The 108,955-nt window shown below is 57.0% G+C and carries 118 protein-coding genes, 3 tRNA genes and 3 pseudogenes; 53 read left to right on the top strand and 71 right to left on the bottom strand.

Features of this window, described 5'->3' with window-relative positions; all coding sequences use genetic code 11:
* The 3 genes from VSS37_RS03655 to VSS37_RS03665 form a co-directional block, all read right to left on the bottom strand.
* Window positions 1-231: hypothetical protein (locus VSS37_RS03655; RefSeq protein ID WP_324693303.1), on the bottom strand; the 231-nt coding region annotated here is incomplete at its 3' end.
* Entirely contained in the window at window positions 228-389 is a 162-nt protein-coding gene (locus tag VSS37_RS03660; protein ID WP_324693304.1) for a hypothetical protein, read from the bottom strand. The genes VSS37_RS03660 and VSS37_RS03655, both read right to left, overlap by 4 nt.
* Before the next feature lie 82 nt (window positions 390-471).
* Window positions 472-1,281 (bottom strand): hypothetical protein, encoded by an 810-nt coding sequence (locus VSS37_RS03665; protein WP_324693305.1) that lies wholly within the window; start codon window positions 1,279-1,281, stop codon window positions 472-474.
* On the opposite strand from VSS37_RS03665, the gene VSS37_RS03670 reads away from it, so the two are divergent.
* Complete coding sequence (locus VSS37_RS03670; RefSeq protein WP_324693306.1) at window positions 1,280-1,462, top strand: hypothetical protein; 183 nt, start codon at window positions 1,280-1,282, stop codon at window positions 1,460-1,462. The genes VSS37_RS03665 and VSS37_RS03670 overlap by 2 nt on opposite strands.
* A gap of 117 nt (window positions 1,463-1,579) precedes the next feature.
* Here the strand turns inward: VSS37_RS03670 and VSS37_RS03675 are convergent, their stop codons facing one another.
* From VSS37_RS03675 to VSS37_RS03810, 28 genes are all read right to left on the bottom strand, one after another.
* A complete protein-coding gene (locus tag VSS37_RS03675) occupies window positions 1,580-1,996 on the bottom strand; it encodes a hypothetical protein (protein WP_324693307.1) in 417 nt (138 codons plus the stop codon).
* Window positions 1,996-3,903, bottom strand: a complete 1,908-nt coding sequence (locus VSS37_RS03680; RefSeq protein ID WP_324693308.1) for a hypothetical protein — start codon at window positions 3,901-3,903, stop codon at window positions 1,996-1,998. The genes VSS37_RS03675 and VSS37_RS03680 overlap by 1 nt, the downstream gene beginning before the upstream one ends.
* Before the next feature lies 1 nt (window position 3,904).
* Window positions 3,905-4,333 carry a hypothetical protein gene (locus VSS37_RS03685; protein WP_324693309.1) on the bottom strand — a complete coding sequence of 143 codons (429 nt, stop codon included), beginning with the start codon at window positions 4,331-4,333 and terminating at the stop codon, window positions 3,905-3,907.
* A gap of 2 nt (window positions 4,334-4,335) precedes the next feature.
* On the bottom strand, window positions 4,336-4,542 hold the full coding sequence (locus tag VSS37_RS03690; RefSeq protein WP_324693310.1) for a hypothetical protein: 207 nt from the start codon (window positions 4,540-4,542) through the stop codon (window positions 4,336-4,338).
* Window positions 4,543-4,690: 148 nt separating this feature from the next.
* Window positions 4,691-5,068 carry a hypothetical protein gene (locus VSS37_RS03695; protein WP_324693311.1) on the bottom strand — a complete coding sequence of 126 codons (378 nt, stop codon included), beginning with the start codon at window positions 5,066-5,068 and terminating at the stop codon, window positions 4,691-4,693.
* Entirely contained in the window at window positions 5,059-5,616 is a 558-nt protein-coding gene (locus VSS37_RS03700) for a hypothetical protein (RefSeq protein WP_324693312.1), read from the bottom strand. The genes VSS37_RS03695 and VSS37_RS03700 overlap by 10 nt, the downstream gene beginning before the upstream one ends.
* Complete coding sequence (locus VSS37_RS03705) at window positions 5,613-6,275, bottom strand: phage adaptor protein (protein WP_324693313.1); 663 nt, start codon at window positions 6,273-6,275, stop codon at window positions 5,613-5,615. The genes VSS37_RS03700 and VSS37_RS03705 overlap by 4 nt, the downstream gene beginning before the upstream one ends.
* Window positions 6,262-6,486: a hypothetical protein gene (locus VSS37_RS03710; RefSeq protein WP_324693314.1), complete on the bottom strand. Its 225-nt coding sequence runs from the start codon at window positions 6,484-6,486 to the stop codon at window positions 6,262-6,264. Before VSS37_RS03710 ends, VSS37_RS03705 begins: the two co-directional genes overlap by 14 nt.
* 2 nt (window positions 6,487-6,488) lie before the next feature.
* On the bottom strand, window positions 6,489-6,923 hold the full coding sequence (locus VSS37_RS03715; protein ID WP_324693315.1) for a hypothetical protein: 435 nt from the start codon (window positions 6,921-6,923) through the stop codon (window positions 6,489-6,491).
* A 72-nt stretch (window positions 6,924-6,995) separates the two neighbouring features.
* A complete protein-coding gene (locus tag VSS37_RS03720; protein WP_324693316.1) occupies window positions 6,996-7,967 on the bottom strand; it encodes a hypothetical protein in 972 nt (323 codons plus the stop codon).
* Window positions 7,968-7,989: 22 nt separating this feature from the next.
* Window positions 7,990-9,009 carry a hypothetical protein gene (locus tag VSS37_RS03725; RefSeq protein ID WP_324693317.1) on the bottom strand — a complete coding sequence of 340 codons (1,020 nt, stop codon included), beginning with the start codon at window positions 9,007-9,009 and terminating at the stop codon, window positions 7,990-7,992.
* A 212-nt stretch (window positions 9,010-9,221) separates the two neighbouring features.
* Window positions 9,222-9,440 carry a hypothetical protein gene (locus VSS37_RS03730; protein ID WP_324693318.1) on the bottom strand — a complete coding sequence of 73 codons (219 nt, stop codon included), beginning with the start codon at window positions 9,438-9,440 and terminating at the stop codon, window positions 9,222-9,224.
* On the bottom strand, window positions 9,437-10,237 hold the full coding sequence (locus VSS37_RS03735; protein ID WP_324693319.1) for a sialate O-acetylesterase: 801 nt from the start codon (window positions 10,235-10,237) through the stop codon (window positions 9,437-9,439). Before VSS37_RS03735 ends, VSS37_RS03730 begins: the two co-directional genes overlap by 4 nt.
* A complete protein-coding gene (locus tag VSS37_RS03740; RefSeq protein WP_324693321.1) occupies window positions 10,237-11,160 on the bottom strand; it encodes a hypothetical protein in 924 nt (307 codons plus the stop codon). The genes VSS37_RS03735 and VSS37_RS03740 overlap by 1 nt, the downstream gene beginning before the upstream one ends.
* Window positions 11,161-11,172: 12 nt before the next feature.
* On the bottom strand, window positions 11,173-11,625 hold the full coding sequence (locus VSS37_RS03745) for a hypothetical protein (protein WP_324693322.1): 453 nt from the start codon (window positions 11,623-11,625) through the stop codon (window positions 11,173-11,175).
* Window positions 11,626-11,635: 10 nt separating this feature from the next.
* The gene (locus VSS37_RS03750; RefSeq protein ID WP_324693323.1) at window positions 11,636-12,409 is read right to left on the bottom strand and encodes a hypothetical protein; all 774 of its coding nucleotides are present in this window, start codon (window positions 12,407-12,409) and stop codon (window positions 11,636-11,638) included.
* Between the two features lie 24 nt (window positions 12,410-12,433).
* Entirely contained in the window at window positions 12,434-12,676 is a 243-nt protein-coding gene (locus VSS37_RS03755) for a hypothetical protein (RefSeq protein WP_324693324.1), read from the bottom strand.
* A gap of 21 nt (window positions 12,677-12,697) precedes the next feature.
* Window positions 12,698-12,904 (bottom strand): hypothetical protein, encoded by a 207-nt coding sequence (locus VSS37_RS03760; RefSeq protein WP_324693325.1) that lies wholly within the window; start codon window positions 12,902-12,904, stop codon window positions 12,698-12,700.
* Window positions 12,901-13,767: a lysozyme family protein gene (locus tag VSS37_RS03765; RefSeq protein ID WP_324693327.1), complete on the bottom strand. Its 867-nt coding sequence runs from the start codon at window positions 13,765-13,767 to the stop codon at window positions 12,901-12,903. Before VSS37_RS03765 ends, VSS37_RS03760 begins: the two co-directional genes overlap by 4 nt.
* A 154-nt stretch (window positions 13,768-13,921) precedes the next feature.
* A complete protein-coding gene (locus tag VSS37_RS03770; RefSeq protein ID WP_324693329.1) occupies window positions 13,922-14,188 on the bottom strand; it encodes a hypothetical protein in 267 nt (88 codons plus the stop codon).
* Complete coding sequence (locus tag VSS37_RS03775; RefSeq protein WP_324693330.1) at window positions 14,185-14,685, bottom strand: hypothetical protein; 501 nt, start codon at window positions 14,683-14,685, stop codon at window positions 14,185-14,187. Before VSS37_RS03775 ends, VSS37_RS03770 begins: the two co-directional genes overlap by 4 nt.
* A gap of 25 nt (window positions 14,686-14,710) precedes the next feature.
* Window positions 14,711-16,144: a hypothetical protein gene (locus VSS37_RS03780; RefSeq protein ID WP_324693331.1), complete on the bottom strand. Its 1,434-nt coding sequence runs from the start codon at window positions 16,142-16,144 to the stop codon at window positions 14,711-14,713.
* Between the two features lie 17 nt (window positions 16,145-16,161).
* Window positions 16,162-16,704 (bottom strand): hypothetical protein, encoded by a 543-nt coding sequence (locus tag VSS37_RS03785; protein WP_324693332.1) that lies wholly within the window; start codon window positions 16,702-16,704, stop codon window positions 16,162-16,164.
* Window positions 16,705-16,716: 12 nt separating this feature from the next.
* Window positions 16,717-17,106, bottom strand: a complete 390-nt coding sequence (locus tag VSS37_RS03790; protein WP_324693333.1) for a hypothetical protein — start codon at window positions 17,104-17,106, stop codon at window positions 16,717-16,719.
* Window positions 17,107-17,125: 19 nt separating this feature from the next.
* A complete protein-coding gene (locus VSS37_RS03795) occupies window positions 17,126-19,096 on the bottom strand; it encodes a portal protein (RefSeq protein ID WP_445971472.1) in 1,971 nt (656 codons plus the stop codon).
* Window positions 19,096-20,007 carry a hypothetical protein gene (locus VSS37_RS03800; RefSeq protein ID WP_324693335.1) on the bottom strand — a complete coding sequence of 304 codons (912 nt, stop codon included), beginning with the start codon at window positions 20,005-20,007 and terminating at the stop codon, window positions 19,096-19,098. The genes VSS37_RS03795 and VSS37_RS03800 overlap by 1 nt, the downstream gene beginning before the upstream one ends.
* Before the next feature lie 23 nt (window positions 20,008-20,030).
* A complete protein-coding gene (locus VSS37_RS03805; RefSeq protein WP_324693336.1) occupies window positions 20,031-20,609 on the bottom strand; it encodes a hypothetical protein in 579 nt (192 codons plus the stop codon).
* A gap of 14 nt (window positions 20,610-20,623) precedes the next feature.
* The gene (locus VSS37_RS03810; RefSeq protein WP_324693337.1) at window positions 20,624-20,911 is read right to left on the bottom strand and encodes a hypothetical protein; all 288 of its coding nucleotides are present in this window, start codon (window positions 20,909-20,911) and stop codon (window positions 20,624-20,626) included.
* 322 nt (window positions 20,912-21,233) lie between these two features.
* Here VSS37_RS03810 and VSS37_RS03815 point away from each other — a divergent pair, with 322 nt between their 5' ends.
* Genes VSS37_RS03815 through VSS37_RS03830 form a run of 4 tightly spaced genes read left to right on the top strand, consistent with a single transcriptional unit; the run spans window position 21,234 to window position 22,107 of the window.
* Window positions 21,234-21,494 carry a hypothetical protein gene (locus tag VSS37_RS03815; protein WP_324693338.1) on the top strand — a complete coding sequence of 87 codons (261 nt, stop codon included), beginning with the start codon at window positions 21,234-21,236 and terminating at the stop codon, window positions 21,492-21,494.
* A 58-nt stretch (window positions 21,495-21,552) separates the two neighbouring features.
* On the top strand, window positions 21,553-21,804 hold the full coding sequence (locus VSS37_RS03820; protein WP_324693339.1) for a hypothetical protein: 252 nt from the start codon (window positions 21,553-21,555) through the stop codon (window positions 21,802-21,804).
* Window positions 21,804-21,980 carry a hypothetical protein gene (locus tag VSS37_RS03825; protein ID WP_324693340.1) on the top strand — a complete coding sequence of 59 codons (177 nt, stop codon included), beginning with the start codon at window positions 21,804-21,806 and terminating at the stop codon, window positions 21,978-21,980. The genes VSS37_RS03820 and VSS37_RS03825 overlap by 1 nt, the downstream gene beginning before the upstream one ends.
* Window positions 21,973-22,107 (top strand): hypothetical protein, encoded by a 135-nt coding sequence (locus VSS37_RS03830; protein ID WP_324693341.1) that lies wholly within the window; start codon window positions 21,973-21,975, stop codon window positions 22,105-22,107. The genes VSS37_RS03825 and VSS37_RS03830 overlap by 8 nt, the downstream gene beginning before the upstream one ends.
* Window positions 22,108-22,668: 561 nt before the next feature.
* On the opposite strand, the gene VSS37_RS03835 is transcribed toward VSS37_RS03830, so the two are convergent.
* The 5 genes from VSS37_RS03835 to VSS37_RS03855 all read right to left on the bottom strand — a co-directional run bounded on the left by VSS37_RS03835 (window position 22,669) and on the right by VSS37_RS03855 (window position 25,247).
* Window positions 22,669-23,622 (bottom strand): hypothetical protein, encoded by a 954-nt coding sequence (locus VSS37_RS03835; protein WP_324693342.1) that lies wholly within the window; start codon window positions 23,620-23,622, stop codon window positions 22,669-22,671.
* Entirely contained in the window at window positions 23,619-23,996 is a 378-nt protein-coding gene (locus tag VSS37_RS03840) for a hypothetical protein (protein ID WP_324693343.1), read from the bottom strand. The genes VSS37_RS03835 and VSS37_RS03840 overlap by 4 nt, the downstream gene beginning before the upstream one ends.
* Before the next feature lies 1 nt (window position 23,997).
* Window positions 23,998-24,336, bottom strand: a complete 339-nt coding sequence (locus VSS37_RS03845; RefSeq protein ID WP_324693344.1) for a hypothetical protein — start codon at window positions 24,334-24,336, stop codon at window positions 23,998-24,000.
* Window positions 24,333-24,701, bottom strand: coding sequence for a hypothetical protein (locus VSS37_RS03850; protein ID WP_324693345.1), 369 nt, complete (start codon window positions 24,699-24,701; stop codon window positions 24,333-24,335). The genes VSS37_RS03845 and VSS37_RS03850 overlap by 4 nt, the downstream gene beginning before the upstream one ends.
* Window positions 24,702-24,995: 294 nt before the next feature.
* On the bottom strand, window positions 24,996-25,247 hold the full coding sequence (locus VSS37_RS03855; RefSeq protein ID WP_324693346.1) for a hypothetical protein: 252 nt from the start codon (window positions 25,245-25,247) through the stop codon (window positions 24,996-24,998).
* A 20-nt stretch (window positions 25,248-25,267) separates the two neighbouring features.
* Here VSS37_RS03855 and VSS37_RS03860 point away from each other — a divergent pair, with 20 nt between their 5' ends.
* Complete coding sequence (locus tag VSS37_RS03860; protein ID WP_324693347.1) at window positions 25,268-25,531, top strand: hypothetical protein; 264 nt, start codon at window positions 25,268-25,270, stop codon at window positions 25,529-25,531.
* Window positions 25,532-25,537: 6 nt separating this feature from the next.
* Here VSS37_RS03860 and VSS37_RS03865 read toward each other — a convergent pair whose 3' ends face one another.
* Window positions 25,538-25,894, bottom strand: a complete 357-nt coding sequence (locus VSS37_RS03865; RefSeq protein ID WP_324693348.1) for a hypothetical protein — start codon at window positions 25,892-25,894, stop codon at window positions 25,538-25,540.
* A 97-nt stretch (window positions 25,895-25,991) separates the two neighbouring features.
* On the opposite strand from VSS37_RS03865, the gene VSS37_RS03870 reads away from it, so the two are divergent.
* The 17 genes from VSS37_RS03870 (at window position 25,992) to VSS37_RS03950 (ending at window position 35,292) form a co-directional block, all read left to right on the top strand.
* A complete protein-coding gene (locus VSS37_RS03870) occupies window positions 25,992-26,687 on the top strand; it encodes a hypothetical protein (protein ID WP_324693349.1) in 696 nt (231 codons plus the stop codon).
* A gap of 240 nt (window positions 26,688-26,927) precedes the next feature.
* Complete coding sequence (locus tag VSS37_RS03875; protein ID WP_324693350.1) at window positions 26,928-27,539, top strand: type II toxin-antitoxin system TacA family antitoxin; 612 nt, start codon at window positions 26,928-26,930, stop codon at window positions 27,537-27,539.
* Between the two features lie 16 nt (window positions 27,540-27,555).
* Window positions 27,556-28,053: a GNAT family N-acetyltransferase gene (locus tag VSS37_RS03880; protein WP_324693351.1), complete on the top strand. Its 498-nt coding sequence runs from the start codon at window positions 27,556-27,558 to the stop codon at window positions 28,051-28,053.
* A 211-nt stretch (window positions 28,054-28,264) separates the two neighbouring features.
* The gene (locus VSS37_RS03885) at window positions 28,265-28,525 is read left to right on the top strand and encodes a helix-turn-helix domain-containing protein (protein WP_324693352.1); all 261 of its coding nucleotides are present in this window, start codon (window positions 28,265-28,267) and stop codon (window positions 28,523-28,525) included.
* 26 nt (window positions 28,526-28,551) lie between these two features.
* The gene (locus VSS37_RS03890; protein ID WP_324693353.1) at window positions 28,552-28,782 is read left to right on the top strand and encodes a hypothetical protein; all 231 of its coding nucleotides are present in this window, start codon (window positions 28,552-28,554) and stop codon (window positions 28,780-28,782) included.
* A gap of 212 nt (window positions 28,783-28,994) precedes the next feature.
* Window positions 28,995-29,168, top strand: a complete 174-nt coding sequence (locus tag VSS37_RS03895; protein ID WP_324693354.1) for a hypothetical protein — start codon at window positions 28,995-28,997, stop codon at window positions 29,166-29,168.
* A 4-nt stretch (window positions 29,169-29,172) separates the two neighbouring features.
* Window positions 29,173-29,571, top strand: coding sequence for an RlpA-like double-psi beta-barrel domain-containing protein (locus VSS37_RS03900; protein WP_324693355.1), 399 nt, complete (start codon window positions 29,173-29,175; stop codon window positions 29,569-29,571).
* Complete coding sequence (locus VSS37_RS03905; protein ID WP_324693356.1) at window positions 29,568-29,813, top strand: hypothetical protein; 246 nt, start codon at window positions 29,568-29,570, stop codon at window positions 29,811-29,813. The genes VSS37_RS03900 and VSS37_RS03905 overlap by 4 nt, the downstream gene beginning before the upstream one ends.
* On the top strand, window positions 29,810-30,655 hold the full coding sequence (locus VSS37_RS03910; RefSeq protein ID WP_324693357.1) for a hypothetical protein: 846 nt from the start codon (window positions 29,810-29,812) through the stop codon (window positions 30,653-30,655). Before VSS37_RS03905 ends, VSS37_RS03910 begins: the two co-directional genes overlap by 4 nt.
* Before the next feature lie 11 nt (window positions 30,656-30,666).
* Window positions 30,667-31,008, top strand: a complete 342-nt coding sequence (locus VSS37_RS03915) for a hypothetical protein (RefSeq protein ID WP_324693358.1) — start codon at window positions 30,667-30,669, stop codon at window positions 31,006-31,008.
* Entirely contained in the window at window positions 31,005-32,216 is a 1,212-nt protein-coding gene (locus tag VSS37_RS03920) for a hypothetical protein (RefSeq protein ID WP_324693360.1), read from the top strand. The genes VSS37_RS03915 and VSS37_RS03920 overlap by 4 nt, the downstream gene beginning before the upstream one ends.
* A gap of 34 nt (window positions 32,217-32,250) precedes the next feature.
* Complete coding sequence (locus VSS37_RS03925; protein ID WP_324693362.1) at window positions 32,251-32,874, top strand: hypothetical protein; 624 nt, start codon at window positions 32,251-32,253, stop codon at window positions 32,872-32,874.
* A gap of 49 nt (window positions 32,875-32,923) precedes the next feature.
* Entirely contained in the window at window positions 32,924-33,229 is a 306-nt protein-coding gene (locus tag VSS37_RS03930) for a hypothetical protein (protein ID WP_324693363.1), read from the top strand.
* 146 nt (window positions 33,230-33,375) lie between these two features.
* Window positions 33,376-33,738: a hypothetical protein gene (locus tag VSS37_RS03935; protein WP_324693365.1), complete on the top strand. Its 363-nt coding sequence runs from the start codon at window positions 33,376-33,378 to the stop codon at window positions 33,736-33,738.
* Window positions 33,735-33,959, top strand: a complete 225-nt coding sequence (locus VSS37_RS03940; RefSeq protein WP_324693366.1) for a hypothetical protein — start codon at window positions 33,735-33,737, stop codon at window positions 33,957-33,959. The genes VSS37_RS03935 and VSS37_RS03940 overlap by 4 nt, the downstream gene beginning before the upstream one ends.
* A complete protein-coding gene (locus VSS37_RS03945) occupies window positions 33,956-34,174 on the top strand; it encodes a DUF4224 domain-containing protein (RefSeq protein ID WP_324693367.1) in 219 nt (72 codons plus the stop codon). Before VSS37_RS03940 ends, VSS37_RS03945 begins: the two co-directional genes overlap by 4 nt.
* Window positions 34,174-35,292 carry a site-specific integrase gene (locus tag VSS37_RS03950; protein ID WP_324693368.1) on the top strand — a complete coding sequence of 373 codons (1,119 nt, stop codon included), beginning with the start codon at window positions 34,174-34,176 and terminating at the stop codon, window positions 35,290-35,292. The genes VSS37_RS03945 and VSS37_RS03950 overlap by 1 nt, the downstream gene beginning before the upstream one ends.
* Window positions 35,293-35,340: 48 nt before the next feature.
* Here VSS37_RS03950 and VSS37_RS03955 read toward each other — a convergent pair whose 3' ends face one another.
* On the bottom strand, window positions 35,341-35,628 hold the full coding sequence (locus VSS37_RS03955; protein ID WP_324693369.1) for a type II toxin-antitoxin system YafQ family toxin: 288 nt from the start codon (window positions 35,626-35,628) through the stop codon (window positions 35,341-35,343).
* Window positions 35,628-35,849 (bottom strand): hypothetical protein, encoded by a 222-nt coding sequence (locus VSS37_RS03960; protein ID WP_324693370.1) that lies wholly within the window; start codon window positions 35,847-35,849, stop codon window positions 35,628-35,630. Before VSS37_RS03960 ends, VSS37_RS03955 begins: the two co-directional genes overlap by 1 nt.
* Window positions 35,850-36,164: 315 nt before the next feature.
* Between VSS37_RS03960 and VSS37_RS03965 the strand changes: the two genes are divergently transcribed.
* From VSS37_RS03965 to VSS37_RS03980, 4 genes are all read left to right on the top strand, one after another.
* Window positions 36,165-36,695, top strand: coding sequence for a KilA-N domain-containing protein (locus tag VSS37_RS03965; RefSeq protein ID WP_324693371.1), 531 nt, complete (start codon window positions 36,165-36,167; stop codon window positions 36,693-36,695).
* A gap of 334 nt (window positions 36,696-37,029) precedes the next feature.
* Entirely contained in the window at window positions 37,030-37,428 is a 399-nt protein-coding gene (locus VSS37_RS03970; RefSeq protein WP_324693372.1) for a hypothetical protein, read from the top strand.
* 15 nt (window positions 37,429-37,443) lie between these two features.
* A complete protein-coding gene (locus tag VSS37_RS03975; RefSeq protein ID WP_324693373.1) occupies window positions 37,444-38,523 on the top strand; it encodes a helix-turn-helix domain-containing protein in 1,080 nt (359 codons plus the stop codon).
* Between the two features lie 102 nt (window positions 38,524-38,625).
* Window positions 38,626-39,108: a LexA family protein gene (locus VSS37_RS03980; RefSeq protein WP_324693374.1), complete on the top strand. Its 483-nt coding sequence runs from the start codon at window positions 38,626-38,628 to the stop codon at window positions 39,106-39,108.
* Between the two features lie 459 nt (window positions 39,109-39,567).
* Here the strand turns inward: VSS37_RS03980 and VSS37_RS03985 are convergent.
* The 3 genes from VSS37_RS03985 to dnaG form a co-directional block, all read right to left on the bottom strand.
* Window positions 39,568-39,643: transfer RNA gene (locus tag VSS37_RS03985), tRNA-Ile, on the bottom strand.
* A 15-nt stretch (window positions 39,644-39,658) separates the two neighbouring features.
* The gene (gene rpoD / locus VSS37_RS03990; protein WP_324693376.1) at window positions 39,659-41,539 is read right to left on the bottom strand and encodes an RNA polymerase sigma factor RpoD; all 1,881 of its coding nucleotides are present in this window, start codon (window positions 41,537-41,539) and stop codon (window positions 39,659-39,661) included.
* Between the two features lie 80 nt (window positions 41,540-41,619).
* Window positions 41,620-43,380 carry a DNA primase gene (gene dnaG / locus VSS37_RS03995; protein WP_324693378.1) on the bottom strand — a complete coding sequence of 587 codons (1,761 nt, stop codon included), beginning with the start codon at window positions 43,378-43,380 and terminating at the stop codon, window positions 41,620-41,622.
* A 156-nt stretch (window positions 43,381-43,536) separates the two neighbouring features.
* On the opposite strand from dnaG, the gene gltB reads away from it, so the two are divergent.
* Complete coding sequence (gene gltB, locus VSS37_RS04000) at window positions 43,537-48,132, top strand: glutamate synthase large subunit (protein ID WP_324693379.1); 4,596 nt, start codon at window positions 43,537-43,539, stop codon at window positions 48,130-48,132.
* A gap of 14 nt (window positions 48,133-48,146) precedes the next feature.
* A complete protein-coding gene (locus tag VSS37_RS04005) occupies window positions 48,147-49,637 on the top strand; it encodes a glutamate synthase subunit beta (protein ID WP_324693380.1) in 1,491 nt (496 codons plus the stop codon).
* A 77-nt stretch (window positions 49,638-49,714) separates the two neighbouring features.
* Here VSS37_RS04005 and VSS37_RS04010 read toward each other — a convergent pair whose 3' ends face one another.
* Window positions 49,715-51,910, bottom strand: coding sequence for a GumC family protein (locus VSS37_RS04010; protein WP_324693381.1), 2,196 nt, complete (start codon window positions 51,908-51,910; stop codon window positions 49,715-49,717).
* A 326-nt stretch (window positions 51,911-52,236) separates the two neighbouring features.
* On the opposite strand from VSS37_RS04010, the gene VSS37_RS04015 reads away from it, so the two are divergent.
* From VSS37_RS04015 to VSS37_RS04025, 3 genes are read left to right on the top strand one after another with little or no spacing between them, the layout of a single operon-like run.
* On the top strand, window positions 52,237-53,235 hold the full coding sequence (locus VSS37_RS04015; RefSeq protein ID WP_324693382.1) for a GNAT family N-acetyltransferase: 999 nt from the start codon (window positions 52,237-52,239) through the stop codon (window positions 53,233-53,235).
* A 13-nt stretch (window positions 53,236-53,248) separates the two neighbouring features.
* On the top strand, window positions 53,249-54,418 hold the full coding sequence (locus VSS37_RS04020) for a glycosyltransferase family 4 protein (protein WP_324693383.1): 1,170 nt from the start codon (window positions 53,249-53,251) through the stop codon (window positions 54,416-54,418).
* Complete coding sequence (locus VSS37_RS04025) at window positions 54,415-55,221, top strand: polysaccharide deacetylase family protein (protein ID WP_324693384.1); 807 nt, start codon at window positions 54,415-54,417, stop codon at window positions 55,219-55,221. Before VSS37_RS04020 ends, VSS37_RS04025 begins: the two co-directional genes overlap by 4 nt.
* On the opposite strand, the gene VSS37_RS04030 is transcribed toward VSS37_RS04025, so the two are convergent.
* The 12 genes from VSS37_RS04030 to VSS37_RS04085 form a co-directional block, all read right to left on the bottom strand.
* Window positions 55,209-56,153 carry a glycosyltransferase family A protein gene (locus VSS37_RS04030; RefSeq protein ID WP_324693385.1) on the bottom strand — a complete coding sequence of 315 codons (945 nt, stop codon included), beginning with the start codon at window positions 56,151-56,153 and terminating at the stop codon, window positions 55,209-55,211. The genes VSS37_RS04025 and VSS37_RS04030 overlap by 13 nt on opposite strands.
* A gap of 18 nt (window positions 56,154-56,171) precedes the next feature.
* Window positions 56,172-57,317 carry a glycosyltransferase gene (locus VSS37_RS04035; protein ID WP_324693386.1) on the bottom strand — a complete coding sequence of 382 codons (1,146 nt, stop codon included), beginning with the start codon at window positions 57,315-57,317 and terminating at the stop codon, window positions 56,172-56,174.
* Window positions 57,314-58,759 (bottom strand): lipopolysaccharide biosynthesis protein, encoded by a 1,446-nt coding sequence (locus tag VSS37_RS04040; RefSeq protein WP_324693387.1) that lies wholly within the window; start codon window positions 58,757-58,759, stop codon window positions 57,314-57,316. The genes VSS37_RS04035 and VSS37_RS04040 overlap by 4 nt, the downstream gene beginning before the upstream one ends.
* A 10-nt stretch (window positions 58,760-58,769) precedes the next feature.
* On the bottom strand, window positions 58,770-59,840 hold the full coding sequence (locus VSS37_RS04045) for a glycosyltransferase (RefSeq protein ID WP_324693388.1): 1,071 nt from the start codon (window positions 59,838-59,840) through the stop codon (window positions 58,770-58,772).
* 9 nt (window positions 59,841-59,849) lie between these two features.
* Window positions 59,850-61,034, bottom strand: a complete 1,185-nt coding sequence (locus VSS37_RS04050) for an O-antigen ligase family protein (protein ID WP_324693389.1) — start codon at window positions 61,032-61,034, stop codon at window positions 59,850-59,852.
* Window positions 61,031-62,839, bottom strand: coding sequence for a DUF4091 domain-containing protein (locus VSS37_RS04055; protein WP_324693390.1), 1,809 nt, complete (start codon window positions 62,837-62,839; stop codon window positions 61,031-61,033). The genes VSS37_RS04050 and VSS37_RS04055 overlap by 4 nt, the downstream gene beginning before the upstream one ends.
* On the bottom strand, window positions 62,824-63,885 hold the full coding sequence (locus VSS37_RS04060) for a glycosyltransferase (RefSeq protein ID WP_324693391.1): 1,062 nt from the start codon (window positions 63,883-63,885) through the stop codon (window positions 62,824-62,826). The genes VSS37_RS04055 and VSS37_RS04060 overlap by 16 nt, the downstream gene beginning before the upstream one ends.
* Window positions 63,886-63,897: 12 nt before the next feature.
* A complete protein-coding gene (locus VSS37_RS04065; protein ID WP_324693392.1) occupies window positions 63,898-65,625 on the bottom strand; it encodes a glucosamine inositolphosphorylceramide transferase family protein in 1,728 nt (575 codons plus the stop codon).
* A 31-nt stretch (window positions 65,626-65,656) separates the two neighbouring features.
* Window positions 65,657-67,252, bottom strand: coding sequence for an EAL domain-containing protein (locus VSS37_RS04070; protein ID WP_324693393.1), 1,596 nt, complete (start codon window positions 67,250-67,252; stop codon window positions 65,657-65,659).
* A gap of 96 nt (window positions 67,253-67,348) precedes the next feature.
* Window positions 67,349-69,019, bottom strand: a complete 1,671-nt coding sequence (locus VSS37_RS04075; RefSeq protein WP_324693394.1) for a cyclic-di-GMP receptor FimW-related protein — start codon at window positions 69,017-69,019, stop codon at window positions 67,349-67,351.
* A gap of 95 nt (window positions 69,020-69,114) precedes the next feature.
* Window positions 69,115-71,568: an ABC transporter permease gene (locus VSS37_RS04080; RefSeq protein WP_324693396.1), complete on the bottom strand. Its 2,454-nt coding sequence runs from the start codon at window positions 71,566-71,568 to the stop codon at window positions 69,115-69,117.
* Window positions 71,565-72,257 carry an ABC transporter ATP-binding protein gene (locus VSS37_RS04085; RefSeq protein ID WP_324693397.1) on the bottom strand — a complete coding sequence of 231 codons (693 nt, stop codon included), beginning with the start codon at window positions 72,255-72,257 and terminating at the stop codon, window positions 71,565-71,567. The genes VSS37_RS04080 and VSS37_RS04085 overlap by 4 nt, the downstream gene beginning before the upstream one ends.
* Window positions 72,258-72,275: 18 nt before the next feature.
* Between VSS37_RS04085 and VSS37_RS04090 the strand changes: the two genes are divergently transcribed.
* Window positions 72,276-72,932 (top strand): arylesterase, encoded by a 657-nt coding sequence (locus tag VSS37_RS04090; RefSeq protein WP_324693398.1) that lies wholly within the window; start codon window positions 72,276-72,278, stop codon window positions 72,930-72,932.
* Here the strand turns inward: VSS37_RS04090 and VSS37_RS04095 are convergent.
* Window positions 72,929-73,525 (bottom strand): DUF938 domain-containing protein, encoded by a 597-nt coding sequence (locus VSS37_RS04095; protein WP_324693399.1) that lies wholly within the window; start codon window positions 73,523-73,525, stop codon window positions 72,929-72,931. The genes VSS37_RS04090 and VSS37_RS04095 overlap by 4 nt on opposite strands.
* Before the next feature lie 78 nt (window positions 73,526-73,603).
* Here VSS37_RS04095 and VSS37_RS04100 point away from each other — a divergent pair, with 78 nt between their 5' ends.
* From VSS37_RS04100 to VSS37_RS04110, 3 genes are all read left to right on the top strand, one after another.
* On the top strand, window positions 73,604-74,170 hold the full coding sequence (locus VSS37_RS04100) for a thermonuclease family protein (RefSeq protein WP_324693400.1): 567 nt from the start codon (window positions 73,604-73,606) through the stop codon (window positions 74,168-74,170).
* Window positions 74,171-74,250: 80 nt separating this feature from the next.
* Window positions 74,251-76,365, top strand: a complete 2,115-nt coding sequence (locus VSS37_RS04105) for a metallophosphoesterase family protein (RefSeq protein WP_324693401.1) — start codon at window positions 74,251-74,253, stop codon at window positions 76,363-76,365.
* A 22-nt stretch (window positions 76,366-76,387) separates the two neighbouring features.
* Entirely contained in the window at window positions 76,388-77,305 is a 918-nt protein-coding gene (locus tag VSS37_RS04110; protein WP_324693402.1) for a Rossmann-like and DUF2520 domain-containing protein, read from the top strand.
* 5 nt (window positions 77,306-77,310) lie between these two features.
* Here VSS37_RS04110 and epmB read toward each other — a convergent pair whose 3' ends face one another.
* Window positions 77,311-78,297: an EF-P beta-lysylation protein EpmB gene (gene epmB / locus VSS37_RS04115; RefSeq protein WP_324693403.1), complete on the bottom strand. Its 987-nt coding sequence runs from the start codon at window positions 78,295-78,297 to the stop codon at window positions 77,311-77,313.
* Window positions 78,298-78,379: 82 nt separating this feature from the next.
* Here epmB and efp point away from each other — a divergent pair, with 82 nt between their 5' ends.
* The 7 genes from efp to moeA all read left to right on the top strand — a co-directional run bounded on the left by efp (window position 78,380) and on the right by moeA (window position 85,657).
* Window positions 78,380-78,949 carry an elongation factor P gene (efp, locus tag VSS37_RS04120; protein WP_324693404.1) on the top strand — a complete coding sequence of 190 codons (570 nt, stop codon included), beginning with the start codon at window positions 78,380-78,382 and terminating at the stop codon, window positions 78,947-78,949.
* The gene (gene epmA, locus VSS37_RS04125; protein ID WP_324693405.1) at window positions 78,946-79,866 is read left to right on the top strand and encodes an EF-P lysine aminoacylase EpmA; all 921 of its coding nucleotides are present in this window, start codon (window positions 78,946-78,948) and stop codon (window positions 79,864-79,866) included. The genes efp and epmA overlap by 4 nt, the downstream gene beginning before the upstream one ends.
* A gap of 34 nt (window positions 79,867-79,900) precedes the next feature.
* Window positions 79,901-80,233, top strand: a complete 333-nt coding sequence (gene yajC, locus VSS37_RS04130; protein WP_324693406.1) for a preprotein translocase subunit YajC — start codon at window positions 79,901-79,903, stop codon at window positions 80,231-80,233.
* Between the two features lie 68 nt (window positions 80,234-80,301).
* Window positions 80,302-82,155 carry a protein translocase subunit SecD gene (secD, locus tag VSS37_RS04135; RefSeq protein WP_324693407.1) on the top strand — a complete coding sequence of 618 codons (1,854 nt, stop codon included), beginning with the start codon at window positions 80,302-80,304 and terminating at the stop codon, window positions 82,153-82,155.
* 15 nt (window positions 82,156-82,170) lie between these two features.
* A complete protein-coding gene (gene secF / locus VSS37_RS04140) occupies window positions 82,171-83,118 on the top strand; it encodes a protein translocase subunit SecF (protein WP_324693408.1) in 948 nt (315 codons plus the stop codon).
* 63 nt (window positions 83,119-83,181) lie between these two features.
* Window positions 83,182-84,354 carry a Na+/H+ antiporter NhaA gene (gene nhaA / locus VSS37_RS04145; protein ID WP_324693410.1) on the top strand — a complete coding sequence of 391 codons (1,173 nt, stop codon included), beginning with the start codon at window positions 83,182-83,184 and terminating at the stop codon, window positions 84,352-84,354.
* Between the two features lie 40 nt (window positions 84,355-84,394).
* A complete protein-coding gene (moeA, locus tag VSS37_RS04150) occupies window positions 84,395-85,657 on the top strand; it encodes a molybdopterin molybdotransferase MoeA (RefSeq protein WP_324693411.1) in 1,263 nt (420 codons plus the stop codon).
* A 53-nt stretch (window positions 85,658-85,710) separates the two neighbouring features.
* Here moeA and VSS37_RS04155 read toward each other — a convergent pair whose 3' ends face one another.
* Window positions 85,711-86,556, bottom strand: a complete 846-nt coding sequence (locus VSS37_RS04155) for a hypothetical protein (RefSeq protein ID WP_324693412.1) — start codon at window positions 86,554-86,556, stop codon at window positions 85,711-85,713.
* A 208-nt stretch (window positions 86,557-86,764) separates the two neighbouring features.
* Between VSS37_RS04155 and VSS37_RS04160 the strand changes: the two genes are divergently transcribed.
* From VSS37_RS04160 to VSS37_RS21795, 9 genes and pseudogenes are all read left to right on the top strand, one after another.
* Complete coding sequence (locus VSS37_RS04160; protein WP_324693413.1) at window positions 86,765-88,282, top strand: DUF6056 family protein; 1,518 nt, start codon at window positions 86,765-86,767, stop codon at window positions 88,280-88,282.
* 1 nt (window position 88,283) lies between these two features.
* The gene (locus VSS37_RS04165) at window positions 88,284-89,234 is read left to right on the top strand and encodes a glycosyltransferase family 2 protein (protein ID WP_324693415.1); all 951 of its coding nucleotides are present in this window, start codon (window positions 88,284-88,286) and stop codon (window positions 89,232-89,234) included.
* 170 nt (window positions 89,235-89,404) lie between these two features.
* Window positions 89,405-89,479 (top strand): annotated as a pseudogene (locus VSS37_RS21785) (IS1 family transposase); the annotation flags it as partial.
* Between the two features lie 181 nt (window positions 89,480-89,660).
* On the top strand, window positions 89,661-90,590 hold the full coding sequence (locus tag VSS37_RS04175) for an ABC transporter ATP-binding protein (RefSeq protein WP_324693419.1): 930 nt from the start codon (window positions 89,661-89,663) through the stop codon (window positions 90,588-90,590).
* Window positions 90,587-91,360 (top strand): ABC transporter permease, encoded by a 774-nt coding sequence (locus VSS37_RS04180; RefSeq protein WP_324693421.1) that lies wholly within the window; start codon window positions 90,587-90,589, stop codon window positions 91,358-91,360. Before VSS37_RS04175 ends, VSS37_RS04180 begins: the two co-directional genes overlap by 4 nt.
* On the top strand, window positions 91,360-92,589 hold the full coding sequence (locus VSS37_RS04185; RefSeq protein ID WP_324693423.1) for a TIGR03862 family flavoprotein: 1,230 nt from the start codon (window positions 91,360-91,362) through the stop codon (window positions 92,587-92,589). The genes VSS37_RS04180 and VSS37_RS04185 overlap by 1 nt, the downstream gene beginning before the upstream one ends.
* Before the next feature lie 38 nt (window positions 92,590-92,627).
* Window positions 92,628-94,373: an ABC transporter ATP-binding protein gene (locus VSS37_RS04190; RefSeq protein ID WP_324693425.1), complete on the top strand. Its 1,746-nt coding sequence runs from the start codon at window positions 92,628-92,630 to the stop codon at window positions 94,371-94,373.
* 136 nt (window positions 94,374-94,509) lie between these two features.
* A complete protein-coding gene (locus VSS37_RS21790) occupies window positions 94,510-94,812 on the top strand; it encodes an IS1-like element transposase (protein ID WP_375339125.1) in 303 nt (100 codons plus the stop codon).
* Window positions 94,752-95,048: pseudogene (locus VSS37_RS21795) on the top strand (IS1 family transposase); the annotation flags it as partial. The gene VSS37_RS21790 and the pseudogene VSS37_RS21795, both read left to right, overlap by 61 nt.
* Window positions 95,049-95,067: 19 nt before the next feature.
* On the opposite strand, the gene VSS37_RS04195 reads toward VSS37_RS21795, so the two are convergent.
* The 12 genes from VSS37_RS04195 to VSS37_RS04250 all read right to left on the bottom strand — a co-directional run bounded on the left by VSS37_RS04195 (window position 95,068) and on the right by VSS37_RS04250 (window position 104,639).
* Window positions 95,068-95,217, bottom strand: a complete 150-nt coding sequence (locus VSS37_RS04195; protein WP_324693426.1) for an Arm DNA-binding domain-containing protein — start codon at window positions 95,215-95,217, stop codon at window positions 95,068-95,070.
* A gap of 163 nt (window positions 95,218-95,380) precedes the next feature.
* Window positions 95,381-95,457, bottom strand: a tRNA-Arg gene (locus VSS37_RS04200).
* 81 nt (window positions 95,458-95,538) lie between these two features.
* Window positions 95,539-95,629 (bottom strand) — tRNA-Ser (locus VSS37_RS04205).
* Window positions 95,630-95,686: 57 nt separating this feature from the next.
* Window positions 95,687-95,887 (bottom strand): carbon storage regulator CsrA, encoded by a 201-nt coding sequence (csrA, locus tag VSS37_RS04210; RefSeq protein WP_324693428.1) that lies wholly within the window; start codon window positions 95,885-95,887, stop codon window positions 95,687-95,689.
* A gap of 281 nt (window positions 95,888-96,168) precedes the next feature.
* Window positions 96,169-97,389 carry an aspartate kinase gene (locus VSS37_RS04215; RefSeq protein WP_324693429.1) on the bottom strand — a complete coding sequence of 407 codons (1,221 nt, stop codon included), beginning with the start codon at window positions 97,387-97,389 and terminating at the stop codon, window positions 96,169-96,171.
* Window positions 97,390-97,431: 42 nt separating this feature from the next.
* The gene (alaS, locus tag VSS37_RS04220) at window positions 97,432-100,047 is read right to left on the bottom strand and encodes an alanine--tRNA ligase (RefSeq protein ID WP_324693431.1); all 2,616 of its coding nucleotides are present in this window, start codon (window positions 100,045-100,047) and stop codon (window positions 97,432-97,434) included.
* An 18-nt stretch (window positions 100,048-100,065) separates the two neighbouring features.
* Window positions 100,066-100,524, bottom strand: coding sequence for a regulatory protein RecX (locus tag VSS37_RS04225; RefSeq protein WP_324693433.1), 459 nt, complete (start codon window positions 100,522-100,524; stop codon window positions 100,066-100,068).
* The gene (gene recA, locus VSS37_RS04230; RefSeq protein ID WP_324693435.1) at window positions 100,524-101,567 is read right to left on the bottom strand and encodes a recombinase RecA; all 1,044 of its coding nucleotides are present in this window, start codon (window positions 101,565-101,567) and stop codon (window positions 100,524-100,526) included. Before recA ends, VSS37_RS04225 begins: the two co-directional genes overlap by 1 nt.
* A gap of 44 nt (window positions 101,568-101,611) precedes the next feature.
* On the bottom strand, window positions 101,612-102,094 hold the full coding sequence (gene pncC / locus VSS37_RS04235) for a nicotinamide-nucleotide amidase (RefSeq protein WP_324693437.1): 483 nt from the start codon (window positions 102,092-102,094) through the stop codon (window positions 101,612-101,614).
* 3 nt (window positions 102,095-102,097) lie between these two features.
* On the bottom strand, window positions 102,098-103,048 hold the full coding sequence (locus VSS37_RS04240) for a S49 family peptidase (protein ID WP_324693439.1): 951 nt from the start codon (window positions 103,046-103,048) through the stop codon (window positions 102,098-102,100).
* Window positions 103,045-103,710, bottom strand: a complete 666-nt coding sequence (locus tag VSS37_RS04245) for an HAD family hydrolase (protein ID WP_324693440.1) — start codon at window positions 103,708-103,710, stop codon at window positions 103,045-103,047. Before VSS37_RS04245 ends, VSS37_RS04240 begins: the two co-directional genes overlap by 4 nt.
* Entirely contained in the window at window positions 103,707-104,639 is a 933-nt protein-coding gene (locus VSS37_RS04250; protein WP_324693441.1) for an RluA family pseudouridine synthase, read from the bottom strand. Before VSS37_RS04250 ends, VSS37_RS04245 begins: the two co-directional genes overlap by 4 nt.
* Window positions 104,640-105,177: 538 nt before the next feature.
* Between VSS37_RS04250 and VSS37_RS21915 the strand changes: the two are divergent.
* Window positions 105,178-106,641, top strand: a pseudogene (locus VSS37_RS21915) (Rne/Rng family ribonuclease); the annotation flags it as partial.
* A gap of 1,870 nt (window positions 106,642-108,511) precedes the next feature.
* Here VSS37_RS21915 and VSS37_RS04260 read toward each other — a convergent pair.
* Window positions 108,512-108,955: low molecular weight protein-tyrosine-phosphatase (locus VSS37_RS04260; protein WP_324693446.1), on the bottom strand; the 444-nt coding region annotated here is incomplete at its 5' end.

Here is a 108,955-nt window from a genome sequence, read left to right on the forward strand (position 1 = left end):
GCCAAGCCCCGCCACCGACAACGGCGTCTCCTGCGAATAGCGGTCGTTCTGCAACGCCAACTGCCGGTTCGCCAGCCCCTTGCCGGTGATGTCCAGCGGCAACAGCGCCTCACGCCTGCGCATCTCATAATCCTGGTCCTGCTGCGCCCGCTGCTCGCGGTTCATCGTCAGCAAATCCTGCAACGCCAACCGCTGCCCATTGGCAAACCCACCCAACGCCAACCCATTCATTTCAGCAACCCATCAGGCGCAATGGCCTGGATAACAATAGACGCGACATATAGCATCAGGATACAAGCCAAAAACCACAGCAACGGCTTCAATTCCCTAATCATTCTCAACAAATCCCTGCCTGTCACAGACAAGCGAAAGTTGCTATCATCATTCATGCAGTATCCCCTTCGAACGTTACTGCAAACAAAAAGCCCGGCCAGATTCACGCCTGACCGGGCTTTGCCTTTTCAGGGCGCCCTACACCCCAAACATTGCGCCAAAGTTGTTCCCGCCACCACCGCCAAAGCCGCCATTGCCACCACTGCCAAACGACAGCAAATTGCCGAAAACGGAAGTGTTTGGCATCGGCGACGGGTTGCGGTACTGCTGCACAAGGTTCTGCGCATAGCCCTGCATCCCGCCCGGAATGCCCGCCCAAAACAGTTCACTGCCTGCCGTCTGCCCTGCCGCCTGCGCCTGCTGGCCATAACTGTTGCCCACCCCGGCCATGCCCGCCGCCGCGCCCGACATCATCCCAGACCCACGGTTCACCAGCCCGGCACCGTAATCCACCTGTTGGTTCCTGCGGTTCCAATTCATGTCAAGCGCCTGCTGTCTGGCCTGGTTCTGCGCCGCCACCCGGCTGCCCGACAAAGCCAAGGCATCCTGCCCCTGCATCGCCAGCCAGCGCCCATCCGCAGGCGACACCCCGGCACGCTCCAGGTTGCGCTGCGCCGAACCCAGCGCCAGCGCCTGGTTCCTGACAACGCCAGCATCCGCCACGGAAGCGTAATAATTCGGGTCAACGCCAGCCCGTGCCGCCTGAAGCTGTGAAAGCGCCAGCGGCTCATAATTCGCCGTGTACTGGTCAAAGAAATGCTGGCCCATGTCGGCCTGCTGGTTGTAAAGGCGCGCCTGCGCCGCCAGCATCGCATCCTGCTGCGCACTGGCCTTGTTGGCTTGCGCCGTGGACTGTGCGCCATCGACCAGGCCGCCCACCGCAGCCCCAACCCCCGGCATCCCAAAAGCCGACCCAACCAGCCCACCAATCGCCGAAAAAAGCCCCATGGCCAGCCCCTCACATCAGCCAGACGGCTGCGCCACCAATGGCCAGCCCACGGAAAAACGCACAACACGGGCAACCGTCAGTGCCAACGGTCGCAAACTGGAAAAACCCATACAAATGGTTGTGCAGCCAGGAATCATTTCCCATCCTGCACGGGCTTATCTTGCCGGGCAGGCTTCGTAACAATGCAAACATAAGGCACCCCGCCTTTAATGACAGTGATAGGGAAAACCTCGGCAGGCCGGGAAAACAGGGCGGCATTGCAGCCACCCCGCTTCCCGCTGCATTTCGCTTCAGGTTTCATGCTGTGGCCCCTTGGTTAAGCCGGTTGATGATCTCGGCCTGTTGGCCTTGGATATTCTTGGCGATGGCGGCCAGTGTGGCCACATCGCCAAGCAAATTGTTGTGCTCCCCCGCCAATTGCAGGATCGCCGCCCGGTTCGCATTCGCCAGGGCTGAAATGCTGGCCGCATCCGCCGCCGTTGAGTCAGGCGGCAGTGTGAAATTGACTGCCGCCGCCTGTAGGGCAGCGTTGCCGGAAGAACGCAGCGGCAGCTTCGCCGCCTGTTGCGATGGTTGCGTTTGCGCAGTGGTTGCAGCCGCGCCATCAGGCAGCAGCCCAAACAGCGCAATCTGGTTCGCCCGCAGCGCTTGCAGGATTTGGCGCAGGTAAGCATCCGCCACCAGCGCCGGGTCAGGGATTGCAACCTGCTTCATCACATCACCACATGCCCATCCGTCACCACCACACGATGCACCGCAAACAGGCTTTCAACACCCACCCGCCAATGCTTTGAGCGCGGCACGACAGGCAAATAAAACGGCTCATCATCTTCCGTGTCATAACGGAACACCTCCCGCCCATCCGCCCACAGCTTGAGCGTGACCGGGTGGCTTTCCGCCTCAACCTTTGCCCGCACAAACGACACGGGACGCTGGTATTGGGTTTCCCCAGACAGCCAATCCATAACGGCCTTCATGCCCTGCCCATGCTTCCACAGCCGCCCATCCCCTGCCGTCCACAAAGTGTCTGTATCGGTGTCCATCCAAAGGGCAGTGGGGAAATTGCTTTCCGTCGTCAGGATGTCATCACCACCCCGCATATGCAGCACAAAATGCACCAGCCCGGAAACCACATGCAGCCGTCCCTTATGCCACCCTGACCGCATGGCCTGCGGCGAATGCCCCCGCCACTGCTCCGGCGTAATCAATTCCTCAGTGAACACCTCAGCCGACCCAGCCCGCACCACCACAAAGCCATTGGCTGACGCATACCCAACCCCATAAACCCCCATGTCCACGATGGAAAGCGCCGACAGGCAAGGCTCATACGCCCCCACCTTCGTCGCCGTCATCGCATCAGGCGAATAGCCCGTCACGATATAAGGGTGCTTCGTGGTCACCACCACCAGCGAGTTTTCAAACGCCCCGCAGATCCCCACAATGTCGCCATCTATTTTCGTCAGGGTATACTCAGCAGGCCACGCATGGGGCTGGTTCACCTCCGAAAACCACAACACATTCCCAACGAACCCGGCCATGAACCCGTTCGGCATCCCCACAATGCCCTGCAAGCCATCCGGCGGCGCAAGCCAACTGGCCGAAGGCAACACCTCGCCCAGTTCAGTGTCCAGCTTGTTGTCGGTGTAACTTGCCTGCGTATCCGGGAATTCAGCCACAAAGCGGTATTGCCCGCCGCTGTCCGTCCGGTACAGCCTGACCCTGTCCACATTGCCATGCGGTGACGGCACAAACCCCGACACCGCCACATCGTTGCCAGCCTCCACCAGCACCAGATCAGACGCATCCGACGGCTGCGACTCCTCGCCCCACGCCGTCACATACGTATAAGCATACGCCCGCGTCAGGCTGGCACTGCTGGCCGCCGAATACGACAACTTCAACGCCATCAGCGACGGGTTGGCCTTCCCGTCATCATAGGCCGTGTCCGTACCCGAACTGCGGTCAAACAGCGAAGCAATCACCTGGTTGCCGTTCAGGTACAGGTCAGAGTTGCCCGCCCGGTAAGTGTTGCTGCTGTACGCAATGCCCAGCAGCTCCCCACCCTTCGACACCTCCACCGACACCCCGAATTCCGATTCAGCAGGCGCAGCAGTTCGCGCAAACGGAACGAAGGCATACTCCTTCCCGGCATCCACCACGGCAGGCACAATGCTGGCCTTGTCATACATCCCACCGTCAGCCCCTTCATAGAAGCCCGCAAAGCGGTAGGTGTAAGCGCCATAGTCAGTAGCCGACGCTGCCACGACGGGCGGGAATGCAGGCTTCACAATCCCAAGCTGGTAAGCCACGCCATCGCAGCCGCGCACCATCGGCGCACCATGCCCCGCAATATAAAGCCGCCCCCCCGTGTCGCCCGGCATCACCCGCTGCGCAAAGTACACCTTCCCCGGATATTGCAGCCACTGGCCGCAATGCCGGTAAATCGACTGGGTGCCCGCCAGCACCGCAACGCCCGCATCCAACGGCAAGCGTGACGGTTCAACATCCCCATGCAGCAGATAGGCATTCTCGGCGATGGTAGCCATCGAATCCCGCAGCAGGCGCGGCGAAGTCCGTGGGCTTAACCCATTGAATGCCCGCAGGTCGAAACCGTCCGCCATCTCAGAACGTCAACTGGATGACGTTGCCGGTCGCATTCCAGGGGTTCTCGCAGGGGTTGTCAGTCCCTGCCGCACAGATTTCGCGCGTCTTCACCCCATCCTTGATCGCGGACGCCAGCATTTGCGCCGTGGCAGGCTCGTAATACACCAGGTCCCCCATGCGGAAATCCATCTGCAAGCGGTAGCACTGGTCATTGGTGCGCTCCACCCCCCACTTGTCGCCGTTGGTGTTGACCACCTTCAGCACCTCCTTGTAAACGCCATTGCAACCCGTCGCAGGCCTGACCAGCGTCACAAAGAAATAGTCGCCGCTATCCGGCTGCACCGACGGGAAACAGGTGGTCCCGGCAACAATGATGAGGTTTTCGTTGGCATAGAAATCCGCCCGCAGCTTCGTCTGCGCCGGGTCAGAAACAAGCACCTTGCCCATGTCTAAAACTCCTTGGCACAGCCGCAGCCGTGCTTATGATGGTGGCCATGTGGGTGGCACCCACAACCCGGCACGCTATGCAGCGTGCCGCCATGGTGGTGATGGTGCGCCGCGCACGCCTCGCCACCCGGCAACCCGTAATGCAGCACCACATCATGGTGGTGCACCTCCGGGTAAGCGGGCAGCACATGGCAGTGTTCCGGGCTCATGGTGGACGTGGTGGACAGGCAGCATCATCGTATGCGGCAAACGGTGGCCAGGCCGGAACCCACAACCCTGCACAACTTTCAAAACACGCGGCCTGCACTCCACAAGCGCGTAATGGTTAAATGTCTGCATTGAATATCCCCAAAAATGTCAGGCGTCGCCCAACTCAAACAAGACCAACCCATCCACCGGCATTTCCGCCCCGTGGAAGAGCAAGATGATTTGCGCCTCATACAGCCCATCAGGCCAAGCGTCAGTGCAAGGCGTCTCCAGCAGCACCGCCTGCTCCCCGAACATCAGCGTCGCGTCAAGGTCAAGCGGGAAACGTTGCGCCACCACCTCACCCCGGCAACCGCAAGCCGGGAAATGCTGCACAACATCGCCATGACGGCCATCCCCGCACGGCTGCAACCAGCCACGCGGCGCAATGCGCACCCTGGCCGCCATCCCCTCCAGCAGGTCAACATCCCCCAGGCAAAACACCGTCTGCGGCTCCACAAACCGCAGCCCCTCATTGATCACACCCATCTCAACCCCCGCATCCGTGGCATATCCTCACCCCCCTGCAACCTGCCCATTGCCGCCCTGTCCGCCACCAGCAGCGCCTTCGCCGCCTGATACAACGCCAGGAATGACCCCGCCAGCGCCGGGTTGCTCCAGCGCTGCTGCGGCACCAGCAACAAACGCGACAACGCAAAGTTGACCACCGCATCCTGCAAGTTTTGCGGCGCATCCAGCAGCCCACTGGCCGCCACCTGCACTTCAAGCGCCAGCTCAAGCCCGCTTTCATCCGGCGCATCCAGCAAGCGGACACCACAGCCAGATTCCCGGTACGCCACCACCCGCCCATCCAGGCGCACCCACAGCACCCCGGCCACCGCCCGCCCGGCAGGCGCATCAACCGGGTATTCAGCCTGCCCGGCCCGCGTCATCAGCCTGCGCGTGTGCGAATCAAGACCCGCATCGCCCGCCACCGTGCGCAACGCCTGCTCAAGGTATTGCCGCGCCAGCAATGTCGGGCACTCCGGCGCATGCACCAGCACCTCATCCAGCGCCAACTCCAGCCAGCCGCTCATGCCGACCTCTGCCGGTCGTAATGGGTCACGGCTGGCGGCTTGTCCCGCCCGCCCGCCGCCCTGATGCCAACCTTCTGTGCAAACGACTGCGCAAACACCGCCGCCACATTGGCATTGTCGGCATATTCCGCATCCTTCGCATAAGCCGCCGACACCACATAATCCACCAGCGCCGACCGGTACGAATCCGGCACCACCAGCCTGTCCCCCATGCCGCCGACCTCTGGCTGGAACACCGACACATAAGCCAGCACCTGCACCCCCTGGCGCGGCCACGGGTACACATAAAAATCCGTCCCAACCGCATCATCCAGCCAGTAATCCCACACCTCGCGCGAATCCCGGTAAGGCGCATACAGCGCAGACACAGAATGCAGCGCATGCCGGTCAGCCCGGTTGATGCGCCTGCCCGCCGTGCCATCAGCCTGCACATTGCACTCCAGCCGCAACAACTGGCGCACCCCATCCGGCACCACCTGCCGGTTGGCGCCCACCAGCACCAAGGCGCGGTGTTCCGCCGCATCCTCAGGCCGCGCATCGCCGACCGCATCCACGCCATCCTGCAACCACTGCAACAGCTCGGCGTCCGGCCAACGCTGCGGGCTTGTCCCATCCCGCAGCGTCACCCTCACACGGGCCAGCACATCACCCGCCAGCACGCTTTTTCCCCGCCGGTTTCACCGCATCCTCCGGCACCGCCCCAGGCGCAGCGCCCGCCACCACCGCCACATCATCAGGCGCTTCGGCATCAGCAGGCACCACAAACAGCTCCGCCCCTTTCGGCAAAGCCATCCCCGGCGAAAACCCATGCACCACCCCATTGGCCGCCCGCACCCAAGTGCCAGGCGGAAACGCATCACCAGCAGCCATGCTCAACCCCCACCGAAGCGTGAACCCATCGGCGTCACATCCGCCAGCCACAACGCCACGCCCAGGATCCCCTCATTGGCATCCGCCCCAAACGTCACATAGACCGGCGTGCCCACCGTGATGAACTCACGCACATCCTTGAAGCCCTTCACATTCCGGCCAACGGACAGGTCAGAACTGAAATACCTGTCCGGGTCAGCCTCCGTCCCCACCATGAACGGCACAGGCGTGGCGGAAGGCACCTCCACAATGAACGACGCCCAATCGATGAAATGACCCGGCATCAGCAAGGTCTCCGTCAACTGGAACCTCTCCCCCGCCTTCGCCGGGTGCTTGCAGAAATTCCGCACCCAATCCGCCCGCCCCGCAATCGTCCCGTAAGCCGGGATCGGCGGGTCACACGCAAACTGGCAAGGGTCACTTTGGCAACAACTCATATCTAAAACCTCTCAAAAAAAGGCCGGGCATGTCCCGGCCAAACTTGCTCCCAACAAGCAAACAATCAGGTGTCAGCCCTTGGCCACACGCGCCAAGGCCAAATATTCCGGGTTCGTCACCATCCAGTCATACACTTGCAGGCCCCGGTAAATGTCCCCGAACGTCTCCTGTGAGCGCAACTTGCTCTCCGTCTTGGTCAACTGGGTGGCAAACGTGATGGCCGAGGTATGCCCCGCCACAATGTCAAACACGCGGCTGCCGCCCACATCGTAGTTGCGCACCAAGTTGGACATATAGACCTCCATGCCGTCGATCATGCCAATCTTGCCATTGCGCAACGGCGACTTGCTTTCACCCATCGCCGACGCATCCTGAAAACGCGGGTGCTTCAGCACCAAGTTCTTCAGCCACTGCGGGATCACCACAAACAGGTTGCCGCCGTCGTTCGGCACATCGCGCTCCTCCAGCGTGCTCATCAGGTCGATCAGCACATTGATCGCCGAGTTGTCGCAATCATTGCCGCCACACGACAGCACCAGCGGGTTGTAGCCGCCCACGCCCGCCCCGCCCAGGTCATAAGCGCCCGACACAGCGCCCGCCGCACACCCCTGGTTGCACGGGTCAACATGGAACGGCAAATCACACAGCAACTCCGTGTCGATGCGCTTGGCGCCGGAATGGGAAGACTTCTTGATAGCCTTCATCGGCAACGACTTCTCAGCCCGCTGCGCCATGTCAACGTCATCATCCACGAACATGAAATAATGGGCGCGGTCCACATCCATCACCACCGGCTCACTTTCCAGCTTGCCGGTCAGCTCCAGCTTCTGCCCCTTGTGGTATTTCGCCCACTGGATGTCAGGCACACGCGGGATGAACACCTTATCCCCCTTCTGCCTGATCTCCCCCTCAAAATCCGTGTTGGTGATGGAAGACGCCACCGTCAGCGTATAAAATTCATGCAGCCACTTGCCGCTCCACACCTCGGGGATATAGCCGCTGGCCTTCTGGTCTTGAAAGCCCGGCGCGCGTTGTACAGTCATGCTAAAAACCTCTCAAAAAACGTCAGGCAACCCCCAGATGCCGTTCCGACAAGCTGATAAGGCGCTCAATATTGCCCCACTTGTCCCACATCTCAGGGTTGCGGTACTTGCCGCGCCGGAAATCGGCGCGGTGCTTCTCAATCTGTTGCACCGTCAGATACTGCGGCGTTGCAGGCTGGGTTGCCCCGGCGCGGCTACGCCCCGGCGACACCTGGCTTTGCACAGACTGCTGGCGCGACTGGCTGGCTTGTGCCTCCGCCTTAAAGCGCTGCACCATGCCAATCAGCCGCCCAGCCTGCATGTTCGCCTTTGCCTGCACCATCAGGTCATAGCGGGAAACCCCGCTTGCACCGTCCATCTGCCCAGCCCACGAGCGGAACCCATCACTGTTGATCACAGCGTCGTAATCTTCGATGGCGTCGTAAACGTCCGCCTCAAACGCAGCCGCCCGCATCTCCGCAAACTGCCGCGCCTGCCCGTCACCGTTATCCGGCGGCTTGGGCGTCTTGTCCGGCTCAGGCTTTTGTGGTGGCGCAAAATACTGGTCAAACGCCGCCAGCGTGTCCTCATCCAGCAATTCGGTCAGGCGGGAACGCGCAGCACTGCGCCGCCCATCCTCTTCCGCCTTCGCCCGGTTTGCCGCCTCACGCCGTGACATGGCCTGCTCAATCTGCTGCTCCATGCCCGCCTGCAACTGCTCCACCTGCCTGCGCAACTGTGCATTCTCAGCGGCCAACGCCCGCAGCCTGCCTGCCTCCACATTCGCCTTGTGTTCCCAGCCATCCGGCTTGCCGTCCGGCTTGTCCACCGTCACGGCACTGCCCTGCTGGCTGTCGCCACCCTCCTGATTGCCGCCCTCACCGTCCCGAGCGTCCGCGAAGCCATGCCCGCCATCGGGCTGGGGTTCACCATCGAATTCGGGCAAAGCAACCTCATCGCCATCAACCGGCAATTCCTGCGCTTCTTGCTGCAAGGCCAACCCTTCAAACAACTTGTCAGCGTCACTGTTCGCGTCAATGACGCGCTGTGGGATTCCACTCATGTCCAACACCTCATGTAAGCCCGCCGTGCGGGAGTTACACCAACCAACGCAAGCCATTTCCTACCGGCACACCGGCCAGATCAGAGGGAATTGCGCACCAAAGAGCCATCCGGGAAGCCATGCACCCGCGCAAGTGCTGGGGTTCCCATGCCTGGCATAAAAAAAGCCCACTGTCGCCAGTGGGCTTTCGCTATGCCTTCCAACATTACCAATCAACCTTCCCTGACCATCCGTCCAGCCTCCTCCAGCAGCCCCAGAATCCGCCGGTGCCGCCTGCACTCCCCCTGCTGCCTGCGCAACTCAAGCTCATGCTCATTCACCATCAGCACCTGCCTGCTGGACTCCTCAAGCTGGCCAAGCATTTCCCGGAACACGGCAAAATCGTCCGTCTGCGCCAGCCGGTACAGCGCGTGCGCTTCCTGCTGGTTCACTGCAACACCCCGAACCACGCCTGTGCGGCCTTCTGCTGCCCGCTCCAAGACAAATGGCAACGGTCAGCATGGAACATCCGGTCAGCCAACGGCGCAGCAAGGTCGGTATCCGCCCCACGCCGCAAATTCAGTTCAGGGTATTCGCCCACAATGCCAACCTGTGCAGCCCGCACCCCATCACCCTGCCCGAAATCATCACCACACAGCGACGTGACCCCGACATAAAACGGCGCGTTGCTGTACTGGCGCACATCCCTGATGACATTCAGCAGCTTGCCCTTGTAATCCGCCTCGCCACTGCCAGCGTCACTCTCGCCCTGCATCCATACGATATGCGTGTACTGCCTGCCGCCCGCGAACGCCTCCGGTATCAGGTCATAGCACGGCTGCTCCTCGCCCCAGTATTTGGTTGCCGCCGTCCAGTCAGCGCGGCTCCAGCACTCAACCGTCGAGCCGCCCCGGCTGATGTTCGTAAACGTCACCGTACCGGCCTTGCCAGCCATCACCAGTGCATCCCCGACCAGCCCCCAGATAGAACCCTCGCCCCACTCCCATGTGGTTGTGCCGCGTATCGGGTCTGCGTAAGGCTGCGTGTACCCCAAATATTCAGCGTACACGCGCCCGGTAACTGTCTGCGTGCGCCTTTCTGCGTGGCTCCCCGCGTTGCTTTGCCCGATCACCAGCACGCGCCAATCGTCAGGCTTAACCGCTGGCGCACTGGCATAGATCACCTTCCCCGCTGGCTGCTGGAAGCACCCAGCCACCAGCACAGCAAACAACGGCAGTGGAAAGCGCATCAAGAACGGCGCACAACGCGCATATTGACAGCGCCAGAGAAGGAACCGCCAGGCGCACCGTGGAACAGCTTCACAGAAAGCTTGTCCCCCGCATTAAAGAAGTTTCCGATGTTGCTGATAACCAGGGGATGAGCAGCCGGAAATGGCGAAGCGGCAATAGGGCCTGCGAAATTGACATTGTAGCCCTCAGTAACATTCGTGCCATTAATGAGGAGTTGCAGCGCCGTACCCAACCAGTCAGCCTGGGCTGCGCCAGCCCATGTTAGTGCTGATCCAGGGTTAATCTGCACAACGATGTCGTATACACCAGGAGCCCCAATGGAAAACTCAGTGCCACTAGTAGAGCCGCCGATGTCGTTCTGGTACTCAGTCAGGTTGACAGCCTTCCAGCCAGTACCTGAATAGCTAACCGCCTCAGCAACAACAGCCGAAGGGCTGCCCGCTTGCAGCATCCACCTTGACCCATCCCAAACCATGACGCAGTTTTTTGGGTGCGGCGCGGCAGTGGCGCCGCCAGTCTTCCACATATCCCCCACCTTGACCTTGGCCGGGTCAGGAGGCGCGTCACTGGAAAAAGTGGTCGGGGTTGTGCCAGTGGCGCCAGACCCACCCGCCGAAACATCCGTCCAGCCAGCGCCGCCAAGCACCGGGTCGGCCATGCCATTGCCGCCAGCCCCAACTGCATAGATTTTGCCGTTGCCGCCCAGCACGCGCGCCCCCACCGGCATCACCTGCCCAGCCGCCGCGAACAGGTCGCGGATGGTCTGCCAGTTGCCCAGCGGCGCACCGGCATAGATGCCGCAAGCCAAATAGTTTTCAATCGGGTGCACCACGAACTCATCATCCGTGGTTTTTTTCAGGGGGTTGTAAGTGCGTGCGCCGGTCAGGAAATCATCCAGCGGCTTGATTTTGTCGATTGCCATGTGTTTGTCACCTTAAATTGTTGCGTCACGGGAAGCCGTGGAAAAGCCCAGATGTGCGTCAGCCTGGTACGGTGGCCGGTCAGCCTTGACCCCGCACGGGATGTCCAGATACCAGCAGATTTTCAGGAAGCAGCCGCCCATCGAATACAGGCGGAAATCGGCCAGGTCGTCCAGCCCAAACCCAATCGGGTTCAGCAATGGCGCATTCGTGCCGAGATGGTCAAAGTTTGTCGCCCCATTCAGCGACACGACGTAATCGCCCTTCACTGGCGTGAAAACCACATAGCGGGCTTTCTGCCCAGTGTTCGGGTCAACCGGGATATTCACCGTGCACTCGCCTTCCGCCCCGACCACCGCAAACTCGCAGTAATCATGCAAGGTGAACGCCCGCGTCATGACAGGCTTGGCCACTGGCGGAGGCGCCACCGGCGCAACCACGCAGCCATGGGAATGATAAGGGTGCATGCCAGCCTCCTCAGAATGTCAGTTGAATGAATTGGTGCGCGGTCAGCGTCAGGTTCACCCAGTTCGTGCCGTTGTCCGTGGCCGGGTCAACAGCCGGGTTGCCGACCAGGCGATACAGCGAGCCATCAGACCCAACCACAATCGTACCCACCGGCATGGCCTTACCCGCCGCATCCAGCGCCGCCTTCACCTTCGCCCAATCGCCCGCCACGCCGCCGGTATTGACCGCCTGGAAAATCTGCGTAATGGCGGGGGCCACTGGCGTCCAGTTCGCGCCATTGTCCGTGGCCGGGTCAGCGTCAGGGTTAGCGCCGGTCAGCCGGTACAGCACACCATCCGAGCCGATCACCACAGCCCCTGCCGGAATCTTGCGGCCAATCGCCGCATAAGCATCTCTCGCCTTCTGCCAGTCACCGAGAGGGGCGCCAGCCTTCGCCGCCCCCTCCATCCCCGCAATCGGCGACGCCGACAGGTTCACCCAGTTCGACCCGCTGTCCGTGGCCGGGTCAACATTGTCATCCCCAATGAGCTTGTAGATGTTGCCGTCAGACCCGATGACCCGCGTACCGGGCGGCATATGTTCATTGTCCGCCGCAAACAGCAGGCGCACGGTTTCCCAGTCCCCCGCAATGCCGCCGAGTGAGACGGTGCCCTTCAGGGCAACCAGTTGCGGGCTGGCCGTGATCGACTGCTTGCACGAGTTGACACCCGCCAGCCGGTCGTTGACAGCATCAAGCCGCGCCCCTGTGCCTGGGGCGCAGGAGCCAATGGAGCAATCAGCCATGATGAAACCTCAAGTAAATCCAAACTATTTCGCAGGCAACAGCCCGAAAGCCGCCCGCATCGCATCCAGTGGCCCGAATGCCACCAGCACCAAAATGACCAGGAAAATGGAAAGCACCCACAGGATCGCAGTGACCACCGTCTGTTGTTTTTCAGTGACCGACTCAAGCGATTTCAAGCCCATCTTCAAGTCATCCATATCCTGCCGCTGCCGGTTCTGCCGCTCCTCGACGAGCGCCAGCCGGGTGGCGTTGTCCGCCTCTGCCATAGATGTTCCCCTGTTTCAGAATTACCCAGGCAAGCCATAGCGTTCAGTCACCGCCATTGTTTCCCTGTCGCGTATGGCTGCAAAGTGCGCCATCAGCTTTTCATATTGTTCTTTCTGTTCTTCGAATTGTTCAGCCGCAATGGCCATGTTGTCGGCATACACCTGCTGGATGCGGGCGATTTCCTCATCACGGCGCACCCTCTGGTATTCAAGTTCTGTCTGGCTCATTTGCTGCCCCCGCTGAATATTCCAGAAATGAATGTTGTCGCCCGTTGCCTGCCATAGATGGCTCCAGCCCCAATTGCGCCAACAATGATGTTTTCAGCGATGTCGCGGTACTCCGGCGAAATCTCCACGCCATACTTGACCGCCAGCCAAGAGGCTATCCCACCGACAACAACCTTCGTCACCATGCTTGATGCCAACGGCTTTGCATTGGCTGCCTTGTAAGCCTTAGCCATCCTCGCCTGTTCGCGCTCTGCTTTCCATGCCAGGAAATCGGGGTCTTGCAGGACGGTATCAGCCTCCGGTTGCCGGATTGGTGTAGCCACTGCGGCAGCCACATAAACCGGAGCGCCATCGGCAAACTCTCCAGCCTGTTCACTTCCTGCCGACTCGTTCCAAGGCTCGCGCTTCTTCTCCCCAAACACAGCCAACTCCCATGAAGTCTCGTAATCCAGCCCGGAAGACTGGGCATTGCCAAACCGCGCCCGCGCCTCATCCAGCGCCCTGCCAACATCATCGGCAGCCATAGATGCGGAATTCCCCGCCTTGCCGTCATAGGCCGACTTGCCGGTGTCAGGATGCGCAAGACTTGCCCACTCCAGCGCCATGGCAATTTGTGCCTTCTTCCTGTCGCCGGATTTCCCCTCGATATAGAGCTGCACATCCCGCCGCTTCCGGCGCAGCAGGTGCCATGCAAACAGGAAGTCCTGCAATTCCTGGCTAAAAGCTGCATCCAGCGGTGGCTTCAGGTCATCGACAGCCCCAACCATTGTTTTTGGGACAATCTGGTATCCTCCAACAGCAAAGAACCTGTCAGGATTCCCAATGGGAAGCGCCTGCCTGCCCATGACATCACGCAGTGTCATGGCTGAAAAATCCTCTGTCGTCGCGCTGTTCACATTTCCCCTGTTCAGCGCGTTGTAGCCCATCTTCCCTGACTCGGCCTTTCTAACCATGTCGGCCAAAATCATTCTCTATTACCCATGTTCCCTATAAAAAAGCCCTCACGAGGAGGGCTGTTCACTTGCTTTTTTTGTGGTGCCAATCCATGCACACCTGCGCCAGCCGGTCGGTGTCAATGACCGGAGCTGGGCAGGAAACATCCGTAGCAGCTCCGGCCATTGCGCGGGCTTCAGTGCTGGCGGTGGTGGCCATGGCATGCCAAGCCAACAGCCCGCCAAACAGTGCGCCAGCCATGAACACGGCCAACACAAACACGGCGGAAGGCCGCGCCTTGCAGCACAGCAACTCCGCTATGGCCGTCTCCACATCGGTTTTCATGCTCAAACAGGCGCATCGGCGTAGTGGTCGACCATCGCCTGGAGCACCCGCATGCTGGCCTGGATGTCCCCGTAGTAGGCGTCAATGTCAGCCTGCGGGACACCCGCCGCCAACAGCTTGGTGCGCAAGCCTGAACAGGCGCTCAACGCCACATAATTGCCGATGCGGTCAAGGCCAGCCTGCGCCTGCGCCGGGCTGATGCCCGTAGCGTCCGTGTGCAGCTTGATCTCATTGACCGGCGGCACATCCGTCGGGCATGGGTCACAAAGTATCGACGCCAGTGCGTCGTCCATCGTCACGGCTGGCTGGGCAATGACGCTGTACCACTCCGTGACCGAATCAAAGTCCAGCAGGCCATCGGCCATCATCGCCGTCAATTCGGCCTCGATGTCCGGCAGCGCATGGCTGTAGGGCATCGCCTGCATCGTGGCCAGCAAGTCAATTCGGCTCGCACGGTCGCCAACGGCTTCCAGGAAGCCCAAGATGTCATTACGTATTGTCATCCCAAAATCTCCAAAAAAATTAAAGTCAAATTTCCCGCAGGCTCAACATTGGCGCCATCTCCGACAGCTCCAATGCGCGCCCAACCACGTCGCCGTTGTGCAGCTGGCACGTCACCACATCCCCCGCCGCCAGCGGCACAATGGCTGTGCACTCCTCAATGTTGCGGGTGCTGACATTGCCTGACGCCGCCACCCGTGTGCCGTTCACAGCAATTGCCGTGAACCGGGCCAAAGCCAATGACCCCAGGATGAAACCGCCAAGGGCCTTCACTTCATACAGGCCATCACCGCCGGGCTGCACCACCACGCCGCCGCCGGAAGCGGCCAGTTTCAAGCCCCGCGCCACGGAAACGGTGTCCATGGGGCAGGCCGCCCAACCGGCAGGCTGCGTGTAGGCCGTGTTGCGCCGCAACACAATGGCCGACATCACCTGCCTCAAGACCGGCTCGTAGATGACCGGGGCGGCAATGCGGCGTGTGCCTGCCGCACTGGAGCTGGCGAACACATAAGGCTTGATGGCCAGTGCCGCAGGCGCGGCAGTGCGCACAAAGTCAAATGCCAGTGTCAGCACCGTGCTGGCCGCATCATAGCTGTACGTCAAATTGCTGGCGCTGATCGTGGCCGCCGAGGATGTCTGGAAGGCTGCGGTTTTCGCCGTGTGGTTGATTGTCGCCAGCACCCGGTCTGTTGGGCCATTTGAATGGACGCCGATGGAACTTGTCTCTGACGACCCATCCAGCTTGATCTGGAACATGAGCCGGTAGGCCCTGTTCAGCCTGATGCTCCCGCTGTATGCCGTTGTTTCAGGGGACTCATTGGCGCCCGTGCTGTCGTCCGTCACAGCGTAGAACGGGTTATATGCCCCGCTTGTGCCGTCGGCAGCCACAGTTGCCCCGTTCAATGTCCATGCCGAAATGTCCGGCAACGGGTTGATCATGTCGTACCCGACCGCCCCGGCCAGCGCCACGGCATCGAACACGCCGCCATAGGATGCCGGGACAATTCCGGGCGTGGATGCCTTGGCGTCAATCCCGTCGGCGACGTTCGCCAGCCACCCCACGGTCTTGTCCGCCACATCGGCAGCCCCAACACAAACCTCAATGTTGTCAGCGTCAACGGCATAGAACAGCTTCTGCACCAGCCCGGTTGTCGGCGCTGGCGTGACCACCGCGCCCGCCGTTGCTTGGCTCAAGTAGTAGCTTTTCCCCACCGTGTAGCCATGCGCCGCCTTACGGACACGGCCCGTCGCCAACACAGAGCCGTCGGACAGCAACAGGCCGTCCGCAACTGTCCCCAATGCATTGGCCCGTGCCGCTGTGTTGCCTGCGCCGTACACAGGGAGGATGGATGCCGTCACGGCAGGGATGACGCCCTGCACCTCAAAACGCTGCGCGGCGGGGTTCCACACATGGCCAACGCCGAGTGTCCCCGGCGTCATGACAGTTTTTTCAGTTGCCATCTCAGCACCCTCCGGCGTTATGGCGCGCCCGTGCTGGAGCCGTACATCAACACGTTCCCGGCCATGTCCTTAAGCACAACATCGTGCGTCAAGGTGTTGATGTCCGCAGGCACAACCTCCAGGCCGCTGCCCGCGTCTGTGATGCCGCCAGCAGCCTTTGTCTTGACCATCGCCGACAGCTTGTTGCCCGCCGTGCCGTCGCCCGAGAACGCAATGCTCGTGCTGTCCTGCGTGCTGGTCTTCGCCAGCTCCATCAGGTTGATGGTCTTGCTCCCGCCGTCATTCAACGCCAACGTCAGCACCATGCTGGCCGCGTCGTAGTCTGTCCCAGCGGTGTCCAAATGCACGTCGTTGACACCGGCGGGGACAGCCTTTACCGTCCCGCCATACTGGGTGAACTTGTAAACCGGGTTGGCTGGGTCAGTGGCTGTGTCCAACGTCACGTCTGTGAAGAATGGGTTGAGCAACGGCCCCGACAAATTCACCTTGTTGTTGGTCGTGGTGTCGAAATGGGTTGCGTTGAAGTCGCTTGGCGCGACGACAGTCTTCAATGTAGGCATGTAAATTTCCCCTTAAGCTGGAATGCCGATGTACAGTGTGTTGCCCGCCATGTCCTGCACCCGCACCGCGCTTGGGTTTGCAGCCATGGCCGTGAAAAGGTTGCTGATGTTGGCCGGGTCTGACGTGTCGAAGCCGCCCGCCCCAGGGTCTCCCTTATCGCCTTTGTCGCCCTTTGCCCCATCCGGACCGGTCGCGCCGGCGTCCCCCTTGTCGCCCTTGTCACCCTTGTCGCCTTTCGCCCCCTGGACTCCGCCAACGGCATTGAAAGGCGTTGACAGGGCGGGCATGGAATCGCGTGTCAGCGTGAGTGTCCTGGTGCTGGAATTGTAGGTAAGCTCCAGCGGCGTCCCCTTGGGGTAACCGGAGCCGCCCCGCCCGAATGGAATTGTTCCGCAAGACATAGATAACGTCCTCAGAATGTCAGAATTGGTTGAACCCATGCCCGCCAGCCGGTTGCCCATCCGGCAACAACTCAGGCGGCATAGCCTGTTGTGGTTGCTGCATCTGCTGCATCTGCTGCATCTGCATTTGCTGCTCTTGCGCCGCCATCCGCTGCTGCATCTCCTGACGGCTAGGCACAATCCTGTCGCCGGGCATATCCAGCCCCTTGACCATCTCGCGCAGCAATTCCGCCCTACCCTCAACGCCAATGATCTGCATATCCACAGGGTTGGCCGTCGAAGCCAGGAACTCACCCCGACGCAACTGCAACTGTTCCTTCACCACCAGCGCAGCAGCACCACGCGGCTTGATCGTAATATCGCCTTTCACGGAATCATCATCGTGATACAGCATGTTCCAGACGAACTGCGCATACAGCACCGGCTCAATAATGTCGATGTCGATGTTATAGATAATCGAGCGGATGCCCTTGGCCGCAGCCCCCATCAGCATCGAAAGCCCCGAAGCCGTCTTGCCAGCGCCGCCCGCATTCGCAATCCCCTGAGAGTATGCAGGAACGCCCGTCAACTCATCCGCCAGCGTCTTGAAATGGTTCAGCACCCCCAGCAGCTCCCCCGAATTCGAATTCGGCTGGAAAAACTGGATAGGGTTGGAACTCCCGCCCGCATCATTCGGCTTGAAATGCCAAACCTTCCACGGGTACATCAGGTCATTCTGGTCTTCCCGCCTCACCCGGCCATCATCAATCGCCACCTGCGGCCCCGACGCCATCCCCATGTTGTTAACCAGGTTGCGCGCCGAAGCGTTGGAAATGTCCTGGCAATCCGTCATCAGCTCCGGGATCGACTGATGCCAAAACTGGTCATTCATTTTCACCGCGCCCGTGTGGTAATAAGGCCGCAAGCCGAGCGGATGTTCATTGAGCCTCGCCTTGATCACATGCTCCCCGACCAGCCACACCTCCGCCTCATGCCAGCGCCCCGCCTCGATGTCGCCAGTCCATCCCCAGTCAATCAACCACTGGCCTTTCACCTGGCCGAAAAACTGCAACGCGTCAATCTCGCTGGCTGGCCCACCCGACAGCGTGGTGTCATTCTCAAATTCCGACCGCTGCAACGCCTGCACATCATCCGACACATCCAGCCACTTGAAGCTGCCGCCGTCAAACTCATCCAGCACCGACCGCAGCGCCGCATCATCAAACCCGTCCACCCCCAGCAACAACTCAATGTCACCCGGCTGCAAATGGTGGTGCTCAATCACATACGCCGCCCGCTGGCAATCCACCGCCCCCGGCGACGGGTACAAATCAAACGGTGAAACCCGCTCAAAGAACATGCCAACCCGCTCATCCGGCACCGGCCTAAAATCCCTTCCCCACGTCATGCGCCTGCTGTTGCGCAGCACCGGCGCCTTCATGATGCCCGCCTTAAGCGTCACCACATCCGCGATGATCGCGCCCAACGCATTACGGAAGCCGCCCTCAACCTGTTGGTCTTCACACAGTTTTTCCATGCACCCTGCCCGCTCCTCTGCATCCTCCTGCAAAGCAGCCCGCACAGCATCACGCAAACCGTCCTCATCCTGCGCGCCCATGCCATTCTGCACCGCCGTCGCCAACACCATCATTTCCAGCTCATCCGGCAAATCAGGGATCGGTGTAGCGTCCATCGTCCACGGCTTATCACCGGCAGGCAGCAGCACATCCCGAATCCAGCTCTCCGCCCCCCGGCACTTGCTGTCCGTCAGCTTCAGGAACAAATCAGAAAGCCCCTGCTTGCGGATCACCGCCAGCTTGTCAGGCGCGTACTCACCCCGCCGCTGGCGCAAGTTGTCCAGCATCTGCTGCTCAACCAGCCGCTTGGCGTCCTTCGCCTCCGCGTAGCACTTGCGCACATGCGCCGCCAAGTCCGACAGCGCCGACACTTGCTTGCCCTCTTCCAGTCCCGCACCGTCAACCACAGAACCACCCGGCACCCGCGCATCCATCACGACCACGCACCCCGTGCCATTCCAGCATCAACCGGGCGGCGGAAAGCAACCACATCATCCCGCGCCACCGGAAACGCAAACGTCAGCGCCAGCGCATCCCCAAGATCAGGCGACCGCCCCAAACGCTTGCTCAACTCTTCCTTCCCCTCAAGCTTCAACCTGCCGCTGCTGTCATAACCGAACTCTGGCGCGGTCAAATCACCATGCAACTCATCACTGTCTGGAATGTTCACAGGCTGATCCTGCACCCACCCATTCATAAGCCCCCACATCTCAGCCCGCTTGTTCGTGTACGAAGTCGAATTGCTGGCGCGCTGCGCAAACTGAACGCCCGTCACCAGATCAGAAAACCCCAGCTCCCGCACCCGGTCAACGATGCCAGCACCCAGCCCGCCAACATCCACAAAAACCTTCTTCGGCGCGTGCAGCCTCACCCACTCCAGCAGCTTGCCAACGACCTCCATCGTATCCAGATGCTGGAATTTCTCCATCGCGACAACCTCGCGCCCACGCCGCAACACAAATGCAGTCGAATCCTTGCCGAACCGCGCCGGGTCAACGCCCAATATCAGCGGTGCGGACTCATCCCGTGAAGCACATGACCTCGCCGCCATCACATGCACCGCCTTGATCAGGCTCTTGCTGTCCGAAACCTGGAACGCCTCCACAACCGTGCACGGGTACTCCTGCCGGAACGAATGGGTTCCATCCGTCCCACCGACAGACAATTCAGCAATCTTTCTGCGTCTCCACGCAAGCTGCCCATCGTTAAGCTGGTAAAGGCCCACAAGTTCGGACTCCTCCCCCGACCTTCTGAACCCTTCCCCCGGCCCCACCCAGTATTCAGGCTGCCAAAACCACGGCACAAACACCAACTGGTAATCTGTCTCGCCCGCCTGGGCAGCCATGCACTGCTGATAAAAGTAATTGCCTATCCCGTTTGCCGTCGACTCAAGGATAACCTCTGTCCCAGGCTGGTCAGGGATAGCCTGCATGATCCCCTTTGCGTGCTCATCCGCGTGCGGCCAGAATGCCACCTCGGAACCATGGAAAACTGGATAGTGCTGGAACGCCCGACCCCCTTGTTCCCGGCAGTGCCAACCTTATAGCCGGAATCCAGCTTGCCGAAGATCAACTCCCGCGCATTGCTGGCATCAGCCGATGGCCTCATCACCTCAAGGTTGCATTCATGGAATCTCGCCACCATATCGAACAGGTTATTGGTCGCCTCGTTCTCATGCGTCAGGATGAAAGCCCTAACCCCACGCCGATGGGTCACGCGCCAGTAAAAACGCGCCTCGGCATACGTGGAAACGCCCTGCTGCCGCCCCTTCAGCACCAGCGCCCGCACCTTGCCAGTGCGCTGAAGCTGACCCTCAAGCTGTGAATGCAGATGCCGCTGCGCCTCGTTCGGAACAAACGGCCTGATAGCGCCCGCCTTCGTCCTGATCTTCAGGCAATGTTCCGCAAACAGGAAAAAATCCTCAGCGAACCTTTTCCGCAGTGCCATCTCCCGATCCTGCATCATCCACCCTCGGGGACAAGCTTCTCCATCAGCTCCAACCACTCCTCATGGCCCCTGCTCACCGTTGCATCAATTTCCTGCCTTGGCTTTCCCGTCCCACGATCCAGCACTTCCCGCGCCGCCAGGATACGGATGTTGTCCGGCTTCTTCGGGTTCTGCGCGATCTTCACCAGGATGTTAATCATTGACGCGCTGTGTGTGGCCGCAATCTCCCTGACCTGCCTCTTTTTCTCATCCACGGAGCCTTTCGGCCTGCCAGCGCCGCTACGCGCACCACCACGCGCCATGCCAACCCACCCCAACAAAACAGCGAAGCCACTTGTTTGAAAAGTTTTGAATAAAAATCAAACGCCCACAAAAAAGCCCGGATCAGCGTTAACCGACCGGGCTTCTTCTGCCACCTCTGGCGACAATGCCTGAACTGTACCGTTTTCCGTGACGATCCACAACAAAAACTTATTGCCATCCTCAAATCACTAATGGCATTCCACATTTTCTGCGTTGCTGACAAAACCATTGAAACGTCTAGACGTTTTGCTATAATAGCACCTGTACCGCACTGCTACACCCGCACCGGGCGGCTTCCCGGAACTCTTCAAGGAGTTAGCTATGAAAAAAGCACTATCTATCATCCTCGCCATCTCCCTCAGCACCGCATCAGCGGAAGGCTGCAAGTGCGCCACCCCTGAATGCGCAGCTGGCCTGCCACCTTCCACCCCGCACGAAGTTTCCTACGAAGAAGCTTGCGTCGTGGGCGGCAGTACAGTTTGCTTTCTGGCCGCCCTGCGGGTTCCATCCAGCAGGCGGACGGCCTTCATCGCAAGCTGCCAAGCGGGCAAAACGGCGGCCTGCATAGCTATGTGTGAGTAAACGTAGCGGGGAGGTGGCTTAACCGCCTCCCTTTTTTCCAACACTGGAGGAAACTGAAATGTATAAAGTCTACCTGTTGAAAAAAACCCGCTCAGGCACGGAAGTGATGAAGGGGTTAAGCACCGAAACCCCATCCGCCGCAGCGGCCACCGCCGCATTCTGGGACTTGCGCCACCAGCCAGACCTGCAAGGCCAGCCGATCCTGCTGCTGATGACCAAGGACAAGGAAAAGCTCAACCGGCACTGGTTCAACCGGGAACCCGGCGACGAACAGTATGTCCTGCCTGGTGAAGAACTGCGGGAGGCCTGATGGAAACCGAAAAGCGCAACCACCACAACCGGCACCGGGTTGGGAAACGCAATTTCCAGGCAAACCTGAAGCCGGAAGAAACCGCCTTGGTTGACCGCGTGAAAGCCCTGCATAACCTAAAGACCGACCGGCAACTGCTGCTGTATCTCTGCGGCAAGGAAGTGGCACATGCGTGACGCCCTGATCCTGTCAATTGCATCTGTGGCGCTTTTCCCCCCCCTAAAACAGCTTGGCTGGCTGGCTGGCGGAATCACGATGCTTGTGGTTTTGACCCTGATCGGTTTTCTTCTCCGCAAACCCTAATTTCAAGCCGCGCCGGGAAGCCGTCGCGGCCACTCCCCCACCCCACCCTGCCCAAACCCGCCCGCGCCCTGCCAGCCTCCCCCCATCGCCAGCCCAATTGGCACGTTGCCTTGTTGTGTAGAAGGTATTCCCGCTGGTGCAGCTTCCCTTCCTTGGCCGTCATTGGGACTGCGGCCTTTCCCTTGGCACGGCAGCCCAGCAGGACGTGGCGCGACTTTGCCGCAGGCAAACACTCGCGCTCCTTTTTATTTAGAGCGCTTGCGCTCTTGTATTACAGCAGAACAGTTTAAGGATAGGAGGGTTATTGTATTTTCTAGGGAGAGTTATTGGAGTGACCATGCCCCGCATGGAATATACTGGGGATAGTTGTTGAACTTATGCACCGGCTTATAGGGAGGGTTATTCGCGGTCACTCACAGACTGTCAGGGGGATGGCTTTGGCTGGCGCGTTGAATTAACCCATGACGTGCTGGATTTTAACGCTGTATGTATATAATTTGATCTTTTCTAGCCTGAAAAGGCTGTGATTGGCTTATGCTGGACGCAACTATGCTGTAGTTGTTACCAGATTGATCGGAAAGCGGCCTTCAATGCTTCCCTAACAGATGTGTCAGAGCCTTTGCTCATATTGTCTTGGTAGATTTCGATGAACCGTGCCTGGAACGCCTGGTGCTTGTTATGGGGAAGCTGGGCCAGATAGTGCTGGATGGAATCCTCTGGCCAATCATCCTTACGCAGTTTCTTGGGGCGCTTCAACTTGATCATGCCAAGCGCGCCTTGCACTTCTTCCGGGATCCTGGCTGACAGGGACGCCGCCACTGCCTTGATGCTGTTGCCCATGTCTTTCAGCGCTTTACGGTAGGAAAAGTCGCTCAATTCCTCAAACAGGTTGCGCACCCTGAATTTTTGCCAAAATTCGTCAGTTAGGCGGTATACGGATGGCCTTCCGCCATAAGAGCCATCTTCCTTAATGGTGAAAGTTCGCTTACGTTCCAGCATCTTGTTCTCCACCAGAAACCTGGAGGCAACCTTGATGTTGTCGCGTGTCATACCAGTGATGCGCACGGCATGGTCAATGTCAAAACACTTGAACTCGCCGTATTTCCCATAACCGCGAATCCCCACAACGCCGCTGACAAAATTGGCGTGGTTCACCAAATAAATCGACAAATTTGACAGTTTTTCGCGCAATTGGGAATTAGTCTGTTGCATGAAGCCGCCGTGCTTTTTCACGTAGTGCCTAGTCTTTCTGGTGCCTATATCCATGAACGCCAGCGGATTATGCGAATATTCCCTGATTTTTTCACAAATCGCATAGACCGCATGCGATTTGCGATTGTGGCCAAATTCATCCAGCGCCGTACCATCCTTGTACGGGCTACCGTTCATGATGAAACGGAAATGCCGCCGGTCATGGCCGTATTTGTTTGGCTTGTAGTCATCGCCAAGCAAACCGGCAGCCCGGCCAAGCAAGTTGGCCGGGCGTTCAACAACAGTGGCGGAAGCATCTGTCACGTCGCCACGCCCTCCTCTTCCAGGATGGTGCGGACGTATTTGGAAACAAAGGCTAGTGTTATTTCCTTGAGCCTTGCTTGCTGCATTTCGCCAACAGCATGGATTTCACCCCAAAGCATGCCAACGATGACATCAATCAAAATGGCAGCCTCAATCTTCAGCTTGTCATTATCTGGAAGATTCTCGCTGGAAATAAAGCTCTCAAGCCTTTTTATTGCTGGCTGGGAGTAATTCCCTTCATTCTGCCTATTTTCAAACATGCCAGACTCGATAATTATATCGAGTGTTTTTGGCAGAAATAAGGACAGGAAATCGACTCTGCGTTTAACCGCATCTTGGCGGCGCCGAACTGTGCGATCAGATTTCTTACCCATGCTACGCCCCCGCGCCCGGCGCAGGCCGGTACAGCCAGCCATCCCGCACCCGGGCCGCCTTGGCGGCCTGCTCAGGCGTAGACACTGGCTTTTTATTGCGGGGGCTGAACACACCAGCTTTCCTGGCGGCCTCCTGCTTCAGCCGGAGTGAAGCGGCGCACAGCTGCTCGAGCGGGACTTGCCTTTTTAAGCGGTTGCTCACGCAGGAAGGGGAAAGTTTCCACTCTTTTGCCCATCCCCCCACTGTCCGTGTTTCCGTGACGCCCCCAATCTCAACTGAGACCAGGGTTTCCTTGCCACGACGGCTGACTGTGTACCCCAGGCTGATGTCCACGCTCATGGCGCCACCTCCCGGAAACTCCCCAGCAACTGCAAAACAGACAAGCGGGCAGCTTCATCGAACCTGTCATCAACCAATGGATGCTGGTAAATCTCGATAAAGGCATCACCCCCTATCCAGACATCTTGACCATCGCGATACATAATTGCCGCCGTGCTGAACTCAATGTCATCAACCACACGACGCATCAGGTCATGGCCAATGCCAAACCGCGCGGATAACCAACGGGCAGTGATGAATATTTGATGATGGAATGTTGTGATATTTTTAGGCAAAGCCAGTGCATCAGACTTATACGCCAAGCCATTGTTTTTTCTTTCTTTCCATTCAGCATTTGAATGGTTTTTTTCTGCAAAAACTGCCATAATAAGACCCTCTGAAAAGAATTTAATAGCGCCCGGATTGCCGTCTTGGCGCTATTTTTTTGCCAAAATCACCCTTCCCTTTACCCTCCCGGCCTCCTGCCGGGCGCTTTCATCCCGCCTAAAACGGGGGCATTGCTGCCCCCTGACCGCTAGGAGGACGAGGAAACCTGCTTTGGTGGCCACCCTGACCGGGAAACCCCAGCGGGAAAGGTGGCCATCAAAACCCCCTGTTTTTTTAAAGCTGACCAGGAACAGCTCGGGCTTTTTTAATCCATTCTGGAGCCACAACGCCCCTCATAACCCCACCCTTGCCTCGTCGATCAGCTCGCCCACCCCTTCCAGCAAATCAACCGCATCCTCTGGCGCAAGCCAGCGGGTGAAGGTGAGCAGGTCGCGGGTGCGCAATTCAAACTCAACGTCATAAGCGCGTTCACCCTCCCCCATCTGTTCCAGCAGCGACTTGACGGCGGCATGGCGGGCGTCAAGCTCACTCACTATAAAAACCCGGTCTGCGGGGGTAAGATGCTCAAGTTTTTCGCGTTTCATTCCACCCTCCAGGAGGACTCATGCCGATCTACCAAAAATCCGAAGTTGCACGTTTCCTGCACGACCTCGACAAATATCACCAGGCTCTGAAAGCAACGCTCACCGCTGCGCCAAATGCTGATGTCTTCAACTTCTACTCACACAACCCGGATGATTTCGCCCGGGATTTTGTGGAGATCGACCTTGACGAATTGCACAAGGCCATTGAATTCCACAAAGTCATCGTCCAATCGCTAAAGCGCCTCGAAAAGCGCCCTGCAAAACAACTTCACAAGGGGCGATAACGCCCCTCATAACCCCACCCTTGCCGATTCTTCCGTCACTTCAAAATCCTTAATTTCCCTGCCCTTTTTCGCCGTGCCATCCTTTTCTGACAGGGACGGACGATCAGGAAAGGATTCCTTTTCCCTCTCAGCGGCCAATCTTTTCACTGGCTGCACCAGGAAATAGTCAATCGCCTCATCAAGGCTCACCTTTCCCTCCGACGCCATCGCCAAGCCAACCAACAGCCTATTGCTTGGGCGGCGAGAGTAACCGGAAGCCCTAAAAACGTGGGCAACCAGATAGTTGAGCGTAGTCCCCGCATTTTCTGCGTATGCCTTGCGCTCTTCCTTCGATAGGGATTCGTAGAAATCAGATGGCGTCATATGCAGCATCTTAACCAAAACTGTTATCAATAGGCAATATATTAATTATCATTTTTAGACAATTTAACATTTTTGGTTAAGGCATTAAGCTGATCAGATGGACATATATAAAGTAAGGCAAGCAAATGCACAGCACGTTATCGACAAGAGATTCGATGGCGTAAAAGCCCATTTCGCCAATGAAATCAAAACAAGCACGGTGGTTGTGAACAGGTGGTTCGCCGCCGGTGAAGAGCAACGCAGAAATATAGGCAGCAATGCTGCCCGCAAGATTGAACAGGCATTAGGCTTACCATATGGTTGGCTTGACCAGGAGCATGAGAGCCTTAACGACTTGGAGGCAGATGCGAAGAAACGCACTGCACTAAGAATTGCCAGCGGGGAAACCTACCCAATACCGCTGCGCCAGACCGTACTGATTGACCAACGGCTGAGATTAACCCTTATAGACCAACTGCAAGGAAATCTCATGCTGCTCTCAACCGACAAGGATGCCTACGCCCTGCAACTGCACGGCCACAACCCCACGATCTGGCTGCACCACCGCTGGCTGATCGTCATCGAACCCAACACCCCCATCGCCCCGGACGAATGCCTGCTCCTCACCCTCAAAAATGGCGAGCTGCTGCTGCGCCTGCTAGTGCATGACAGCCCCACCCAAATGGCCGTGCGCAACCCCGTCAGCGGCGAACAGGAAATCCTCCTGCACGACCAGATAGAAAAGTCTGAATACGCCTACATCGGCATCCCGCCCAGCAAAGTCACCCTCCCCACCGGCGAGGCCAACAGCTGACCCCCTGGTTGAGGGGTCTTTATTCCATGCAACATGAGACAGCCAACCATAACTGGAATGCAAGCCAATCAGACGCATCCTGCCACTGACAGAAACTGAACAAATTAGCCTCACTACATTGATAGTTTTTAACCATTCTTGTTACTATAGGGCAGTTAACGGGGCATAACTACACCGCCTGACGGAATCAATCAGCCAAACAAGGCACCTGTGCTATAAACAACACTGGCAGACACGAACATGGCAGTCATGGCAATCGACAATTTCCAATGGAACACGCAAGCAAACGAGGTCAGCAGTTACTTCACTGTAATCCGTGACCTGGTTGCCCGCGCCCATGAAGAAGTCACCCGGCGCCAAGCCATCAGCAAAAGCTGCCAGACACTCGACACCGCCCACGAGATTATCTGCATTGCCCGCGCCAAAGCAGAAGAACATGCCGACATCATGATGGCAACCCCCTTTCCTGTCGAACTGGAATACATCACCCATCTGGCAGAAAGCATCCTGACCCAGGAGTTCAAGGAAATCCTCCAAATCCTGGAAACTCGGGAACCCCCTTGGTTCAGCCGCCACAAACATAAGCAATTCATCCAAAAGGTCATCAGCAACCGGGATGCACTGCTTGACCTGATCCAGTACCTGAAACAATTCCACCGCGCCGACGCATGGGATCTTCAATTCTGCAACGACGCGCACCACAGCCAATTGGGTGATAGGCTCAACCAAAACAGTGAGACTTTCAGCGCCAATGACTGGATCACCTTTGTGGACGCATTGGAATCACCACAAGCCCCCAGCGAACGCCTGCAAGCTGCTGCCAAAAACCACCGCCGCCACCTGTCAGCATAAGGGTAAACCGCCATACATGGATGTACCCGTCTATCTGCTCGAATCCAAGCATGACCGCTCCCAATTTGACTGCGGCGAACCTGAACTCAACGCCTTCATCAAACAATATGCCACCCAAAATGCCCGGAACAGCCTCTCCAAAACCCATGTGTGGGTCAAAAACGATGCTGTGGCAGGCTTCTATACCCTTAGCATGGGAGAAATATCTCCCGAAAACATGCCCGCCAACCTCGCCAAAAAGCTCCCCCGCTACCCTGTCGCCATCGCCAGAATAGCCCGGCTCGCCATCGACAAAAACCACCAGGGCAATGGCAATGGCAGGGCCTTGCTGCTGCATGCCCTTGAAAACTGCCATCGCCTTTCCAACACCATTGGCATGTATGCAGTCCTTGTTGACGCCAAACACCAACAAGCCAAAGCCTTCTACCTGCGCAATGATTTCCAGCCCCTGCCCGACCACGAACTAACCCTGTTCATCACCACCCAAACACTCAAGCAACTATTCTCACATTGAACAAAATTCGCCCCCGCCCATCTGCATAAGCACCCCCAACCCGCCCCGAGCGGGTTTTTTTTCGCCCTGAAGAAACACCCCGCTCCACCCCAAATATTTTTTCTTCATAACAACCAAAATTGTTATTGACTGTTATTAACCAAAATTGTTAACCTTTTCCTCACTGGCGGAAATTAACCACCGCCAGCCAACCAACCAACAGGGAACAAACATGACAACGAATTCAACAAGCACAACTGGCCCACTCCCCGCGCTCTGCGACGTGGCGCGCCAGCACCTGCAAGCCCATCTGGCGGAGTTGGGTGAAAACGAGGCGCGCAACATCCGCCGCCTGATGCTGGACGAAGTTGAACGCCCGGTGCTGGAGCTGATGCTCCACCACACCCACGGCAACCAATCCAAGGCCGCCATCGCCCTCGGCATCAGCCGCACCACCCTGCGCGCCAAGCTAAAACACCACGGGCTGGCTTAACCAACACACAACAGGGCTTAGAAAAAATGAAAGCAGCAACAAAACAACTCATCACCGGGATCGTGGCACTGGCGGCAGCCGTGGCGCTCGTGGCCATCGGCGCACCCAAGGCGATGGCGGCTGACAAGCTGCCAACCGTGCAGGCCTTCACCCCCGCAGCGGGCGTGGATGCCGGTTGCGGCAAGGGCAAGACCGTTTACACCGTCGATGGCAAAAAGTTTTGCGCCATCCCGAAGTCTTATCTCAATCCCCTCTAACGGGGCAACAGCAACAACGAAAAGGAGCTAGACCATGAACACATACATCGACATCAATGAATTCCTGGACGAATACGAGCGGAACCACCGCGATGATGATTGGCTCGGTTTTGAGCCGGTCATTTGAGTCTTAATCCCCTTTGATCGGGGCGAATGAAGAAGGGTGCCGGGTGGTGACACACCCGGCTGTGCAAACATAAGAGAAATTACACATGAAAAAAGTACCAGAAAAACGCAGGCCAGTCACCATCGACGTGACGCCAACAAAAACCGTTATCCACAAAAAGCCGCCATCCCCCGCCAACGGGCAGGGCGACGGCCTGCTGCTCAAAGCAACAGGCATCGCCATCGGCCTGATCATCGGCTTCCTACTGTTCGTGAGGTGACACCATGAAAACCTCACGCCACCCTATCGCCAGCATCACCGTGCTGCTCTGCATCGGCACTGGCATCACCGCCTGCATAGACCACAGCCTCAACACAAGCAGCCGCACCGTTGTCGCCACCGCCTACACCAGCGACCCGGAACAAACCGACGGCACCCCGTTTGTCCCGGCCTGTGGCGGCGAACTGGTCCCTGGCGACCGCGCCATCGCCATCAGCCGCGACCTCAAAAAGCACGGCCTCACCTGTGGTGCCAGCGTCATCATCAATGGCGACGAATGGACTGTGCGGGACGTGATGAACAAGCGATACAGCAACCGCATCGACCTCTACATGGGGGTGGATGAACAGGCCGCCCGCCAATTCGGCAAACGCCGCGTGGAAATCCAGTGGAGGCAGTCATGAACCAGCACCAACTTCAACGGATCATGCGGCGGATGGAAGCGCTGGAGCAAGAAAACGCCGCATTGCGCGGCAGCGCCCACCAACGCAAAGCCAACCCAACAGCACAGCCAGGCACGGCGGAACCAAGCCCCGCCAGCCAGATTTTTGTGTTGCTGGCCGTGGTTGTGTTCGGCATCTACGCCATCATCCCCCATCACTGGCTAATGTGGGCGACGAAGGCCGTGCAGAGGGCGCTCCAATGAACCGCCTGGCGCTGATGGCCGTTGTCACAACCGTTGCCGCACTGCCGACAACGGTGGCAGCGGAAACGGCGGACGCCATGCTGCAACGGCTGGGGGCTGACGCCGCACACCACTTCGGCGTTGGCCGCTACCACCTCCGCTACGGCAACATGCCCTCCCCCGACTGGGCTGGCTTCGCATTCGGCAACAACATCACCATCCGCCAAGGCAATGGCGACGAATACCCAATTGCCGTCGTCGTCTGCCATGAAATGCGGCATGTGTGGCAATACCAGACCGGATTCCGCTTCCGCCCCGACCTGCCCTACTGGGACAGGCCGGAAGAAGTGGACGCCCGCGCCCACCAGCAACAATGCGCCGCCGCCATCGTCGGCAAGGGGCCGAACATTTCCGACGTGCCCAAACACAACACCGCCATTGACCGGCTGCAACAGCAACCCCCCGCCCAACCCCCCGCAGGCCCGGCCCCACCCGCCCCGCCAACCGCCGATGAAGACATCGACGTGCTGGTTGGCGCGGCGGTGGTCATGGCGCTGACCGCCTGGTGGGCAAGCCGCGACAGCAAGAAACCCGGCCAAGGCCCAGGCACTGCCGCGCCACGGTTTGACTTCCGCAAAGGTTTCCACCGCTTCGCCCTGGCCGCCAACGCGCTCATGTTCGGCTACCTGCTGTTTTGCGCCTGGGTCTACCTCGGCTCACTCGGCTGGGCAATGCTCGGCAGCGCCGGGTTGCTGGCCATGGGCGGCTACTACCTGTCGGCGCTGGCCTCACTGACACCGGACGACAGCCTTCTGATCATACTGTACTCCATAGGCATGTACCTGCTCATGGCGACATTTTAAGGGTTAACACAATGACAACGACAAACGACACACAAGCATTCCGCCTCAACAATGACCTGCACCGGCAGGATGTCGAGGCACGCAAACAAGCCCGGCTGCTGGAGCACTCCGAAGGCAACCTCGGCAAGGCCAGGATCGTCACCTTCCTGCTCTACTTCGCCGCCGTCTGGACACTGTACGTGTTCGACATCTGGGGCGCCGCAGGCTTCATCGCCTCACAACTCGGCGAGCTGCCCGCATTCCTGCTGTTCGGCACCATCTCGCTGGTCTTGCCCGCCTTCCTCTCCTCCACCAAAGAAGACCTATACCGCTCCATTGCCGAACACTTCGCAGACGGCAAGCGCCTGACGTGACCATGTACATCACCCTCGCCTTCTTCCTCGTCTCAGGCATCTTCTTTGAGCTGTTCACAGCCACCTCACAGCAACAGCACATCGCCAACAAAACCGCCGAAAGCTCTGCCGACTTCCAATCCATCCAGAACACCGAGATCGTCATCAAGCCTGACGCATCCAGCGCCGCCGAACTGGCCAAAGCCGAGCGCCGCCTGACGCAATGCAAAGTGAAACTGGCGCGCCGCGAAGTCCCCCACTGTGACGGCGATGCAACGGCGGTCTCATCCCTGCAACGCTCACAGCAAGCCAGCAACAGCTCCATCGGCGGCGCGGTTGACAAGGCCATCACCGCCAAAACCGACAGCATGCTGAAAATCACCGAAGAGAAAAACAAACCCCTCTTCAAAATGATCCGTGACGAATTCAACGTCACCATCAACACCGGCATGATCATCGCCGTCGCCATCATGATCTTCATTTTTGAAGTGACCCACATCACCAACCTGTTCGTCTACGCAGGCCGCATCCGCCGTTTCCGCCAACTGGAAGCAGGCCTGGACGACATGCGCGGGCAATACCACCAGTTGACCGGCAACGACTACACCCCCCCTGCCCCACCAGAAAAAACCACCCTGACCGGCCTGTTCCGCGACTTCCGCAGCGCCTCCCCCTTTGCACCGGCGTCCCGGGCTGTCGCCTCCTCCTTTGCCGGGGCAGCCAACAACATCAACCAAAGCGTCCCCGGCATCCTGGCCAATGAGCTAGGCAAAGCCCAACAAGCCAGGGAACAAGTCATCGCGGACACCGCCCAAAAGCTGGACAGCATCGCCGAAGCACATGCCGGACGCAGCCAGGACAAAACCTACCGCCAAGAACTGAATGAGGGACAAAAAATGCATTCCGACTCCCCACTGGACAAGCCCCGCCCTACCCCACTCCACCCACAAGGCCAACACAAAGGCGGCACCGGCCTGCATAACCCGGCGCTGGGCAAATGTGAGGCCATCTACCCGCTGCCACTGACCGACACAAACGCTGACCGACCCTCATTGACCGGCCAATGGAATCCGGTCAACGAACCCCTCCCCGCTGACCGACCCTCATTGACCGGTCAATGGAATCCGGTCAACGAACCCCTCTTCGCTGACCGGTCAGCGCTGACCGGTCAACAACAATCGGTCAATGAACCCCTCTCCGCTGACCGGTCAACAACAATCGGTCAATGAAATTGCTCAAAAACTAGCCATAATTGAACAAAAATTGCACGAACAAAAAGCCAAACGCAAAGCCGCCGAAGAGCAGGCCGCCGCTGACCGGGCAGCAGCCGCCAAGGCCGAAGCAGACCGGATAGCCGCCGAGAAGAGGGCAGAAGCAGAGCGCAAAGCCGCCGAAGCCAGCGCCAGAGCCAAACAGGAGCAAGAAGCCATAGCCGAGCGCCAGCGCCTGGAAGCCGCCAAGGCCGAAGCAGACCGGATCGCCGCCGAAGAGCAAGCCGCCGCTGACCGGGCAGCAGCCGCCCAAGCAGAAGCAGACCGGATCGCCGCTGACCGGATGGCCGCTGACCGGATTGCAGCGGTCAACGCCGCCGCCCAAGCCGCCATTGACCGGTCAGCGTCGGTCAATGAAACCGCAAGCCGGTCAGCGCTGACCGGCGAGCAAATTGACCTGGCGGTCAGCGTGCTGACCAACGCCGTCACCAGCAAGCACATCGACTCGCTTGGCTTCCCGACCGTGGCGCCATTGTTCAAGGCGGCGGGCCTTCCGACCGGCACCGACAAGCTGAAAGACCTGAACAAAGCGGCCTGCGAAAGGCTGTCCGCCATTGGCCTGGCGAAACCAAACCCAAACACCGCCAGCAACCAGCCACGCTTTTTAATTGCCTAACCAAGAAACAGGGCAGGGTGGCCATAAAACCCTGCCCAAAGGAGACAACATGAAAACCATGCCATCAACCAAAATCCGCGAAGCCTACAGCCACGACCTACGGCAAATGCTCACATCCGACCAGACTGACCTGCCCAAGGACAGCATTCGCATAGAACTGGCCATTCGCGCCACCATCCCCAGCGCCATGGGCTTCATGACCAAAACCGCAGCCCAAAGCCGGGTGGCCATTGACGAAAACGGCTGCGAACTGCTGCTGGGCAAAGGCGACTGCCTGCTGAAGGTCAACGGCGAAATCACCCGCGTCCACGGCGCAATGATCACTGGCCAGCACCTGGCAAGGATAGCTGTATGAAAACGCAGGCAGGCACCCCATGAAACCCGCTTGCCTGGGCAGAAACAACCTCCCGACAGGGGCGAAAAGCCCCCTGTTGGGAACCCACGAAACCCAACTTGAACTGCAACTCACCGAACAACCCACACTAAAACTGGAAGACACCCATGAACATCAACCCCAGCAAAATCCGCGAAGCTACGGACACAACCGCCAGTGTCAGCGTAGCCAAACAAGACGCTGAAGCATTTGCCGAAATCGTCCACCTCACCGGCATGGAAGAGGCTCCAGACGCCCAGTCTGTCGTTGAACGCATCAAGAATTTGCTAAAAACCGAAGAAGAACACAACAGCCTTCAGAACACCCTGATTTATGAAGAAGACTACGATGAAGCCAACCCGGACACGCTGGAAGTATGGCTGGATGAGCTGGCGCTCAAAGTGAACACGATGGGGCAAGACCCGCTGGAACTCCTGGAAGAAGCACTCCGCGACATCGGGCTATACCTCGACAGGAGGGCAGCAGCATGAAAGACGCGATGGCTGACCTGATGAGCGCCAAAGCCCCGCCACCCTGGGAAATCAAACGCCGCAAAGCCGCCGCCGAGGCGGCGCGGCAATACGAATACTGGAGCGAACGCTACATGATGGCGTCCACCAACAAACTCACCCCCGCGCAACTGGACGAAGCGCGGGAACAGTTCCATCACTGGAACAAACGCTACATTGAATTACGGGAGCAAGCCCCATGAGCACACTCATCAGCTACACCGAACTGAAAAAGAAACTCGGCGGCAACACCCCGGAAGGGGTCATCGCCAACCTCGAACACATGGGCATCCGCTACAAATGCCGCCTGGACGGCAAGCCCATCACCACGCTCGACGCCATCAACCGCGCCATCGGCCTGCGCCAGCGGACACCTGACGACGACACCAACAAGCAAACCGTGGAAGTCGAAGTCTGATGGCCCGCCCCCGCAAGGTCAGGAGCCACATCCAGATCCCCTATGTGCACGAATCATACGGAGCCATCGTCTACCGCCCCTACATCCCGCCCGACAAACGGGCAGGGCTGGAAGTGGGCGGCAATGGCCTGCTCAAGCACAGCATCCGCCTCGGCACCCCCGACGACGACCCCGACGACATCTACCGCGCCTACCTTGGCGCGCGGGAATCCCTGCGCCTGCAAATCGCCAGCGCCCGCAACACGCTCGGCTGGATCGTCGAGCAATACCTGCAATCGCGCCAATTCATCGAGCTGGCGCCCACCACGCAAAAACGCGCCCACCAGCTCAACCGCATCCTAGAGCACCCGCTGCGCATCAACGGCCATGACAGCACCCTCGCCGCGCTGCACATCACCAACCTGACCCAGCCATTGCTGCACCAGATCGCCGACAAGCGCCTTGGCCAATACCAGCGGGCAGGGCGCAAAGGCGTCGTGCAAGTCAACCGCGAAACCACCTTCCTCAGCACCGCGCTCGGCTGGGCCTGCAACTACATCCCCGACATCGGCGTCACCGTCAACCCGCTGCGCGGCTACAAAAAGATCCCCGAGACACCCGCCGACCGCTACGTCAGCGACGGCGAATACCGGCTGGTGTATGAAGCTGCCGCCAGCATCCGCCCATGGCTGCAACCGCTCATGGAAATGACCTACCTCATGGCCACCCGTGGTGTCGAGACGCTCGACATCCGCCTGGGCGACTGCACCGAAGAGGGCATCCGCACCCGCCGCCGCAAAGGCTCCCGCTCCAACCTAATACTTTGGTCGGAACGGCTGCGGGCGGCATACCATGCCGCGCTGGCGCTGCATGAGCCAGCGCGCCAGACCGTGCGCGACCCCTGGCTGTTCTGCCGCCGCAACGGCGAAGCCATCACCCGTGGCGCCGTGCACACCGCCATGCAAAAGCTCAAGGAAAAAATGGAAGCGGAAGGGCAGGAAGAAAGCTTCTTCAACCTGCACGCGCTCAAGGCCAAAGGCGTCTCAGACAGCGACGACAAGAAAATAGCCGGGCACAAGACCGAATCCATGCGCCAGCGCTACGACCGCGCCATGCCCGTCAACAAGCCGGTCAAATAGGGAAAAACCAACCCCCAGTCCACGCGCTGTTCAATAGTGGTCAGGGCTTCACCGCCTGACCGACCCGAACAAATCAGAATGTGTCCCCGTCCGTTCAAAGGTAATGGTGCTGTCATCATCGGTCAGTTTGTAGATCAGTAACCAGTCAGGCTCCACATGCAATTCCCGCCGCGCCTGCCAGTTGCCTGACAAGGGGTGGTCTTTCAATTCCTGGGGCAGGGGTTCTGCATTGGCCAAAAGCACCATCACCGCTTTCAGCCTTTCCATATCCTTGCCGCGTTTTTTGGAAAGCTTCACGTCTTTTTTGAACCGGGATGTGTAGACAGCTTCGCGCATTACATTTCCAGTTGTGCAAACAGGTCATCCACATCTTTGGCGTGGTGCAATTCTTCACCGTTATCGGTTTTGCGGAAAGTTTCCAGCGTTTCAGCATTTGGTGTATGCCCATAACCGTAAGCACACAGCCGCTCCTCCCGGTTCAAGTCGAGGATCAGTTGATGGCGCACATCGTCGGGCAACTTGGCGATGGCCTCCTTAATGTCGTTTACCGTTCCCATATCACATACCTCTGTTAAGCGCCGCTTTACTGTTTGACATCATAGACCAGAAGTTGTACTTTTTCACCGTGAAGCAAAAAACTTCACCGGGACTCTCACTCCCGAACACTTAGAGAGCACAAGCCGCTACAAGCGGTTTTTTTGTGCCTGCTGTATGCTCGCAGGCTGCAAAAAGTCCTATGGGACTGTGCAGGGCTACCTTCGGGTAGGCCGGTATCTCTGAGGCCGGTAGTGAGAAACCTTGCACAGTTCCCGCCATTTCTGATTTCTCACCAGAAGGGCGGGTAGATCTCACTACTCAGAAGGTCTTTTACCATGCCTCCATTATCCGTCTGTGATACCAACATCAGTATCCGTGAAAACCGCTACTCCCTGAATGACCTGCACAAAGCATCAGGTGGCGAAAGAAAACACCAGCCAAGCAACTTCCTGCGCGTTGAGCAAACCCAAGAGCTTATTGCCGAAATTGATAAATCCTCAGATGTGAGGATTTCCCATGAAGTGATTCGCGGCAAGAATGGCGGGACATTCGTCTGCAAGGAATTGATGTATGCCTATGCCATGTGGATCAGCGCCAGGGTGCATCTCGCGGTGATCCGTGGGTTTGACGCGATGGTGAACGAACAGCGCCAGCCGGAAACGGCAGCAGCACCGGCAGCGCCAGCGCTGGAGCACAAGCCGCTGACCGAAGCGGGCGGGGTGGCGCTGCTGCACGGCCCTGCACATCCAAGACCACTTGGCCGCGCTGGAACGGGGCATCGCCGACCTGAAGCGTGGTGGGGCCTGAACGGGCTTGTGCGGTGGCAATGGACAATACTGGATAGGCAAGCTAAACTTGAAATGTGAATCATATTTCAAGTTTGGCCAATGGGCCAATAAGTTTGACTATGTTAATTTTCTCCCCCAAAATCTATGGGATGAAAATTAACATGGGCGCTTGAATGATGAAACTGGTAAAGCCGGAAATTTTTCACGGGAAAAATGCGGAAGAGCGTTTGCAGGAGCTGGATCTTAACAAAGCAGGCTTAGTGGAAGTGGCCCAAGCCGCCATTGGCGCTGAAAATGACAGCACTATGGATGACCCTGCAAATGCCCCAGGCCTTTTTCCTATATTTATGGGACCCGCACACTTCGGGAGAAGTTTGTTGGCGAGTGTTGGAAGCTGGATCGGACAGACCATGTGGAAAGCATTGTCAATGAAGCGCGCGCGCTGCGCGTCATTTTTCAGAATGTTGACACAGCATGTTCTGAGCTTCATAAGCCGCAGCCACGCTCAAAAAAAGGCGCAGGTTCTGAGAGGGTTTGCCAGGGAAACGCCCAGTGGCTTGATGGTTTAGAGTTGCCTGTCCCAGTTTTGGATTCAGCTTCAGGATATGCAACCTACTATTTGATGCTTGCCCAAGATGGTGCTGTTGAGCTGTCTCGCCCTGTGGTGAGGAAAGGTAAGTTTGATGCTTATATTGAACGCCTGTTCCTTCTGTCAGGGGATGATCCGTTGGATTCTGGTTCATTCGATGGGCAATCAACGGAAACAGGGGGGCAATGGGATATTGAACCCGAAGTGACACGAAAAAAGTAAGCAGGATGGATGTGAATGTTTAACCCCAGTCGACTAAGTTTGGCCAGGACACGATGCAAAATGAGCGGAAAAGACCTTGCTGAAAAGACAGGCCTTACTGCTGTCACGGTTTCCCGCCTTGAGAAAGGCATCAACGAGCCAAGCGAGGAATCCCTGCGCAAGATTGCCAACGCCCTGGGGTATCCAACATCATTTTTTTATGGCGACGACCTGGACGCCATACCTACTGAAGCCATCAGCTTTAGAAGCCTTAAGCGTATGAGCGCCAAAGAACGTGATGCCGCCATTGGCGCAGGTTTGCTTGGCGTTTTGTTGTCGGATTGGGTGGATGAACGTTTTAATTTGCCTGAAATTGACCTGATTGACCTCGGCCAAGAGAGCAACCCGGAAGTCGCAGCACGGTCTTTGCGCCAACATTGGGGGCTGGGCGAGCAACCTATACCAAACATGGTTAAATTGCTGGAGGCAAAGGGCATCAGGGTATTTTCCCTGGCGGAAGACACGCGGTCAGTGGATGCTTTTTCTTTCTGGCGCGACAACCAAGCGTATGTTTTTCTAAATAATTTTAAAACACCAGAGAGAAGTGTTTTTGATGCCGCCCATGAATTGGGGCATTTGGTCATGCATAGGCATGGAGGCGCAAATCATTCCAATGCAACTGAACATGAAGCAAACCAATTTGCCTCAGCTTTCCTTATGCCTGAGCATGACGTTTTGGCGCGCAGGACAAGGCAAATCACCACCGATGGCATCATCAAAATGAAATCCCGTTGGCGGGTTTCTGCAATGGCCATGGCTTATCGGCTGCATGCATTAAAGCTTATTTCTGACTGGCAGTATCATGCGTTTTGTATTGAGCTTGGCCGCAGAGGTTATAGGACAGGTGAGCCTATTGGCATCAAGCGGGAGACATCTGTTGTCTGGAATAAAGTTTTTTCACAACTGTGGAGTGAAAAAGTCACCAAGCAGGAAGTGGCTGATGAGTTAAGCATCCCATTGGTGGAGTTGGAAAATATTGTGTTTGGGTTGTTCAGCGCCACCTCTGCTGTTCCATATAACGCTGAAAAAAGTAAATTTCTACAGGCTGTTAGATAGAAAGTGCCCCAAAAAAAGTCAACATCAAAAAAGACTGGAAAGAAATCAGGGCACGGAGGGGCCAGGTCAGGCGCAGGCCGCCCACCATCTGAGCCGAGCAAAATGGTCAGGGTTCCTGTGGGTTGCTTAAGTGCTGTCCAGCAGTATATCAGCCACTATAAAGACGGTTGTCCAGGTGAAAGTTCCGTTGGAGGAAAACTTTATCCGCCATTGTTTTCTAGCCGCATCCCTGCTGGTTTTGCCTCGCCTGCAGACGATGACATTGAGACTCGCCTGGATCTTAATCAACATTTGATAAAAAACCCATCTGACACTTTTTTTCTGAGCGTGGAAGGGGAGTCAATGATAGGGGCTGGAATACATGAAGGAGATTTATTGATCGTTGATCGTTCAGTTGACCCTCAAGATGGCTCAATTGTCATTGCCTCACTAAATGGAGAGGTCACTGTCAAGCGCTTAAGAATTGAAACAAATAAAAGCGTAACCTTACAGCCAGAAAACCCGAATTACCCTTGTATAGTGGTGAAACCTGAAACGGATTTCAATATATGGGGTGTAGTCACGAGTGTCATTCACCAATTTTAAAAATGAACAAAAGCCCGTCATTGCGCGGGCTTTTTCATGCCCCCAACCAGTGCAACTAAATACAGTTGCAAAATCAACCGCAACACCCGCCCAACCTGGCGATGTATCCGGCGGCGCGCCATGCCGGTCATAAGTTGACGAAAAATGTTGCGGCATAAAAGAGGGTAATGGGATACTAGCCAAACCACAGGGAAACCCGGCCCCGGATGTTTTCAGGATGAAGGCATTCATTTTCAGGAATACGGGTTTTCATTTTCTGGACGATAGCATCATGCTATTGGTTTCATTTGGGTTTCTTATGGCGTTCAGGGGATTGAAAATCCCTTGTGTTGGCGCGGTTTCGCATAAAAATACGCCAATGCTTGGGTGAGTTTTCAGGAAGAACCCAAACATTTTCAGGAAGGGCAGAAACAACAAAGGCTCACATTCCTGCAAGCCTTTGAAATACGGCATATTAGATGGTGGGCCCACCAGGACTCGAACCTGGAACCAAGGGATTATGAGTCCCCTGCGCTAACCATTGCGCCATAGGCCCAAAAACCGGCTATGATCAATTGGTCGGTAATGCGCCAGGATCATATTCGAGGAAGCTGCGCAGCATATCCGAACGGCTTGGATGACGCAACTTACGCAGCGCCTTGGCTTCAATCTGACGGATACGCTCACGGGTCACGTCGAACTGCTTGCCAACTTCCTCCAGCGTGTGGTCGGTGTTCATATCGATGCCGAAACGCATCCGCAGCACCTTGGCTTCGCGCGAAGTCAGGCTGGCCAACACTTCACGGGTGATTTCCGACAGGCTCGAAGTTGTGGCGGAATCAATTGGCGACAGGATATTGCCGTCCTCAATGAAATCGCCCAAATGCGAGTCTTCATCGTCACCAATCGGCGTCTCCATCGAAATCGGCTCCTTGGCGATTTTCAACACCTTGCGGATTTTATCCTCCGGCATGTCCATCGCTTCGGCCAGTTCTTCCGGTGTGGCTTCGCGGCCTTTTTCCTGCAACAGCTTGCGCGAAATGCGGTTGAGCTTGTTGATGGTTTCGATCATGTGCACCGGGATGCGGATGGTGCGCGCCTGATCCGCAATTGAGCGGGTGATCGCCTGACGAATCCACCAAGTCGCATAAGTCGAGAACTTGTAGCCGCGACGGTACTCGAACTTGTCGACCGCTTTCATCAAACCGATGTTGCCTTCCTGGATCAGGTCGAGGAATTGCAGGCCACGGTTGGTGTATTTCTTGGCGATGGAAATCACCAGACGCAAATTGGCCTCCACCATTTCCTTTTTGGCGCGGCGAGCCTTGGCTTCACCGACCGACATGCTGCGGTTGATTTCCTTGATCTGCGCAATTGACAGATTGCACTCACGCTCAATGTCCAGCAGCTGTTCCTGCGCTTCCTGCACTTTCGGCAGCAAAGCCATCAGCCTGGATGCATCGCCCCGCTGATCCGCACAATAGCGGCTCAACCACTCCAGATCAGTTTCATTTTGCGGAAAACTGTCAATGAAATCCTGGCGTGCCATCCCGCCTTTCTGCACACACAATTTCATAATGTGGCGTTCATTCTGGCGGATACGGTCGACAATTTCGTTCAATTGCGCCGTCAACTGGTCAATGATGGGCTGCGCCAGGCGGAACTCCATGAACTTGACCGCAACAGCCTCACGGGCCGCGCCATACGCAGGCTCATTATTGCTGGCGCAGGCAACCCTGGACGCCTCATACAATTCACGCAGTTCAGAAAACTTGATGCGCGCCTCTTCCGGATCCGGGCCTGTGTCCACCGGATCAGCAGTGTCCACATCATCGTCTTCATCTGTGGCCGCCACCTCATCATCGTCAGCGTCAGCAACAGCACCCTCGTCATCAGGAACGACCGCCGTCACTGCAAACGCGCTCAAATCCTCATCCGGATTGGCAAAGCCATTAATAATGTCAGTCAGGCGGATTTCTTCAGAATCAATCAGCGCCGCCTTATCCAACAAAACCTCAGTGGACGCGGGGTATTGCGCCAGCGCCCGCAAAATCTCATTCAAGCCCTCTTCAATCCGGATAGCGATCTGGATTTCCCCTTCACGGGTCAGCAATTCAACCGTGCCCATTTCACGCATGTACATGCGCACAGGGTCGGTGGTGCGCCCAAAATCGCCATCGACGTTCGCCAATGCCGCGGCGGCTTCTTCCGCTGCTTCGTCGTCTGCCTGTACAGCTTCATCATTCAACAACAGGGAATCGGCATCCGGGGCATGTTCATAGACAGTAATGCCCATATCGTTGATCATGGCGACGATATCTTCGATCTGTTCCGGGTCAACGATGGTATCGGGAAGATGGTCGTTAACCTCAGCATAGGTAAGGAAGCCCTGCTCCTTCCCTCTGGCAATCAATTCTTTCAAGCCGGACTGCTGCTGCTCTTCTTGACTCATGCCACAACTCTCTGGAAAAAAAGGTCGGTAATCATATCACAATTTTCTGAAATACAGCCATTGTCAAGCATTGGCGTTGGTTAATTATTATGCAGATCAGACAATAAACACACTAAATCATGCCGTTCCTGCGCATTTAGTCCCTCAGTACGCTCACGGTGCAACAGGCGTTCAAGCTGTCCCTGCCGCGCTTGCCGCCTGATTTGCCGCAGGCAATCGGAAAACTCACGTCGCATGACAGCTTCATCCGCTGTATCAGGCCGCCAATTGCTTAATCGGCGCAGCGCATTTTCATGCCCTGTCTGACGGAAACGTTCCAATAGGCCTGCCGTGTGTATATGGGGATTCTCTTCAATATTTTCAATCATGGCCGCCAATAACCCCATTCCCGGCAACTCATAACTAAGGACTTGTTCAGGGCTGCCAGCCAATTCAGCCAATTCCGGATTGTGCAACAACAAGGCAATGGCGTGCCGGGCAGGCGTGCGGCGAACATCCTGATCAGCAGGACGGGCCTGAGTATAGATCAATTCAGCAGCCCCCGCTGCATGATTCCCTTTGGCGTGTTGGCGCACGACTTCCAACGGCGTATCCGTGAGTGTAGACAATTCTCCGAATATTTGTTCCCGCAACAAAATGTCCGGCATATTGGAAAGCAGTTTCAAGCCATCATTCAACAGGCGGGATTTTCCTTCCCGTGTGCTGAGATTAAAATGATCTTTCAACCCTGCCAGCAAATAATCGCTTAATGTCAGCGCGGACGCCACATCGGCTTCAAACGCCATTTTTCCCACTTTACGGATTTGAGTGTCTGGGTCTTCCCCCTGGGGCAAAAACAGAAAACGGATTTCCTTGTCGTCCCGCAATTCCGGCAAAGCATTTTCCAATGCCCGCCAAGCCGCGTCGCGTCCCGCCCTGTCGCCATCGAAACAAAACACGACTTCCGGAACCAGCCGCAACAATTGCTTGATATGCTCCGGCGTTGTGGCAGTCCCCAAGGTGGCCACGCTATACGTAACGCCATACTGCGCCAAAGCGATGACATCCATATAGCCTTCCACCACCAGCAGACGCTCCAGCCTGCGGGTGTTCTGGCGCGCCTCAAACAAGCCATAGAGTTCGGAACCTTTGTGAAAAATCTCCGTTTCCGGCGAGTTCAAATACTTGGGAACCCCATCGCCCAGCACCCGCCCGCCAAAACCGATCACCCTTCCACGCCGGTCGCGGATAGGGAACATGATGCGCTCCCGAAAACGGTCGTAGGCCTTGCCCGCATCATTGCGGATCGACATGCCACTGGCCAGCAATTTATCGTCACCATATTGCGCCAGATGTCGGCCCAGGTTATCCCAACCAGGTGGGGCATAACCCAAACTGAAACCAGCGATGATTTCAGCGCTTAGTCCACGCTGCCGCAAATACTCATTGGCACCAGGGTTTTGCTCCAACTGCGTCTGGAACCAACCCACCGCCTTATCCATCAACGCATACAAACCTTGATCCTGCTGTTTGCGTTTTGGTGCAGCCTCCGCCCCTTCACGGGGAACCTGCACCCCTACGGAGCGCGCCAGCGCTTCAATCGCTTCCGGATACTCAAGATGTTCATACTCCATCAAAAAAGAAATGGCGGAACCGTGTACCCCGCAACCGAAACAATGGTAGAACTGCTTTGTAGGACTGACCGTAAAGGAAGGCGTTTTTTCGTTGTGGAAAGGGCAACAAGCCATGTACTCACGCCCGGCTTTTTTCAGCGGCAGGCGCGAACCAATCACATCGATGATGTCGACGCGCGCCAGAAGCTGATCAATAAATTCACGAGGAATACGGCCTGTAGTGCTCATTTAACGGTCTGTCTGCTGCTTGCTTAGGTAAGCAGGAAGTATATTCCATTTGGCGAAGGGTGGCTCTTTCCCTGCCAGCAAAAACACGCTAATGTGTCTAGCCCTGACCCTGTATTTTGTACCATAATAGCAACCCTTTTGTTGCCTGAGAATCCGATGAGATACACCGAATTACCCCCAGCGCAAGGGCTCTACGACCCTGACTTTGAACACGACGCCTGTGGTATGGGTTTTGTGGCTCACCTGAAAGGTGTCAAGTCACACCAGATTGTCCAACAGGCATTGAAAGTACTGACCCACATGGAGCATCGCGGCGCATGTGGCTGTGAGGAAAACACCGGTGACGGCGCTGGCATCCTGCTGCAAATGCCGCATAAATTTCTTGAAGCAGAGTGCAAGTCACTCAATATCAAGCTGCCAAATCCCGGCGATTATGCCGCAGGCGTAGTTTTTCTGCCACAAGATGGCGACGCCAGGGCAGAGGTCGCCTCCACTTTTGCCCGGGTCGTTGAGGAAGAAGGCCAGACTTTGCTTGGCTGGCGCGACGTCCCTGTCAACCCTGCCCCCATCGGCAAAACCGCACTGAAGGCAATGCCGTTCATCCGCATGGTGTTCATTGGCAAATCCGATGGGATAACCGCTGGCATCGATTTCGAGCGCAAGCTGTATGTCATCCGCAAACGCACCGAAAATGCCGTGAATGCGCCGGAAGTCGCCGGGCATATTTATTTCCCTAGCCTGTCATCACGCACCATCGTTTTCAAAGGCATGCTGACCACCGAGCAGGTCGGCCAATTTTATAAGGATCTCGCCAACCCGCACATGGAAACGGCCATTGCGATGGTCCATTCGCGGTTCTCCACCAACACCTTCCCAAGCTGGGCGCGGGCACATCCAAACCGTTACCTGATCCATAATGGTGAAATCAACACCATGCGCGGCAACGTCAATTGGATGAACGCGCGTCAGGCCATGATCAAGACCGATGTCTTCAAAACCGATCTGGACAAGATCTTCCCGGTCATTAACCCGAATGGCAGCGACTCCGCCATGTTGGACAACACGCTGGAGTTCCTCTACCTCAGCGGTTACTCCCTGCCGCACGCCATGATGATGATGGTGCCGGAGCCTTGGGCGAACCACGAAAACATGAATCCGGAAAAGCGCGCTTTCTACCAGTACCACAGCTGCCTGATGGAGCCTTGGGATGGCCCTGCCGCCATGGGTTTCACTGATGGGGCTCAAGTCGGTGCCATTCTTGACCGCAATGGGTTGCGCCCTTCCCGCTATTACGTCACCAGTGACGACATGATCATCCTGGCGTCCGAAGTTGGCGTGCTGGACGATCTTGACCAGAGCACGGTCATTTCCAAACAGCGCCTCACACCGGGCCGTATGCTGCTGGTCGACACCGTCGAAGGCCGCATCATCACTGACCGGGAACTGAAATACGGCATAGCGGCCGTCAAGCCCTACCAGGAATGGCTGGACAACAACCTGATCAAGTTGGAAGACCTGCCAGCCGCCAAACACTCTCCGTTGCCCGAGCACGAGACAGTGGCGCAGCGGCAAAAAATGTTCGGCTACACCTATGAAGACGTGCGCAAGATGATCGTGCCGATGGCGCGCGACGGCATCGACCCGCTGGGCGCAATGGGCATCGATTCCCCGATTGCAGTGCTGTCCGACAAGCCACAGCCGCTGTTCAATTACTTCAAGCAATTGTTCGCGCAGGTCACCAACCCGCCAATCGACGCCATCCGTGAGGAAATTGTCACTTCGGCCCTCACCACATTGGGTTCCGAAGGCGACATCACTGCGCCAACGGCGGCGAGCTGCCATCAGATACTGCTGCAAACGCCAGTGCTGGATAATGACGAGCTGATGAAGCTGATTGAAATCAAGCGTGAAGGCTTCAAATGCGTCAGCCTGCCGATCACATTCCGCATCATGGATGGAGAGGATGGCTTGGAAGCGTCCCTCGAACATTTGTTTTCCTCGGTCGACCATGAAATCAACAATGGTGCCAACCTGATTGTGCTGTCCGACCGCACAGCGGACGCTGACAATGTGCCGATCCCGTCCCTGCTGGCGGTGGCAGGCTTGCACCATCACCTGATCCGCCACGGCACCCGCACCCGCGTCAGCTTGGTCTTGGAGTCTGGCGAACCGCGCGAGGTTCATCACTTTGCCCTGCTGCTGGGTTATGGCGTGCAAGCCATCAACCCTTACTTGGCGTTTGACTCCATCGACGACCTGATCCGCGAAGGACTGCTGCCGGACATGGATCATGATTATGCCGTCAAAAAGTACATCAAAGCTGCGACCAAAGGTGTGATCAAGGTCATGTCGAAAATCGGCATTTCCACCGTCCAGTCCTATCGCGGCGCGCAGATTTTCGAAGCGCTGGGCATCAACAAAACAGTGATCGACAGGTACTTCACCGCCACGGCCTCCCGTATTGGCGGCATCGACCTGAAGGTGATTGCAAAAGAAGCCATCATGCGTCATCAGACCGCTTACGAACACCATGATGCCGAAAACCGCTCATTGCGCTCCGGCAACGTTTTCCAGTGGCGTAATGAGGAAGAAGAGCATCAGTACAACCCGATGACCATTTACACGCTGCAAAAGGCGGTGCGTTCCGGGGATTACGCGCTCTACAAACAGTACAGCAAACTGATGCATGAAGACGCGGAGGTGAAATTCAACCTACGCAACCTGTTGGAGTTCAACTTCGCCGAGCAGCCCATTCCGCTGGGCGAAGTGGAATCCGCATCCAGCATCGTCAAACGCTTCAAATCCGGCGCAATGTCGTTCGGCTCCATCAGCAAGGAAGCGCATGAGGCGCTGGCCATCGCCATGAACCGGCTGGGCGGCAAGTCCAACTCCGGCGAAGGCGGCGAAGATCCCGCCCGTTTCATTCCTGACGCCAACGGCGACTCCCGTTGCAGCGCCATCAAGCAGGCGGCGTCCGGACGTTTCGGCGTGACCAGCTACTACCTGAACAATGCACGGGAAATCCAGATCAAGCTGGCCCAAGGTGCCAAGCCGGGCGAAGGCGGCCAGTTGCCGGGCAAGAAGGTTTACCCGTGGGTTGCGAAAGTGCGTGGCACCACGCCGGGCGTTGGCCTGATTTCGCCACCGCCACACCATGACATTTATTCCATCGAAGACTTGGCGCAGCTGATCCATGACCTGAAAAACGCCAACAAGCGCGCCGCCATCAATGTCAAGCTGGTGTCGGAAGTGGGCGTTGGCACGATTGCATCCGGCGTCGCCAAAGGCAAGGCGGATGTCATCCTAATCTCCGGTTATGACGGCGGCACCGGCGCTTCGCCTAAAACCAGCGTACAGCACGCTGGCCTGCCATGGGAACTGGGCTTGGCCGAAACCCATCAGACCCTGCTGCTGAACAACCTGCGCAGCCGGGTGCGCCTGGAAACCGACGGCAAATTGATGACAGGCCGTGACGTGGCCATCGCCGCCTTGTTGGGCGCTGAGGAATACGGCTTCGCCACCTTGCCGCTGGTCGCGTTGGGCTGCGTGATGATGCGCGTCTGCCATCTGGACACCTGCCCGGTAGGCATCGCCACCCAAAATCCTGAGTTGCGCAAAAAATACAGCGGCGACCCGCAATACGTGGTCAACCTGCTGATGTTTATTGCCGAAGAAATGCGCGAATACATGGCGAAGCTAGGTTTCCGCACCGTTGACGAAATGGTTGGCCGGGTCGACAAACTGCGCCACGAACCCGCCAACGGTTACTGGAAAGCCGCCATGATCGACATGAGCAGGATTCTCCACCGCCCGGAACTGGAAGAATGCGATGGCGTGTATTGCAAGCGCGAACAGGATCACGGCATCGCCCAGTCACTGGACGAACGCGAAATCCTCAAGGTGTGCCAGCCTGCAATTGATACGGGCACGCCTGTCACCGCAACATTCCCGATCAGGAATATTGACCGCGTGGTTGGCGCGATCACTGGCTCCGAAATAACCCGCAAATACGGCGCGGAAGGCTTGCCGGAAGACACTATCCGCCTGAAGTTCAACGGTTCCGCAGGCCAGAGTCTCGGCGCTTTTGTCCCCAAAGGCATGACGCTGGAACTGGAAGGCGACGCCAACGATTACATCGGCAAAGGGCTTTCCGGCGGAAAAATCATTGTTTATCCGCAGAAAGACGCCCGTTTCATCCCAGAAGACAATATCCTCATCGGCAACGTTGCATTTTTCGGCGCAAGCAGTGGCGAAACCTATATCCGCGGTGTTGCTGGCGAGCGCTTCTGTGTGCGCAACTCCGGCGTCCATGCCGTGGTGGAAGGCACCGGCGACCACGGCTGCGAGTACATGACCGGCGGGCGCGTTGTCGTGCTGGGCAACGTAGGCCGCAACTTTGCGGCAGGCATGTCTGGCGGTGTCGCTTATGTTTATGATCCTGAAGGCGTCCTTGCCGTCAGCGGCAACACGGAGATGGTGTCTTACGGACCACTGTCTGAGGCGGGCGAACAAGCCGAAGTCAAAGGCATGATTGAAAAGCACTTGCTGTACACCGGTAGTGAACGCGCCAGGATGATTCTGGAAAGCTGGGACAAAAGCCTCGCCAGTTTTGTCCGCGTCATGCCAAACGACTACAAGCGCATGCTGGATGCGATCCGTTCCTTAGAAGAGAAGGGACTGTCCGGCGATGAAGCCCTGATGGCGGCCTTTACCGCCAACAACAGCGATGCCTCGCGCGTTAGCGGTAACTAAGGAGTACGAGCAGAATGGGAAAACCTACAGGATTCATCGAATATCAACGCTTGCTGCCCTCTGACCGCGCGCCGTTGGAGCGCGTCAAGGATTGGCGTGAATTTCACTTGCATTTCAACCGTGAAGAAGACGGCAGGGAGCAAGGCGCACGCTGCATGGAGTGCGGCATCCCGTTTTGCCAAACCGGCAAGTTGTTGCCCGGCGGGGCTAGCGGCTGCCCAGTCCACAACCTGATTCCGGAGTGGAACGACATGATCTTCCGCGGCTTGTGGAAGGAAGCCTATGAACGGCTGCGCATGACCAACAATTTCCCGGAATTCACTGGGCGCGTTTGCCCTGCGCCATGTGAAGGCTCCTGTACCCTCGGCATCAACGAGCCACCCGTCACCATCAAGCTGAATGAAGTCAGCATCATCGACAAGGCGTTTGAGGAAGGCTGGGTTCAACCTGAAATCCCTGTGGAACGCACCGGCAAAAAGGTGGCGGTGGTGGGTTCTGGCCCCGCTGGATTGGCCTGCGCCGACCAACTGAACAAAGCTGGCCACGAAGTCACCGTTTATGAGCGCGCTGACCGCATTGGCGGCCTGCTGATGTATGGCATCCCCAATATGAAGCTGGATAAGCAGGAAGTCGTGCAGCGCCGCGTTGACCTGATGGCGGCCGAAGGCGTGCAATTCATCACCAATGTGGAAGTTGGCAAGGATATTTCCGCTGAAACCTTACGCAGTGACTTCGATGCTGTGGTGTTGTGCGCTGGAGCCACCCAACCGCGCGACCTGCCAGTAGCTGGCCGGGAACTCACTGGTGTGCATTTCGCCATGGACTTCCTCACCGCCAACACCAAGAGCCTGCTGGACTCCAACTTGGAAAATGGCCAGTACATATCCGCCAAGGGACTGGACGTCATTGTCATTGGCGGTGGCGACACCGGCACTGATTGCGTGGCGACTTCTGTACGTCATGGCTGTAAATCCGTCACCCAGCTGGAAATCATGCCGCGCCAACCAGATGCGCGCCAGCCGGACAACCCATGGCCGGAATGGCCGCGCGTCCATAAAGTTGACTATGGGCAGGAAGAAGCAGCGGCAATCTTTGGGCGCGACCCGCGTGACTACCTGATTTCCACCAAAAAGCTGGTTGGCGATGAAAATGGCCATGTGAAGGAAATCCATACGATTGGGGTGCGTTGGGAACGTGATGAACACGGACGCATGAATCTGGCGGAAGTGGAAAACACCGCACAAGCACTTCCGGCCCAATTGGTATTGCTGGCGATGGGCTTTACCGGCCCGGAAAAAACCTTGATTGACGCCCTCCGACTGGACACTGACCCTCGTGGCAACGTCAAAGCCGAGTATGGCCAATATGCCACCAATCTGCCGGGTGTATTTGCAGCGGGCGATATGCGCCGTGGTCAAAGCCTAGTGGTCTGGGCCATCAATGAAGGCCGGGAAGCAGCCCGTGAATGTGACCGGTTCTTGATGGGCAAGACATTCCTGCCCTGATTTCTGACTGTGCCCCACCTCCTAAACAATGGGGGTGGGGTTTCCTCCCCTGAGCATCCCGCCTCCCCTCATATGCCCTATATTACCGGGGCAAGATTGAGTCCTTTGCGCTTTCCTTTCGCCACTTTGGCCGCAATACGCTCTTTTGCCGGAATCCGAGTTTGGTAGCGATCGTAATAGCGGTAATCGATCGCATCATCCTGTGACTTGACCATCAGAAAACCGACAACGTTATGCCTGACCCGCCGCAACTGCTCAATAACGTTCAACAAACGTTTGCGGTTGATATGGTCTTCATCTGCAACAATTAATGTAGCCTCAGCCATCGAAGAGAGGTACATCGCATCCGCAAACCCAGTGGCGGGGGGCGCATCAATGATCACACTATCGAAATGCTTGGAGGCTAGGTTGAGCAGTTGCACCATCGCTTGGCTGGACACCAGTTTTACCGGGTCTGCCACCAAGGTTCCAGCAGTAATAAAATACATGCCTTTCACCTCGCGGGAAGGATGGGTGATGCTGGCGATGTCTGTTTCACCATTCAAAAAATTGCTCAGGCCACGGGCATTCGGCAACCCCATTTTGACATGGACGGAAGGTCGGCGCAGGTCAGCATCGATCAACAAGACCTTCAACCCCTGTTGCGCCTGACTAAAAGCGATATTGACGGCTGATGTAGATTTCCCCTCTGCAGGATTCACACTGGTAATCAAGGTGATGCGCGGCGCAACCCCGCCTGGCAAAACAAAGCGTAGGTTCGCTGTTGCAACCCGATAGGCCTCCGCCAGTAGGGAACCAACATCCCGGGCGGTCGCCAACGCCAAGTGGCTTTCCGATTTGTTGCGCACATGTGGGATAGCCCCCAATATCGGCAAACCACTGAGCGCCTGCAACTCGCCGACCGAAGCAACGCTTTGATTGAGGGTTTCGCGCAATAACGCCGCCCCTATCCCCAACATCAACCCAACCAAGCCACCCAGAATCAGGTTTAGCGTCTTTTTAGGACGGAAAATATCATCCGGGGTTGTCGCCGCATCCACAACACGGATATTGCTGGTGGTGGCATTGGAGGCCACACTCACTTCTTTCAGGCGTTGTAAAAGGCCATCATAGAGATTACGGCTGGTTTCGACTTCCCGCTTGAGGGCGTTGTATTCAACACCACGATCCCGTTGGTCAATCAGTTCATTCTTGTAACTGTCAACCTGAGCGCGCAAATCATCTTCCAGTTTCTTGGCGGCTGCATAGTCAGCCTGCAACGATTGTTTGAGGCCACCCACCTCATTATTCAACTGCCGACGGACTTCCTGAATCTGTTGCTGCAAGAGTTGCATGTCAGGATACCCCGGCTTGAAAAGCTTCAGCTTTTCCTGGTATTCCGCCTCCAGCGTCACCAAATTCTGCTTGATGCCTTCCACAACCGGGTTATTGAGCACTTCGCGGACATTGCCGTGCTTACGCCCTTGAATCATCTGGCTTTCCGCCTGGATGCGGTTACGCTGGGCTTCCCCCAAAGCGGAGTACAGCTCATCCAACTTGCGCTCCTGCGTGGATTGGCTGTTGTTAACCTCCAGAATATCGTTCTGTTTGGCGTATTCAATCAGCTTGGCCTCCTGCAAGTTCAGGCGGCTGCGGGCTTTTTCCAGCTCCTGTTCCAGGAATTCCTTAGCGTAGGTATCTGTTTCACTTTGTGAATTGATATTGTCCTTAATAAAGGAACTCACCAAAGCATTGACAATTTCCGCTGACAAAGCTGGGTCAGGGCTTTCAAAAAACACTTTGACCAAATGGGTCTTTTCGATGGGCTCAACATACAGGCTCTGCAAAAATGCAGCTGAATAATCAACGTTCTGAGGTTTATTGCTAACTTCTCCACCACCACCACCCGGCAACAAAGCGGTGAACATGTTCTTGAGCGCTTTAGCGAATGACTGCAACAAGCTGACTTTTTCAGGCCGTCCAAACAAACGGGTCTGCAAATCCAGGTCGGTAATCACCCGATCAGCCAGTTTGCGGCTTTTCAATTGTTCGTACTGGGTGCGGAAAAATGGGTCTTGATCCCCCATATCCGGTGAAGCGGCAGAGACCGTGCCAAAATTAACAACTTGCGCCCCCTCCTTTTCAATTTGGATGGTGGCTCCGGCACGGTAAGTGGGTGTGGTTGTCCACGTAATATAAGCTGTCAGCAATAGGATTGATAAAGCCGTCAACAGCAATGTCCATTTTTGCCGCAGCAAACGCCGCCATACGTCTTCAAGCGTCAGGGAATGCACTGATGCCCCTGGCGCAGGGATTGTGATATACGGTGAAGGCATACCCGCATGCAGAGGAGGTGAGGCAATATTTTTTTTATTGGCGACAGTTAGCATGATTCTCTGGACGAGCATAGTTGTTAGTATTACGCCCATTCTCCACTACCCCATGCAACACCGCAAAGATTTGTTTGCATGCGTAGGCATTTTGTAGATAAGCGGAAACCAACTTGCTCCGCATTCACCGTCTGACCTGCCAGGCTCCTCCGTTAATCCGCCAAAACTGGCGTAAACCATAATGCCATCGTAAAAATATAGAATTATAAAAATAAATACTGATCCGGAACATGAGCATAACTATCACCCCCGATCTGGCTAATGCACAAAAGCATGATTCCGTTGATATTTTTACCAGTCCTGCATTCCGCAGCATTATCGCCCATGAATTCAAATTGCAAGCTGTTCAAGTGACCTTGGCGCTTAAAGAACAAGTCCATTTCATTCCGGCCTTTACCCGTAACAACCTATTGGGTGGAAAAACCCTGATTCTTGGCGCAGGCTTTGACAAAACTGGCGTCATACTTGGCGTCAACGCCCAGGATTACGGCCATGTGATTGAGCAACTGGCGCAGGAGCTGACCGCAACCGATATTAAATGCTTGGAAATACGCACCACCCAGCACATTCCCTGCCTACCGGATGAAGCGGACAAGGTGGAGCTGAATGTTGATATTCAGCCATCCGTGGAAGCTGTTTGGGAAAGCCTGTCCACCAACACCCGTAAAAATATCCGTCGCCCCTTGAAACGTGGTTTTACCTCCATTATTGGCACAACACCCAAATTACTGGATGAATTTTATCAATTGTACCGCATGAGCCTGCATGACATTGGCAGCCTGCCCCATCCCAAACCTTTCTTTGCCGACCTGCTGGCGCAATGCCCGGAACAGACCGAGATTTTCGTCGGCTATATGGATAACCTTCCGGTAGTCTCCTCCATCAGTTTCACCAATCAGGATGAAATCTATGGCGCATGGTCAGGCATCCACAGCGACTATAAAAAACATAATGTTTTCCTCGCCATGCTGTGGCAAATGGTTGAGCATTGCGGCGAAACCGGGCGCAAAACCTACAATCTCGGGCGCTCATCCGCAGACAGCAACCCGTACCAGTTCAAACTGAAACTGGCCAACCGCGTCCACAAAATTTATTACTACCGGTTGCCGATCACCTCTCCCCGCAAAACGCGCTCCCACACGCAGGATGCGGCATCCTGGCTGATCCGCAATACGCCCGAAATCGTGATGGATGGGCTTTCCCGCACCCTCCTCCACCGCTTTTACTGACAAGGACAACAACATGAAGATTCTGGAAGTTTGCACCGTCAGCAGTTCAGCCTACGCGCTAGTGTTCCAGCGGGCGCATGCGCTCAACCAACGCCATACCGGCAAGCTGCATGTCGACCTGCTGTGCACCGACGGCCCGGAAGTGGCGCTGATGCGGGAACAAGGCATGAATGTGATCGTGGAAACCCTGCACCGCAGCCTCAACCCCCTGCGCCTCATGCGTTCCGCCTGGAGCCTGCGCCGCGCCATCCGGCAAGGCGGTTACGACGCAGTCCACCTGCATTTCGGCATTCCGGGACTGGTTGGGCGTTTTCTGGCGTTTTTCGACCGGAAAACCCTCTGGATTTACCAAAGCCATGGCTACAGCATTGCGGAAAATACCGGACTGCTCGCGCGCAACATTTTCATTCTGATTGAAAAGCTGCTCAAGCCAACCGTGCGTTATTCACTGTTCCAACTGCATGGGGACATGGAGCTGGCGCGGAAATACAAGCTGCTGGACGAAAAGCAAATGGTGTTTCTCGGCAATGGCGTCAACCTAACCCGCTTTACACCAAGCGATAATCCCCATGACCCATCCAGCCCTGTCATTTTCGGCATGGTGGCGCGCTTCGAACCCATCAAGAACCATGCCCTGCTACTGGACGCCGTAGCGTTGCTGGCGCAACAGACCCGCCATTTCAAGGTAAAACTGATTGGACAAGGCCCCCTGAAAACCGAGGTGCAAACCTCCATCCAGCAAAAAGGTTTAGAAGATGTGGTGGAAATCGTCGCGTATAGCAACGACATGCCCGCCTTCTACCACAGCATTGACGTCGGGGTGCTGACCTCGTTTGCCGAAGGCATTCCCCGCGCCCTGATCGAGCCGATGGCGTCCGGCAAGCCCGTCATCTGCACCGATGTGAAAGGCAGCCGGGAGGCCATTGTTGACCGGGAAACCGGCTTCAAAACCCCGCTGGGTTCACCGGAAACGCTGGCCGGACACCTGTTGTGGTTCATCCGCAATCACGACCAGCGGCAGGCAATGGGCAAAGCCGCCCGCATCCACGCCGAAAAGCATTTCTCCGAAGAACATGTGCTCGACATTCTTGGGGAGATTTATCTGTCCTGCGCCAACCCGTTTAACCCCACCCTTGGCAAGGAAGGGCTGGAAGGGGTGGCATCCCTGGAGGTGAAAGCATGATTTTCAGCGCCGACATTGAAGACTGGCAACAATCCGTCTACGACTTCGACCGTGCAGTCAGCAACCGCGTGGTGCGCAACACCAGCCGCCTGCTTGACATCCTGGATGAACACGACGTGATAGGCACATTTTTTATACAAGGGATGGTGGCGGAAAAATTCCCGAACCTAGTCAGGAGCATCGCCGACGCAGGGCATGAGCTGGCTTGCCATTCGCATAGCCACCGTATGCTTTACAACCTGACGGAAGCGCAATTCCGCACAGAACTACGCCGCTCCATGGCTGCGCTGGAAGACATCAGCGGCTCCAAGGTGATCGGTTTCCGCGCCCCCACCTTCTCAGTGCGGGACGACATTCTCGATTGGTATTGCGCCGCCTTGCGGGAAGAAGGCGTCGTTTACGACTCTTCCATCATGATTGCCACGGTGCGCAGCTGCTACGGATTCACGGATGACGGCATCCTGCGACGCATTGCCGAACGCGGGCTGGATTCCTACCCCATGAGCGTCAGCCGGGTATTGGGCAAAAACATTCCCGTCCTGGGTGGAGGCTATTTCCGCATTTATCCCTATTGGCTTACCCAGTGGCTGGCGCGCAAGCTTGACCAAAACACCAGCATTTTCTACATGCATCCCTATGAACTGGACACCAACGAATACCGGGAAGTCTCCCAACTGGTCGACATACCCACCAAAATGGCGGTGCATCAGTTTGCCCGCCGGGGCAGTGTGGAAGGAAAACTACGTAAGCTCTTGTTGGACTATCCGTTCAGTTCATTCCGGGACACTTATTACCCGGCCTGACTGCCCTTGTCCGCTAGGCGACGCCTGTCCAAACAGAAACGGGCGTAGCCAAACGGCGTCATACCCAACACCAGCAGGCGTGGCAGCAAACCTTCGGCACTCAATGCAACATCCGGTTGCCGCTGCTGTGCATGGTGCTTGAAGCGCACAAAGCTCATCGCCACATCCAGCAAGCGCAGCGGCGCATACAGAAAGTAACGCGCCCCATGCTCCAACATCGATTTACACGCGATGGCATGGCCCAAGGCATGTTGGTCTGGCCGGGCGCGCGTCACCTGGTCTTCGCCATCGTGGTAGACGCGCAGCGCCTCGTTGACAAAGCGGGTTTTGTAACGCTCCGAAATCCGCTCCCACACCACATTTTCCGGGATCAAACCCGCCACGCCTTCATGCTCAAACGGAAATTGCCGCAATACTTCAGTACGCTGGAACCCCCATTTTTCCCCACGCACCTTGTAACGGTAGCTCATTTCCACGCTGTCTGAATCAATCCAGCCACCCACAGGATCTGCTGGAAACAAGCTGCCGACAATCTCGCCCGATTCCTTTTCACACAACACGGTCACCGCGCTGAAGCCATTGCGTTGGTCGTCAGGAATGGCCTGCCAATGAAACAATAAGCGCTCCAACGCCTGTGGCTTGCAGGAATCATCGCTGTCCAGCGTCAGGAACAGCTCGCCTTGGGCAGCACCAATCCCCAGATTGTGCGCAACTTTCTTGTGTGCATTCTGCTGATGAAGGTAACGGATAGGGAACGCCGCTTGCGCCTGCCAGCCCTCCACCCGTTCACGGGTGTTGTCAGTGGAGCCGTCATCCACAACCAACCATTCAAAATCACGAAAAGTCTGCGCGCACAGGCTGTCATAAACCCGATGCAAGGTTTCCGCCCGATTGTAGGTTGGCGTAAAAACCGTAAATGTGTAGCGAAACATGTGAGCCTCCGCTTTTGATTATTGTAGTGAGGGTGTTGTCAGCGGCTTTTCCTGGAAAATAGACCGATACGTGTCGATAACCGCATCCAGATTATAGGTGTCCCGGATACGGGATTGCGCCGCCTGTCCACGCTGCTGGCGCTCTGTTGCGGGTAAAGCCAGCCATTGCGCCCAGGCCGCAGCCAATTGTGCGGGCGACTCCCGTGGCACAATCAAACCTGTGGAGCCAATGAATTCTGCAATGTCGCCGACATCCGTCGCCACGCACGGCACACCCGCCGCCATCGCTTCAGCCAGAAACAGTGGAAAAGCCTCGCACCGGGATGCAAGCGTCGCCACATCCATGGCGGCAATCAGGCGGCCTGCATCCTTACGCACACCCAACAACCGTACACTTTCCTGGCAACCTGCGGACTCCAACAACTCCGCCAAAACGGTGTTGTCCGTCCCCATCCCTTCACCCGCCAGCAGGAAACAGGCTTTGTTTCCGCCCTGTACAAACAGGCGGATAGCTTCCACCAGGTTGGGAATGTCTTTTTCAGGCACAAAACGGGTCAAACTGCCAATAATTGGCGTTTCATCCGCAACACCCAACTCGGCGCGCAAGTCCTCCCGCACATCAGCAGAAAGATGTGTCCGCGCAGCAATGCCATTGGCGACCACCAACGAACGCCCGCTGGCATAACCCAACTCACGATGACGTTGCTGGCTGCGTCTGGACACATACAAAATCCTGTCGGGAAAGCGGGATAACCACTGCCCCAACCGCAGTACCAGCGCATGTTGCATGCGTTCGGCAGTGGCAGCCTCCGGAGTATGGTGCATCCCCCACAACAACAAAGGCCGACACCCGGCAAACAGCCACGCCAACACCGCCGCCAGGTTGCCATGATGCATCCAGCCATGGATGATATCCGGCCTGATGTCACGCACCAGACGCCATAAGCGTAATGGTGCCGCCAACATCCCCTTCCAGTGGTTGAGCTGCAATTCGTATACAGGTATCCCCGCTTGCGCAAATTGTCCCTGAACGCCATCCACCGGGCGCAGGGCAAGCACAAACGGCTTGTATTCCGTACTGAGCGGGGAAGCCACCAGATTCAGCAGCGCTTTTTGCGCCCCACCGACACTCAATGAAGTGATGACATACAGCACCTTGCTCATGGCGCACACACCCGCTGACGCCGTTCGGCCAAGGAAGCCACCGCCATCCTTGCATACTGGCGGATATTGCCGATGTTGAACAGCAACACCACCACTGCATACACCAGGACGCCGACCGTGACGCGAATCACAACACTTAACACGCCACCCATATCCGGCGCTTGCTCCATCAGCAGCAGCATAATGCCCGACGCCAGCAGGATTTTGCCAAGTTCCGACCAGGGAATAATGAGCCTGAAACCCTTGCTCCCCAGAAAATAGCCATATACCAAGCACAGCAAGTAGGAAATGATTGAGCCGCCAATCGCCCCCATTGCACCAAACCGAGGGATCAGAGCAGTGTTCAGGAGCAGGTTAAGACCGGCTGCAACCGCCACCACTTTCACTGCATCACCTGTGCGCTTGCCCAACTGGAAAGACAACGACACATAAAACAGGTACAGGCAGTGCTCCAGCACCGCGATGCCGATCCACGGCAACAGTTGCAAAGAGGCCTGCACAAACTCTGGCCCGATCAACAAGGGGATGAACGCATGGCTGATGCCAATCAGGCCGAAAATGGACGGTACGGCGACCCCCATCAACAGCATGAAATATTGCTTCAGTTTTTCTTCCGCCTGCGCCTGACCCTCATGCTCCAGCGTGTGGATGACGACCGGATAGGCCGCCAGATTCAGCGAACTGGTCAACATCATGATGATCTGATGCGGCACATTGTAAGCGACGGCATATTGCCCCGCTTCCGAATAACCCGCCAATGCACTGAGCAGCAAGCGGTCAGACGTAAAAATCACATCCAGCAACACAAATGAAAGGCTCAACGGCAAACCGTAGAGCAGGATTTTTCTAAGGATGGCGAAATCAACCTCACGCCACTTCAGCAGCAGATAACGCCAGACGCCACCAAAAAACAACAAGGTCAGGAATATGCCCAGGGTCACCCCGCCCATTGCGCCGACCCAGGAATAGCCCATCCATACCAACAGCAACCCAATGGCCAACGTCAGCAAAGTACGGGTCAACTCCGCCAAAAAATACTGCTGCACCTTTAGCGTAATGGAGTTAACCCGCTGGTAGGACTCGTACAAAGCCGTACTGACAAACAACAGAAAAAACGAACCTGCGATCAGGCCGTGCCCCTGCAACAGGGCGTAGCCCGCCGCCAGCAACCCCACTATCCCCGCAATCACCACGACCGAGAAGCTGATCAGGCGCTGCACGGATTCGGCAGACACATCCTGCGCATTCCAGAAACGCATGATCCCCACATACAACCAACCGAACAGAAAGCCATTCATGCTCGAAACCAGCACCAGCAAAGTCGTGTAAACGCCGTATTCTTCAGTGCTTAACCAGCGGGTATAGGCGGCAACGGAAACAAAGCTCGCCAAAGCGGGAGCAACCTTCGCCAGCAGGTAAACCAGACCATGCTTAACGTACATCACCTATCCCTCAAACTGCCAACCATGCATCGGCGACGGCAGCAATATCATTGCTGTTTACCGATTCTTTCGCCTGATGCCGCATCTTCTCCCGCATTGCCGTATTCAGGAACATTTCATCAATGCCCGCAGCCAGCGCATCCACCTGCCCCCTTTCAACCAGCAGGCCATTTTCACCAGAACGGATGATCTCCCGCGGGCCTGTCGGGCAATCTGTTGACACAATCGGGCAACCCAGCGCCAGGGCTTCAATCAACACCAGCGGATAACCTTCGTAATCACTGCTCATGACCTGAAATTCGGCTTTTGCCATGTACTTATAGGGGTTCACCTCAAATCCAGCCAGAATTACCCGCTCCTGTATGCCTAACGCAGCAATTTGCTGCTCAAGCAATTCACGTTGGCTGCCTTTGCCAACAATGACCAGCTTGCATTCCTGTTGCACTTGGCTGCGCGCATAAGCTTCAATCAGCAAATCAAAACGCTTTTGCCGTTCCAATCGGCCAACCGCCAAGATAAAACGCCCTTCAAATGCAATTGGCTCCCGCGCTTTTTCATTGATCAGCCGAATATTCACGGGATTATAAATGCACCGGACATTTCCCAGATGCGCGCGCTCAACCAACAAATCCTTCATTTGCCGGGAAACTGTAATCACCCGTTTGGCGCGTGGGTAAAACCACCTCACAGCCCGCCATTCATGGCGAGTCATCTTATCAGGGTCAAGGTGCATGGATAGGACGGCATCACGGCTGGCCAATGCGCACGGCACATTGGAGGCCTCCAGAAATGAAAAAATATGATCGAACTTTTCTTGCTGAAAGACCTTCCTGAAATACCATGCGCGTTTGAGCAGGGTAAACACTTGCCTCGGCAGACCGCCTGCCCGGCTGGGCAAATGCAGATGTATGGTTCGGCCAGGGTACGAAAAACGCGGAATGTCGCCATACTCTTCGAATTTTATTACGGTGACGTCATGATTCCTGGAATAAAACTCTTCGGCCAAATCAGCCGCGACCTTTTCTGCGCCACCTGGAGCCGCCATATCTGCAATGACGATAGCAATTTTCTTTGTTGACACAGGAATACCCTATTTTTTAATCAGTTTACTGGAGGAATTTTTTATAGTTGATATTAATACCGGCAATGAATAGGCGAACCAAACTTGCATACGGTCATGAATTGTTAATGACATTTGCCCTAAAAAGATAATGCCCAACATTGATAGCATGAGCAACCGTTCCAATGGGGGAAGTGAAAAGGCATAAACAAATGAAGCCACTATGACGCTACCATACAGCAACACACCAATAATCCCTTGCTCCGCTGCAATTGAAACAAAACTGTTATGAGCCGTATATTTCACATTATATTGATTAATTACCCTTCTGAATGAACTTAAACCATGCCCGACCACTGGGCTATGCTTCCATTCTTCATAGGCGTAGCCCCATATTACACTACGTTCATTTAATGTCCCTTCCGAAATTTCTTTACCGGTCGAAAATATACGCTCAATGGTTTGCTGAGGAATAACATTCGCAGCAATCACCAATACGCTGATGAGCGTCACGCCAGCAATGGCTTTACCCATGACGCCAGAGTTCTTGACTAAAGGCCATAAACCTGTGAGCCCAAGCATCATGGTGACTGCGCCAGTACGTGATCCGGTAATCAGGATAGTAAACATCGCCATTGGCAAATACAGCACAGCCACTCCCCGTAATACCCAGTGGCGTGCAACCGTAAACAGATAAATGGCCAGTGGCATAGCCATCGCCAGTTTTACCGCAACCTCATTGGCGTCGAAATCCTTGATTTCCTGCCTGACCGTATTCCCCCCGATTTGGTAATCCTTCACCATCAGATAAACCAGCCACAAATCACCCAGAATAAAAGCCAGATACAACATCTGGAGATGTTTCTCCGTTTTGGCGAGCTGAAACAGCAACAGGGTAATCATCAACACATACAGATTACCCTTGATCGCCTGTTGGTAGCCACCGACTGCCTCTTCGCTTTCGTAAGGGATCGGCATCGCCGACCAGGTGTAGGACAGGATCACCCAAGCCACATACAACAACACCGGAATGTGCAGCGCAGGCACTGCGGACAATTCCGCCCCCATCACTATCAGCACAAACATCAGGCCAAACGCCATCAACCCGGCAATCTTGACCAGCGACATGCCAGCGACATCAACAGCCCCGTCTGTCGGCAATGCAAACACCAACATCATCAAGAAAAAAATGGCGATATTCCTGAGCGTGTTCATTGGCTCCGCCCTTGCTGTTGGTGGGTCTGCGCCAATGCTTCCAGCTTCTCGCCAAGCGCCTGCCGTACCTGCATCAATAACACCGGATCATTGTCCCAGTCGCCAAAATTGCGGGCGATGCGACCAAGTTGCTGATCCACAAACGCCTTTTCCCCCGCCTGCAGCAACAGGTCGATGTACATGTAATCTTCCACGGATTCACGTATCCATTTCAGGCGCAAGGAAGCCACCGGCCCATCAAAGCCAAACTGCTCCTTATGCGCCGGGTAAACCAGCAACCCATCGCCATTGAAACGGATGCCGGGCGGATCAGTGCTGACAAAACTGGCGGCGTCATTCCAAACATCCGCGCCATCGAACCATGACAGCGTGTCCCAATAACCCAACCCGGTCACGCCATAGCGATGCAGCAGCCAAGCAGGAATCCGGTAATTGATGGCAGGAAAATCCAGTTGCCAGACAGGTGGGTAGCTTCCCTTCAACACATCGGCCTTGGGGTTAAGCTTTTTATATTCAGGGAAATCCAGCACCAGAGCCGTATACGCCCAGACCTCCTCACCTGCCGCCAACCGCTGGCCAACGGTATTCTTGCCGAGATAATCCACATCCCGCCATAGGTCGTAAAATTTAGGAATCCAGACATCCACTTTGCCTGTCAGGCTACCAAGTTCAGGTTTCTCATTCAGCGGCGGCTCACTGACCTGAAAACGGATTTTCTCCCCCACCTCATCGAAAAAATCACCCCAACGGCGGGCGTACTGATAAGCCTCCCGAGTGTCAGGCTCATCCACGAATGATGGGTCGGTATAACAACGCCCATGCCCTGCATGTTGCCCACACCAAGCGGCGTACTCGCGGATAAACTGCTGGGCTTTTTGCCGATCCTTGCCTAATGGATCAGCAAACGGATAACTATCCGCAAACACATAGGTATAAGCGGAAGCATGTTTATCCTGCATGTAATGCCGCATGTTGTCCGTCACAGTCCCCAAACCGGCGAACTGGCGATCAAAATCCGGCCTGCCTGCTTCATCAGCTTCAGGAGCCGCATCCCAGAAGCTTTCCGGCGACAGATGATGATCCAGCAGGAAATCGTTATAAGCCCTCACCAGACGGTTATCCGCAACGGATTCGCCGGTGCGTTCAAAGCCATACACATCCGCCACCCGGTAACCATTCGTACCGAATACGGTGCGTAGTGGAGAGCGTTCCGGCAGCGTGAAATTCCAGACTTTCAGGGTCACTGGCAATTCCTGCGCGGCTTCGCCGTCAGCCGTGACAGTGACCACGCCGCTGTAAACACCGGGCTTCGTATCCTGGGGTACATAGACATCCACCCATACCGGCAAATTTTCCCCAGCCGTCAGGTTTTGCGGAAACGCACGGTAAGCTGTCGCCACGTCCTTGGCCGGATTATCCGCAGGCAAAAGAATATCCGGCCAGGATTGCGGGGCGTAAGGCGAAGAAGGGGATGGCGTGCTGACCTTGACATAACGCTCCCGGAACACCTGCAAACCATCAATCACGTCCCCCGCCGCATTGCGCAACGCCGAAACCTTGGCCTGGACATTCGCCGCGCCGCCGTCACCCGCCGTAATGACGAACTGGAAACCTTCATACTCATTGCGGGCGGCAAACAACTCCACCCTTTTACCACCCGTCACTGCCTCAAAACGGGAAAACCGCTCCAGCACCCCAATCGACCGGACTTGCAAACCGGCTACTGGCGGCGGCTTTGGGGAACAACCGTCCAAACCCAGCAGCACCAAGCAGCAACATATCCAACGCATCAAAGGGCGAGCCATTGTTCCGCCACCTTTTCAATATCCAGGTATTCGACCGAAGCCGCCGCATTTTGCTGAAGGCGCGCATGCAGCGCCACATCCAAGCACAAACGATCCAGTGCCGCCGACATGGCCTCCCGGTCATCAGAAGGCGTCAGCAGTCCATTGCTATCATGCTGGATGATTTCCCTCGGCCCAGTCTCGCAATCCGTGGAGATTACCGGACGCCCCAGCCCCAGCGCCTCAATCAGGATTACGGGAAAACCTTCATGCAAACTGGACATCGCCAAACAATGGGCATTGGCAATGTACGGGTAAGGGTTGCGCATAAAGCCAGGCAGGATGACCTGTTTTTCCAGACCCTGCGCCTTGACTTGCTGCTCCAAGACAGGACGCCCACCACCTTCACCAAGGATCAGCAACTTGAAATCCTCCCGAATCCCGGCGGCGGCATAAGCGTCAATCAACATGGAAAAATTCTTTTCGGGACTGAGCCGTCCAGCCGCCACAATATATTGGCCGTCAATATGCACAGCAGGGCGTTCTTTAGCCAATTCACGGATGCGGTTCAGGTTGACAGGATTGTATAGGCAAGTGATGTTTTGCAGGCCAAGACGTTGTTGGAAAATACGCATTCCATCCTGGGAAACGGCCACCACCATTTTAGCCCTTGGATACAACCATTTGGCGAATAGCCAATCCAATTGGGAAAAGTTTCGATCAGGATTGCAATGGTTGGCGGCAATCGTCCGACGGCTCGCGAGGATGGACGGAAAGTTCGCATGCTCCATCACGCTGATAATGACATCGAAACGCTTTGCCTGGAAAATCCGTTTGAGCTGGCCTGAACGCTCCAGAAAGTTCAATGTTTTGGCGACAAAGCCACTCTTGGACGGGCAACGGAGATCAATCAATTCACCTGCATATGGATAATACATGCGGCTCCCATCAAACAGGATCAGCGTGACATCATGTTGTTTCGCAAATTGGAACGAAAGGTCGGAGACAACTTTCTCCGCGCCGCCCATTCCCAGCGAATACACTATCAAAGCAATTTTCTTACGCATTGTCGTTGCTAATCATATGTGGAACCAAAGCCAAGCCAGAGGAATGGCCACCACCACCAAGATTTGGCGATGACCCGCATAGTTAAAAAAACTGCTTAACTTGACCACCCAACGATCCAGCATTCCCAGTCGGCGATGAATATGCACTGCATCCGACACAGAAATCTTTTCTCCAAGCCCCAACGTGTGCACACCATTCATGTCATTGGCACCATCGGGCACATAGCGGCTGACGGTTTCTTCGCGATACGTGCTTGTGTCCAGTTGCCGGATCAGATTGATGTTAAGGCCGCGTCCGTAAACCCCGGCGCAATTCTGCGAAGGCCGGTATAATCTGCCGCCCTCTTCGAAAATCCCTCCTCCTGGCCGCGCATGGGAAGCGCGTGCAACAACAGGATTCTGTGGATGCGCATGCCACTGGGTGCTCAAGGGGTTATCAGCGTAAAACAAATACAGCGCTTCGCTGGGTGAGCAACTTTGATGGTTGCGCATGCTGACAAACATCCACCAGCGTCCAGCATGTTCCAACAAAGTCGAATCATAGGCCTCAACATTCTCCATCAGATTTTTTTCAAACACCCAGCGATACGGAAACGCCTCGCATCGATAAACCTCAATGGTATGATTCTCGGCAGTTTCAGGAATCAGGTAATACTGCCCTTGATATTTAAAAATAAAGGGGTAAGACAAATGATAAGGTTTTTCCAGAATAGTGACCGGATCAGAATATGAACCGTCTGCATTCAATCGGATACAGGCCAGATGGCCAACCCCATTGGCATAAACCAACTCCTCAAAGAACACATACTGCTCACCCTCATGTTCAACCACAAAAGGATCTGCCCAAAAACGGTCACGAGAAGGAATCAGTTTGCGAAAATGCCCCAACATGCAAAGGCTGCTGGCATCCCCTGCTTCACTGGTCAGCAATATCCACTGCTCATTACGGAATAAGCTGTTATAAAGCTTTCTGATGAAATTGCTCAGATAACGCCACAACACCCGTAATGTCATCAGCAAACCGGGTGGGGATGAAGCATATTGTTGGGCAAAAGGAAACTGGCGGAGGCGTGCACTGGCATTCTGGAAAAAGAGGCTCTCCCCAACCTGAGCCAGTTCGGACAAACGCTGCGGAATAAAATCCGCCATCTTCCACAGAGTGCTCTCAATTCCCCGGTTGATGGAAACCATGTCTGTACTGGTGGTAGCGTAAAAAATCCTTTCAGGAACAGATTGGCTTGGCAAAGAACGCTCCACCCCCGAAATGATCTCGTCCTCCCGATTGGCATACTCGCGTATCCCTACATAGCAGTCCATCATCGCAGCCGGATAACCATGGAAATAACGCCATACCCCGTACCGGACACTTGCTATCACAGCCGATAATGGCTCCTGCCCAGTCAAGTCAATAGCGACATCCAACGTCTGTTCTTTGAGTAATTTCTGATACCGCCGACTATTTGCGGCACAAAAAAACACATCGCCTAATTGGTCAAGAAAACTGACTGGCTTTTGAGCATTCACTGGCGCTTTGAATATTTTCCCATCCAGAAAATGCAGCACCCTGAAAAGAAAAAAATTGATTTTTTTTTCTATGCCTGAAGCAAGCGGTTGACGAAAAATGACAGCAACCAACACCCCACCGCCTGACGCCTGCAAACGCTCCAACATCAAAGACTGCCACGCAGAAATGTATTCGCCATCAACTATCAGGACGATCCTGAAAAGATTAGCTGACATGATACTCTCACTTGGTAATTATTAGTCATTGTTATATCGCTGCGCTGCCTTGCGCATATGCCGCAGCGCTAGAGTAAACCACCTGCAATGCAGCTTTGTTTTGTACGCCTGGAACAATAACCCCACGCATATTTGCAGCTAATTGATAAATCAACCGTTGTATCCGCCCCGTTTCAGCCTTACGGACAGCAATTGCTGCCACATCAGGCGACAAGCGCACCAGTGAAGGCTTCACCACCTGCACTAGCCTGATTGCCCGAATATCATCAGGCACGCCGTCAATTGCCAGACTTACGCCTACTGCCCTCAACAACTTGATAAGCTTCCCAAGTTGCCCCATGTGCGCAAGGCAATCCTCATACTGTAGCGCCACTACAATTCTATTGGTGATGGCAGGGGCAGCATTCAACAAGCTGATCAACAGCTTTAACTGGCTTTCATTATTCAGAATCGTCCCGCCCACTGACACAAAAACCAGATAATCGGGCTTTTCACTGCCTTGAGATGACAACTTCAGGATAATTTGCCCAAGGCTCCAATAATCCAGACGGAAGCGGCTATCAGTAGCCCCCAATTGCCTTACCAAGGATGCATAGCTGACCTTTTTATTTGGTTGTTGTTGGAACTCAGGTTCCGCTGTATAAATAGTTGGCAACTTTTCGCGCAAACGGTGCAGCTTGTGAAAAAGCATTTTTAATCCATCCAACGGCGGTGCCTGCGTGGCAGCTTTCGCAGTGCCCGGCTGTTGAGCCTGTGCTGATGCTGCGGGCGTTGGGGGTGTGCGCGATTCAGGCAGCAGATGGATGCGCTCATCTGCGCCTTCCCAAGGGTTATCCTGCTTCCACAGTGGCGCGCCTTTGCCAATATGCCGTTCCAAAGGACGCACATGCAGCTGGGAGCAACGCTTTCCTTTCAATACCGCAGGGATAAAACGGATTTCGGCACGCATCCGTTCACCATCCAGTGTCCGCAACGTCGTCAATAAACGATTGGAAGGCTGGCTACTGGTATCCGCCGCCTTGCCCATGATGCCAAAAGTTTTTCGCTCAGATGAATCAACCAGTTGGGCAACTGGCATCGAACGCACTTCCGCAATGGATTCAAACCCAAACAAGCTAATGTAGGCGTTATTCGCATATAAATGCATTCCCTGGGAAATATAAGCGATGGCCTCCCATGAATAGTCGACCAGCCAATGGCAACGCAACTCCGCCACCCCCAGCAAATGCTTGCATTGGCGGAAATCATGTTTAACACCGGAATAACGCAACAGAAAATCGATGTACTGACTGAAATATTCGGCATCATCAATCGGCAAAATGCAGGATTCGACCCCCATCAACCAAGTGGTCAACCCCTGCCACTCGTTGCGGGAAATCAATACTAACAAGGTGTCAGGCGAATAATTCTGCAAAATTTCCAGCAAATCCAATGAATCGCCCGCTTTGCTTTTGGGGTAAAACAGCAGATGTGGCTTGATTTCCTGCAGAATCGGAATCAACTGCTGTAAGGACGCCACCTGTTTCAGCGTCGGCAACACATCGGAATTGCGCAGCACCGCCTCCAGCGAGGCGGTCACCTCCGCATCCTGATCAACGACTACACAATGTATCTTCTGCTTTCTCATGCATCAGAAGATACCCATCACGCTGCCGCAAACCTACATAAACACCGATTATCGAGTGTTAAGGGATGATGAACTGCGAAGCAGAAAACTTAGCGTTTACAATGATTGCCACAACGACGTGAAGTCATCTTCATCCTCTTCCAGCGACCGATCCACCAGTGTTGTAAAACGGAAATAGGCAAAGGCCCCCAAACATTCATCCAGCAACACCAAGCGCACCCGTTCTTCACGCTCGGCGAACTCCAGCCGGATTTCATCCCCTGCCTGAAAAATATAAGCGGGCAGGATCAACGCAGGATCAGGCCTGGCACCTTCAATGCTGGGCAGCATCAAACCATCAACAGGCAGTTTCTGCGGCAATGCCCGGTTGGTCACCTGTTGCACTGATAGCACCATCACTTTGGTGGACAACAACTCAACCCCGCAACATAGCCCTTTGCCGCTGACAAACTCCATCCATTTGATCACGCCAATCATCCAGATCGAGTTATCATCCTCCAAATCTTTCAAGGCGACGATTTCACCCACCCTCGCGCCTGACGCCTCCTTGCCTTCCCAGCACAAGCCATAACCGCCAACGCTGGTGTTCATGACGCTCCAGGTCTGGATGCGGGCCCCTTCTTCTTCGGCCACTTGCTGGATGACGGTTTGTTTTGCCTCACCTTCATCCTCGTAATCTCCTGACATGAAAACATTGAACAGCGCATCATCCGCCCCCACATCCTCGCTTGCCTCCACCCGTTGGGAGTCACGGATCACCGTCAATACATCCACCATGCGGGTCACCATGCCGATCTTTTCATTTTTCGGGAAACGGTTGAAACTGCGGTTGCGCACGGCGGTCAGGTGGTAAATGACCCGTTTGGCCAGATTACGGCTTAGGCCTTCCTGCAAGATCATGGCGGGCACACCCTTGGCCTCCAGGTCACGGATATGCTCATCCATGCGCGCCACCAACGCCTTCAGGGCCAAGACCCTCACCGTCGGCGAATGCGGCAGGTCGCTGGCGAGCATCATGAGCGCAGGCTCGTCACTATTGAGGATGATCGCATGGACGTAATCCCCGATCTGTTGACCACCGGAATCCGGCCCAATCCCAACCAAATAGGAGTTTTGCACAAAATACTGCGTTAACCGGGCGACCTCCCCCTGGCGCAAACTGTAAGGCTTGACAAGCGCTAGCAGGTTCATCTGCACATAACGCGCCTCAATGGAAGGCGCACCAGGCGCGCAGTCGCGGATTTTCAGCTGGTCAAGGCCATTTTCCGTCGCCAGCAAATACAGATGGTGGATGTCATGCCATAGGGTTTCTCGGGTGCGCACGTACACCGAGTAAGTCAGCAGCAACACCCGCCCCATAAAATCCATCGCCCGGTAAATTCCCAACTGCAAGGCTTTCTTGTTGCCCTCCTTTTTGGTCAGCATGTCCAACGCCGCCAGCTGATAGGAACCGGCGAACTCCAGCATCAATGACTGGGTCAGCTCGAAAATCTTCTGGCTTTTCTGAGTGAGCGGGAAAGAGCGCGCTTCCAGATGGCGTTGTAACGCCTCCAAAGCAATTTCCACTGCCGGACGCAACATCTCACTGATATTCAGGCGGGTCATGGCGGGCAACGCACGGCGGTTCAAGTCCACCAAACCGTGAAAGATGCGCCGAGTGGTTTCACCCGGATCCGCCAACGGCAAAGCGGCTACCCAGGCGCGCGCCTTGCCCTCGGACAGGGGAATGAATCGGTGATTGGAAATCTGAGCTTCTGCTGTCGCCATGTTTGCCTATCCATTATTATTTTTTCTATATCACCGCAGTGTAGCAGCATCCAGAACCTTTGCGGAAATTGATGCGACGACCGCGCCGTCCACACTCAGGCCTTCAACAAGGACAACGGCAACACATTCAGCAACGCCCGCAAATTCCAATACCCGGCCACGCCGACCAGCGCACTGCCCACGACCCCGCCCATCAACAACGGCCACAGATTCAAATGCATATCGAGATCGAACAAGTAGTAACCGAACAGGTTGCCAGCAGTCAGCGCCAGCAAGCCTGCCAGCAAACCCGCCAATGCGCCCAGCAGCAGGAACTCCCCCCAGATGCGCCGCCGCAGCTCCGCCCGCCCCGCGCCCAGTGACTTGAGGATGGCGATTTCACGCCGCCGTTCAGCCTTTTGTGATTGCAGCGCGGCGATCAGCACCACCACCCCGGCGATCAGGGTAAACACGAAAATACCCTCCACCGCCGCGCTGACCTGTTCAATCAGTGAACTCATCTGCGCCATAATGTCGCCAATGTCGATGACTGTCACACTAGGGAATTGGTGGATCAAATCCGTCACCAAGGCTTTCTTCTCACCCAGATGGATGCTGGTGATAAAGGTTTTCGGCAACTGCTCCAACCTGCCCGGCGCGGCGATCACGAAAAAATTCGGCTGCATGCTGTCCCAGCGCACTTCGCGCACGCTGGTGACCGTGTCGGTCAGGCGCTGCCCAGCGATGTCGAACGTTAGCGTATCGCCCATGCCGAAATGCAGGGTTTCGCCAATGCCTTTTTCAATCGAGAAACCTTGGGCATTCCCATCAAACCACTTGCCCTGCAACAAAACGTTACTGCCTGGAAATTCAGCGAATGATGACAAGTTGAACTCCCGCTCCAACAAACGCTGGGCGCGCTGTTCCGGGTAATCATCCGGCTGCGCCGGTTTGCCGTTGATTTCCACCAACCGCCCGCGAATCATTGGATACAGCTCGGTTTTGACGCCGTGTGCGGCAAAAAACGCCTGTAACGGCCCAACCTCGGCAGGCTGGATATTGATGAGGAAATTGTCGGGCGCATCCGGCGGCAAGGTTTCCTGCCAACGGTCCAGCAAGTCAGTGCGCACCGTGGTCAGCAGCAGCAATGTAAATAGCCCGGTAGCGAACACCACCACCAACAGCACGGCGCGACGCGAACGCCCCAACGACGGCATCCAGCGGCTCTGCAACCTGCGTCCCACCGTCTGCGTCAGGCGCAAGGCCGCCACCGCCAATGACCAGAACACGGCCACCCCGACCAATAAACCGGCGAACAGCATTCCGGCCAGTTTCAGATCCTGCGATTGCAACCACAACAGGCCAAACACCGCCAGCAGCAGGCTTGCCACCACCACCCATACCGACTGGCGCGGACGCTGCAATGCGCCCTGCAGAATTTGCATCGGCGAGGCATTCACCAGCTGCAACAACTGCGGCAAGGCGAACCCCAGCAACAGGATGACAGCGGTCAACAAGCCGGTCAGTGCAGGCAATGGGCCGGGCGCGGGCAAGTCCTTACCCACAAAGCGACTAAGCCATTCCGCCAAACCGAATTGCAGCACCAGCCCCAGCGTCACGCCAATCACCGCCGCCAGCACGGCGGTCAACAGCAACGAAAACGCATGATCCAACAACACCTGCCGCCGCGACATGCCCATCGCTTTCAGCACCGCCACCGCTGCCAGTTCGCGCCGCATCAGGCTGGTGGAAGTCAGCGCCACCGCCGCGCCCGCCAGCACCACGCTCAACAGCGTCGCCAACCCGAGAAAACGCCCGGAACGCTGCAAGGTCTGGTCAACCGACGACAGGTCTTCCGCCAGCGTGCGGATACGTTCGGTCGGTTTCAGCTGCGGCTTGAGTTTCTGCTGCAACTGCCTGACTGCCTTGTCCGTCCCGGCGAACAACTGGTTGAAACTGGCGCGGCTGGCTGGCGACAGCAAGCCAGTGGCAGGCAGGTCGTCCAGGTTCATCAGCACCTGCGGAGCCAACTGAAACAAATTGACGCCGCGATCAGGCTCCTGGGTCAGCACCCGCGTCAATGTGAAAACACTGCGCCCCAACGTCACTTGCGCACCCGGCTTGACGCCAAGATCCGCGAACAGGCGGGACTCCGCCCAGATTTCGCCACGGGCGGGAAGCTGGCCTGCGGCAAGCTGCTCAGGCGCGTCCGGCGCTGCGGCGGTTTTCAGTTCGCCACGCAGCGGATAACCGCTGGAAACCGCCTTGAGCTGGCTCAATTGCAATTTGTCGCCACTGGAAACCATGCTGGGGAAACTGATGGTTTCCGCCGTCTCCAGCCCCAAGTCTTTGCCATATTGCAGCCAGGCGTTGTCCAATGGGCGGGAAGACGCCAGCACCAGATCGCCGCCCAGCAACTGACGGGCCTGCGCCTGCATGGCATTTTCCACCCGGCTGCTAAAGAAACCGACAGCGGTGACCACTGTGACGGAAACGATCAGGGCAAGCAGCAACAGCCGCAATTCAGGCATGCGCCAGCGTTGCCGCCAGCGCCGGAACAGGAGCTTCATACCAGCACCCCCTCCTCCAGCCGGTAATGCTGGCGGCACTGCGCTGCCAGCGTTTCGTCATGCGTGATCAGCACCAGGGTGGTGTGGAGTTTTTCCTGCAAATCGAACAGCAAGTCGCTGATTTCGTGGCCAGTGGCGCGGTCAAGGTTGCCGGTCGGCTCATCCGCGAACAGGACTTGTGGCCGGGTGACGAAGGCGCGCGCCAACGCCACCCGCTGTTGTTCGCCGCCAGAAAGCTGGTTGGGAAAATGCCCCATACGTTCGGCCAGCCCGACCTGCCGCAGGGCCTCGCGGGCACTTTGCTCCTTCCCCTCTTGCGGGGGAAGGCCGGGATGGGGGGTGAAATCCAGCTCCAGTGGCAGCATGACGTTTTCCAGCGCCGTCAGGTTTTCCAGCAGATGGAAAGACTGGAACACGAAACCGACCTTGCCCAACCGCAGCGCCGCACGCTGGTCTTCATCCAGACCCGCCAGCGGCTGCCCGAACAGTTGCGCCGCACCGCTGGTGGGCAGATCCAGCCCCGCCAGCAACCCCAGCAGCGTACTCTTGCCGGAGCCGGATGCGCCAGTGATGGCGACCGATTCCCCCGCCTCAATGCGCAAGCTGACGCCACGAAGAATTTGCAATTCACGCCCGGCTTGCGGGATAGTCTTCACCAGATTATCGGTCTGAATGATCGTGTTGTTCATTGTGTAAGGAATCCATTAATGTTGCGCACACTGTACCTGATCTTTTGCCTGCTGGGGTTTTTACCAGTGATGAATATGGTTGTTATGGCGGGGGAAGCCGCACCCACGACTGAAAGTTCCCCCACCATCCTGGTGTGGGGGGATAGCCTGAGCGCGGCGTATGGCATCCCGGTGGAAAAGGGCTGGGTGAACCTTTTACAGGAAAAACTGGGGGACAAATACACGGTTGTGAACGGCAGCATCAGCGGCGAAACCACCGCAGGCGGCCTGACGCGGCTACCGGATGCGCTCAAGGCGCACAAACCGGCTTACGTATTGCTGGAACTGGGTGCCAACGACGGTTTGCGCGGCATTGCCCTGGATGAAATGCGCGCCAACCTCGAACAAATGGTCAAACTGGCGCAGGCCGCCGATGCGAAGGTGGTGCTGATAGGGATCAAACTGCCACCGAATTACGGGCCTGCATTCAATGACAAGTTCGACGCGGCGTATGTGGAACTGGCGCAGCAATATGCGCTGCCACTGGTTCCCTTCCTGCTGGATGGCGTGGCGGACAACTGGGATCTGATGCAGGCGGATGGCTTGCATCCAACCGCCGAGGCAGAACCCAAGGTGCTGGAAAATGTGTGGAAAGTGCTGGAAGGCGAACTGCCAACACTTCAACACGGCGGTTAGGCTTTCCGCCACACCAGCAGGCGGTTGTTCACCGGCATCTCGAAATCTTGCAGCAGCCCCATCCCCGCTGCTGACGCCAGCCGTTTCAGGTCGTCCGCATCCCGGATGCCGCTCCTGGGGTTGCGCATCTTAAGCCACTGGTCGAAGCGCTCATTACTCTCGCTGGTGTAATACCCGCCGTAATTGAACGGCCCATACAGCGCAAACAGCCCACCAGCTGGCAGCAGTTTCCCAACCCTGGCGAACAGCGCCTCCACCTCCAGCCAACCCATGATGTGCGCGGTATTGGCTGAGAACACCGCATCCACCTCCATGTCCGGCCACGGGTCGCGCATGACATGCAGTTGCAGCGGCGGACGGGTGTTCGGCAAGCCCGCTTCCTCCAACCAAAGGCGGATGCCGGGATGGTTTTCCTCCACATCGCTGGTATGCCACACCAGATGCGGCAGGTTGGCGGCAAAATGGATGGCGTGCTGGCCGGTGCCGCTGCCGATTTCCAGCACGTCATGGCAGTCACGGAACAACGGCCCGATCACCGCCAGGATCGGCTCCTTGTTCTGTTCACAGGATTCGGCAAAGGGTTTTGTCATCATAGGGGCGTCCTTCCACTGGAATTCACACTATCATTGCAGCACCCACAATAACGGAAATCCCCGGAGTTTATCCACAACATGAAAAAATGCTCATCTTACATGCTGGCCCTGCTCGCGTTCAGCCTGAGCGCCTGCCTCAACCATTCCAGCCTCAAACCGGACGGCAAGCTCCAGGCGCAACTCCCGCCCGGCACCAAAATGACCGATGAAGGCCACCTGCTCGCCAATGGGCGTGTGGTCAACATCAGCGACGGCGACACCCTGACCGTGCTGGGCGCTGACAACCAACGCTACAAAATCCGCCTGCAAGGCATCGACGCACCGGAAAAAAGCCAGCCTTACGGCCAGAAATGCAAGGAAGCGCTGATGATGGCGACCACCAACCTGCCGGTGGCAGTGGAAGCCTACAAGCTCGACAAATACGGGCGTGTCGTTGCCAAAATCATTGCCAATGGCAAGGACGTGGCGCTGGAACAGCTCAACAACGGTTGCGCCTGGCATTACACCGCCTACGCCAAGGAGCAAAGCGCCGCCGACCAGCAAACCTACGCCGCCGCCGAACAACAGGCACGCAAGGCCCGCAAGGGATTATGGCGGGAAAAACAGCCGGTAGCGCCATGGGATTACCGCCGCCAGCAACGATAAACGGTCATTTTCATTCGACAAACTGACAGCATTCGCCCTATGCTTGCCGTAACACATAGCAAACTTGGGTAGCCTGAACCATGGAAGAACTCCCCGCCCTGCCCCCGCTTCCGCGCATTCTGGCTGGCCCCATCCTAAGACATGTCACCACCGGCAGCGCCACGGTATGGCTGGCCAGCAGTTGCGAACTGAAGCTGGAGTTGCGCGTCCTCAACACGGGTGGCGAGCTGATCAGCCAGCCTGCACCGCCTGATTCGGTACACCGCACCCAGCCTATTTCCGGCCAATCCAGCTGGCGGCTGGGCGACCAGCTTTGGGTGACATTGCTGGAAGCCTGCCCAGCCTCAAGCGAGCCGGAAAACCCAACGGCCTTCCCTGCCGACACCCTGTTGGAATACGACCTGTTTGACCTTGACGCCAAGGCTGCGCTGGATCTGGATGACGTTTGCCTCAGCGGGGAAAGTCGCCCCGGTTTCTTCATTCCCAGCCAACTGGGCGTGATCGCCTACGGCTCTTGCCGCAAGGCGCATGGCCTGTCGTTCAATGATGATGGGCAAGTGCAACATAAAGATTCACTGGCCTTGCTGACCGAACAGTTGGAAGACACCCGCCGCAACCTGGGCAAACGCCCCGCCATGCTGTTCCTGATCGGCGACCAGATTTACGCCGACGACGTGCTGCCGGAACTGATGGCCTACCTGCAAGCGCTGGCGCTGCAATTGATGGGCAAAAGCATCCTGTTGCCTGAGGGCAGCAATGTCTGCCTGATCACCGATCAAGACCGCAACCTGGTCAAGGTCAATTGCGGCCTGACCTCCACCTCCGGGCATGCGCATGTGCTCAGTTTCGGCGAATACGCCGCGCTGTACTTGGTGACTTTCGGCAACCGGGTTGGCTTCCAATTCAACGCTGACGGCATGGAAAAAGCCGAGGCGCTGACCGGGCTGGAGCATTTCGACCCGAACCGGGTGGAGGAACTGGAGCGGCACAGCCTGCAAAGTTTCCTCCACAGCCAACCGCAAATCCGCAAGGCGTTCGCCAACATCATCACGTACCTGAACTTCGACGACCATGACATCACCGATGACTGGAATTTGTGCCGCAGTTGGTACGACACGGTCGGCTCCAGCCCGGACGGCAAACGGGTCATCTCCAATGGGCTGGCGGCCTACTGGGCGTTTCAGGCATGGGGCAACAGCCCACCCCGCTATCACGACAGCTTTGTCCAGGTCATCAAGGGGCATCTGGACAACCCGGACGATGCGCAGAAAGCCGCCGAATACGACTTCCATTTGTGGAAATTCCGCCGCTGGAGCTTCATGCTGCCGACCAACCCACCCATTTTCGTGCTGGATTCCCGTACCCAGCGCGATTTCGGCAGCAACAACGAGCCGCCGCAATTGATGGACCGTTACGCACTGGACGAAATGCGCGGCGAATGGCTCGATATTGCCCGCAGTGGACAACGGCCAATTTTCCTGACCGGCACGCCGGTGTTCGGCTTTTCCTCGATAGAATGGCTACAGGATTTCCTCTACCGCATCGGCGTGCTGCTGGGCGGGCTGACCGGCCTGTTCAGCGCCAGCAGCTTGGATGTGGAAAGCTGGGTCGCCAACCGGCGCGGCTTCGCCTTTTTCCTCGATACGCTGCTGTTGCGGATGAACCTGACGAAAGCCACCATCCTGTCCGGCGATGTGCATTACTCCTTCGCCAACCGGGCGACCTACACCAACCACAGCAACCCGTTGGAGCCGAAAACGCTGCAATGCCTGCAACTGACCAGCAGCGCCATGCGCAATACGCCGCCAACCGGACGCCTGCTGGAAACCTTCCTCGCCAACTGGACCAGCAAGACGCGGCGCGGCCCGTGCAGCCCGGAAACCCTGCCGTGGTGGGAACGGGTGTTCGTCTGGCGGCTGTTCCGCTACAACACCTGGACGGCGAAAGTGCACGGCATACCGGGGCGCGCCTCCAGACGCAGCAAACCGGGCCGATGGTGGAGGCCATTCCTGCTGTGGCGCATGATTGGCGTTGAAAACCGCCGCCCCATCCTGCGCACTGAACTGAGCCGCATCACCAGCCGCCCGAACCTGGCGTTGGTGCACCTGCGGGATGGCGAGGTCGTGCGGCAGGTGCTGCTGTCGGGCGACAAACGGGAAAACAACCTGATTTACCACATCCCACCCGATGTATGACCCGAAAAAGGAAACCCGACAGATGACAGCGACTTCCGCAGGCAATGTTCCTGTCCTGAATATCATCGGCGGCGGCAAGGTCGGCAAAACGCTGGGCTATCTGTGGCGGGCGGCGGGCGTTTTCCGGCTGGGTGGCGTGCTCAACCGTTCGCAGGCAAGTTCGGCGGAAGCGGTGGCGTTCCTGCAAGGCGGGCAGGCTGTCGCCAACATGGCGGAACTGCCCCCGGCTGATGTTTTCCTGCTGGGCTGCGCCGACAACCATCTGGCCGATTGCTGTGCGGAACTGGCAGCAAACGGCGTGTTGCGGGCGGGCAATAGCGTGTTCCATTGCAGCGGCGCATTGAGCTCCGACCTGCTGGAGCCCGCCAGTGAAGTTGGCGCGCACACTGCCAGCGCACACCCGGTGAAAAGCTTTGCCGACCCGTTGCGCGCCGTGCAGGATTTCGCCGGAACCTTCTGCGGCATGGAAGGCGACGACGCCGCGCTGGCCGTATTGCAACCCGCTTTTGCCGCCATTGGCGCACGCTGCTTTGCGCTCGATGCCGGACACAAGACGCTCTACCACACCGCCAGCGTGATCGCCTGCAATTACCTGGTCGCGCTGCAAGAAATCAGCCTGCAAACCTTCGGGCAAGCAGGTGTTGAACGTGAACTGGCGATGCGGATTCTGGAGCCGATTGTGCTGGGGACAGTGGGCAATATTTTCCGGCTGGGGACGGCGCAGGCGCTGACCGGGCCGATTGCGCGCGGGGATCATACGGTAGTGGCGCGGCAGGTTGAGGCGCTGGCGGCATGGCGTGGGGATTATGCGGATTTGTACCGGTTGCTGGGGCAGGCGGCGGTGGAGCTTTCACAGCAGCAAGGCCATGCACCAGCGGCAGACCTGCACACCATCGAACAACTGTTGGGTTTACACCGCTTGGCCAAGCAACAGCATTGAAGGCATTACCCCACTGGCGTTTTCGCCTTTTCGCCCGCCACTTCCCGCACCAGCTTGGGGACGAGGAAACCGGGCAGACGCTTCCGCGCCTCATCCAGGAGTTTCACCGCCTCCACTTCCGGCACCTCGAAATGCGCCGCCCCGGCAACGCGATCCAACAAGTGCAGGTAATACGGCAGCACCCGCTGCGCAAACAGGCTTTCGTTCAAGTCCACCTGCGCTTGCACGCTGTCATTCACGCCACGCAGCAACACCGCCTGATTCAGCAACGTCACCCCGGCTTCATGCAACGCCGCCAACGCCGCCCGCACATCCCCTGCCGCCAGTTCCTGCGCATGGTTGGCGTGGATCACCATCACCTTCTGCTGTGGGACTTGCTCCAATACGCGCAGGAAACCGGCATCAATCCGCGACGGCAGCACCACCGGCAAACGCGAATGGAAACGTACCCGTTGCACATGCGGGATGTCCCGCAACTGCCGGAACAAGGCTTCCAGCCGTTCATCCGACAGGGTCAGTGGGTCGCCACCGCTCAGGATCACTTCCCGCACATCCGCATTGGCGCGGATGTAGGCCAGCGCCCCTTCCCATTCCCCCCTGGCCGGATTGGAACCGCTGTAAGGAAAATGCCGCCGGAAACAATACCGGCAATGCACCGCACACGCCCCCGTCGTCACCAGCAGCACCCGCCCGTGATACTTGTGCAGCACGCCATCCGCCACCACGGCGTCCTGGTCGCCCACCGGGTCGGCGTTGAAACCTTCCACCACCCGCAATTCATCATCCAGCGGCAACACTTGGCGCAACAACGGATCGTTCCAGTCGCCCTTGCGCATCCGCGCCATATAGCTGTGCGGCGCCAGCAGGCGGAATTGCCGCGCCGCCGCCAGGCTGACGCCCGCCATCTCCAAATCCAGCCATTCAGCCAGCGCCTGCGGGTCGCGCACTGCTCCAGCCAGTTCACGCTGCCACAAAGCGACTTTCCCAGGCAAAGCAATTTCTACCTGATTTTTTACCTGAATTCCGGTTATCATATCGGGCTATTTTGATCAGACGATTTTTTGGAGATGGACAATGGCCACCTACGGCGCAAATGATTTAAGAGTCGGTGTGAAGATTATCATAGACGGCGACCCTTATGTCGTTGTTGAAAGTGACTTCGTAAAACCGGGGAAAGGGCAAGCGTTCACCCGCTGCCGGGTACGCAACCTCAAAAGTGGCCGTACCGTTGAAAAAACCTGGAAATCCAACGAATCCGCCGAAGGCGCTGACGTTGAAGACCGCGACCTGGAATACCTCTACACCGACGGCGAATTCTGGCACTTCATGGACAATGGCAACTTCGAGCAATTGTCCGCTGGCGAAGCCGCCATGGCTGATGCCGTCAAGTGGCTGAAGGGCAATGAGAAATGCATCGTCACCCTGTGGAACGGCGTGCCTTTGGTCGTCACCCCGCCCAATTTCGTTGAACTGAAAATCACCCAGACCGACCCTGGCGTGCGCGGCGACACCGCCACCGGCGGCACCAAACCGGCCACACTGGAAACCGGTGCGGTGGTCAAGGTCCCGCTCTATATGGAAGAAGGCGAAATCCTCAAGATTGACACCCGCACTGGCGAATACGTGTCCCGCGTCAAGGCGTGAACCTGACCGCACTCAAGGAACGCGCATCCCTGTACCAACAGGTGCGCGTTTTTTTTTCACAGCGCAAGGTGCTGGAAATTGAAACCCCGGCGCTTTCGCAGGCTGGCAACACTGACCCGTTCATCGACAGTTTCAGCGTGAACACCCCACAGGGGCTGCGCTGGCTGCACACTTCGCCTGAATACCCGATGAAACGCTTGCTGGCAGCCGGTTCCGGCGACATTTACCAGGTGTGCAAGGTCTGGCGGCGCGATGAGCGCGGCTCCCGCCACAATCCCGAATTCACCCTGCTGGAATGGTATCGGGTCGGCTTCACTTACCAACAACTGATGCAGGAAGTCGCCGAGTTGCTGCATACCCTGATCCCCCATCTGCAAAAACCGCCGCGCTTTTACACCTACCGCGACCTGTTCCTTGAAACACTGGATATTGACCCCCATATTGCTGGAGAGGCGGAACTGTCCGTCTGCGCCCATGCGCAAGGCATCCATATCGACAGCAAGATGGATGCGCAAGGCTGGCGCGACCTGCTGCTGACCCACTGTGTGGAGCCGCAGTTTCCAACCGACCGGCTGACTTTCGTCCACCATTACCCGGCAAGCCAAAGCGCGCTGGCGCAACTGGAGCAAAGCCAAGGGCAATGGGTGGCGCAACGTTTCGAGGCCTACCTCGGCGGGCTGGAGCTTGGCAACGGTTACCAGGAACAGACCAGCGCCGCGCAAAACCGCCGCATACTGGAGCAGGACGCCGCCACCCGTGCTGATGGCGTCCCCATCGACGAACGTTTTCTTGCGGCGCTGGAAACCGGCCTGCCAGAATGCGCCGGTGTCGCCGTCGGCATTGACCGGGTGTTGATGTGCAGGATGCAGGTGGATGACATCAAACAGGTTATCCCTTTTCCGTGGGAGGTGGCATAATAGCCGCCGAAAATAATATTCAAGGAGTTTGAACGTGGACTTTCTGATTTCCAACGCTTATGCAGACGGCCCAGCCGCAGCGCCCGCAGGTGGCGGCCTGGAAATGATCCTGATGATGGCTGTTTTTTTCGCCATCATGTATTTCATGATCATCCGCCCGCAGCAAAAACGCGCCAAGGAACACAAACAAATGCTGGAAGCCCTCAGCAAGGGCGACGAAGTGGTGACTGGCGGTGGCGTGCTGGGAAAAATAGCTGGCATCAGCGAAAACTTTATTGAATTGAGCATTGCTGACAACGTCACCATCAAGGTGCAAAAACAGGCGATTTCCTCCGTCATGCCCAAAGGCACGATGAAAAGCGCATAATCGCTTCCTTCCAACCACCTCATGCCGGGGCGCATGGGGTGGTTTTGCTTTAACGGAATCCTATAACAATGAACCGCTATCCACTCTGGAAGTACCTCATGATCGGCGTGATCCTGCTGGTCGGGATCATTTACGCCATACCCAATTTCTTCCCCTCCGACCCATCCGTGCAATTGAGTCCCAAAGTTGAGCAGGCTATCCAGCCAGCCGACATGCAGCGTTTTGAAGAGGCGCTGAAGGCCAAAGGGCTGACGTTCCGCGGCAGCGAAAACAGTGGCCAACTGGCGCTGTTCCGCTTTGATGACACCGATGTGCAGTTGAAAGCCTCCGAGGCCCTCAAGGAAGCGGTCGGCGAGCAGTATGTGGTGGCACTGAACCTCGCCCCATCCACCCCTTCATGGCTACGGGCGCTGAACGCCAACCCGATGTTCCTCGGCCTCGACCTGCGCGGCGGGGTGCATTTCCTGATGGAAGTGGACATGAAGGCGGCGGTCGACAAGGCAATTGACCGCTATGAAGACGAGTTCCGGGATTTTCTGCGCGAAAAAGACATTCGCTATACAGGCATTTCCCGTGAAGGCGATATGTTGGTGGCCAAATTCAGCGACCCTGCAACCCGGGACGCCGCCCTGGCAGTCCTCAATCCGGAATACCGCGACACCCTGCAATTTACTGCCCCGGATGGTGGCAGCGACCTACAGGCCAGCATTTCCCAGGTTGCCATGGCCAATATCCAGAAATTCGCCCTGCAACAGAACATCACCACCCTGCGCAAGCGCGTCAACGAACTGGGCGTGGCGGAACCCGTCATCCAGCAGCAAGGCGCCAACCGCATCGTGGTGCAATTGCCCGGGGTGCAGGACACTGCCCGCGCCAAAGAAATCCTCGGTGCCACCGCCACCCTCGAATTCCGCTTGGTGGACGAGGAAAACAACTCGGCGGATGCGGCGCAGAGTGGCCATATCCCGATTGGCGACCAGCTTTACAAGGAACGCAACGGCAGCCCGATCCTGCTCAAGCGCAAAGTCATGCTGACTGGTGACTATATCACCGACGCTTCCTCCGGCTTTGACCAGAACAACCGCCCCGCCGTGCACATCACGCTGGACAGCAAAGGTGCCAGCCGTTTCGCCAAAGTCACGGGTGAAAACGTGCAGAAACTGATGGCGGTGGTGTTCATCGAAACCAAGATTGAAACCAAGGAAGTCAACGGCCAGCCACAAAAAACCAGCACCACCAAGGAAGAAGTCATCAATGTGGCGCGCATCCAGGAGCAACTGAGCAAACGCTTCCAGATCACCGGGCTGGACTCCCCCAAGGAATCACGCGACCTCGCCCTGCTGTTGCGCGCTGGCGCATTGGCTGCCCCGCTGTACATCGTGGAAGAACGCACGGTTGGCCCCAGCATGGGGGCGGAAAATATCGCCAAAGGCTTCAATTCCAATATTTGGGGCTTTATCGCCGTCGTTATTTTCATGATCGTTTATTACCGCATGTTCGGTATTACCGCCAGTTTGGCGCTGGGCATCAATGGCTTCCTGCTGTTCGCGTTGTTGTCCATGCTACAGGCAACCCTGACGCTGCCCGGCTTGGCGGGCATCGCCCTGACCCTGGGGATGGCGATAGACGCCAACGTGTTGATCAATGAGCGCATCCGTGAGGAATTGCGGGCGGGCAAACCACCGCAGGTGGCCATCAACGAAGGCTATGAACATGCCTGGGGCACCATTCTCGACTCCAACCTGACCACCCTGATTGCGGGTGTTGCCCTGTTCATGCTGGGTTCTGGGCCGATCAAAGGCTTTGCCGTCGTGTTGTGCCTAGGCATCTTGACCTCCATGTTCAGCGCCGTCACGGTTTCACGCGCCTTGGTGAACCTACTTTACGGTTCCAAACCGCGTCTACAGAAAATTTCCATTTAAGGGGGAGCCATCATCATGTTGGAACTATTTCCGTTCAAAACAGCCATCCCCTTCATGCGGTATGGCAAGGTGACCACGGCCATTTCACTCATCACCTTCCTGTTGTCCGTGTTTGCACTGGCCTTCTACGGCCTGAACCTCGGGGTAGACTTCACCGGCGGCACGGTCATGGAAGTGCGTTACGCACAGGCCGCGCCATTGGAAAACATCCGCCAGTCGCTCAAGGGGGAAGGCTTTTCCGAAGTCGCCGTCCAAAACTTCGGGACATCGCAGGATGTGCTGATCCGTTTGCCGGTGAAAGAGGGCCTGAGCGGCGCGCAAGTCAGCGAGCAGGTCATGAAAACCCTGCAAACCCAGGCACCGGACGTCAAACTGAGCCGGGTTGAGTTCGTCGGCCCGCAGGTCGGCCAGGAACTGTATGAAAACGGCGGGCTGGCGTTGCTGCTGGTGGCCGCAGGCATCATCATCTATCTGGCGTTCCGTTTCGAGTGGCGCTTCGCCGTTTCCGCCGCCATCGCCAACCTGCATGACGTGGTGATCATCCTTGGCCTGTTCGCATTTTTCCAATGGCAGTTCGACCTGACGGTGCTGGCGGGCGTGCTGGCGATCCTCGGTTACTCGGTGAACGAATCGGTGGTCGTGTTCGACCGGATTCGGGAAAACATCCGCACCATGCGCGACGCCAGCATCCCGGACATGATCGACAGCGCGATCACCACCACCATGTCCCGCACCATCATCACCCACCTTTCCACCCAGATCATGGTGTTGTCGATGCTGTGGTTCGGGGGCGAAGCGCTGCACAATTTCGCGCTGGCGCTGACCATCGGCATCATGTTCGGCATCTACTCCTCCGTGCTGGTCGCATCGCCGTTGTTGCTGCTGTTCGGCCTCAAGCGCGAACACATGATCCAGAAGGAGCAGAAAATCGAAGGCATGAACGCCGACGGTTCTGTTGTCTGAAATTAAGCCTGTATCAATGGTGTTATTTGTCCCTGCAGCACGTCTGCGGGGACAATGCCCCGCATGAAACAGGCATTCCAACACTTCCTCAAACTCGAATCCGCCAGCGGCATTTTGCTGGTGATCGCCACGCTGCTGGCGATGATAGCCGCCAACTCCCCGGCGCAACTTCTCTACGACGCCCTGCTTTCCACCCCGGTTGAAGTCCGCATCGGTGCCTTGGAAATCGCCAAGCCCCTGCTGCTATGGGTCAACGATGGCCTGATGGCGCTGTTTTTTCTGCTGGTCGGGCTGGAAATCAAACGCGAAATCCTTCACGGTGAACTGGCTGACCCGGCCAAAGCCGCCCTGCCCGTCATGGCGGCCATTGGCGGCATGATTGCGCCTGCGCTGCTGTACGCCGCTTTCAATTGGGAGGATCCGGCCAACCTGCGTGGCTGGGCCATTCCGGCAGCGACGGATATCGCCTTTGCGCTGGGCGTGTTGTCGCTGCTGGGCAAGCGGGCACCGCCTGCGCTGAAGCTGTTCCTGCTGACGCTGGCGATCGTCGACGATCTTGGTGCCATTGTGGTGATTGCGCTGTTTTATACGGTGGAGCTGTCAGTCCTCTCCTTACTGGTGGCCATGGCAGCCCTGCTGACGCTGTATGCCTTCAACCGGCGCGGCGTGTTGTCCCTGTCCCCCTACCTGCTGGTCGGGCTGGTGATGTGGGTGGCGGTGTTGAAATCCGGCGTCCACGCCACGCTGGCCGGGGTGCTGTTGGCGTTTTTCATTCCCCTGCGCGCGGCTCCAGGAGAACCGCACACGGTCGCCGAGGGCTTGGAGCATGACCTGCACGGTTCGGTTTCATTCGTGATCCTGCCGCTGTTCGCCTTCATGAACACGGGCGTATCCCTCGCTGGCTTGTCACTGGACGCCCTATTGCATCCGGTTCCGCTGGGCATCATGACTGGGCTGTTCATCGGCAAACAACTGGGTGTCATGCTGTTTTGTTGGCTGGCAGTCCAACTGCGGCTGGCGAAAATGCCGCAGGGCGTGGATTGGTGGGAACTGTATGGCGTCGCGGTGCTGGCAGGCATCGGCTTCACCATGAGCCTGTTCATCAGCTCGCTGGCATTCGAACAAAGCGACCTGGGGTACGCCGTCAATGACCGGATTGGCATCCTGCTGGGTTCAACCGCTTCCGCGCTGACCGGCTACCTGCTGCTGCGCTGGCGGTTACGGAAACACGGCTGATATACTCGGCCTTCCATCCACAACCGCCAATCACAACAATATGAGCAATGTCAACAACACACCCTCTTCCGTTTCCTGCGATGCCCCAGCAGCGGGCGTCTTGACGCAGGAACAGGCGCAGGAACGCATCCTCGCCGCCATCAGCCCCTTGCAGGCCTGCGAACGGGTGGGGCTGCGGCAAGCCTCCGGACGCATCCTGGCGCATGGCCTCACCGCCCGCATCGCCGTGCCGCCACACCGCAATTCGGCCATGGACGGCTACGCCCTGCGCCATGCCGACTTGGCCTCAGGGCAGATGCTGCGTGTCATTGGCAGCTCCTTTGCAGGCCACCCTTTTTCCGGCACCGTGCAGGCGGGCGAATGTGTGCGCATCATGACAGGCGCGGTGGCGCCGGAAGGTGCTGACAGCGTGGTGATGCAGGAAAATGTCCAGCGCGACGGCGACAGCATCCGGGTCTTAAGCAAGGTGAAACCAGGCGAACATATCCGCCACCCTGGCGAAGACCTACAGCCGGGCGACGCCATGTTGGCGGCAGGTCGCAAGCTGAATGCGGCGGATCTCGGCCTGCTGGCTTCGCAGGGTTTCAGTGAAGTGGATGTCATCCGCCGCCCGCGTGTGGCTTTCTGCTCCACTGGCGACGAACTCAAAGGCATTGGCGAAACCTTGCAGACGGGTGAAATCTACGACAGCAACCGCTACACCCTGTACGGCATGCTGCAACAGCTGGATGTGGACATTATCGACATGGGCGTGGCACGCGACACGCCCGCAGCGGTGGAGCACACCTTCCGGCAAGCCAGCCAGATGGCCGATATTTTCATCACCAGCGGCGGCGTCTCAGTCGGTGAAGCCGATTTTGTCACCGCGACCCTGCGGCAACTGGGGCAAGTCGATTTCTGGAAAATCGCCATCAAACCGGGCAAACCACTGGCGTTCGGCACGCTGGGAAACTGCTGCTTCTTCGGCCTGCCCGGCAACCCGGTGTCGGTCATGGCGACCTTCATCCTGTTCGTGCGCCCGGCCATCCTCAGGATGCGGGGCGAAAGCCTGCCGGTCACGCCCGAATTCCCCGCCATTTGTGAAACGCCGCTCAAGAAAGCCCCCGGACGCAAAGACTTTCAGCGCGGCGTCTGTGAACGCGACGCCAACGGCCAATGGCGGGTGCGCAGCACTGGCGGGCAAGGTTCGCACATCCTGCGCTCCATGAGCCAAGCCAACTGCTTCATCGCCCTACCGCAGGAATGGGGGAACGTGGAAGCGGGGGCCACCGTCCCCATCATCCCGTTTGCAGGATTGCTGTAAAACGAAAAAGGGCTGCTAACGCAGCCCTTTTTGGGTCGCTTGTTCCAGGCCGGTCACTTCGCTGGTGCAGCCGCGGGCGGTGGAGGTGGCGGCGGCATATCCGGCGATGCTGCTGGCACTGGCTCAACTGCCGGAGCCGCAGCAGCGGCTTCAGGCGCTGGCGCAGCAGCAGGCGCAGGTTTGGCTTCCCCAACCGGGGCAGCGGCTTTTGCTTCAGCCGCAGGAGGTGGCGGAGTGGCGGCGGCTTTCGCAGCTGCTTTTTGCTGTTCTGCCATTGCCTTGCGGTGCCCTTCCATCATTTTGAAGAACGCGTCAGCCTGGGCGCGTTGCATCAACATCTGCTGATAGATTTGCTCGAAACTAGGGGCCTGCATCATCGGCGGCATACCATAGCCGTAGCCCGGAGCCATCGGTGGGGCTTGCATGGCCTGCGCCGGAGCAGCAGCCTGGCCTTGTGCAGCAGGGGTTTGCTGCATCATCGGCATGCCATAACCGGGCATCCCATTGCCGTAACCCCATGGGTTGTTCTGGTAAGAATTGCTGTAACCGTACAGGTTGTTATAACCATTGCCATAACCGTAGCCATTGCCATACAGATTGGCGGCAGTGTCGCCTCGGCCCCGCCCGTAAAGGTCAGAACCCATGTCGGTCTTGCCTTTACCCTTTAAGGTGATGGTGAAATCGACATCGCCATCGGCATTGCCCTTGCCACGCCCCCAACCGGAAACATCGCTGGCACCAGAACCATAGCCTTGCCCATAGCCACTGGTGTTGCCCTGGCCAGCGCCATACCCCTGGCCAGTGCCATTGCCATTATCAAAGCCGTCCATAAAATCGGCGGAAGCCATGCCAGAAACCGCCAATCCCGCCAGCAAAATGGCTATTTTTGTATGTTTCATGTAATCCCTCTCTTCATTTAACGATGGTGTCGATCCGATGTGTTGGAAGAAAAACAGCTCCCTGTGCCTTGTCATACTGCCTAATAAGCCAACAGAAAGCCGGACTCATAATCACATATAAGCTTCTACCCTGGCAACAAGTGATATTAACCCGTAATGTTCCGGCGAGTAGAATCCGGCAAACCTGCAACCGATAGCACCATTCCCTATGAACGCCGTTATTTCCCTCAAAACCGAAAAACTTGCCCTGAGCCTGCTGGCGCTGGCCGCACTGGCGGCCATCCTGCTGTTCATTGCGCTGGGGCAATATGCGCAGCCGTCCGCTGATGATTTCTGCATGGCTGAAGGTGTCCGCCGGGAAGGCTTGTGGACGCATCTGTGGAACCATTATCAGGAATGGAGCGGGCGTTATTCCGGCAACACCCTGTACGCCATTTACCCACTGCTGTCCGGCGGCCTGTTGTACGGTTACAAATTCATTGCCCTGTTGTTGTTGCTGTCACTGTTTACGGCGGCAGCGTTTTGCCTGTCACGGCTATTCCTGATCCGCATGAATGCCAACGTGGCCGTGGTCGCTGCCCTCGCCTTTACTGCGGTGTATGTGCTGGGGCTGCGCAGCCCCGCCAGTAGCCTGTACTGGATGGCGGGCTCGTTATCCTACCTGACGGCCAATATCCTGCTGTTGCTGATGGCCGGGTTGATGTTCCAGCTTGCCGACCACCAGCGCGAAGCAAAACGGGGCAGCGCCACCCTCCTCACACTGGCGTTCGTCCTGACACTGGCGATTGGTGCAAACGAAACCGGGATGCTGATGGCCGCCACCGCTGTCGCTGTCACGCTGTTGGCAAGCCTGTCCAAGGGCTGGCGCATGGCGTGGCCATGGCTACTGCTGTTCATCGTCGCGGCAGCCTGTAGTGCGGTTGTTTATTTCGCACCTGGAAATACAGTGCGTGAATCCACCTTCCGTTACGGGCACGACCTGTTGCGCGCCATGCAGGGCAGCCTGATCATGGGGGCATGGACTATCCTGGGTTGGGCGCAAAGCCCCGTCTTTCTGCTGGCCACTGCGCTGACGCCATTCCTGACCCTCCTGCTGCTGCGCAACGGCCAGCGGCAATTCCGGCCACGGAAAAGGAGCCTGCTAGCCCTTGCCGCCGGTACGCTGCTATCGCCGATACTGCTGGAGTTTCCGGCTTGGTGGTCGATGGGCGGCTGGCCGCCGGTTCGCACAGTGGACGCCATCTATTTCGTATTTCTGTGCGGCTGGCTGTTTACCGTAGGGGCATTCACGCTGTACTTCCTGCCACCCGGCTGGCGGGAAACCGGGCTGGCGCGGCCTGGAAGGGTCGGCGCATTCATGGCAGTGGCCGTGTTGTTTGCGCTGGCGACCTACGCCAACGGCAGTTTCCAGCACGCCCTGCTGGACTGGCGGCATGCCGCACCCGCCTTCAACGCCTATATCCAGCAACGCTACGCCCTGATCGATGCAGCGCATCAGCAGGGCCAGCGCCGCCTGATTGTGCCTGCGTTTGAAGGCGAATATCCGCGCTCGCTTTACTTCAACGACATCCTGCCGCTGTCGTTTGACTGGCGAAATGTCTGTTACGCGCGCTATTTTGACCTAGACCGGATCAAGCGCAAACGCGGACAAACCAAGCCACGCCAAGCGAGAATGCATCCGCCATCCCCGGCCTGGACGCAAACCTCACCCGAAGAAGCCCCGTAGCATGCAAGAACGTTCCGGCCTGATTTCCATCGCCGTGCCTTGTTTCAATGAGCAAAAGGGCATCCGGCATTTCGTGGAGACCCTTACCCCCGTACTGGAGACGCTGGGCCATCCGTATGAAATCCTGTTCGTCGACGACGGCAGCACCGACGATACCTTGGCTATCCTGACAGTGCTGGCGAACGCCGACCCACGCCTTAAGGTCATCGGCCTGACCCGCAATTTCGGCAAGGAAGCCGCGCTGACGGCGGCGCTGGATTTCGTCAGCGGCGACGCCGTCATCCCGATGGATGCCGACCTGCAAGATCCGGTGGAATTGGTTCCGTGCATGGTGGCGCGCTGGGAAGCAGGAGCCGAGATCGTGCTGGCGCACCGTCAGGCGCGGCCTGGGGATTCAGCCGCCCGACGCTGGGCGGCACGGCGGTTCTACCGCATCATTTCCCGCCTTAGCGCCATCCCGATTCCTGCGGATGTGGGAGATTTTCGCCTGATAGACCGCAAGGTGGTCGAATGTGTGCGGCAACTGCCGGAAAAAACCCGCTTCATGAAAGGCATCCTCGCCTGGCCGGGCTTCCACAGCGAAACCCTCGAATTTACCCGCCCGCCCCGGCAAACCGGCGGCAGCAAATGGCCGTTGTGGAAACTGTTCAATTTCGCGCTGGATGGGATTTTTTCATTTTCCACCGCTCCCCTGCGGGTCTGGACCTATCTCGGCGTCGCTTTATCCCTGTTTTCATTGGGCTACCTGCTATGGGTGATGGGCAAGACGCTGTTGCTGGGCGTGGATGTGCCGGGCTACGCTTCCACCCTCTCGGTCATCCTGTTCTTCAACGGCATTATCCTGATCGGGCTGGGGATTCTGGGGGAATACCTGGGCCGGGTGTTCGTGGAGGTGAAAGGCAGGCCGGTGTATCTGGTGAAATCAACAGTGGGCTTCGACACCAAAACCTGACCCGAATCCGGCGACAGACTGCACGGGCTATCTTCGTCCGGTCAATTTTGAGAAACTCAAAACTGATCCGGCCCAGCCTCTCCGGACACAGCAAGAAGTGAGCAGGTCGTGATTTAGATGAGCTGAAAGCGGCAGAGCTGTATGCTGGCCTTTTGTCCTGGGAGGTTAGGATGGCAAGCATCCTGGCCAAGTGTCCATCCTGTGAAAGTGAACGGGTCTACCGCCATGGCGAAGCGCGCAGCGGCATCCAGCGTCACCGTTGTCGGGACTGCCATCACCGCTTCCAACTGGACTGCCTGTATGAAGCCAACAAACCAGGTACAACCCAACATCCTGTCCGCCCCGGTATAGCGGAAAGACAGTGTGGCTTTATGCCTTGCAGCGGGAACATGCTACCATCCGGCATCTTTTCGGCAGGATTCCAGCATGGCAACAGCACTCGACATCCAGGGTTTACGCAAGACCTACAGCAATGGCTTCGCCGCCCTCAAGGGCATCGACCTGCGGGTGGAGCAAGGGGATTTCTTTGCCCTGCTGGGGGCGAATGGCGCAGGCAAGTCCACCACCATCGGCATTGTCAGTTCGCTGGTGAACAAGACGGCGGGCAAGGTCAGCATTTTCGGCTACGACATTGACACCCAGCGCGAACAGGCCAGGGCGCAGATCGGGCTGGTGCCGCAGGAGTTCAATTTCAATATCTTCGAGCCTGTCATCGAAATCGTGATGAACCAGGGTGGCTATTACGGCATTCCGCGCAAGGAGGCCCAGGCCCGCGCCGAACCCTTGCTGAAACAGCTGGGCTTGTGGGACAAGGCCCGGGAACAGGCGGGCAAATTATCCGGCGGGATGAAACGCCGCCTGATGATCGCCCGCGCACTGATCCACCAGCCGCGCCTGCTGATCCTGGACGAGCCGACGGCGGGGGTGGACATTGAAATCCGCCGCTCCATGTGGGAGTTCCTGCGCAAGCTGAACGCCGACGGTGCCACCATCATCCTCACCACCCACTATCTGGAAGAGGCCGAAAGCCTGTGCCGCAATATCGGCATCATCGACAAGGGCGAAATGATTGAAAACACCAGCATGAAAAAACTGCTCAACCGCCTGGACACAGAAAGCTATGTGTTCGACCTGGCCGAGCCGCTGGCGTCATTGCCCGCCACTGGCAGCAACCTGTGCCACTGCCACCTGCGGGACCCGACCACGCTGGAAGTCTCCTATCACAAGGAGCATTACTCCCTCAACCGGGTCTTCGAGTTCCTCAACCTTCACGGGGTGGAAGTCCACAGCATGCGCAACAAAACCAACCGTCTGGAGCAATTGTTCATGGAACTGCTGGAGGGCAACAAACCATGAATGCACAACAAAAATGGATCGCGTATTACACCATCCTCATCAAGGAAGTCCTGCGTTTCACCCGCATCTGGAAGCAGACCATCCTGCCGCCGGTCATCACCACGTCGTTGTATTTTGTGATCTTCGGCAACCTGATCGGCTCGCAGATTGGCGATATGGAAGGCCACCGCTATATTGACTTCATCATGCCCGGGCTGATCATGATGACGGTGATCACCAACGCCTACGCCAACGTGGTGGCGTCGTTCTATGGCAGCAAGTTTCAGGGCAATATCGCTGAAATGCTGGTTTCGCCCATCCCCAACTGGATCATCCTGGCCGGTTTTGTCAGCGGTGGGGTGGCGCGCGGGATCGCCGTCGGCGTCGCCGTCACGGTGGTGTCGCTGTTTTTCACCCAACTGCACATGCAGCACTTCTGGATCATGGCTTCCATCATCATCCTGACCGCCGCCCTGTTCTCCCTGGCGGGGCTGATCAATGCGGTGTACGCCAACAATTTTGACGACATCAACATCATCCCGACCTTTGTGTTGACGCCGTTGACCTACCTCGGCGGGGTGTTTTACTCCATCAGCATGCTGTCGCCGCTGTGGCAAAAAGCATCGCTGCTGAATCCGGTGCTGTATATGGTGAACGGTTTCCGCTATGGCATCCTAGGCATCGCCGACATGCCGGTATGGGTGAGTTACTGCGTGATCATGGCCTTCATCCTCGCACTGGGTGGGTACAGCCTGTATCTGTTGGACAAGGGGACGGGGACCCGCAGTTGATGGGCGCCATTGTCATCGGCGGTGGCCCTGCCGGGCTGATGGCCGCCGAACAATTGCTCAACGCTGGGCATGCGGTTGACCTGTACGACGCCATGCCGACGGTTGGCCGCAAGTTCCTGCTGGCGGGTGTCGGCGGGCTGAACATTACCCATGCCGAACCCTTCGACGCCTTTTGCCGCCGTTACGGCGCACGCCAGCCGGAATTGCAGCCATTATTGACGGCATTCGGCGCGGCGGAACTGCGCCAATGGTGTGCGGGGCTTGGCGTGGAAACTTTCGTTGGCACTTCCGGGCGCGTGTTTCCCCAGGAAATGAAAGCCGCCCCACTGCTGCGGAAATGGCTGGCGCGCCTGAAACACCAAGGCTTGCGCCTGCATACCCGCCACCGCTGGCAAGGTTGGGATGCGCAAGGCCGGTTGCTTTTCCAGAACCCGCAAACAACGGTTGCGGCGCCTTATGCTGCCGCCATTCTGGCCTTGGGCGGCGGCAGTTGGAAAAAGCTCGGCAGCGACGGCGCTTGGGTCAGGCTATTGGTGGATAAAGGCGTCCCGGTCGCGCCCTTGCAACCTGCCAACTGCGGCTTTCTGTGCAACTGGAGCGGGCACCTGCGCAGCCGTTTCGCCGGTTCCCCGCTGAAGTCCGTCACCCTCAGCCTCACCGACCAAAGCGGCCAGACTGAAACCCGCATGGGCGAAATGATCCTGACGGAACGCGGGGTGGAAGGCAGCTTGGTCTACACCTTCTCTGCCCGCCTGCGCGGCCTGATCCAAGCGGGTGGGAGCGCCACCTTTCATTTGGATCTGCTGCCGAACCACACCCATGCGCAAATCGAATCCGCCCTGCGCCAGAAACCCGCCCGCAAGACGCTGGGCGCGTTCCTGAAAAGCCGCTTCAAGCTGGATGGGGCCAAAACCGCCCTGTTGTTTGAAACGCAGGGCAACGCACAGGCGGCGGACTGTTTCCGGCTGGCGTCCGCGCTGAAAGCCATTCCTGTCACCGTGACCGCCACCACCCCCATCGATGAAGCCATCAGCACAGCAGGCGGCGCGCTGTTTGAGGGCATGGACGGGAACCTGATGTTGCGCCAGCTTCCCGGCGTCTTTTGCGCGGGCGAAATGCTCGACTGGGAAGCCCCCACCGGCGGTTATTTGCTGACCGCCTGCTTTGCGACCGGACGGCAAGCCGGGCAAGGTGCCATCCGCTGGCTGCAAACCCAAACCACCGCCTGAAAGCGGCAGGATTTCCCCTCCTCTGTTACCATGCGCGCATGGACATCATCTTTCGTGAATACAGCGCCATCATCCGCCAGAAATGGGGCTGGTTTCTGGTTGTCATGCTGGGCATCAGCGGCGGCGTCGGGCTGGATGTTGCCGTGCCGCTGTTCTACAAGGACATCGCCAACGGGCTGGCGCAGCCCTCTTCCCCGGAAACCGCGCAACAACTGCTGCACAGCCTGGGCTGGATCGGGTTGATGTACGTCGGCATCTGGCTGAGTTGGCGGGCGCTGGAGCTGGGCATGATCATGTTCCAGAGCTGGGGGTTGAACCTGCTCGACAAACGCTGTTTCGAAGTGCTGGTGCGCCAGCGTTACCACTTTTTCGAGAACAATTTCGCGGGCAGCCTGGTCAAGCAGGCCAACCGTTTCATCAAGGCGTTCGAAACCGTCATCGACTGGCTGATTTTCCAGTTTTACGGCAGCCTGTTGCAGATCGCCCTCGCCTTTGTCATTTTCTATCAGCAGCAGCCGCGCTTCGCCCTGTATTTCCTGGTCTGGGTGATCATTTTTATCGGCTGGAGCGCTGGCTACCTGGTGTGGAAGCTGAAATTCGACACCCGCGTGGCGGCGCTGGATTCGAAGCTCGGCGGCGCTTATTCGGATGGCATCGCCAATATTTCCATCGTCAAAAGCTTCGCGCTGGAACAGCAGGAACGCAGCAATATCAGCGCCATCGCCGATGAATCCTACCAGCGGCGCAATGTGGCGTGGCTGCTGATGTTCGTCTCCTTCGCCGTGCAGGGGCTGCTGGCATCCGGGATTGAGCTGCTGTTGGTTTACCTGATGATCCGCAAATGGGAGTCGGGCAATTTCCAGATCGGCGAATTCGTGCTGTTCCAGAGCATCCTGCTGCTGCTGATCCGGCGCTTGTGGGACTTCGGGCGCGATTTCCGCCGCTTTTTCACCGTGCTGGCGGATGCGCGCGAAATGGCGGATGTGTTCCGGCAGGCGGATGTGGAACAGGACAATCCGGGCGCGCAACCGCATGTCATCAGCCGTGGCGACATCCGGTTCGAAAATATCGGCTTTGCATATGGCGAAACCGGGTTGTTCAACGGCTTCAACCTGCATGTCAGGCCGGGCGAAAAGGTGGCGCTGGTCGGCCATTCCGGCTCCGGCAAAACCTCGCTGACCAAACTGCTGTTCCGCTTTGTCGAGCCGCAACAGGGCAGAATCCTGTTCGATGGCGTCGATGCGCAGGATTTCACCCTGGAATCGCTGCGTTCACAACTCTCGCTGGTGCCGCAACAACCGGAACTGTTTCACCGCAGCATCCGCGACAATATCCTGCTGGGCAAGACGGCCAGCGATGCGCAGCTGCATGAAGTCGCCCGCAAGGCGCAGGCGCTGGAGTTCATCAACAAACTGCCGCAGAACTTCGACACCCTGGTTGGCGAACGTGGCGTGAAGCTCTCCGGCGGGGAAAAGCAGCGGGTGGCGATTGCGCGCGCCTTTCTGGACGATGCCCCAATCGTGGTGCTGGACGAAGCCACCAGCGCGCTGGACTCACTCACTGAACAGCAAATCCAGACCGCCATTTTCGAACTGATTGCACACAAGACAGCGCTGGTCATTGCCCACCGGCTGGCCACAATCCTGCGTATGGACAGGATTGTGGTGCTGGAAAACGGGCGGATTATTGAACAGGGTTCCCACCCTGAATTGCTGGCGCTCAATGGCCGCTATGCCGAAATGTGGCGGCACCAAAGCGGCGAATTCCTGCTAACGGATTCTTAGCCATTCCTCCCAGCCGGAAAGTGATGGATGGACACTTTGAATGCAGTTTGATCCAGAGCCTGGTGGACTTCGGAGCTAAAGCCCCCGCATCTTGATCGGCTCGGTTTTCCTGGGCTGTATCATTCTGCCTACGGGTGTGACGGACAAGATCAGCGATATGGCCATGAACGGTTCCGGTGTCCGGGACACCGGGCGCGTGCTGGGGATCAGCATCACCACGGTCATCGCCCATTTAAAAAACTCACCCCACCGACGTCTCCCCCATCCCGTCCAACGAAGCCAGTGGCAAGACCAAAATAGGGGCTGGTGTGCGGGATGGATGAACAGTGGCCGTATGTTGGCAACAAATCCCAGCAACGCTGACCCTGGTATGCCTGGTCGCCCCATTTCAAACGGGTCTTTGCCTATGCGTTTGGCTCCCGGGCCGATGAAACGTTGAAAACACTGCTGGATAGGGTGAAACATTTCAACTTCCGCCTGTTCTGCACCGATGGTTGGGGGGGCTTATGAGCGCCTGTTGCCAGAAGACAAGCACCCGGCCAGCAAAAAGTTCGCCCAAAGCATTGAGTGTCAGAACCTCACAACCGCACCCGGATCAAGCGCCTGCAACGCAAGACCATCTGTTTCTCAAAGTCAGTGGAAATGCATGACAAAATCATCGGCGAGCTTATCAACAGGAGTTCTTTCAACTCTTCTAAATCACGACCCGATAGTCATAGCGCCAGCATTTGCCGGTGCTGCTTACCAGCAGGTAGAAGCCACCGCCGTCGGTGTGTTTCTTCAGCTTGCCGTCTGGTGTGGGTTTGGCATTGCGGCAAGCCGTATCGGTGAGGATTCGTTTCATGGTGACGGTATCCAATGGCAGCAGGCAGGTTATACCGTCAACTATACCGTTTTTTTACTGGCTGCTGCCGTCTTTTGCCGATCATTGTCGGGTAGTCCAGAAACGAGAAAGCCCGCTGTGTAGCGGGCTTCCGGTTATTGTCGTTCTTCTTCGATAGAATAAATGGCGCATCCGGAAGGATTCGAACCTCCGACCACCTGGTTCGTAGCCAGGTACTCTATCCAACTGAGCTACGGATGCGCTGAATGAGCGGCGCATTATGCGCATTTCACCGAACCCGGTCAAGCTCAATTTCAAAACTTTTTCAGCCTGAAACTGAAATGGCGGAAAGGGCGGGATTCGAACCCGCGATGGGCTTTTGGCCCATACTCCCTTAGCAGGGGAGCGCCTTCGGCCTCTCGGCCACCTTTCCATTGGGTACTTCAGTGAAGGCGGTAAGAATACCTTCAAGACGAAGGAACGTAAAGCCCTAATTTACGTTTTCTTCGACCGCAACAGGATCAAGCTGCTCATGACGAATACGTTCAAAGATTTCTTCACGATGTACAGCAACATCCTTCGGCGCGTTAATACCCAGACGTACCTGATTGCCTTTAACCCCTAACACCGTAACGCTTATATTATCCCCAATCATGAGGGTCTCTCCTACCCTCCGTGTCAGTATCAACATACCGCATAATCTCCATATTGCTGCATTTATAAGTCCAAAAAGCCCCGTGATGACCCACAAGTCTCACCGACAACCGCTGGTAAGTTGAACAATCCCATATAAGCACTTAACTTAAGCTTAACTATTAGCATGGCACGTTGTATTTTTACCAATGTATGATTTCAACAACAAACATTAACAATCGCGCTTAAATATTTCATGCCATGATAAAAAAGGCCACCGAACAAGAAGCGTAACAGTGGCCTTAAGGTGTAAAGTTAAGTTTAAAAAACAGCAAAAAATTATGACAAACCGAATGCCGAATGCAGGACGCGCACCGCCAGCTCCAAGTATTTTTCCTCGATGACAACCGCAACCTTGATTTCGGAAGTGGAAATCATGCGGATATTGATGCCTTCATCCGCCAACGTCTTGAACATCTTGCTGGCAACCCCGGCATGGGAGCGCATCCCCGCGCCGACAATCGCCACCTTTGCAATGCTCTCGTCACCATTACATTCTTTGGCGCCCAATGCTTCGCTGGTTTTGCAGAGGATTTGGCGAGCTTTGGCGTAATCGTTTTTATGGATGGTGAAGGTAAAGTCCGTCGTGCTATCAGAACCGATATTTTGCACGATCATATCGACTTCGATATTGGCGTCTGAAATCGGCCCCAAAATCTGGTACGCCACACCAGGGCGGTCAGGCACGCCGGTCACTGTCAGTTGCGCTTCATCACGGTTGAACGCAATACCACGGACGGATACTTCTTCCATTACATCTTCCTCACGAGTAACCAGGGTGCTTTTACCTTCGTCAAATTCATCAAAGCTGGAAAGCACGCGGATAGGCATATCATATTTGTAGGCAAATTCGACAGAACGGATTTGCAGCACTTTGGAGCCTTGGCTGGCCATTTCCAGCATTTCCTCCAGCGTCAGGGCCGGAATATGCCGCGCTTTCGGTTCAACACGCGGGTCTGTCGTATACACGCCATCCACATCCGTGTAAATCTGGCATTCATCCGCCTTGAGCGCCACTGCCAACGCCACGCCGGTCGTATCGGAACCACCGCGCCCCAAGGTCGTAATGCTGCCATCCTCCGTCACCCCCTGGAAACCGGCCACCACCACCACCTTGCCATCCGCCAGGTTCTTGCGGATGGGTTCAGCGTCAATATCCAGGATACGCGCCTTGGTGTGGGCATCATCTGTCAGGATGCGCACCTGCCCGCCCGTATAGGAACGCGCAGGCTGGCCCTTTTTTTCCAGCGCCAGCGCCAGCAGGCCAATCGTCACCTGTTCGCCAGTCGACAGGATTGCATCCTTTTCCCGCTCGGAGCCTTGCGGGTTGATTGCATTGATCAACCCAACCAGCTTGTTGGTTTCACCGGACATCGCTGAAACCACCACAATGACGTCATTGCCCTTTTGTCTCCAGCGGATGATCCGGTCGGCAACGGCCTCGATACGCTCGGGGGAGCCAACGGAAGTGCCGCCATATTTCTGTACGATCAGTGCCATTCTTTACTGTTTACCTATCAATGAAACGATCAAATAAAACCATTAAACCCGTTCCGCCACCCAGCCCTGCACTGAGGCCAGCGCAGCAGGCAACGCTGCGGCATCCGTACCGCCACCTTGCGCCATATCCGGGCGGCCACCGCCCTTGCCGCCAACTTGTTGGGCGACAAAATTCAGCAGCTCACCCGCCTTGACACGAGCGGATTCGTCCTTGGTCACGCCAGCCACCAAGCTGATTTTGCCGTCCGTCACGGTAGCCAAAATCACCACAGCCTTGCCCAGCTTGTTTTTCAGCTGGTCAACGGTGTCACGCAGGGATTTGGGGTCAGCGCCTTCCAGATTGGCCGCCAATACGCGCAGACCACCGACTTCTATCGCTTGGTCAGCAAGGCTGGAGCCTGCTTGGGAAGCCATCTTGCCTTTCAGTTGCTCCAGCTCCTTTTCCAGTGTGCGGTTCTTTTGCAACATGGCGTCAAGCTTGTCGCCGATTTCGGTCGGGTTGGACTTGAGCAGGCGGGCGACGTTGTCGAGACGGCTGGTGACATCGTTCAGCCAATCCAACGCATTAGCACCGGTGACGGCTTCGATACGGCGGACACCGGCGGCGACGCCGCCTTCACTGACAACCTTGAACAGGCCAATGTCGCCAGATCGGTTGACGTGACAGCCACCACACAGTTCAGTGGAGAAGCCAATCTTCAGCACCCGCACTTCGTCGCCATACTTTTCACCAAACAGCGCCATCGCGCCTTCCTGCTTGGCGGCATCCATCGACATGATGCGGGCGGATGTCGCCGCATTCCGGCGAATTTCGCGGTTGACGATGGCCTCAACTGCGGCGACCTGTTCCGCGCTGACCGGCTCGGGATGCGAAAAGTCGAAACGCAGGCGCTCAGGAGTCACCAGCGAGCCTTTTTGCTCGACATGCGCGCCCAACACCTGGCGCAAAGCCGCATGCATCAAATGCGTGGCGGAATGGTTGAGGATAATGGCCTGACGGCGTTCAGCGTCAACTTCCGCAGCCACTTCCGTTGACACGGCGAGTTCACCGGACTCCAGTTTACCGAAGTGCACAAAAGTGGCACCTTGCTTGCGCGTGTCGGTGACGCGGAACACCGCCTTGCCATTGGACAACACGCCGGTGTCGCCCACTTGGCCGCCGGATTCAGCGTAGAATGGCGTGTGGTCAAGCACGATCTGGCCTTCATCCCCCGCCCGCAGCGTGTTGGCCGCATCACCATTGTGGAACAGCGCGGTCACTGTCGAGGTTTCCTGCAACACGTCATAGCCATGAAAAGCGGTTGTGCCACTGACATCCAGTTTTTCGCCATAGCCTGCGCCAAATTTGCCTGCGGCGCGGGCGCGTTCACGCTGCGCATCCATTGCCTTTTCGAAACCGGCCTCATCCAGCTTAAGGTTGCGTTCGCGGGCGATGTCGCCGGTCAGGTCAACCGGGAAGCCATAAGTGTCATAAAGCTTGAAGATGGTTTCGCCATCAATGGTGTCGCCAGACAAACCTGCAATCGCATCCTCAAGGATTTTCATGCCCTGCTCCAGCGTTTCGGCGAAGCGGCGTTCCTCCTTCTCCAGCGCGTCTTCCACCCGCGCCTGTGCGGCAGCGAGTTCCGGATAAGCTTGCCCCATTTCATCCACCAGCGGTTGCGCCATCTTGTAGAAAAACGGTGAGGCCATTCCCAGCTTGTAGCCATGGCGGATAGCGCGGCGGACAATGCGGCGCAACACGTAGCCACGCCCTTCGTTTGACGGCAGCACGCCATCCGTGACCAGGAACGCGCAGGAACGGATATGGTCAGCAATGACTTTAAGCGAAGGGCTGTCCGGGTCAGTGCCAGGAGCCGCCAGCTCCGCCGCCTTTTTCAACAGATTCTGGAACAAGTCGATTTCGTAATTGCTGTGCACACCCTGCAACACTGCCGCCAAACGCTCCATGCCCATGCCAGTGTCGACAGAAGGCTTGGGCAGCGGGATCATGGCACCATCTTTGGTGCGCTCATACTGCATGAACACCAGGTTCCAGATTTCAATGTAACGGTCGCCATCCTCTTCCGGCGTCCCCGGTGGCCCACCCCAGATATGCTCGCCGTGATCGTAGAAAATTTCGGTGCATGGGCCGCACGGGCCGGTGTCGCCCATCTGCCAGAAGTTATCGGAGGCAAACCGTGCACCCTTGTTGTCGCCAATGCGGGTAATGCGGTCAAGCGGGACGCCTATCTGTTTGGTCCAGATAGCATAAGCTTCGTCATCTTCAGCATAGACCGTCACCCATAGCTTGCCAGCAGGCAACCGCAATACCTCGGTGAGGAACTCCCAGGCATATTTGATGGCGTCTTCCTTGAAATAGTCGCCAAAACTGAAATTGCCGAGCATTTCAAAGAAGGTGTGATGGCGGGCGGTATAGCCGACATTTTCCAGGTCATTATGCTTGCCGCCAGCGCGCACACAGCGTTGGGAGCTGGTCGCCCGCGCATACGGACGCTTGTCCAGCCCCAGGAACACATCCTTGAACTGCACCATCCCTGCGTTGGTGAACAGCAAGGTCGGGTCATTACCCGGCACCAATGAACTGGAAGGAACGATTTCATGCCCTTTACCAGCAAAGAAATCGAGAAACTTTTGTCTTAATTCAGCAGTTGTCATGACTCTACCCACACCGGCCTAATTTTCCGGGCGACGTTGGAAAACAGCTTTGATCGTGTCCGTATAAAAACCGCGCCCGGCGAGAAATCGTGACTGCCGGGCGCGTTCCTTGTAGTCAGCAGGAATCACCCTGCCAAATTTTTTTTCGCGCTGCTCACCAGCCAGCGCTTGCCAATCCACATCGGCTTCCGCCAATGCTTGTGCGGCAATGGCGTCATCCACGCCGCGATCCCGCAATTCGTAGGCAATCCGTTGTGGCCCACGCCCCCGCACGATGGATGAGCGCACAAACATGCCTGCATAACGGGCATCATTCAGATAATCCAGCGCCTGCAAACGATCCAACAGCGCATTCAGGCCATCTGTATCGCAATCGCAACGTTGACGCAACTTTTGCGCGAGTTCCCGACGGGAATGCTCACGGTTTGCCAGCAGGCGCACGGCCACAACTTCGCAGTCATGCGCGCCTTCCGCCATCAGATAGCGTCATCCCCAGCGGCATTGGTTTCCTCGACACCACTGGACATATCGATGTTCAACGCTTCAGCACGGATGGCTTGCTCGATTTCGGCGGCAATTTCCGGGTGTTCTTTCAGATAGCCACGGGCATTATCCTTGCCCTGACCGATTTTTTCACCCTTGTAGCTGTACCATGCGCCAGCCTTGCCAACCAAGTTCTGCTTGACGCCCAAATCCAGCAATTCGCCCTCGCGGGAAATGCCTTCGCCATAGAGGATTTCGAATTCCGCCTGCTTGAACGGCGGTGCCATCTTGTTCTTGACGACTTTAACCCGAGTTTCGGAGCCGGTGATCTCGTCGCCCTTCTTGATTGCGCCGATGCGGCGAATGTCCAGACGCACGGAAGCATAAAACTTCAGCGCATTACCGCCAGTAGTCGTTTCCGGATTGCCAAACATGACGCCAATCTTCATGCGGATTTGGTTGATGAAAATCACCAGCGTGTTGGAACGCTTGATGTTGCCAGTCAGCTTGCGCAGCGCCTGCGACATCAAACGGGCCTGCAAACCCACATGGGAATCGCCCATGTCACCTTCGATTTCAGCTTTTGGCGTCAGCGCCGCCACCGAGTCGATGACCACAATATCCACAGCCCCGGAACGCACCAGCATATCGGCGATTTCCAGCGCCTGTTCGCCAGTATCCGGCTGGGAAACCAGCAGGTCATCCACATTGACGCCCAATTTTTGTGCGTAAATGGGGTCGAGCGCGTGCTCTGCGTCAACGAAAGCCGCAGTGCCGCCCGCCTTCTGGCATTCCGCAATCACTTGCAAGGTCAACGTGGTCTTGCCGGAAGATTCCGGCCCATAAATCTCAACGACGCGCCCTCTTGGCAAACCGCCAATGCCCAGAGCAATGTCCAGCGTCAGGGAGCCGGTGGAAACCACATCCACGTCGCGCACCGCGTTGGCGTCCCCCATGCGCATGACCGCGCCCTTGCCGAACTGGCGCTCAATCTGGCCTAAGGCGGCGGCTAGGGCTTTTTTCTTGTTCTCGTCCATGCGGACAACTCCTTAATTCTCTATTTAGGTGGTGGAAGCGGGGATTATTCCATATCTAAACTATGAAACACACCCCGCAACGCATGTTCAACTGACTGCCTGCGCACCGAGTCCCGGTCGCCTTCAAAATGGCAGGTTTCGGTACGTACAGCACTGCCCTGCGCAGCCCAACCGAAACAAACTGTACCGACAGGCTTGGCGGGAGTGGCACCACCCGGCCCGGCGATTCCACTGACGGAAACCGACACCTGGGCGTGGGAGCGCTGCAAGGCTCCTGACGCCATTTCCGCCGTCACCGCTTCGCTGACCGCGCCGTACACCGCCAGTGTTTCTGCCCTGACGCCCAGCATCTCCTGCTTGGCCTCGTTGCTATAGGTGACGAAGCCGCGCTCGAACCAGGCTGAACTGCCAGCCAGATCCGTACAGGACTTGGCTATCCAGCCGCCAGTACAGGATTCGGCAGTGGCGAGCATCCAGCCTTTCTTTTTCAGGGTTTCAGCTAGCTGTAGGAGTAACTCATCCAGCATGGCTTAACGCAATACCGTCCGTGGCGTTGAACCGTCGCCCATCATCAGATGCAGGGATGTCTCCACCCGGTCGCTCAGGCGCGCCAGCAGATCTTTCTTGGAGGTGAAATTCACCATCTCTTCCGCCTTGATCAGGTCACGGGCGACATAAGCATCGCTGCCCAAGCCATCAACCAGGCCCAGCTTGACCGCGTCTTCGCCCGTCCAGAACAGGCCGGAGAAAATGTCAGGGTTATCCTTGTCATGCAAACGGTCGCCACGCCCCTGCTTGACGACATTGATGAACTGCTGATGGGTTTCATCCAGCATTTTCTGCACAAACGCCACCTGTTCAGGCTTTTCCGGCAGGAATGGGTCGAGCATGCCCTTGTTGGCCCCCGCCGTATACAGGCGGCGCTCCACGCCCAGCTTGTCCATCAGGCCGACCACCCCGAAATTGTCCATACGCACACCGATGGAACCGACAATGCTGGCCTTGTCGGCATAGATTTTGTCCGCCGCCGCCACAATGTAATAACCGCCGGAAGCGCACAGGTCAGAAATGGCGGCATAAACGGGAATATCCTTGTGCTCGGCCTTAAGGCGGCGGATTTCGTCATTGATGATGCCCGCCTGCACCGGGCTGCCGCCCGGGCTATTGCAGCGCAACAGCACGCCTTGGGTTTTCTTGTTTTCGAACGCCTCTTTCAGGCTGGGCAGGATCAACTCGGCGCTGGCGGGAGCGCCGTCCATAATGATCCCATTAATATCCACCACAGCGGTGACCTTGTCGGCAGTCGTCAGCTTGCCATCGGACTCGCCGACGCCAAACAGGGCAAACAACGCCGCCAGCAGATACAGCGCGAAAAACAGCTTGAAGAAAATCCCCCAACGCCGCGCCCGGCGCTGTTCCTTAATGCCTTCCAGCGCTACGTCTTTGAGCGCCTGAATTGCTTGCGTTTCTTCTTGATTCATTTTTTAACCTTCTGTTCAGCTAACCAACCGGGAATGCGGGCGACATTATCGACATGACCGCGCGGTTCATGTTGCAGCAGACGTTCCAGCCCATGCACCCCGTAGCTGACAGCCAGCGAATCCATCCCGATATTCCGCGCCATCAGCAGGTCGTATTCGCTGTCGCCAATCATCAAGGCATCATGCGGCGTAGCGTCATAATCTGTCAAAATTTCCTCCAGCATCTGGGGGTGCGGCTTGGAACAGGTTTCATCGGCGCAACGGGTGATCGGGAACAGCGTAGCCAACCCGGTTTCTTCCAGCACTTTATCCAGGCCGCGCCGGGATTTTCCAGTGGCGATGGCCAACAAATAATCTTGTTGCGCCAATGCATGCAGGGTTTCGCGCGCGCCGCCGAACAATTCGCTGCCATGCTTGCTGCGCACCAGGAACTCCTGTCGGTACTCGTCAGCAATTTCACGGATACGGCTGGACGCTTTGCCAGGATACAAATACTGGATCGCTTCCTCCAGCCCCAGGCCGATCACATGGCGGATTTCCTCATCCGTGCGTGGCTCTGCGCCGGTCAGGGCAATGGCGTTGCGCATGCAATGGGTGATGTGTGCCGCTGAATCCATCAACGTGCCGTCCCAGTCAAAAATCAGTATGGAATAAGGTTTCATCGCAGGTTAGCCACCACAGTTTGTAGGTCTTCAGACAAGGGGGAATCCACCACATAGCGCCTTCCGGTCAAATGCAGCACGAAATTGACGTTGGCGGAATGCAGGAACAGGCGGTGCAGGCCCTGTTCCCGGAATTGACGGTTGAGGGCGAAATCGCCGTAACGGTCATCGCCGAGGATGGGATGCCCCAGATGTTGCAATTGCACGCGAATCTGGTGCATCCGTCCGGTGAGGATTTGCGCCTCAATCAGGGATGCGCCGCGCAGGTTCTTCACCGGTGCAAAGATGGTTTCGGATTCCTTGCCCTCCTCCATCACCTGCACTTTCTGCCGCCGCCCTTCCTCCTTGCCCAGATTCACGCTGACATGCTGGCGGCCATACGTCCATTTTCCCGCCACCAGCGCCAGATAACGCTTGTCGATCCCACCCTCCCGAAACAGCGTGTGCAGTTCGGTCAACGCCTGACGGGACTTGGCCAAGATCACAACGCCGCTGGTGTCGCGGTCAATCCGATGTGCCAGCTCCACATACGGCAGGTTGGGGCGCAATTGGCGGAAAGCTTCAATCAGGCCCAGCTTGTAGCCGCTGCCGCCGTGCACCGGCAACCCGGCAGGCTTGTTAAGGAAGATCAACTGCTCATCTTCCCTCAACAGCGCCTTTTCCAGCGTCTCCAGCAAGGCGTCAGAAGCGACAGCTGGCTTATCCGGCGAATTCAGCTCTGCCTCCAGCTTGAGCGGCGGAATGCGGATGACTTCCCCCAACGCCAGCTTCTTTTCCGGTTTGACCCGTTTTTTGTCAACCCGCACTTCGCCCTTGCGCAAAATCCGGTAAACCGCGCTTTTGGGGAGCTGCTTAAGGTGGCGGATCAAGAAGTTATCGATCCGCTGCCCCGCCTCGTTTTCACTGACTGTGTAATATTCGACTGCCATAAATTTGACGACATGCCCACTAAACTTTAAATGCAAATTGAATATGATTAACCGAATTGATATATTCTCAGCAGGCAGACTTCGGGTGAAAACCTGGCAAAGTGGGTTCGGTCAAATCCGAACGCGATGATATGGTTCATGCCTGAGCGATTCAATCACAAATTCTTTCAGTAAGCATATCCCTACGGGAATTTGTGCGAGGTAAACAGGATAAGACAAAGATTCCTTACCTCAATTTTTATGCCTGTTGCGCAGAAAACAAGTAAGCAAACAGGTATGACATTAACAGCAGGACTTGTTGCTGATGTCTGTTGCAAGAATACGCCAGCGGTTTACAACATTCATGTGCCGCCCTTATAGGGAAATAAGGCTTTTTCCATGACCCTTGATAACCGAACGATTCTTTACGAAGGTGGAGAAAATCAGGCCAGCCCTAGCATGGCTGACCTAACTATTTGATATTAAACAAACCAATATAGTCATCTCTACCTGCAAACAAACAGGTGACAGGTGCTGCATAACAAGGCTTATGTAGTACATGAAACGTATTCTGATCAATGCGACGCAGCCGGAAGAAATTCGCGTCGCCATGGTCGACGGGCAGCGCCTGTATGACCTCGACATTGAACACCCCTTCCGCGCACAAAAAAAAGCCAACATCTACAAAGGCATCGTCACCCGTGTTGAGCCAAGCTTGGAGGCGGTATTCGTCAACTATGGCGCACAGCGGCATGGTTTCCTGTCCTTCCGTGAAATTGCGCCGGAATATTACCGCGCTGACGCAAAAATCGCTGGCCGTCCAACCGTCAAGGACGTCATGCGCGAAGGCATGGAAGTGCTGGTGCAAGTGGACAAGGAAGAGCGCGGCAACAAGGGCGCTGCCCTCACCACCTACCTGAGCTTGGCTGGCCGCTATCTGGTGCTGATGCCCAACAACCCCAAGGCCGGTGGTGTTTCCCGCCGCATTGAGGGGGAAGATCGCCAGCAGATCAAGCAGACGCTGAACGAACTCGACATTCCGGATGGCATGGGCGTGATCGTGCGCACCGCCGGGATTGAACGCGACGCCGAAGAGCTTGCCTGGGATTTGGACTACCTCAAAACCCTGTGGGCGGCCATCCAGCAAGCCTACCAGCAGCACAAGGGGCCGACCCTGCTGTACCAGGAAAGCAATGTCATCATCCGCGCCTTGCGTGACTATTTCCGCCGCGATATTGGCGAAATCGTCATCGACAATGACAAGGTGTTCAAACAGGCGCGCGACTTTATGCAGGCAGTCATGCCGCACAACCTGCGCAAGCTCAAGCATTACACCGACAACACCCCGTTGTTCAGCCGTTTCCAGGTGGAAAACCAGATTGAAACTGCGTTCCAGCGCACCGTCAGCCTGCCGTCCGGCGGCGCAATCGTGATCGACCATACCGAGGCGCTGGTTTCCATTGACATCAACTCCGCCCGCGCCACCAAGGGGCAGGACATTGAAGAGACCGCCCTCAACACCAACCTGGAAGCCTCCGACGAAATCGCCCGCCAGTTGCGGTTGCGTGACCTGGGCGGGCTGGTTGTGATCGACTTCATCGACATGCAGCCCAGCAAACACCAACGCGAAGTGGAAAAACGCCTGCGCGACGCCATGAAACTCGACCGCGCCCGCGTGCAGGTCGGGCGCATTTCCCGCTTCGGCTTGCTGGAAATGTCCCGCCAGCGCCTGCGGCCTTCACTTGGCGAATCCAGCCAGATCGTATGCCCGCGCTGCACCGGCCATGGCCATATCCGCAGCACCGACTCCCTGGCGCTTTCCATCCTGCGGCTAATCGAAGAGGAAGCCATGAAGGAAATGACCGGCAAGGTCATCGCCCAGTTGCCGGTGGCGGTCGCCACGTTCCTGCTGAATGAAAAGCGCCAGGCCATCAGTGACATCCAGCAACGCCGCAGTGTCGACATGACCATCATCCCCAACCCTTACCTGGAAACGCCGCACTACGAAATCACCCGCATCCGCAGCGACAATCTGGAGGAAGAGGAAGGCCCCAGCTACCAATATATTCCCGCGCCCCCAGCCCAGGAAGAAACCATCCAGCAGGAAGCGCTGCCCATCCAGATGCCGGTGGAAGCCGCTGTCACCAATGTCATGCCCAGCACGCCAGCCCCACAGGCGTTCCGCAGCTACCCGGAAACAACCCAACCGGCTTCACCCGTCTCAGCCATACAAATCAAAGGTCTTGGCCTGATGCGGCGCATTTTCAATAGCCTTTTTGGCAGCAACCCCAGTGTGGACAAGGCTGCCGAGGAAGCGGAAAACAAAGCCAAAACGGAAGCTGCGGCCACCCAACCCCGCAACAAGCCTGAACAAGCGCCCCAGCAAGACAAACGTAACGAGCGGCGGGAACGGGTCAGGGATGACAGGGCTGAAGCGGAAGCGGACACAGGGCAACCCGCTGCCGAAGGCCAACGCCATCGCAATGGCCAAGAAAATCGCCGGGAGAACCGCCGCGACCGCAACAACAATGATCGCCGCAACCGTGGCCGCAACCGTTCCGAACGGGAAGACAATGCCGCCCCGGCTGAACCGGGCAGGCAGGAACAACGGCAATCCAGGCAAACCGAAAAAGACGCCGCTGTCCATATGGAACAGGACATGACGGATCGGACGCCACTCGAAATCACCCTGCCCGCCCCACGCGACAGCAAAGAACACGCCCATAGGGATGACAACCAGCAGCCCCAAAGCCGCCGGGAGCGTTCCCGCCGTGATCAGCGCCACCGGCAACCGCCAACAGATGACGGTGCTGTTGAAAACAGGGATGAAGCCGAAACACGCAGGGACAAAAACCGGCAGCAGCGCCAAGAAAGCGCCAACACTGCCGACCAACCTCCGCATGGCGTTATCCAAGAGCCTTCCGTAATACTGGCGCAGGAAACACCATCCGTTGTACAAGCCAACACCCTTGAAATGGCAATCCCAGAAGCGCCAGACTCCCGTGACGCCCCACCCTCTGTTGAGCACACAGCAGAGCCAGCGGAAACCCAGGATGATGAGAGCTTCACCGAAACGGCTGAACACACGGCTCGGGTGCCCCGTGAGCGGCGCAGCCGCACCCGCCGTCCCCGCAATAGCCAGAACCGGCAACGCCCGCCACGTCCGGCTACGCCTGAAGGCGAACAGCCCATGTTGATGCCAGAAAATATGGAACCCGTCATTATCGACCTGAGCGCTGGAAAATCGACAATATTGCGCCAGGAAACCAGTCACCTTCAGGCCACAACCAGCCCAGAAGAGCCTGGGCAAGCCGAAATGCCGGTGGTGGAATCCTCCGAAGCGGAAGCAACGGTTCCGGAAACCCTAGCGTCTGTGCCGATGGAATCCGTGGCGGAACTCCCCTCCCCGGACACGGCAGCTTCCACACCGCTGGAGACAGTGTCACCAGACCCAATATTTGTGGAAACCTTGGCTCCTGAGCCTCCGACAGCAGAATCTGCGGAAGTGGCACCCCTCCAGCCAACAGCGCCGGAACCCATGGAAGCCGTAGCCCTGCAACAAACAGAGGCGGAACCGCAGCCCGTTGTGCAAACGGAACCACCTCTCCCACAAGAAGCGCCCCCAACTGTGACGCCCATTGTGGCAGAACCAGCGCCAGAAATTGCCGCTATTGTGGCACCCACGGTAGCGGAACCAGTGCAAGAAGCCATCCCCACTGTAGAACCTCTGCTCGAGGAGACGGCTACAGTTGCTGAAACACCGGTTGAGGCACCGCCTGTTCCTGAAGACAGGCAACCGGAGCCTGCCTTGGTGGCCGAGGAAGAAACTGTTGCGCCTGTGCCCGCCAAAAAACGTCCATCATGGATGCATGCCGAGCCTGAGAAGCAATAACCTAAAGGTGAGTGCGGCGGATATGCTCCAGCAAGCCTGCCGCCGCATCCTCCACCATATCAAGCACACGCTCAAAGCCACTGTTGCCGCCGTAATACGGGTCTGGCACTTCGTCCACGTTCCAGTGGGAGGCGAACTTCATGAACAAATGGATGCGCCCAAGCTGTTCCTGCTGCGCCAGATAACGCAAATCTTCCAGATTGGAACGATCCATCGCCAGAATGTAATCAAAGCGATCAAAATCCGACCCGTCCACCTTGCGGGCGCGTTGCCCGGACAAATCCACCCCACGGCTGCGGGCAGCCGCCTGCGAACGCTGGTCGGGCGGGTTGCCAATGTGGTAGGCATGGGTTCCTGCAGAATCAATCAGGATATGCCCTGCCAACCCTTGCGACTTGACCAGATCCTCAAAAACACCCTGAGCCGTTGGGGAACGGCAGATGTT

Source organism: Candidatus Thiothrix phosphatis (genome assembly GCF_035668035.1).
GTDB lineage: Bacteria > Pseudomonadota > Gammaproteobacteria > Thiotrichales > Thiotrichaceae > Thiothrix > Thiothrix phosphatis.

Excerpts from the sequence above, each read along its gene's own strand:
- VSS37_RS03690 (WP_324693310.1), bottom strand. The coding sequence starts at position 4,542 with ATGAGCCCGGAACACTGCCATGTGCTGCCCGCTTACCCGGAGGTGCAC.
- VSS37_RS04055 (WP_324693390.1), bottom strand. The coding sequence starts at position 62,839 with ATGGCTCGCCCTTTGATGCGTTGGATATGTTGCTGCTTGGTGCTGCTG.
- secF (WP_324693408.1), top strand. The coding sequence starts at position 82,171 with ATGTTGGAACTATTTCCGTTCAAAACAGCCATCCCCTTCATGCGGTAT.
- efp (WP_324693404.1), top strand. The coding sequence starts at position 78,380 with ATGGCCACCTACGGCGCAAATGATTTAAGAGTCGGTGTGAAGATTATC.
- VSS37_RS04225 (WP_324693433.1), bottom strand. The coding sequence starts at position 100,524 with ATGGCGGAAGGCGCGCATGACTGCGAAGTTGTGGCCGTGCGCCTGCTG.
- VSS37_RS04035 (WP_324693386.1), bottom strand. The coding sequence starts at position 57,317 with ATGAGCAAGGTGCTGTATGTCATCACTTCATTGAGTGTCGGTGGGGCG.
- VSS37_RS03680 (WP_324693308.1), bottom strand. The coding sequence starts at position 3,903 with ATGGCGGACGGTTTCGACCTGCGGGCATTCAATGGGTTAAGCCCACGG.
- VSS37_RS04175 (WP_324693419.1), top strand. The coding sequence starts at position 89,661 with ATGGCAACAGCACTCGACATCCAGGGTTTACGCAAGACCTACAGCAAT.
- VSS37_RS04070 (WP_324693393.1), bottom strand. The coding sequence starts at position 67,252 with ATGAGAAAGCAGAAGATACATTGTGTAGTCGTTGATCAGGATGCGGAG.
- VSS37_RS04095 (WP_324693399.1), bottom strand. The coding sequence starts at position 73,525 with ATGATGACAAAACCCTTTGCCGAATCCTGTGAACAGAACAAGGAGCCG.
- VSS37_RS04110 (WP_324693402.1), top strand. The coding sequence starts at position 76,388 with ATGACAGCGACTTCCGCAGGCAATGTTCCTGTCCTGAATATCATCGGC.
- VSS37_RS03715 (WP_324693315.1), bottom strand. The coding sequence starts at position 6,923 with ATGAGTTGTTGCCAAAGTGACCCTTGCCAGTTTGCGTGTGACCCGCCG.
- VSS37_RS04065 (WP_324693392.1), bottom strand. The coding sequence starts at position 65,625 with ATGTCAGCTAATCTTTTCAGGATCGTCCTGATAGTTGATGGCGAATAC.
- VSS37_RS03945 (WP_324693367.1), top strand. The coding sequence starts at position 33,956 with ATGAGCACACTCATCAGCTACACCGAACTGAAAAAGAAACTCGGCGGC.
- VSS37_RS03725 (WP_324693317.1), bottom strand. The coding sequence starts at position 9,009 with ATGAGTGGAATCCCACAGCGCGTCATTGACGCGAACAGTGACGCTGAC.
- alaS (WP_324693431.1), bottom strand. The coding sequence starts at position 100,047 with ATGACAACTGCTGAATTAAGACAAAAGTTTCTCGATTTCTTTGCTGGT.
- VSS37_RS03815 (WP_324693338.1), top strand. The coding sequence starts at position 21,234 with ATGAAAAAAGCACTATCTATCATCCTCGCCATCTCCCTCAGCACCGCA.
- csrA (WP_324693428.1), bottom strand. The coding sequence starts at position 95,887 with ATGTTGATACTGACACGGAGGGTAGGAGAGACCCTCATGATTGGGGAT.
- VSS37_RS03760 (WP_324693325.1), bottom strand. The coding sequence starts at position 12,904 with ATGAGCCAGACAGAACTTGAATACCAGAGGGTGCGCCGTGATGAGGAA.
- dnaG (WP_324693378.1), bottom strand. The coding sequence starts at position 43,380 with ATGAGCACTACAGGCCGTATTCCTCGTGAATTTATTGATCAGCTTCTG.
- VSS37_RS03905 (WP_324693356.1), top strand. The coding sequence starts at position 29,568 with ATGAACCAGCACCAACTTCAACGGATCATGCGGCGGATGGAAGCGCTG.
- VSS37_RS03710 (WP_324693314.1), bottom strand. The coding sequence starts at position 6,486 with ATGGCTGCTGGTGATGCGTTTCCGCCTGGCACTTGGGTGCGGGCGGCC.
- VSS37_RS03845 (WP_324693344.1), bottom strand. The coding sequence starts at position 24,336 with ATGAGCGTGGACATCAGCCTGGGGTACACAGTCAGCCGTCGTGGCAAG.
- VSS37_RS03895 (WP_324693354.1), top strand. The coding sequence starts at position 28,995 with ATGAAAAAAGTACCAGAAAAACGCAGGCCAGTCACCATCGACGTGACG.
- VSS37_RS03785 (WP_324693332.1), bottom strand. The coding sequence starts at position 16,704 with ATGCCTACATTGAAGACTGTCGTCGCGCCAAGCGACTTCAACGCAACC.
- VSS37_RS03780 (WP_324693331.1), bottom strand. The coding sequence starts at position 16,144 with ATGGCAACTGAAAAAACTGTCATGACGCCGGGGACACTCGGCGTTGGC.
- VSS37_RS03940 (WP_324693366.1), top strand. The coding sequence starts at position 33,735 with ATGAAAGACGCGATGGCTGACCTGATGAGCGCCAAAGCCCCGCCACCC.
- VSS37_RS04155 (WP_324693412.1), bottom strand. The coding sequence starts at position 86,556 with ATGAAACATACAAAAATAGCCATTTTGCTGGCGGGATTGGCGGTTTCT.
- VSS37_RS03955 (WP_324693369.1), bottom strand. The coding sequence starts at position 35,628 with ATGCGCGAAGCTGTCTACACATCCCGGTTCAAAAAAGACGTGAAGCTT.
- VSS37_RS04020 (WP_324693383.1), top strand. The coding sequence starts at position 53,249 with ATGAAGATTCTGGAAGTTTGCACCGTCAGCAGTTCAGCCTACGCGCTA.
- VSS37_RS04190 (WP_324693425.1), top strand. The coding sequence starts at position 92,628 with ATGGACATCATCTTTCGTGAATACAGCGCCATCATCCGCCAGAAATGG.
- VSS37_RS04250 (WP_324693441.1), bottom strand. The coding sequence starts at position 104,639 with ATGGCAGTCGAATATTACACAGTCAGTGAAAACGAGGCGGGGCAGCGG.
- pncC (WP_324693437.1), bottom strand. The coding sequence starts at position 102,094 with ATGCTGGATGAGTTACTCCTACAGCTAGCTGAAACCCTGAAAAAGAAA.
- VSS37_RS04165 (WP_324693415.1), top strand. The coding sequence starts at position 88,284 with ATGCAAGAACGTTCCGGCCTGATTTCCATCGCCGTGCCTTGTTTCAAT.
- VSS37_RS04015 (WP_324693382.1), top strand. The coding sequence starts at position 52,237 with ATGAGCATAACTATCACCCCCGATCTGGCTAATGCACAAAAGCATGAT.
- VSS37_RS03855 (WP_324693346.1), bottom strand. The coding sequence starts at position 25,247 with ATGAAACGCGAAAAACTTGAGCATCTTACCCCCGCAGACCGGGTTTTT.
- VSS37_RS03740 (WP_324693321.1), bottom strand. The coding sequence starts at position 11,160 with ATGGCAATCGACAAAATCAAGCCGCTGGATGATTTCCTGACCGGCGCA.
- VSS37_RS03960 (WP_324693370.1), bottom strand. The coding sequence starts at position 35,849 with ATGGGAACGGTAAACGACATTAAGGAGGCCATCGCCAAGTTGCCCGAC.
- VSS37_RS04085 (WP_324693397.1), bottom strand. The coding sequence starts at position 72,257 with ATGAACAACACGATCATTCAGACCGATAATCTGGTGAAGACTATCCCG.
- VSS37_RS04080 (WP_324693396.1), bottom strand. The coding sequence starts at position 71,568 with ATGAAGCTCCTGTTCCGGCGCTGGCGGCAACGCTGGCGCATGCCTGAA.
- VSS37_RS03860 (WP_324693347.1), top strand. The coding sequence starts at position 25,268 with ATGCCGATCTACCAAAAATCCGAAGTTGCACGTTTCCTGCACGACCTC.
- VSS37_RS03670 (WP_324693306.1), top strand. The coding sequence starts at position 1,280 with ATGGCCAGCCCCTCACATCAGCCAGACGGCTGCGCCACCAATGGCCAG.
- VSS37_RS04005 (WP_324693380.1), top strand. The coding sequence starts at position 48,147 with ATGGGAAAACCTACAGGATTCATCGAATATCAACGCTTGCTGCCCTCT.
- VSS37_RS04060 (WP_324693391.1), bottom strand. The coding sequence starts at position 63,885 with ATGCGTAAGAAAATTGCTTTGATAGTGTATTCGCTGGGAATGGGCGGC.
- VSS37_RS03825 (WP_324693340.1), top strand. The coding sequence starts at position 21,804 with ATGGAAACCGAAAAGCGCAACCACCACAACCGGCACCGGGTTGGGAAA.
- VSS37_RS04075 (WP_324693394.1), bottom strand. The coding sequence starts at position 69,019 with ATGGCGACAGCAGAAGCTCAGATTTCCAATCACCGATTCATTCCCCTG.
- VSS37_RS04215 (WP_324693429.1), bottom strand. The coding sequence starts at position 97,389 with ATGGCACTGATCGTACAGAAATATGGCGGCACTTCCGTTGGCTCCCCC.
- secD (WP_324693407.1), top strand. The coding sequence starts at position 80,302 with ATGAACCGCTATCCACTCTGGAAGTACCTCATGATCGGCGTGATCCTG.
- VSS37_RS04050 (WP_324693389.1), bottom strand. The coding sequence starts at position 61,034 with ATGAACACGCTCAGGAATATCGCCATTTTTTTCTTGATGATGTTGGTG.
- VSS37_RS03890 (WP_324693353.1), top strand. The coding sequence starts at position 28,552 with ATGAAAGCAGCAACAAAACAACTCATCACCGGGATCGTGGCACTGGCG.
- VSS37_RS03800 (WP_324693335.1), bottom strand. The coding sequence starts at position 20,007 with ATGGCTGCCCAGGCGGGCGAGACAGATTACCAGTTGGTGTTTGTGCCG.
- VSS37_RS03775 (WP_324693330.1), bottom strand. The coding sequence starts at position 14,685 with ATGACAATACGTAATGACATCTTGGGCTTCCTGGAAGCCGTTGGCGAC.
- VSS37_RS03840 (WP_324693343.1), bottom strand. The coding sequence starts at position 23,996 with ATGGGTAAGAAATCTGATCGCACAGTTCGGCGCCGCCAAGATGCGGTT.
- VSS37_RS04245 (WP_324693440.1), bottom strand. The coding sequence starts at position 103,710 with ATGAAACCTTATTCCATACTGATTTTTGACTGGGACGGCACGTTGATG.
- VSS37_RS03930 (WP_324693363.1), top strand. The coding sequence starts at position 32,924 with ATGAAAACCATGCCATCAACCAAAATCCGCGAAGCCTACAGCCACGAC.
- recA (WP_324693435.1), bottom strand. The coding sequence starts at position 101,567 with ATGGACGAGAACAAGAAAAAAGCCCTAGCCGCCGCCTTAGGCCAGATT.
- VSS37_RS04185 (WP_324693423.1), top strand. The coding sequence starts at position 91,360 with ATGGGCGCCATTGTCATCGGCGGTGGCCCTGCCGGGCTGATGGCCGCC.
- VSS37_RS03820 (WP_324693339.1), top strand. The coding sequence starts at position 21,553 with ATGTATAAAGTCTACCTGTTGAAAAAAACCCGCTCAGGCACGGAAGTG.
- VSS37_RS03830 (WP_324693341.1), top strand. The coding sequence starts at position 21,973 with ATGCGTGACGCCCTGATCCTGTCAATTGCATCTGTGGCGCTTTTCCCC.
- VSS37_RS04025 (WP_324693384.1), top strand. The coding sequence starts at position 54,415 with ATGATTTTCAGCGCCGACATTGAAGACTGGCAACAATCCGTCTACGAC.
- VSS37_RS04180 (WP_324693421.1), top strand. The coding sequence starts at position 90,587 with ATGAATGCACAACAAAAATGGATCGCGTATTACACCATCCTCATCAAG.
- VSS37_RS04090 (WP_324693398.1), top strand. The coding sequence starts at position 72,276 with ATGTTGCGCACACTGTACCTGATCTTTTGCCTGCTGGGGTTTTTACCA.
- VSS37_RS04030 (WP_324693385.1), bottom strand. The coding sequence starts at position 56,153 with ATGTTTCGCTACACATTTACGGTTTTTACGCCAACCTACAATCGGGCG.
- VSS37_RS03980 (WP_324693374.1), top strand. The coding sequence starts at position 38,626 with ATGGTCAGGGTTCCTGTGGGTTGCTTAAGTGCTGTCCAGCAGTATATC.
- VSS37_RS03790 (WP_324693333.1), bottom strand. The coding sequence starts at position 17,106 with ATGTCTTGCGGAACAATTCCATTCGGGCGGGGCGGCTCCGGTTACCCC.
- gltB (WP_324693379.1), top strand. The coding sequence starts at position 43,537 with ATGAGATACACCGAATTACCCCCAGCGCAAGGGCTCTACGACCCTGAC.
- VSS37_RS03850 (WP_324693345.1), bottom strand. The coding sequence starts at position 24,701 with ATGGCAGTTTTTGCAGAAAAAAACCATTCAAATGCTGAATGGAAAGAA.
- VSS37_RS03885 (WP_324693352.1), top strand. The coding sequence starts at position 28,265 with ATGACAACGAATTCAACAAGCACAACTGGCCCACTCCCCGCGCTCTGC.
- rpoD (WP_324693376.1), bottom strand. The coding sequence starts at position 41,539 with ATGAGTCAAGAAGAGCAGCAGCAGTCCGGCTTGAAAGAATTGATTGCC.
- VSS37_RS04160 (WP_324693413.1), top strand. The coding sequence starts at position 86,765 with ATGAACGCCGTTATTTCCCTCAAAACCGAAAAACTTGCCCTGAGCCTG.
- VSS37_RS03765 (WP_324693327.1), bottom strand. The coding sequence starts at position 13,767 with ATGACACTGCGTGATGTCATGGGCAGGCAGGCGCTTCCCATTGGGAAT.
- VSS37_RS03685 (WP_324693309.1), bottom strand. The coding sequence starts at position 4,333 with ATGGGCAAGGTGCTTGTTTCTGACCCGGCGCAGACGAAGCTGCGGGCG.
- VSS37_RS03805 (WP_324693336.1), bottom strand. The coding sequence starts at position 20,609 with ATGGCACTGCGGAAAAGGTTCGCTGAGGATTTTTTCCTGTTTGCGGAA.
- VSS37_RS03700 (WP_324693312.1), bottom strand. The coding sequence starts at position 5,616 with ATGAGCGGCTGGCTGGAGTTGGCGCTGGATGAGGTGCTGGTGCATGCG.
- VSS37_RS03975 (WP_324693373.1), top strand. The coding sequence starts at position 37,444 with ATGTTTAACCCCAGTCGACTAAGTTTGGCCAGGACACGATGCAAAATG.
- VSS37_RS03875 (WP_324693350.1), top strand. The coding sequence starts at position 26,928 with ATGGCAGTCATGGCAATCGACAATTTCCAATGGAACACGCAAGCAAAC.
- VSS37_RS04040 (WP_324693387.1), bottom strand. The coding sequence starts at position 58,759 with ATGTACGTTAAGCATGGTCTGGTTTACCTGCTGGCGAAGGTTGCTCCC.
- VSS37_RS04105 (WP_324693401.1), top strand. The coding sequence starts at position 74,251 with ATGGAAGAACTCCCCGCCCTGCCCCCGCTTCCGCGCATTCTGGCTGGC.
- VSS37_RS03665 (WP_324693305.1), bottom strand. The coding sequence starts at position 1,281 with ATGGGGCTTTTTTCGGCGATTGGTGGGCTGGTTGGGTCGGCTTTTGGG.
- VSS37_RS03880 (WP_324693351.1), top strand. The coding sequence starts at position 27,556 with ATGGATGTACCCGTCTATCTGCTCGAATCCAAGCATGACCGCTCCCAA.
- VSS37_RS03810 (WP_324693337.1), bottom strand. The coding sequence starts at position 20,911 with ATGGCGCGTGGTGGTGCGCGTAGCGGCGCTGGCAGGCCGAAAGGCTCC.
- VSS37_RS03755 (WP_324693324.1), bottom strand. The coding sequence starts at position 12,676 with ATGGCAGAGGCGGACAACGCCACCCGGCTGGCGCTCGTCGAGGAGCGG.
- VSS37_RS03720 (WP_324693316.1), bottom strand. The coding sequence starts at position 7,967 with ATGACTGTACAACGCGCGCCGGGCTTTCAAGACCAGAAGGCCAGCGGC.
- VSS37_RS03660 (WP_324693304.1), bottom strand. The coding sequence starts at position 389 with ATGAATGATGATAGCAACTTTCGCTTGTCTGTGACAGGCAGGGATTTG.
- VSS37_RS03695 (WP_324693311.1), bottom strand. The coding sequence starts at position 5,068 with ATGGGTGTGATCAATGAGGGGCTGCGGTTTGTGGAGCCGCAGACGGTG.
- VSS37_RS03950 (WP_324693368.1), top strand. The coding sequence starts at position 34,174 with ATGGCCCGCCCCCGCAAGGTCAGGAGCCACATCCAGATCCCCTATGTG.
- VSS37_RS03745 (WP_324693322.1), bottom strand. The coding sequence starts at position 11,625 with ATGCACCCTTATCATTCCCATGGCTGCGTGGTTGCGCCGGTGGCGCCT.
- VSS37_RS03675 (WP_324693307.1), bottom strand. The coding sequence starts at position 1,996 with ATGAAGCAGGTTGCAATCCCTGACCCGGCGCTGGTGGCGGATGCTTAC.
- VSS37_RS04240 (WP_324693439.1), bottom strand. The coding sequence starts at position 103,048 with ATGAATCAAGAAGAAACGCAAGCAATTCAGGCGCTCAAAGACGTAGCG.
- VSS37_RS03965 (WP_324693371.1), top strand. The coding sequence starts at position 36,165 with ATGCCTCCATTATCCGTCTGTGATACCAACATCAGTATCCGTGAAAAC.
- VSS37_RS03915 (WP_324693358.1), top strand. The coding sequence starts at position 30,667 with ATGACAACGACAAACGACACACAAGCATTCCGCCTCAACAATGACCTG.
- VSS37_RS03865 (WP_324693348.1), bottom strand. The coding sequence starts at position 25,894 with ATGACGCCATCTGATTTCTACGAATCCCTATCGAAGGAAGAGCGCAAG.
- nhaA (WP_324693410.1), top strand. The coding sequence starts at position 83,182 with ATGAAACAGGCATTCCAACACTTCCTCAAACTCGAATCCGCCAGCGGC.
- VSS37_RS03795 (WP_445971472.1), bottom strand. The coding sequence starts at position 19,096 with ATGGATGCGCGGGTGCCGGGTGGTTCTGTGGTTGACGGTGCGGGACTG.
- VSS37_RS03735 (WP_324693319.1), bottom strand. The coding sequence starts at position 10,237 with ATGCGCTTTCCACTGCCGTTGTTTGCTGTGCTGGTGGCTGGGTGCTTC.
- VSS37_RS03900 (WP_324693355.1), top strand. The coding sequence starts at position 29,173 with ATGAAAACCTCACGCCACCCTATCGCCAGCATCACCGTGCTGCTCTGC.
- VSS37_RS03935 (WP_324693365.1), top strand. The coding sequence starts at position 33,376 with ATGAACATCAACCCCAGCAAAATCCGCGAAGCTACGGACACAACCGCC.
- VSS37_RS03750 (WP_324693323.1), bottom strand. The coding sequence starts at position 12,409 with ATGGCTGATTGCTCCATTGGCTCCTGCGCCCCAGGCACAGGGGCGCGG.
- VSS37_RS03870 (WP_324693349.1), top strand. The coding sequence starts at position 25,992 with ATGGACATATATAAAGTAAGGCAAGCAAATGCACAGCACGTTATCGAC.
- moeA (WP_324693411.1), top strand. The coding sequence starts at position 84,395 with ATGAGCAATGTCAACAACACACCCTCTTCCGTTTCCTGCGATGCCCCA.
- VSS37_RS03910 (WP_324693357.1), top strand. The coding sequence starts at position 29,810 with ATGAACCGCCTGGCGCTGATGGCCGTTGTCACAACCGTTGCCGCACTG.
- VSS37_RS04195 (WP_324693426.1), bottom strand. The coding sequence starts at position 95,217 with ATGAAACGAATCCTCACCGATACGGCTTGCCGCAATGCCAAACCCACA.
- VSS37_RS04100 (WP_324693400.1), top strand. The coding sequence starts at position 73,604 with ATGAAAAAATGCTCATCTTACATGCTGGCCCTGCTCGCGTTCAGCCTG.